Annotated in this window: 114 protein-coding genes and 1 other RNA gene (1 of these 115 cut by a window edge); 59 read left to right on the top strand and 56 right to left on the bottom strand. The window is 50.7% G+C overall.

The window, feature by feature from the left end; genetic code table 11:
- From MET42_RS0113325 to MET42_RS14450, 14 genes are all read right to left on the bottom strand, one after another.
- Positions 1-1,275: the 5' portion of a hypothetical protein gene (locus MET42_RS0113325; protein WP_019883587.1), read on the bottom strand. The gene continues 354 nt to the left of window position 1, outside the view; the window shows 1,275 of its 1,629 coding nt (coding positions 1-1,275); the start codon lies at positions 1,273-1,275; the stop codon falls past the left edge of the window.
- Positions 1,253-1,522, bottom strand: a complete 270-nt coding sequence (locus tag MET42_RS0113320) for a DUF3613 domain-containing protein (protein WP_019883586.1) — start codon at positions 1,520-1,522, stop codon at positions 1,253-1,255. Before MET42_RS0113320 ends, MET42_RS0113325 begins: the two co-directional genes overlap by 23 nt.
- A 17-nt stretch (positions 1,523-1,539) precedes the next feature.
- A complete protein-coding gene (locus MET42_RS0113315; RefSeq protein ID WP_019883584.1) occupies positions 1,540-2,229 on the bottom strand; it encodes a hypothetical protein in 690 nt (229 codons plus the stop codon).
- Positions 2,226-3,143, bottom strand: coding sequence for a type II secretion system F family protein (locus tag MET42_RS0113310; protein WP_019883583.1), 918 nt, complete (start codon positions 3,141-3,143; stop codon positions 2,226-2,228). Before MET42_RS0113310 ends, MET42_RS0113315 begins: the two co-directional genes overlap by 4 nt.
- A gap of 2 nt (positions 3,144-3,145) precedes the next feature.
- Complete coding sequence (locus MET42_RS0113305; RefSeq protein WP_019883581.1) at positions 3,146-4,063, bottom strand: type II secretion system F family protein; 918 nt, start codon at positions 4,061-4,063, stop codon at positions 3,146-3,148.
- A complete protein-coding gene (locus MET42_RS0113300) occupies positions 4,063-5,328 on the bottom strand; it encodes a CpaF family protein (protein WP_019883580.1) in 1,266 nt (421 codons plus the stop codon). The genes MET42_RS0113305 and MET42_RS0113300 overlap by 1 nt, the downstream gene beginning before the upstream one ends.
- 7 nt (positions 5,329-5,335) lie before the next feature.
- Positions 5,336-6,544, bottom strand: a complete 1,209-nt coding sequence (locus tag MET42_RS0113295) for a hypothetical protein (protein ID WP_019883579.1) — start codon at positions 6,542-6,544, stop codon at positions 5,336-5,338.
- 5 nt (positions 6,545-6,549) lie between these two features.
- On the bottom strand, positions 6,550-7,905 hold the full coding sequence (locus MET42_RS0113290) for a type II and III secretion system protein family protein (RefSeq protein WP_232411606.1): 1,356 nt from the start codon (positions 7,903-7,905) through the stop codon (positions 6,550-6,552).
- A gap of 24 nt (positions 7,906-7,929) precedes the next feature.
- Positions 7,930-8,859: a Flp pilus assembly protein CpaB gene (cpaB, locus tag MET42_RS0113285; RefSeq protein WP_019883577.1), complete on the bottom strand. Its 930-nt coding sequence runs from the start codon at positions 8,857-8,859 to the stop codon at positions 7,930-7,932.
- A gap of 27 nt (positions 8,860-8,886) precedes the next feature.
- Entirely contained in the window at positions 8,887-9,378 is a 492-nt protein-coding gene (locus tag MET42_RS0113280; RefSeq protein WP_019883576.1) for a TadE/TadG family type IV pilus assembly protein, read from the bottom strand.
- Positions 9,375-9,824: a prepilin peptidase gene (locus tag MET42_RS0113275; protein WP_024930512.1), complete on the bottom strand. Its 450-nt coding sequence runs from the start codon at positions 9,822-9,824 to the stop codon at positions 9,375-9,377. The genes MET42_RS0113280 and MET42_RS0113275 overlap by 4 nt, the downstream gene beginning before the upstream one ends.
- Before the next feature lie 40 nt (positions 9,825-9,864).
- Positions 9,865-10,125: a Flp family type IVb pilin gene (locus MET42_RS0113270; RefSeq protein WP_232411604.1), complete on the bottom strand. Its 261-nt coding sequence runs from the start codon at positions 10,123-10,125 to the stop codon at positions 9,865-9,867.
- Positions 10,126-10,421: 296 nt separating this feature from the next.
- Positions 10,422-11,567 carry a diguanylate cyclase gene (locus tag MET42_RS0113265; RefSeq protein ID WP_019883573.1) on the bottom strand — a complete coding sequence of 382 codons (1,146 nt, stop codon included), beginning with the start codon at positions 11,565-11,567 and terminating at the stop codon, positions 10,422-10,424.
- A gap of 205 nt (positions 11,568-11,772) precedes the next feature.
- Positions 11,773-12,174: a helix-turn-helix domain-containing protein gene (locus MET42_RS14450; protein WP_024930514.1), complete on the bottom strand. Its 402-nt coding sequence runs from the start codon at positions 12,172-12,174 to the stop codon at positions 11,773-11,775.
- Positions 12,175-12,250: 76 nt separating this feature from the next.
- On the opposite strand from MET42_RS14450, the gene MET42_RS0113255 reads away from it, so the two are divergent.
- From MET42_RS0113255 to MET42_RS0113245, 3 genes are read left to right on the top strand one after another with little or no spacing between them, the layout of a single operon-like run.
- The gene (locus MET42_RS0113255) at positions 12,251-12,739 is read left to right on the top strand and encodes a DUF2938 family protein (protein ID WP_019883571.1); all 489 of its coding nucleotides are present in this window, start codon (positions 12,251-12,253) and stop codon (positions 12,737-12,739) included.
- Between the two features lie 14 nt (positions 12,740-12,753).
- A complete protein-coding gene (locus tag MET42_RS0113250; RefSeq protein WP_019883569.1) occupies positions 12,754-12,993 on the top strand; it encodes a DUF2798 domain-containing protein in 240 nt (79 codons plus the stop codon).
- Positions 12,994-13,029: 36 nt separating this feature from the next.
- Positions 13,030-13,584, top strand: coding sequence for a pyridoxamine 5'-phosphate oxidase family protein (locus MET42_RS0113245; protein WP_019883568.1), 555 nt, complete (start codon positions 13,030-13,032; stop codon positions 13,582-13,584).
- 3 nt (positions 13,585-13,587) lie between these two features.
- Here the strand turns inward: MET42_RS0113245 and MET42_RS0113240 are convergent, their stop codons facing one another.
- Both MET42_RS0113240 and MET42_RS0113235 read right to left on the bottom strand, forming a co-directional pair.
- Positions 13,588-13,923, bottom strand: a complete 336-nt coding sequence (locus MET42_RS0113240) for a multidrug efflux SMR transporter (RefSeq protein ID WP_019883567.1) — start codon at positions 13,921-13,923, stop codon at positions 13,588-13,590.
- A 13-nt stretch (positions 13,924-13,936) separates the two neighbouring features.
- Positions 13,937-14,191 carry a hypothetical protein gene (locus tag MET42_RS0113235; protein WP_019883566.1) on the bottom strand — a complete coding sequence of 85 codons (255 nt, stop codon included), beginning with the start codon at positions 14,189-14,191 and terminating at the stop codon, positions 13,937-13,939.
- 241 nt (positions 14,192-14,432) lie between these two features.
- On the opposite strand from MET42_RS0113235, the gene MET42_RS0113230 reads away from it, so the two are divergent.
- Together MET42_RS0113230 and MET42_RS0113225 are read left to right on the top strand one after the other, a co-directional pair.
- The gene (locus MET42_RS0113230) at positions 14,433-14,831 is read left to right on the top strand and encodes a hypothetical protein (protein WP_019883565.1); all 399 of its coding nucleotides are present in this window, start codon (positions 14,433-14,435) and stop codon (positions 14,829-14,831) included.
- Positions 14,832-14,944: 113 nt separating this feature from the next.
- On the top strand, positions 14,945-15,733 hold the full coding sequence (locus MET42_RS0113225; RefSeq protein ID WP_019883564.1) for a hypothetical protein: 789 nt from the start codon (positions 14,945-14,947) through the stop codon (positions 15,731-15,733).
- A gap of 73 nt (positions 15,734-15,806) precedes the next feature.
- Here the strand turns inward: MET42_RS0113225 and MET42_RS14495 are convergent, their stop codons facing one another.
- Positions 15,807-18,032, bottom strand: a complete 2,226-nt coding sequence (locus MET42_RS14495; RefSeq protein ID WP_019883562.1) for an EAL domain-containing protein — start codon at positions 18,030-18,032, stop codon at positions 15,807-15,809.
- 291 nt (positions 18,033-18,323) lie between these two features.
- On the opposite strand from MET42_RS14495, the gene MET42_RS0113215 reads away from it, so the two are divergent.
- From MET42_RS0113215 to MET42_RS0113190, 5 genes are all read left to right on the top strand, one after another.
- Positions 18,324-18,902: a PEP-CTERM sorting domain-containing protein gene (locus MET42_RS0113215; protein WP_019883561.1), complete on the top strand. Its 579-nt coding sequence runs from the start codon at positions 18,324-18,326 to the stop codon at positions 18,900-18,902.
- A gap of 166 nt (positions 18,903-19,068) precedes the next feature.
- Positions 19,069-19,527, top strand: coding sequence for a hypothetical protein (locus tag MET42_RS0113205; RefSeq protein WP_019883558.1), 459 nt, complete (start codon positions 19,069-19,071; stop codon positions 19,525-19,527).
- A gap of 257 nt (positions 19,528-19,784) precedes the next feature.
- Positions 19,785-19,940 carry a DUF3309 family protein gene (locus tag MET42_RS14690; protein ID WP_019883557.1) on the top strand — a complete coding sequence of 52 codons (156 nt, stop codon included), beginning with the start codon at positions 19,785-19,787 and terminating at the stop codon, positions 19,938-19,940.
- Positions 19,941-19,991: 51 nt separating this feature from the next.
- A complete protein-coding gene (locus MET42_RS0113195) occupies positions 19,992-20,390 on the top strand; it encodes a PA2779 family protein (RefSeq protein WP_019883556.1) in 399 nt (132 codons plus the stop codon).
- 17 nt (positions 20,391-20,407) lie between these two features.
- On the top strand, positions 20,408-21,382 hold the full coding sequence (locus MET42_RS0113190) for a PA2778 family cysteine peptidase (RefSeq protein ID WP_019883554.1): 975 nt from the start codon (positions 20,408-20,410) through the stop codon (positions 21,380-21,382).
- 56 nt (positions 21,383-21,438) lie between these two features.
- On the opposite strand, the gene MET42_RS0113185 is transcribed toward MET42_RS0113190, so the two are convergent.
- On the bottom strand, positions 21,439-23,055 hold the full coding sequence (locus tag MET42_RS0113185; protein WP_019883553.1) for an EAL domain-containing protein: 1,617 nt from the start codon (positions 23,053-23,055) through the stop codon (positions 21,439-21,441).
- A 235-nt stretch (positions 23,056-23,290) separates the two neighbouring features.
- On the bottom strand, positions 23,291-23,770 hold the full coding sequence (locus tag MET42_RS0113180) for a DUF421 domain-containing protein (protein ID WP_232411599.1): 480 nt from the start codon (positions 23,768-23,770) through the stop codon (positions 23,291-23,293).
- A gap of 303 nt (positions 23,771-24,073) precedes the next feature.
- Between MET42_RS0113180 and MET42_RS14685 the strand changes: the two genes are divergently transcribed.
- From MET42_RS14685 to MET42_RS0113145, 7 genes are all read left to right on the top strand, one after another.
- Positions 24,074-24,226: a DUF3309 domain-containing protein gene (locus MET42_RS14685; protein ID WP_019883551.1), complete on the top strand. Its 153-nt coding sequence runs from the start codon at positions 24,074-24,076 to the stop codon at positions 24,224-24,226.
- Positions 24,227-24,457: 231 nt separating this feature from the next.
- Positions 24,458-24,622 carry a DUF3309 family protein gene (locus MET42_RS14680; protein ID WP_019883549.1) on the top strand — a complete coding sequence of 55 codons (165 nt, stop codon included), beginning with the start codon at positions 24,458-24,460 and terminating at the stop codon, positions 24,620-24,622.
- A gap of 210 nt (positions 24,623-24,832) precedes the next feature.
- Complete coding sequence (locus tag MET42_RS0113165) at positions 24,833-26,119, top strand: diguanylate cyclase domain-containing protein (protein WP_232411597.1); 1,287 nt, start codon at positions 24,833-24,835, stop codon at positions 26,117-26,119.
- 138 nt (positions 26,120-26,257) lie between these two features.
- On the top strand, positions 26,258-26,947 hold the full coding sequence (locus tag MET42_RS0113160) for a hypothetical protein (protein ID WP_019883545.1): 690 nt from the start codon (positions 26,258-26,260) through the stop codon (positions 26,945-26,947).
- Between the two features lie 138 nt (positions 26,948-27,085).
- Entirely contained in the window at positions 27,086-27,745 is a 660-nt protein-coding gene (locus MET42_RS0113155; RefSeq protein WP_019883544.1) for a pyridoxamine 5'-phosphate oxidase family protein, read from the top strand.
- Between the two features lie 244 nt (positions 27,746-27,989).
- A complete protein-coding gene (locus tag MET42_RS0113150; RefSeq protein WP_232411595.1) occupies positions 27,990-30,623 on the top strand; it encodes an EAL domain-containing protein in 2,634 nt (877 codons plus the stop codon).
- Between the two features lie 185 nt (positions 30,624-30,808).
- A complete protein-coding gene (locus MET42_RS0113145) occupies positions 30,809-31,684 on the top strand; it encodes a choice-of-anchor A family protein (protein ID WP_232411592.1) in 876 nt (291 codons plus the stop codon).
- Positions 31,685-31,747: 63 nt separating this feature from the next.
- On the opposite strand, the gene MET42_RS0113140 is transcribed toward MET42_RS0113145, so the two are convergent.
- From MET42_RS0113140 to pip, 7 genes are all read right to left on the bottom strand, one after another.
- Positions 31,748-33,208, bottom strand: a complete 1,461-nt coding sequence (locus MET42_RS0113140; protein ID WP_019883541.1) for a porin — start codon at positions 33,206-33,208, stop codon at positions 31,748-31,750.
- Between the two features lie 193 nt (positions 33,209-33,401).
- Positions 33,402-34,676: an OmpP1/FadL family transporter gene (locus MET42_RS0113135; RefSeq protein WP_019883540.1), complete on the bottom strand. Its 1,275-nt coding sequence runs from the start codon at positions 34,674-34,676 to the stop codon at positions 33,402-33,404.
- Between the two features lie 82 nt (positions 34,677-34,758).
- Positions 34,759-36,834: an EAL domain-containing protein gene (locus MET42_RS0113130; protein ID WP_019883539.1), complete on the bottom strand. Its 2,076-nt coding sequence runs from the start codon at positions 36,832-36,834 to the stop codon at positions 34,759-34,761.
- A 7-nt stretch (positions 36,835-36,841) separates the two neighbouring features.
- Complete coding sequence (locus MET42_RS0113125) at positions 36,842-37,369, bottom strand: YfiR family protein (protein ID WP_019883538.1); 528 nt, start codon at positions 37,367-37,369, stop codon at positions 36,842-36,844.
- Between the two features lie 246 nt (positions 37,370-37,615).
- Positions 37,616-39,121 carry a tetratricopeptide repeat protein gene (locus tag MET42_RS0113115; RefSeq protein WP_019883535.1) on the bottom strand — a complete coding sequence of 502 codons (1,506 nt, stop codon included), beginning with the start codon at positions 39,119-39,121 and terminating at the stop codon, positions 37,616-37,618.
- 122 nt (positions 39,122-39,243) lie between these two features.
- Positions 39,244-40,542, bottom strand: coding sequence for a YhjD/YihY/BrkB family envelope integrity protein (locus MET42_RS0113110; RefSeq protein WP_232411589.1), 1,299 nt, complete (start codon positions 40,540-40,542; stop codon positions 39,244-39,246).
- Positions 40,543-40,569: 27 nt separating this feature from the next.
- Entirely contained in the window at positions 40,570-41,520 is a 951-nt protein-coding gene (gene pip / locus MET42_RS0113105; RefSeq protein WP_019883533.1) for a prolyl aminopeptidase, read from the bottom strand.
- Between the two features lie 306 nt (positions 41,521-41,826).
- On the opposite strand from pip, the gene MET42_RS0113100 reads away from it, so the two are divergent.
- From MET42_RS0113100 to MET42_RS0113080, 5 genes are all read left to right on the top strand, one after another.
- A complete protein-coding gene (locus MET42_RS0113100) occupies positions 41,827-43,692 on the top strand; it encodes a PQQ-dependent dehydrogenase, methanol/ethanol family (protein ID WP_019883532.1) in 1,866 nt (621 codons plus the stop codon).
- Positions 43,693-43,937: 245 nt separating this feature from the next.
- Positions 43,938-44,816, top strand: coding sequence for a quinoprotein dehydrogenase-associated putative ABC transporter substrate-binding protein (locus MET42_RS0113095; RefSeq protein WP_019883531.1), 879 nt, complete (start codon positions 43,938-43,940; stop codon positions 44,814-44,816).
- 226 nt (positions 44,817-45,042) lie between these two features.
- On the top strand, positions 45,043-45,525 hold the full coding sequence (locus MET42_RS0113090; RefSeq protein WP_019883529.1) for a cytochrome c: 483 nt from the start codon (positions 45,043-45,045) through the stop codon (positions 45,523-45,525).
- A 177-nt stretch (positions 45,526-45,702) separates the two neighbouring features.
- The gene (locus tag MET42_RS0113085) at positions 45,703-46,176 is read left to right on the top strand and encodes a c-type cytochrome (protein ID WP_019883527.1); all 474 of its coding nucleotides are present in this window, start codon (positions 45,703-45,705) and stop codon (positions 46,174-46,176) included.
- Between the two features lie 68 nt (positions 46,177-46,244).
- On the top strand, positions 46,245-47,570 hold the full coding sequence (locus MET42_RS0113080; RefSeq protein ID WP_019883526.1) for an NAD(P)/FAD-dependent oxidoreductase: 1,326 nt from the start codon (positions 46,245-46,247) through the stop codon (positions 47,568-47,570).
- Between the two features lie 106 nt (positions 47,571-47,676).
- On the opposite strand, the gene lplT is transcribed toward MET42_RS0113080, so the two are convergent.
- The 8 genes from lplT to moaA form a co-directional block, all read right to left on the bottom strand.
- Positions 47,677-48,843 carry a lysophospholipid transporter LplT gene (gene lplT, locus MET42_RS0113075; RefSeq protein ID WP_019883525.1) on the bottom strand — a complete coding sequence of 389 codons (1,167 nt, stop codon included), beginning with the start codon at positions 48,841-48,843 and terminating at the stop codon, positions 47,677-47,679.
- Positions 48,844-48,863: 20 nt separating this feature from the next.
- Positions 48,864-50,258, bottom strand: a complete 1,395-nt coding sequence (locus MET42_RS0113070; RefSeq protein ID WP_019883524.1) for a PhoH family protein — start codon at positions 50,256-50,258, stop codon at positions 48,864-48,866.
- A gap of 12 nt (positions 50,259-50,270) precedes the next feature.
- Positions 50,271-50,732, bottom strand: a complete 462-nt coding sequence (locus tag MET42_RS0113065; protein WP_019883523.1) for a peroxiredoxin — start codon at positions 50,730-50,732, stop codon at positions 50,271-50,273.
- 97 nt (positions 50,733-50,829) lie between these two features.
- A complete protein-coding gene (locus MET42_RS0113060) occupies positions 50,830-52,308 on the bottom strand; it encodes a HAMP domain-containing sensor histidine kinase (protein ID WP_019883521.1) in 1,479 nt (492 codons plus the stop codon).
- Between the two features lie 6 nt (positions 52,309-52,314).
- Complete coding sequence (locus MET42_RS0113055) at positions 52,315-53,103, bottom strand: energy transducer TonB (RefSeq protein ID WP_019883520.1); 789 nt, start codon at positions 53,101-53,103, stop codon at positions 52,315-52,317.
- Positions 53,104-53,191: 88 nt separating this feature from the next.
- On the bottom strand, positions 53,192-54,457 hold the full coding sequence (glp, locus tag MET42_RS0113050; protein WP_019883519.1) for a gephyrin-like molybdotransferase Glp: 1,266 nt from the start codon (positions 54,455-54,457) through the stop codon (positions 53,192-53,194).
- Positions 54,458-54,468: 11 nt separating this feature from the next.
- Positions 54,469-55,038 (bottom strand): molybdenum cofactor guanylyltransferase MobA, encoded by a 570-nt coding sequence (mobA, locus tag MET42_RS0113045; RefSeq protein WP_019883518.1) that lies wholly within the window; start codon positions 55,036-55,038, stop codon positions 54,469-54,471.
- Positions 55,038-56,048 (bottom strand): GTP 3',8-cyclase MoaA, encoded by a 1,011-nt coding sequence (gene moaA / locus MET42_RS0113040; protein WP_019883517.1) that lies wholly within the window; start codon positions 56,046-56,048, stop codon positions 55,038-55,040. Before moaA ends, mobA begins: the two co-directional genes overlap by 1 nt.
- Before the next feature lie 129 nt (positions 56,049-56,177).
- On the opposite strand from moaA, the gene MET42_RS0113035 reads away from it, so the two are divergent.
- The 5 genes from MET42_RS0113035 to MET42_RS0113015 are packed head-to-tail and all read left to right on the top strand — an operon-like array spanning position 56,178 to position 62,272.
- Entirely contained in the window at positions 56,178-56,657 is a 480-nt protein-coding gene (locus tag MET42_RS0113035) for a formate dehydrogenase subunit gamma (protein ID WP_019883516.1), read from the top strand.
- Entirely contained in the window at positions 56,650-58,215 is a 1,566-nt protein-coding gene (locus MET42_RS0113030) for an NADH-quinone oxidoreductase subunit NuoF (RefSeq protein ID WP_019883515.1), read from the top strand. Before MET42_RS0113035 ends, MET42_RS0113030 begins: the two co-directional genes overlap by 8 nt.
- A 20-nt stretch (positions 58,216-58,235) precedes the next feature.
- The gene (gene fdhF / locus MET42_RS0113025) at positions 58,236-61,127 is read left to right on the top strand and encodes a formate dehydrogenase subunit alpha (protein ID WP_019883514.1); all 2,892 of its coding nucleotides are present in this window, start codon (positions 58,236-58,238) and stop codon (positions 61,125-61,127) included.
- A complete protein-coding gene (fdhD, locus tag MET42_RS0113020) occupies positions 61,127-62,038 on the top strand; it encodes a formate dehydrogenase accessory sulfurtransferase FdhD (protein WP_019883513.1) in 912 nt (303 codons plus the stop codon). Before fdhF ends, fdhD begins: the two co-directional genes overlap by 1 nt.
- Before the next feature lie 15 nt (positions 62,039-62,053).
- The gene (locus tag MET42_RS0113015; RefSeq protein WP_019883512.1) at positions 62,054-62,272 is read left to right on the top strand and encodes a formate dehydrogenase subunit delta; all 219 of its coding nucleotides are present in this window, start codon (positions 62,054-62,056) and stop codon (positions 62,270-62,272) included.
- A 96-nt stretch (positions 62,273-62,368) separates the two neighbouring features.
- Here the strand turns inward: MET42_RS0113015 and MET42_RS0113010 are convergent, their stop codons facing one another.
- From MET42_RS0113010 to trxA, 4 genes are all read right to left on the bottom strand, one after another.
- A complete protein-coding gene (locus MET42_RS0113010) occupies positions 62,369-64,096 on the bottom strand; it encodes a glycosyltransferase family 39 protein (protein WP_232411587.1) in 1,728 nt (575 codons plus the stop codon).
- An 88-nt stretch (positions 64,097-64,184) separates the two neighbouring features.
- The gene (gene rpmE, locus MET42_RS0113005; protein WP_019883509.1) at positions 64,185-64,385 is read right to left on the bottom strand and encodes a 50S ribosomal protein L31; all 201 of its coding nucleotides are present in this window, start codon (positions 64,383-64,385) and stop codon (positions 64,185-64,187) included.
- A gap of 104 nt (positions 64,386-64,489) precedes the next feature.
- Positions 64,490-65,749 carry a transcription termination factor Rho gene (rho, locus tag MET42_RS0113000; protein ID WP_019883508.1) on the bottom strand — a complete coding sequence of 420 codons (1,260 nt, stop codon included), beginning with the start codon at positions 65,747-65,749 and terminating at the stop codon, positions 64,490-64,492.
- Positions 65,750-65,830: 81 nt separating this feature from the next.
- The gene (gene trxA / locus MET42_RS0112995; protein WP_019883507.1) at positions 65,831-66,157 is read right to left on the bottom strand and encodes a thioredoxin TrxA; all 327 of its coding nucleotides are present in this window, start codon (positions 66,155-66,157) and stop codon (positions 65,831-65,833) included.
- A 180-nt stretch (positions 66,158-66,337) separates the two neighbouring features.
- On the opposite strand from trxA, the gene MET42_RS0112990 reads away from it, so the two are divergent.
- On the top strand, positions 66,338-66,865 hold the full coding sequence (locus tag MET42_RS0112990; protein ID WP_369751685.1) for a TlpA disulfide reductase family protein: 528 nt from the start codon (positions 66,338-66,340) through the stop codon (positions 66,863-66,865).
- Positions 66,866-66,874: 9 nt separating this feature from the next.
- On the opposite strand, the gene MET42_RS0112985 is transcribed toward MET42_RS0112990, so the two are convergent.
- The 3 genes from MET42_RS0112985 to MET42_RS0112975 form a co-directional block, all read right to left on the bottom strand.
- On the bottom strand, positions 66,875-67,162 hold the full coding sequence (locus MET42_RS0112985; protein WP_019883505.1) for a DUF3579 domain-containing protein: 288 nt from the start codon (positions 67,160-67,162) through the stop codon (positions 66,875-66,877).
- A gap of 27 nt (positions 67,163-67,189) precedes the next feature.
- Positions 67,190-67,774 (bottom strand): BON domain-containing protein, encoded by a 585-nt coding sequence (locus MET42_RS0112980; protein ID WP_019883503.1) that lies wholly within the window; start codon positions 67,772-67,774, stop codon positions 67,190-67,192.
- A gap of 77 nt (positions 67,775-67,851) precedes the next feature.
- The gene (locus MET42_RS0112975) at positions 67,852-68,208 is read right to left on the bottom strand and encodes a YraN family protein (RefSeq protein ID WP_019883502.1); all 357 of its coding nucleotides are present in this window, start codon (positions 68,206-68,208) and stop codon (positions 67,852-67,854) included.
- 78 nt (positions 68,209-68,286) lie between these two features.
- On the opposite strand from MET42_RS0112975, the gene rsmI reads away from it, so the two are divergent.
- From rsmI to MET42_RS0112960, 3 genes are read left to right on the top strand one after another with little or no spacing between them, the layout of a single operon-like run.
- Positions 68,287-69,141, top strand: a complete 855-nt coding sequence (gene rsmI, locus MET42_RS0112970; RefSeq protein ID WP_019883501.1) for a 16S rRNA (cytidine(1402)-2'-O)-methyltransferase — start codon at positions 68,287-68,289, stop codon at positions 69,139-69,141.
- A 13-nt stretch (positions 69,142-69,154) separates the two neighbouring features.
- Positions 69,155-70,189, top strand: coding sequence for a dihydroorotase (gene pyrC / locus MET42_RS0112965; protein WP_019883499.1), 1,035 nt, complete (start codon positions 69,155-69,157; stop codon positions 70,187-70,189).
- Positions 70,190-70,215: 26 nt separating this feature from the next.
- Positions 70,216-70,725 (top strand): BON domain-containing protein, encoded by a 510-nt coding sequence (locus MET42_RS0112960; RefSeq protein WP_019883498.1) that lies wholly within the window; start codon positions 70,216-70,218, stop codon positions 70,723-70,725.
- 20 nt (positions 70,726-70,745) lie between these two features.
- On the opposite strand, the gene ung is transcribed toward MET42_RS0112960, so the two are convergent.
- Complete coding sequence (ung, locus tag MET42_RS0112955) at positions 70,746-71,438, bottom strand: uracil-DNA glycosylase (RefSeq protein ID WP_019883497.1); 693 nt, start codon at positions 71,436-71,438, stop codon at positions 70,746-70,748.
- Between the two features lie 61 nt (positions 71,439-71,499).
- On the opposite strand from ung, the gene rnpB reads away from it, so the two are divergent.
- An RNA gene (rnpB, locus tag MET42_RS14500) (RNase P RNA component class A) lies at positions 71,500-71,833 on the top strand.
- On the opposite strand, the gene MET42_RS0112950 is transcribed toward rnpB, so the two are convergent.
- Entirely contained in the window at positions 71,828-72,214 is a 387-nt protein-coding gene (locus MET42_RS0112950; RefSeq protein ID WP_232411581.1) for a glutaredoxin family protein, read from the bottom strand. The two genes, rnpB and MET42_RS0112950, sit on opposite strands and share 6 nt — an antisense overlap.
- Positions 72,215-72,561: 347 nt before the next feature.
- Here MET42_RS0112950 and mraZ point away from each other — a divergent pair, with 347 nt between their 5' ends.
- The 21 genes from mraZ (at position 72,562) to MET42_RS0112840 (ending at position 95,579) form a co-directional block, all read left to right on the top strand.
- On the top strand, positions 72,562-73,008 hold the full coding sequence (gene mraZ / locus MET42_RS0112940; protein ID WP_019883493.1) for a division/cell wall cluster transcriptional repressor MraZ: 447 nt from the start codon (positions 72,562-72,564) through the stop codon (positions 73,006-73,008).
- Positions 73,005-73,994, top strand: a complete 990-nt coding sequence (gene rsmH / locus MET42_RS0112935; protein WP_019883492.1) for a 16S rRNA (cytosine(1402)-N(4))-methyltransferase RsmH — start codon at positions 73,005-73,007, stop codon at positions 73,992-73,994. The genes mraZ and rsmH overlap by 4 nt, the downstream gene beginning before the upstream one ends.
- 8 nt (positions 73,995-74,002) lie before the next feature.
- Positions 74,003-74,281 carry a cell division protein FtsL gene (ftsL, locus tag MET42_RS0112930; RefSeq protein WP_019883491.1) on the top strand — a complete coding sequence of 93 codons (279 nt, stop codon included), beginning with the start codon at positions 74,003-74,005 and terminating at the stop codon, positions 74,279-74,281.
- Positions 74,282-74,300: 19 nt separating this feature from the next.
- Positions 74,301-76,034 (top strand): penicillin-binding protein 2, encoded by a 1,734-nt coding sequence (locus tag MET42_RS0112925; protein ID WP_019883490.1) that lies wholly within the window; start codon positions 74,301-74,303, stop codon positions 76,032-76,034.
- Positions 76,031-77,491, top strand: coding sequence for a UDP-N-acetylmuramoyl-L-alanyl-D-glutamate--2,6-diaminopimelate ligase (locus MET42_RS0112920; RefSeq protein ID WP_019883489.1), 1,461 nt, complete (start codon positions 76,031-76,033; stop codon positions 77,489-77,491). Before MET42_RS0112925 ends, MET42_RS0112920 begins: the two co-directional genes overlap by 4 nt.
- On the top strand, positions 77,488-78,879 hold the full coding sequence (gene murF / locus MET42_RS0112915) for a UDP-N-acetylmuramoyl-tripeptide--D-alanyl-D-alanine ligase (protein WP_019883488.1): 1,392 nt from the start codon (positions 77,488-77,490) through the stop codon (positions 78,877-78,879). Before MET42_RS0112920 ends, murF begins: the two co-directional genes overlap by 4 nt.
- Before the next feature lie 7 nt (positions 78,880-78,886).
- Positions 78,887-79,990: a phospho-N-acetylmuramoyl-pentapeptide-transferase gene (gene mraY / locus MET42_RS0112910; RefSeq protein WP_019883487.1), complete on the top strand. Its 1,104-nt coding sequence runs from the start codon at positions 78,887-78,889 to the stop codon at positions 79,988-79,990.
- Positions 79,991-80,018: 28 nt separating this feature from the next.
- Positions 80,019-81,389, top strand: coding sequence for a UDP-N-acetylmuramoyl-L-alanine--D-glutamate ligase (gene murD / locus MET42_RS0112905; RefSeq protein ID WP_019883486.1), 1,371 nt, complete (start codon positions 80,019-80,021; stop codon positions 81,387-81,389).
- Positions 81,374-82,537: a putative lipid II flippase FtsW gene (ftsW, locus tag MET42_RS0112900; RefSeq protein ID WP_019883485.1), complete on the top strand. Its 1,164-nt coding sequence runs from the start codon at positions 81,374-81,376 to the stop codon at positions 82,535-82,537. Before murD ends, ftsW begins: the two co-directional genes overlap by 16 nt.
- Positions 82,537-83,637 (top strand): undecaprenyldiphospho-muramoylpentapeptide beta-N-acetylglucosaminyltransferase, encoded by a 1,101-nt coding sequence (gene murG / locus MET42_RS0112895; protein ID WP_019883484.1) that lies wholly within the window; start codon positions 82,537-82,539, stop codon positions 83,635-83,637. The genes ftsW and murG overlap by 1 nt, the downstream gene beginning before the upstream one ends.
- Positions 83,634-85,028, top strand: coding sequence for a UDP-N-acetylmuramate--L-alanine ligase (gene murC, locus MET42_RS0112890; protein ID WP_019883483.1), 1,395 nt, complete (start codon positions 83,634-83,636; stop codon positions 85,026-85,028). The genes murG and murC overlap by 4 nt, the downstream gene beginning before the upstream one ends.
- A complete protein-coding gene (murB, locus tag MET42_RS0112885) occupies positions 85,025-85,930 on the top strand; it encodes a UDP-N-acetylmuramate dehydrogenase (protein WP_019883480.1) in 906 nt (301 codons plus the stop codon). The genes murC and murB overlap by 4 nt, the downstream gene beginning before the upstream one ends.
- Entirely contained in the window at positions 85,927-86,847 is a 921-nt protein-coding gene (locus MET42_RS0112880) for a D-alanine--D-alanine ligase (protein WP_019883478.1), read from the top strand. Before murB ends, MET42_RS0112880 begins: the two co-directional genes overlap by 4 nt.
- Positions 86,848-86,864: 17 nt before the next feature.
- Complete coding sequence (locus tag MET42_RS0112875) at positions 86,865-87,569, top strand: cell division protein FtsQ/DivIB (protein ID WP_019883477.1); 705 nt, start codon at positions 86,865-86,867, stop codon at positions 87,567-87,569.
- A gap of 36 nt (positions 87,570-87,605) precedes the next feature.
- On the top strand, positions 87,606-88,844 hold the full coding sequence (gene ftsA, locus MET42_RS0112870) for a cell division protein FtsA (RefSeq protein ID WP_019883476.1): 1,239 nt from the start codon (positions 87,606-87,608) through the stop codon (positions 88,842-88,844).
- 83 nt (positions 88,845-88,927) lie between these two features.
- A complete protein-coding gene (ftsZ, locus tag MET42_RS0112865; protein ID WP_019883475.1) occupies positions 88,928-90,091 on the top strand; it encodes a cell division protein FtsZ in 1,164 nt (387 codons plus the stop codon).
- A 114-nt stretch (positions 90,092-90,205) separates the two neighbouring features.
- Positions 90,206-91,141 carry a UDP-3-O-acyl-N-acetylglucosamine deacetylase gene (gene lpxC, locus MET42_RS0112860; RefSeq protein WP_019883474.1) on the top strand — a complete coding sequence of 312 codons (936 nt, stop codon included), beginning with the start codon at positions 90,206-90,208 and terminating at the stop codon, positions 91,139-91,141.
- Between the two features lie 5 nt (positions 91,142-91,146).
- Positions 91,147-91,329, top strand: a complete 183-nt coding sequence (locus MET42_RS0112855; protein WP_019883473.1) for a hypothetical protein — start codon at positions 91,147-91,149, stop codon at positions 91,327-91,329.
- A 33-nt stretch (positions 91,330-91,362) separates the two neighbouring features.
- Positions 91,363-93,342, top strand: a complete 1,980-nt coding sequence (locus MET42_RS0112850; RefSeq protein WP_232411579.1) for a transglycosylase SLT domain-containing protein — start codon at positions 91,363-91,365, stop codon at positions 93,340-93,342.
- 56 nt (positions 93,343-93,398) lie between these two features.
- A complete protein-coding gene (locus tag MET42_RS0112845; protein WP_019883471.1) occupies positions 93,399-94,361 on the top strand; it encodes a complex I NDUFA9 subunit family protein in 963 nt (320 codons plus the stop codon).
- A 6-nt stretch (positions 94,362-94,367) separates the two neighbouring features.
- A complete protein-coding gene (locus MET42_RS0112840) occupies positions 94,368-95,579 on the top strand; it encodes a multifunctional CCA addition/repair protein (protein ID WP_019883470.1) in 1,212 nt (403 codons plus the stop codon).
- 16 nt (positions 95,580-95,595) lie between these two features.
- Here MET42_RS0112840 and MET42_RS0112835 read toward each other — a convergent pair whose 3' ends face one another.
- From MET42_RS0112835 to MET42_RS0112790, 10 genes are all read right to left on the bottom strand, one after another.
- Positions 95,596-96,519 (bottom strand): sensor domain-containing diguanylate cyclase, encoded by a 924-nt coding sequence (locus MET42_RS0112835; RefSeq protein ID WP_019883469.1) that lies wholly within the window; start codon positions 96,517-96,519, stop codon positions 95,596-95,598.
- A 144-nt stretch (positions 96,520-96,663) separates the two neighbouring features.
- A complete protein-coding gene (locus MET42_RS0112830) occupies positions 96,664-96,888 on the bottom strand; it encodes a DUF2788 domain-containing protein (protein ID WP_019883468.1) in 225 nt (74 codons plus the stop codon).
- A gap of 23 nt (positions 96,889-96,911) precedes the next feature.
- The gene (slmA, locus tag MET42_RS0112825; protein ID WP_019883467.1) at positions 96,912-97,529 is read right to left on the bottom strand and encodes a nucleoid occlusion factor SlmA; all 618 of its coding nucleotides are present in this window, start codon (positions 97,527-97,529) and stop codon (positions 96,912-96,914) included.
- 41 nt (positions 97,530-97,570) lie between these two features.
- Positions 97,571-98,227, bottom strand: coding sequence for a pyrimidine 5'-nucleotidase (locus tag MET42_RS0112820; protein ID WP_019883466.1), 657 nt, complete (start codon positions 98,225-98,227; stop codon positions 97,571-97,573).
- 39 nt (positions 98,228-98,266) lie between these two features.
- A complete protein-coding gene (gene argB, locus MET42_RS0112815; protein WP_019883464.1) occupies positions 98,267-99,148 on the bottom strand; it encodes an acetylglutamate kinase in 882 nt (293 codons plus the stop codon).
- A gap of 70 nt (positions 99,149-99,218) precedes the next feature.
- Positions 99,219-100,787 carry an amino-acid N-acetyltransferase gene (argA, locus tag MET42_RS0112810; RefSeq protein ID WP_019883463.1) on the bottom strand — a complete coding sequence of 523 codons (1,569 nt, stop codon included), beginning with the start codon at positions 100,785-100,787 and terminating at the stop codon, positions 99,219-99,221.
- Positions 100,788-100,963: 176 nt separating this feature from the next.
- The gene (cfa, locus tag MET42_RS0112805; protein WP_019883462.1) at positions 100,964-102,136 is read right to left on the bottom strand and encodes a cyclopropane fatty acyl phospholipid synthase; all 1,173 of its coding nucleotides are present in this window, start codon (positions 102,134-102,136) and stop codon (positions 100,964-100,966) included.
- 170 nt (positions 102,137-102,306) lie between these two features.
- Positions 102,307-103,236: an AEC family transporter gene (locus tag MET42_RS0112800; RefSeq protein WP_019883461.1), complete on the bottom strand. Its 930-nt coding sequence runs from the start codon at positions 103,234-103,236 to the stop codon at positions 102,307-102,309.
- A gap of 38 nt (positions 103,237-103,274) precedes the next feature.
- On the bottom strand, positions 103,275-104,432 hold the full coding sequence (locus tag MET42_RS0112795) for a hypothetical protein (protein WP_019883460.1): 1,158 nt from the start codon (positions 104,430-104,432) through the stop codon (positions 103,275-103,277).
- Positions 104,432-105,166: a 16S rRNA (uracil(1498)-N(3))-methyltransferase gene (locus MET42_RS0112790; RefSeq protein WP_019883459.1), complete on the bottom strand. Its 735-nt coding sequence runs from the start codon at positions 105,164-105,166 to the stop codon at positions 104,432-104,434. Before MET42_RS0112790 ends, MET42_RS0112795 begins: the two co-directional genes overlap by 1 nt.
- A 142-nt stretch (positions 105,167-105,308) precedes the next feature.
- Here MET42_RS0112790 and MET42_RS0112785 point away from each other — a divergent pair, with 142 nt between their 5' ends.
- The gene (locus MET42_RS0112785) at positions 105,309-105,860 is read left to right on the top strand and encodes a thioredoxin family protein (protein WP_029512446.1); all 552 of its coding nucleotides are present in this window, start codon (positions 105,309-105,311) and stop codon (positions 105,858-105,860) included.
- 3 nt (positions 105,861-105,863) lie between these two features.
- On the opposite strand, the gene MET42_RS0112780 is transcribed toward MET42_RS0112785, so the two are convergent.
- Positions 105,864-107,078: an NnrS family protein gene (locus MET42_RS0112780; RefSeq protein ID WP_019883457.1), complete on the bottom strand. Its 1,215-nt coding sequence runs from the start codon at positions 107,076-107,078 to the stop codon at positions 105,864-105,866.
- Positions 107,079-107,163: 85 nt separating this feature from the next.
- On the opposite strand from MET42_RS0112780, the gene MET42_RS0112775 reads away from it, so the two are divergent.
- From MET42_RS0112775 to MET42_RS0112765, 3 genes are all read left to right on the top strand, one after another.
- On the top strand, positions 107,164-107,604 hold the full coding sequence (locus MET42_RS0112775) for an Rrf2 family transcriptional regulator (RefSeq protein WP_019883456.1): 441 nt from the start codon (positions 107,164-107,166) through the stop codon (positions 107,602-107,604).
- A gap of 90 nt (positions 107,605-107,694) precedes the next feature.
- Complete coding sequence (locus tag MET42_RS0112770; protein WP_019883455.1) at positions 107,695-108,894, top strand: globin domain-containing protein; 1,200 nt, start codon at positions 107,695-107,697, stop codon at positions 108,892-108,894.
- Between the two features lie 80 nt (positions 108,895-108,974).
- Positions 108,975-109,988, top strand: coding sequence for a Gfo/Idh/MocA family protein (locus MET42_RS0112765; RefSeq protein ID WP_019883454.1), 1,014 nt, complete (start codon positions 108,975-108,977; stop codon positions 109,986-109,988).
- Positions 109,989-110,069: 81 nt separating this feature from the next.
- Here MET42_RS0112765 and fae read toward each other — a convergent pair whose 3' ends face one another.
- Complete coding sequence (fae, locus tag MET42_RS0112760) at positions 110,070-110,621, bottom strand: formaldehyde-activating enzyme (protein ID WP_019883452.1); 552 nt, start codon at positions 110,619-110,621, stop codon at positions 110,070-110,072.
- Positions 110,622-110,891: 270 nt separating this feature from the next.
- Here fae and tkt point away from each other — a divergent pair, with 270 nt between their 5' ends.
- Positions 110,892-112,874 carry a transketolase gene (gene tkt, locus MET42_RS0112755; protein WP_024930592.1) on the top strand — a complete coding sequence of 661 codons (1,983 nt, stop codon included), beginning with the start codon at positions 110,892-110,894 and terminating at the stop codon, positions 112,872-112,874.
- 153 nt (positions 112,875-113,027) lie between these two features.
- Positions 113,028-113,366 (top strand): zinc ribbon domain-containing protein YjdM, encoded by a 339-nt coding sequence (locus MET42_RS0112750; protein WP_019883450.1) that lies wholly within the window; start codon positions 113,028-113,030, stop codon positions 113,364-113,366.
- Here the strand turns inward: MET42_RS0112750 and MET42_RS0112745 are convergent, their stop codons facing one another.
- A complete protein-coding gene (locus MET42_RS0112745; RefSeq protein WP_019883449.1) occupies positions 113,367-115,310 on the bottom strand; it encodes a DUF262 domain-containing protein in 1,944 nt (647 codons plus the stop codon).
- Positions 115,311-115,343 lie beyond the last annotated feature (33 nt).

Genomic DNA, 115,343 nt, shown 5'->3' with positions numbered 1-115,343 from the left:
AATGGGGATACTTAACAGGGTGGACACTCTTGCTGGCCCCGTACCGGCATTGTTGGTGAGCGTGAGCGCTGCGATGCCGGGGCTGGCGTCTATTTCAACCTCTGATACGCCATCATTTTGCTGTATGGTACGCAGCCCGGCAGAGCCTTGTGCGACTTCGGTATTCAACGCAAGGTCTATGCGCGCCAACAGTGGAATGTTGACCAGGACGCCAACCCTGGCCCTGATTTGCGCCGTTCGCGCGATAGCACATAGGTTGCCACTGCCCGCTGCCGGGCCTACGCTCAGTTGGGGCGGTTCAATGACCGTCACTTGCGCGTTGATATTGGTGATAGAGGCCAGGTTGAGTGTTAAAGGCAGGCTGATCGCATTGGTGCCATTGGCAATCATGGCGGCCGTGGTAATCATGGATAATGCATTCAGGGCAACAGCCGCCGCGGCATTGGTGTCAGGTGTAGTCACCGCCAGTACGTCGCCCAGCTTGATGGGGACATTTTTGATCGCAATCGCCGCGATACTCTGCATGGCCGAGACCGCTTGCAGATTTGCCGCCCCACTCTGGCCTGCCGCACTGGCGAGCAGATCGAGTAGATCGCCAATTTGCATATTGGTATTGAGTAAATCCTCCAGCGTACCGGCTTGGCCGGACACAGCCAGGATATCGTGCAGCGTGATTTTGGTGGCTGCGATGCCTCGATAGGTCACTGCATCCAGGTTGAGTGGCCCACCCAGCATGCCTCCGAGCAGCCCGTTCAACAGCACGGATTGCTGGCTGCTGAGGCTGGTTGTAAAACTGCCTACACTAAACACGGCTAATGGCGGATCGGACACTGACACCGCTTCCGCCCGCAAGAGCATGGTGCCACCCATCAGCCCACCGGCGACCAGGCTTTTAGCGACTTCTTTTGTTGCCCTGACATAAATCGCCTGATGACTGCCATCGGCCGTAAATTTCCGTATGCCTTGTACGGTATCCAGCCTGCCAAGCAGGACTTGGTTAGGATTGCTGGCAAGTTGTCCGCCGTAGCCATTATTCACTGCTGCTTGCTGCGCCATTTGTACGATATTTTGCAGATTGGCCTGGCAGCCAAGATAGCGTGAGGCATGGATGGCAGACATATCTGCAATCGATTGCAATTGCTTTTGCTGCATCCACAGGCGGCCACTGTCTACCACCAGGGCAGTGAACAGCAAAGCCATCAATAGCAGCAAACCGCCGGCAAGGCCGATCGCTCCGCGCTGGGATTGCGCGCTAGCGGGTGGTGGGCATTGCATGCTCATAATACTCTGGGATGGGTTTCTCAAAGCTCTTGATGTAGCGGCTATGCACTTTATCCATCACCTCGCCAGAGACCGGCTGGGCTTGGGGCGAGGCCGCTTTGCCAGAGCGTTGCAGTTCCAGCCATTGTTGCGTCGGCGATAGCGCGCGTGCAGGTGGCTGAACGATGGCCTGGTTGTCTTCCGCCATGGCATGGGTGACGCTGAAAAAGCCGCAGAGGGCGAGCGTAATAAATCGTTTCATGATGCACTCCTTGCGGTTTAAGGGCCTGCTCGACGGTTTTCCGGTGACATTTTCTTAAGTTGCTGCATTTCCTCGGCGTCTACGCCAAATTGCCTGGCAAAAGCCTCGGCCCTGGCGGTGTCGCCTTGCTGGTAAAGCAGTAGGATGAGGTTATGGGCAGCCTGCCGGTAGTCCGGTGCAAGCTCCACTGCGGTTAAAAACTCGTGCAAAGCCGGCTCCGTTGCACCCGATTGCATCAGGACATAGCCATGATCATTACGGATGGTATGTTCCGTTGGCAGCGCATTACTGGCTGCCTGCAAATAGCGCAGTGACTCTTGCAAATGACCGGCATTGCTGGCAATTAGCCCCAGGCCGCGATAGGCGTGCCCGGAAACGCAACTGGTGGTTAACTGCTCATAAATGACCTGGGCCTGCAAGGCGCGCCCGGTTTGGCGTAAGCCATGGGCACGCAGCAAGGCCGCCTGCTCATTTTTAATGTTGGCCGCTTCCAGGTGGGCGAGTGCAGCGTGCGGTTTGCCTTCTGCCAGCATCTGCTGAATGAATCCGAGCTTTGTGGTTTCTTCAGCAGAGACTTCTGTGCAAGCCTTATTGGCTGGGACTTTGATCTGTCGCAGCGATTTTGTGTCGGTATCAGCAGCGAGCGCATATGGCAAGCCATGCAGCCAAAGCCCCGCTAATACCATCATGATGGTGATCGATTTCATAAGCCGTTTGCTCCTTTCAATGCTTTCGCCAGCCCGATAAATCCTGGCCCGGCCAGGAAAATCATCAGTGCTGGAAACAAGAACAGAATCATGACCACTGTCATTTTTGCCGAGAGTTTACTGACATATTCGCGCAACTCCGAGACCTGGCGTTGCTCGATCAATGCAGTATATTCAGTCAGTGAATCTCTGATATTGCCGCCATAGCGCGTGACCTGCTTAAGCATGGCAATCGTGTCGTTCAACTCCATCACTTCTAATGGCGCAGCCATTTCGACCAGCGCATCCGACCGGTCTTGACCCGTTTGTATGCGTTTGATCACCAGGCCGAGCTCTTCGGCAAGGTTGGGAATCAGGTCTTTGCCCTGTTGCTCGATGACCAGCAGAATATGCTCCATGGACAGGCCTGCCTCAAACAACATGCGCAGCAGGTGCAAAAACGGCACCACCTCTTTACGGATGGCATCACGCCGACTTTGTGCTTTCCAGCGCAGCGAGCGGCGAATGAGCACAAAGGTGGCTGCAAACACAAAAAGCAAATGAAACAGCACATTGATCAGGCTGTCCTGGTTCAATATGGCATACATGGCAGAAAAGGCACCAAGTACCGTGGGCAGTCCCCATGCGATTAGCAAGAACGTACATTTTGCCTTGGCCCCCGGCCAGCCTGCTTGTAGCAGCAAACGCTGCATTTCCTCCATTTCGCTGCGTGAAACCTTGTCCAGCATGTTTTGCAAGGCCTCTTCAAGGTCGAGTGATCCTAGTTGGGCAGAGATATGAATGCCTTCCTGATGCAAGGCTTCGCGAAAACGTCGCTGGATATGTCTTGGGTGGCTATTTTTTTGGGCCGTGTAAAGAAATAGCCCCGCCGCCAGTAACATCAGGATAATAGAGATCGACCAGGCCAGATTCATCGTCAAACACTCCGTAGCATGCGCCAAAGGATGAGTGCCCCCAGCCCTTGAAATACCATGGCGGTCACTATCATGGTTTGCCCTGAGGCATCCTCAAGTAACATGTTCAGGTAGTTGGGGTTGGTTAACATGATGTAGCCAGCGATGACCAGCGGCGTCACTCCCAGCACCCAGGCCGACATTCTGGTTTCGCCAGTCATGGCGGCCAGTTCACGCCGCGCCAGCTCCTGCTGGCGCACCATTTTTACTACGCTCTCCAGCATGTCACGCGGGCTGCTGCCGTGGTGATTGCTGATGCGCATGGCCAGCGCAATCAGGTTCAGTTCACGCAGATTATGTAGCTTGGCTGCCTCTGACAGGCTTTCGATCATATCCGCGCCCAGATCCGCTGCGCGCACCACGCGATCCACCACGTCACGTAATGGTGTCAGTGCCTCGCTTGCGGCAAAACGCATGGCACTTTCCAGGCTGCGGCCGGTACTGAGGCTGCGCAATACCTGATCAATAAACAGGGGAATCTGGGCAACCGTTTGTGCCCGGCGCCGATGCAAGCGGCTGTATGGCAGCAAAAAACCGAACAAAAAAATCGTGACACTGAAGATCAGCACGGCGCCCACAAAACCATAGATAAGCCACCCCACCATGCCGGTGAACATGAAGGCGACCGGGATGCCAACCATATGCTTTTTTTGCAGCTCGAACCCGGCATAGATAGAGGCGCGCACCTTAAGCAGGTGCCAGTAACTTTGCTGGTCGCCGGGTGCGACGCCGGAGACGGTACTGCCATACGGTAGTACCTCTCTGAAGTGGAGCATCATGCGTTCGCGCAAACGTTTTTGTTTGCTGTGCCTGAGCATCCACACTGCGAGTAGCAGCATGCCTATGGCGCCGACAATGAACGAGATGGCCAGTGTATTCATCACAGTTTCCTGAACGCTAGGTCTTGTAACTTTTTATTGCAGGGGCGGACCATCGGGTGTGCAAAATACCCGGTGTTGGCGTCATAAGCATAGAGTTCATTCAGCACGAAATGACCATCCCGTACCCCTGCAATCTCGGTAATGGAGATTACTTTGCGTTGCCCATTGGGCATGCGGGCGATTTGCACCACCAGTTCAATCCCGGCAGCGATCATTTTGCGCAAGGTAGCTTCTGTGCCATGAAATTTGGCTAATCCCGCCAGCATTTCGAAACGCAACATGGCGTCTTCCGGACTGTTGGCATGCACGGTACTCATACATCCGTCATGGCCGGTATTCATTGCCTGCAGCACATCCATCACTTCTTCGCCGCGCACTTCGCCCAGTACGATACGGTCTGGTCGCATGCGCAAGGAGTTTTTCACCAGTTCACGTGCAGTGATTTCACCATGGTCGTCGATATTCGATGGCCGGGTTTCCAGCCTGACCACGTGTTCGTGCTCCAGTTGTAGCTCTGCGGCATCTTCAATAGTGACGATACGCTCGCTGTGGGGAATAAAGCGGCTCAAGACATTCAATAAGGTTGTTTTACCGGCGCCGGTGCCGCCACTGACAATCAGGTTGCAGCGACGCTCAACAGCGGCGGTCAAAAACGCCAGCATATCGTTGTCTAAGGTGCCGTATTGCAGCAAATCACCAGACAGCAAGGGTTGCTTGCGGAATTTACGAATAGACAGGCAAGGGCCATCAAGCGCCAGCGGCGGAATAATGGCATTGACCCGGCTGCCATCCGGCAAGCGGGCATCCACCATCGGGCTGGCTTCATCAATACGACGGCCCAAGTGTGCGAGAATGCGGCGAATCACACGTAATACATGTTCGTTATCAATGAAGCGCAACGAGGTGGTTTCGAGTCGCCCATCCCGTTCTACAAAAATCTTTTTAGGGCCGTTCACCAGAATATCGTTAATACGGTCATCCTTGATCAGGCTTTCCAGTGGGCCATAGCCCGCCAGCTCATCGACGACTTCCTCGACCAGGTTATCCAGGTCGTAGCCACTGATGGGCAGATGCCGCTCGGCGACATAGCTGATCACCTTCTCCCGCACATAGTCTGCGATGTCACTGCGGGCGAGGTCCAGCAGGCCGATATGGTCACGTTCAATTTCTGCAATCAGGTGCTGATGGAGTTGAAACTTGAGCTCCTGATAGTCTTGCGCCTGTTTCAGGCCGTAATCAAATCCACGTAGCTGCAGGTTCATCATTGCCTCTCTAGTGCTTTTCACGCAGAGGCGTGATCGCAGCAATCAGTTTGTGAAGCAGGCTGTCCTTTTTCTCTGAGGCAGAGACGGGGGCGTCCAGTAGTTTGTCCGCCAGTTTGCGTACACTGACGCTGTATGGGTCATTCGGCGACAGCTCAAACATGCTTTCCCCTGAATTCATGGTGGCCAGGCGCGCCATGCCTGACGAGGATAGGGTGGCCAGCAGCGGCAGGCCAAAAGACTGGGCAATACTCTCGGCATCAGGCGGCATTTTTGACAGGTAATGGTCTACCACGACACCTGCGCCACTCAACGCGACTTTTTCTTCTCGCAGATGTTTGATCAGTTGCATGTTTTGCCGGCAGCTAGGCACACTTTGTTCGACTAATAGTAGTACTTGATCGACATTGCCCAATAACAGCAGCAGAAAATCCGAACCGACCATGCCACCAAGATTGACGATGATTCTGGGGAAGTGTCGACGCAAACTCCGTAACAGCACGCAGACATCTGCCGCCGTGAATTGTGCGCCTGCCCAGGGGTCTTCCGGCATTGAGAGTACGGTGAGGCCACTTTTATGTCGGCCAAAGCCGGTCTGGATCAGTGTGGAGTCGATTCTGCGCAGGCTGCGAATGGCATCAATAAAACTGTAGGACGAGGTCAGCCCCAGGTATAACATGGCATCTCCGTGCGGGACGCCGAGGTCAAGCAGCAGGGTCGGTTCGGTCTCTTGCACGGCCAGAGCCAGGTGTAGGGCTAGCATCGGTGAATCACTGCCAGGTCGCGCACTGATCACAGCAGTGATTTTGCCGCCGTGATCTGCTTGCGGTGCATGCAATGCCGCATCGCGAGGGGTTAGGCGTTTGACTTCAGCCACCACTTCGCTGGCACGGGTATCGGTTTTGATAAAATCGCGCGCACCCAAGCGCATCACCGTTAATAGCAAATTCTGGTCAAAAGAATCTGCGACGACGATCACCGGCAAGAATGGTTTGGCTGCAATAATGCCTTCAATCAACTGCGCTTCTTGCCGATAGTCGGCGGGATTCAGCTGTATAAAGATCGTGGTAGCCCCCACCGCATCCGAGAGTTGTACCACGCGCTCTGTCGCGGGGGAGTCAGCGGGAATCACATCTCCTTCATCCTTGAGTGATTGGCTTAACCATTGCAGGCATTCCTGGGTCTGGGTGATGGCAATATAGCAGTTGCGTTCACTCATCTCGATTACCTCGAAAAACCGGTGGCAGGGATGCCAGCATCTGGCTGGGGCCCTTTTTGGAAAAACAAGTCACTAAAACTGGGGTTGTAGTCACGCAGGTTGCCGCCCGGCAATACGGGCATGGCTGCATCTTTGGCAATGGGGCGCACCAAGTGTGGGGTCACGATCATCAACAATTCCTTATCTTCACGTTCGAAGCGGGTCGAGCGGAAAAAGGCACCGATAATTGGTAAATTTCCCAGGCCTGGCAATTTGTCCACGTTTTGCAGCGTATTGCGGCTAACCAGCCCGCTAAGCACAAAACTTTCGCCATCCCCTAAGGCAACGCTGGTGTCCGTCCTGCGCACACGCAGCCCTGGTACGGCTACACCGCCACTTTGCACCGCATTGGAGAAGTCGATTTCACTGACTTCAGGCGACACCTTAAGGAATATTCTGTTTGCATCCAGCACCGTGGGCGTGAGCATGAGGCGCACCCCGTATTCTTTGTAGCGTATGGTGACGGTGCTATCGCCCCCGGCGCCAGCGCGGATGGGGACCGGAAACTCGCCACCCGCCAGGAAGCTTGCACTTTGACCAGAGAATGCGGTCAAACTGGGTTCTGCCAGCGTATACGCAAAGCCATTGGCCTCGAGAATGCTCAGTGTGCCGAGCAAGCCCCGGCTTGCATTCCCGGCCACAAAATTGAATGCGCTGGCATTGGCTAGAAAGCCTGAGGCACTATTCAGCGTAAAGCCGTTATCCCCAGTTTGTACGCCACTCAGGTTTCCCGGCGTGCCGATGGCGATGGTGGAGTTGCGACTATTCTTACCCAGGAAAAATCCGGCGCGCATCATATTCTGGCGGCTGACTTCTATCACTTTGATATCAATCTGCACCTGGTTATCAAAGTTGCTTGAAGTGGCGTCCATGGGCGCCTCGGCCTTTTTATCTATCGCCTGGCGTGCTAATGCGTGTTCTTCCAAGGAGTCTGCATCGCCAGCAATGGCTACCTGGCTGCCTGCTGGTAATAGTTTGATCGATTTGGAAAATTGCAGCCTTTGCTTTTCAATAGCCGTGCTAATGCTCACGCTGACCTTGATCTGCTTGGCGGGCGCTGCCGCCTGTTCGCTCTCCCAGATTGAAATCTCGGTCGCGCCCGCCTGTTTACCTGTAATCATGAGATTGCGCGATGTCAGCATCGAGATATTCGCAATGTCCGGGTTACCTACCGCGACACGTTTGACCGCTTTGGCATGCACATACACCTGCTGGGTCCCGACAACCAGGCTCAATTCATTGGGCTCCTCAGCCTGCGCAAGCAGCGCCAGGCTGCATAGGCAACTCAACAGCATTGACCAGGCATATTTCATTGTTTGCATGATGTGTCCTTGGCTTTCTTATTGTTATTTTTTCACGTTGACAACGTCTACCTGCTCACCGCGATGAACAATAATGCGTTGCCGTTTTGTGGCAGGCGTATGCTGTTTCACGGCAACTTTGGTGGTCTCCGCTGTGGTGCTAACCGGAGTGGCGGGCGCTATCCCTGCAGGCTGGGAAACCTCGCCAAGGCGGACAAACTGGTTAGTTGCCGTCGCTGATGCAGCTGTCCCAGGCAGTGGTTCGCCGCGCAGGGCTAAACGCAATATGCCCGTGCTATCTGCCAGCATTAGTTTTGACGTATCTTGTGCGTGTACCGCCAGAATGGCAGAACGACTGTCCCGACTATTTTTGCTGTCGATCCGGCTATTGCTCAGCCCCAGCTTGTTTGGTGTTGCTTGAGCGACTTCTTCCTGTGGGATGGGTTCAGGCTCTCCCGTCTGCGTGCCGTAGGCCAGCACTTTCACATTGGTCAGCACCACTTGGCTGGAACTCACTTGCCCGGTTTCCTGGTCTCTGTGCAAATACAGCAGCACGTCTACACGATCCCCCGGCTTGATAAAACCACCGACCCCGATCACTTCATTGGCCTTGATGGCGACTGCACGCTCATCAGGCGCAAGTCCCTGGCCAAATACATTCTTGGCAGGAAAGTGGGAGGTTTTGAATGGCGTATCTTTCATGATTGTGCTGGTGGTTGCTTTACCTATCAGGTGTTGTGGGTCACTGAAGGCCTGCTTGTCATGTTGTTGCGTGGTAGCTACTTTGAGGTCTTCAGCGGTCAGCACGTGACCAGCTGCAATATCGTTTGTGGCCAACACGTGTGAGTACGAGGGCACGACAACGGTTAATGACTCCGCAGGTTTTTTGTTGCTGATCCGATAACCGAGATAGCCGGTAACGATGGCGGCGATCACCATCAATGCCGCTAATATACGCAGGAATGTACTGTTCATGATGTCATCCTCCGTCTGGTGTCTTTTTTAAAGTTCGATCACTGCTGTGCCCGCCAGATCGGCAGGTACCCTGGGGATCTGGCCAATCACAGGTAAGGTCAGCATGGGGATCAGGGGGTCATTGGCATAACTGCTGTACACTACGCGTACCGTAAGCTGATTGCCATTCATGGACAATTGCACTTTGCTGTTAGCGGAACCCAGTACTTTATCTTTTGGCTTGGCAGGCAGCCAGTTCAGCGAGCTGCCAACCACACTTCTGACTCTTGGGTCTACGCCATTGCTGAGATAAGCCGAATTATTGGCATATGCCAGACGATCCACTGCAATCGCCGCCCGCGCGCCTTCTTCCACCGCATGCACAAACGCAGATTGCATGAGCATCACAATGGCGTAATTCACCATGGCGTAGAACAGCGCAAAGAAAATAAGAAACAGCATCACAAACTCAATCGCAACCGATCCTGTTTGTGTGCCCAATCGTGGCAGGCGGAAAATTTTATTGATTGGTTTTATCATTTCACCATTCCTATGACACAGAGTAGTCCCGCGCTTAAGGCGGCCCCAAAAGGCATCCACCGTTTGGGGATTGCTTGGTTTGTCCTTAATCGAATGAATAGCATGTACACCAGGCCGAATACGCTTGCCAGCATGGCTGCAATCACGAAGGTGAGCAGCATCGTGTGCCACGGGCCAAGTAAAGCAATGACCAGCAAGCATTTGACATCACCGGCGCCCAGCATGCGTGCAGCATAAGCTGGCAATGTCAGTAGCAGGCTGGCGACGACACCAAGCGCGACAGATTGCCAGTTTGCGCCAAGCATGGCTTGCCCGGTGATCAGCAACCAGCCTATGGCGATCAAGCCTAACCCAAGCGTTAAGATGTTTGGGATACGCCTTGCATACAAATCCGCCAGGCCGATCCCCAGGCACCAGACAATGATGATTGTTTCTGCGATAGGCATAGGCTGCATTCAGTGTGCAATTGCCTGATGTTCGCAGTGATTATGGAGTGAGTGCTGTTGAAATCTGGGTAAAAATGTCGGAAATGAGGCCGTTAATCGGCTTCACGAAAGTGACCAGGGCAATGGCTACCATCGCTGCAAGCAGTGCGTACTCAATGGCGCTGGCACCTTCTTCGTCGCGCAAAAATTTTGAAATGACTACTTTAATCGTGTTGTGCATTTTGATTCCCCGAGTATTTTTTTGGGCTTGCTTTGACTTTAAGTTGTCGGCATAGACCCAAATTAATTTTACAAATGACAAAACCAACTTCTAAAGAGCGACTGAAATGATTGCTGCAGCGGGTCAGGCTTCATTGCTTTACCCAAAAAAACATTTATGTAATTTTTATAGCAACTAATGTGCCCACTTTACAACTGGTATGAGCATTATTTAAATTGTTTTTTTATAACTGTTTGATTTTTAGTGATTTTTGTTGAAAATAATTTACTATGTCTTGGCTGAAAATGCATTGGCCTTGTTTACAATTTTTGTCTAGGGATGACAAAATATGACAGAGATGTAAAAGTCTTTGTAACATTCGAGGGCATGCAAGCCCTTTAGACTTCTTTTGTCGGGCTTAATATTTGCCATTCGGCGCGATTGCGCCCATTTTCCTTGGCGCGATAAAGGGCTTTATCCGCTTCTTCTATCAGTTGTTGCATGCTGTTTTCCATCGTTGGCACGATGGTTGCAATGCCCATCGAAATGGTGACGATTTCATGCGTGGATTGTTCGTGCCGGATATTGAGCTTCTGAACGGCCGTCAGCATGCTGTCGCTGATATTGCGTGCTTCGTTTAAGGGGGTGTGAAACAGCACCACCGCAAATTCTTCGCCACCGTAACGGGTGACTGAGTCGCCTGTTCTGCGCGCGCAACTATCTAGCGCTGATGCAACTTGCCTCAGGCATTCATCCCCTGCCTGGTGACCATAGCTGTCATTGAATTTCTTGAAGAAATCCACATCCACCATCATTAATGACAGCGGTACTTTGGCGCGGGAGGCCTGTGCCCAAGTGGTTGCCATGTTGGCATCAAAACTTCGGCGGTTGCCAATGCCGGTCAGGCGATCTTCCCAGGAGGCCTGTTCCGACGATATTTGTTTGAGCAAGACATCAATCAGAATTTTGCGTACTTCGCTTGCCGATGCCCACAGTGTTGCACCCACTACCACCAGGATGACCAGCACCATATGTAAGGTCTCGAAATCCAGAAACGGTGTCGCCAGCAGCAGGGGCGCATAGACGCCAATCGCAAAAGCAAAGAAAATCGGCAGGAACACGACCAGACGCGGCAGTGCCACGATGACCGCGATGAGCATAATGATCAGAATAGCGGCTTTGCTTGAGCGACCCAATAGCGGCAGTGCGATAGAGAGCGCACCCCAGCCCAGCCCGGCCATGCCTGCGGCCATGACATGACGGTTGATGCGTGCCAGTTCAATGCTGACATTGGCCGAGAGAAAGTCCAGGCGCCCCAGCCACCAGTGCCAAGCATGTGCAACCAGCAGCCAGGCGTACCATGCGCCTGCATATACGCCGCCGATGTCCCAGGCCAGCATGGCAGCAGCCACCAGTCCACTAAACAATACAATCAGCTTGCCACTGTTTTTGCCTCGATAAACGTGGCGCAGCTCTTCACAGGCAAGATCATGCGGATTGAACTCCAGAGTCTTAATGGCACTTTCTCTTGTTTTATTGACCACGTTCAATCCTGTTCTAATGCGTTGATTATTTGAATGTGGCAATCGGCAGGTACAGCACTGAACATGACCGGATGCCAACGATTTATCGCATGACGAGTGTGCTTATTATGCTGCATTTTGTAGGACTGTGCCTGTTAGCTTGCTGCAAATTGTACGGCTAGTCCGGTCTAGCTCTGGTCAAGATAGTTTATGGATATTGTGTGCTTTAATCGCTGCCAGTCAGCCTGCCTTTGATGGCTGCTTTCATCAGCCTTCTGAAGGATGGGCATTCCAAGTGTGAGGGCGCTTGACACACAGCGGCATGCTTGAGGCAGTTGCTCATGATGGTGAGTCGTTGAATGGTCTCGTCGATATGTGCCGCTTTATCCAATAGCTTATTGCGATCCACCAGGTGTTGTTGGTTTGCGGCAAACATGGTGCTGATTTCTTGCAAGGAGAAATCAGCACATTTGGCCAGGGAGATCAGGGCCAGTTGATCCATTACATCCGCTGAGAAATATCTTTGCAGGCCTCTTCTGCCCAAGGATTTGATTAATCCTATTTCTTCGTAATACCTGAGCGTCGACGCTTTTATTCCTGTCTTTTTCACGACTTCAGAAATGTTCATTTCAGGCTTGACCTCAAGTTAACTTGAACTTGTATAGTGCGTTACACGGTATGCATTCGTCAATAAAGGGAGCGATATGAAAGTGACTATTTTATACAATGGGGTGCTAGTCGGCCTGCTAGCGACTATGTTGTTTGATGGCTGGTTATGGGGGCAGAAACAATTGGGGTTAAAAACACTCAATTTTGCCTATCTTGGCCGCTGGTTCGGACATTTCACACAGATGAAATTCGTGCATGACAATATTGGCAAATCACCAGCATTGACTCACGAATGGGGTATAGGCGTGGCCGTGCATTATGCCATCGGCATATTGATCGCTGAGCTATTGCTACTGGTTTGTGGTGAGCAGTGGATGCGCGAGCCGGAAATTGGCGCAGCGCTGGCGGTTGGAATGCTCACGGTTGTTTTCCCACTGTTGATTATGCAGCCAGGCATGGGCGCTGGCATCGCATTTAGTAAAATGCCGCAGCCATTCATGAATAGCCTGAAAAGCCTGCTTAACCATACTATTTTTGGCTTATGTATGTTTTTAGCCGCAGAATTGATGAATCTATTGCGTTGAATAGAATGGAGGACATGAATATGCGTTACAAACTACCACGTAAATATACACCGGTTGTATTTGCTTTTTATATGTCTGCTGTCATGGCCTTGTTGATGTGTATGGTGATTGTTGCCATCAATACCGGTGTGAATGGGCATTATTTCATCAGGGTTATCAAAGCCTATGCACTGGCGATGCCGAGCGCATTTGTCTTTTTGCAATTGGTGAGGCCGCTCGTTGTGAGGCTGGTGAATGCAACAGTCGCGAGCTGATCATATAATAAACGCATATGATATTCGGGAGTGGCGATGGGTAAGCAGTTTCAAGCATTAAGTGAGGCACATACGCAGTTTATTGCCGAGCAGAAAGTGTTTTTTGTTGGCACCGCGGTGGATCAAGGACGGGTGAATATTTCTCCCAAAGGCATGCACACGCTTAAAGTGCTTTCGTCGCATCAGCTGATATGGCTGAACGTAACAGGGAGCGGCAATGAAACTGCCGCCCATGTGCAGCAGAATGCCAGAATGACAATCATGTTTATGGCGTTGTCAGGGGATCCATTAATTCTGCGCGTATACGGTCAGGCCACGGTCATCCATAAACATGACCCTGAGTGGGATACATTGATTAGTCAACTTGATCCCTTGCCCGGCGCACGGCAAATATTCGTACTGAATATTGAGCTGGTACAAACCTCTTGTGGTATGTCAGTGCCTTATATGGATTATGTGGGGGAGCGCGAGCAGCTTAATGATTGGGCTGCGGCTAAAGGTGAGGCCGGGATTGCGGACTATTGGCAGGCAAAAAACCACACTAGCATCGATGGGTTGCCTACCTATATTCAAGGCAAAGGGCTTGATTGAGCGTTAGTGCGCCACTGCTTTTGAGAACACATTCATGATGATGACTCCAGCCAGAATCAGCGCGATGCCGATCAGGGCAGGGGTATCCAGCGTTTGGTCAAAGAATACGCGGCCCACCACGGCCAGCAGCACGATGCCCAGGCCTGCCCATACCGCGTAAGCAATGCCGATAGGGATGGCTTTTAATACCAGCGATAAAAAGTAGAAGGACAAAGCATAACCGACCACCACAATCACGGAGGGAATCGCTTTGGTAAAGCCCGCGCTGGCTTTGAGTGATGAGGTCGCGGTCACTTCGCTGAGAATCGCCGCGAACAAAAACAACCAATATTTAAACATGACTCTTTTTCCTTTATGATTTCTTTGAAGCCACAGACTTCTTCCAGGCGCCGGTTTTCTTCCAGGTAAAGGTGCCGCAAGTAATCAGGTACAAAATCGCCGAGAAAATATTCAGCACGGGCACCATGCTTCTGAACGCCAGAAAGAATGCTTTGCTCAATGCATGTCTTGGCGTATCAAATTCACAATTTTTGAATTCAATTAAGCCGCCGATTGCCGAGATCAATAGCGGTACCAGATAGAAGGCAGAAAGCACATTGAAGTCCATGGTTTTTCCTTGTGAAAATACGTCTGTATTGCATAACGATGTTCATTATAAAACGATCATGGTGATGGCGGCGCTTCTGGTTTATTGCTAGTGGTTCATGGTTCATGGTTCATGGTTGGGCTATGTCCGATAATTCCTACAACAGATTCAGCGCGAGTGGGATAGGGCGACGCTGTGCAGTACGGCATGATGGCACCTGTATTGATTTGACCAAAATCTAAAAACCGGGAGGCTGTTCATCATGAAAAAACCCAATCCAGTGCCAGGTGCGACCAGTGCTATGTCTTTGATCGCGATCACGGCAGGAGCGGTTTCCGCCGCGCTGGTGATTATGTTTATCGGGATGTTTATGACCGTGGTCTCGATTGGATCCAATCCACCAAGCGATATGCATGCCGAGGGCCCCATGGTTGCCAGCCATGTGTTGGTGGTGGATGCGGTGAGTAACAGGGCTGGTCAGCGTGCACACAAAGCTGAAAAAGGGCATTTTATGGATGCTTTATTGCGCGAGGATATGCATAACCCCTCTGCAATGGCTGCCGAGGGGCATGGCCAGCCAGCGGCAAAAGTGACACGTATTTTCGCGAATCCGATGTCGATGCCCTTTGTGTCAGCAAAATCCCGTGTGACCAGGGTTTAAGCCAGTATCCTTAAAATATTTGGACTTCTTGAATCTTGAGCATTTTTAGTGCATTGTTCGACATTGAGCGGAAGATTGGTATTAGCACACCTACAACAGTATTTATGAGAGATATGCTTCATTCTGGAAATACACATGCATCCCTCGACCAAGTATCTCGGTCGGCGGCAGACGGAACACGCTCTGAGAAGTCGCCAGGTGCTGAGCGCGGTTCAGTCGATTTTGGCAAAGTTAATCTCATTCTCATTGGTCTGATTGTGGTGATTCTGTTCGGCCTGCTATCCAAGGAGGATGGGAATACCGCCTACTCCAGCCACGAAATCCGCATGCAGACGCAAGTGGTGTCAGAAGCCGGGCCTGAAACGAATGCCTCTGCCGCCGAAGCCGATGTGCCAGAAATTACAAGCGCAAGCGCGGCCCAAAACGAGGTGAGTGCCACGCCAGCGGCGCCAGCAAAATCCTCACCTAAACCAAGCAGCAAGAAATCTAAAAAAACTGAAGCAATAGAGCCTGAGCCGATGCAAGCCCCCGTGGTAGAAATACATGCCAGCCAGGCACTGCCAGTGGTCGAGCCTGTGCAGCAAAAGGATACCTCAAGAAAAATGCTGGTTTTTAATATCTGGAGTGTTTCTGAGCTGAGATTAAGAAGTGCTTACACCACATTTATGAACGATAGTTCTATTCCTGCTGCGCAACTGGAGGTCAGGAAAAAAGATTATTTGAGTTTTGTGAACCATCGCGCCAAAAAATGTGGCGAGCTCGACAATAAATTTGCTGGCAATATCAACACGGTTGAGCGGCTCACGTTTAGCAAGGGTGATGTCGACATTTTGGAGTGTCACGCGGCAGAAAATAATAGTGAGTTGGATAAGCTGCACGCTTCCCGCGAGCAGAGCTTCTAGTCTCTGTTATCCGCGTACTTGTGATTGATCAAAGACTCCAGGTTCAGGCCTCGAGTCTTTTTTATTGATGGGCTTATAAATCCTCCAGATCAGATGGCCGCGCCCGGTAATAGCCTTGTGAGTACTGGCAACCCATTTCTTTCAGTATGTGTTCCTGGGCCAGTGTTTCAACGCCTTCGGCAATCAGCCTGATATTCAGCTGTTTACCCATAAAGATAATGGTTTTGCATAAGGCCTGATCATTCAGGTTCACCGTAATGTTTTTGATAAACGATTGATCAATTTTGACATAATCAATTTTGAATTTATTGAGGTAGGCCAACGAAGAATAGCCAGTGCCAAAGTCGTCAATTGCCAGTTTGATGCCGTGCTCATGAATGCTGTTCAGGGTTTCAACCACGTTGCTGGAGGGCTCTAACAGCAGCCCTTCGGTGATTTCAAAGCAAAAGTGGTCGCCAGAAATACTGCGCGCGGCCAGGTTGGAGATGAAATGGTGAATGGGCGCGGACTGCGAGAATTGCAAAGGTGAAATATTGATGCAGATTTCTACCGGACCAAAGCGCTGCTTAATCTGCTCAAAGTCCCTGATGGTTTGGTGGAACACCCATTCGCCAAGCTCAATAATATAGCCGTTCTCTTCGGCGATACTGATAAAGACTTCTGGTGAAAGGGTGCCAAATTCAGGATGCTGCCAGCGTAACAGCGCTTCTACTTTTTCACAGCGTAAATCAGTTAAATTAAAAATCGGCTGATATTGCAGATGTAGCTGATTTTTCTGTACGGCATAGCGCAACTCATTGCTGAGATGTGTTTTTTTGGTAAAAGCATCGTGCATGCCTTCGTTAAACAGAATGAATTTGTTCTTGCCCGTGCGCTTGGCCTGGTAAAGCGCCTGGTCCGCAAACATGATCAGTTCTTCTGCCTGCAGGCTGTTGTCTGGAAACAGCGAGACACCAATGCTGATGGAAACTACAAAAGATTTTTGCTGAATCGTAAATGGCGGTGCCATCGCCGTCATCAGCTGCGTACAAAGCTGACGCAGCCTCTCCTCACTGGCCTCCTGTTGAATCACGATTAAGAACTCATCGCCACCAAATCGGGCTGTGAGGTTAGGCGGCAAGATAATGGACTGGATACGCGCCGCTACTTTAATCAGTACCTCATCGCCCACGGCATGGCCCGCCGTATCATTAATTTCCTTGAAATTGTCCAGGTCAATAATCATCACCCCCAGCTTGTTGGGGTGATGTGTTGCTGCCTGTAGTGCCTGGTCAAGCTCATGCTTGAGTTGAAACCGGTTCGGCAGCTTGGTCAGAAAGTCATGGTTAGCCTGGAACCAGATGGCGTGTTGTGCCGCCACGGCTTGTTTTTTGTTGGCCTGGTACAGTTTAAGTAGTTGAATCAGCAACAGTACGGCAAAAAAGGACAGGGCGGAGACCAGGTATGGTGTGAGTGGATTCTCGGGTACTCTGCGCCACACTTCCAGGATGTCCGGCGGATTGATGCCAATCTGCAGGGTCGCTTTATTCAAAATGCTACGTAACATGGGGTCGGTATCACTGGCCGCCATAAATACTGTGCTGGTGATAGCAGTGATGCCACTTTTTCTGATGGCCTTGATTTTGTGGAAGTCCAGATGGTAGTCAAGCACCAGTTCATTGCCGACATAGGCATCTACCAGGCCAGCGTCCAGGTATTCAAAGGCTTCATCTGCAATATCGACCAGTTTGATTTTGACGCCGGGGATCAATTCCCTGAGCTTTTGAGATAAAGGCCCATTTCTGAAGACGGCCACGGTTTTGTGGGAAAGCTGGTCCAGTTGAATCTCGCTCTGATACAGCTTGTTGTGAGACGCGACATAAATGGCATTTGGCGTTTCCAGGTAAGGCGTGGCTAGCAGGCTGAAGCCAGTAGGCATATGCTTGCCGCGGATACCGGTGACGAGCGAGACCTCATTGCTGGTGATATTGTCGTGGTAATCGACGAGGGTGAATTTTAAGCCCGTGAGCTGGCTAATTTTTTGCAGATATTGAATCGAAACGCCTTTGTGCTTTTGATTCTCCAACTGAAACTCAATCGGCATCCAGCCGTTTCTCACGGCAACGCGTATATTCCGATGCTGCTTTATCCACTCTGTTTCTTGGGCTGAAAGTTGCAACCGTTGCAAATTGTCTGCGGCATACAGGCTGCCAGGCAATATTTCTTGTGCTGGTAGTGACAATGACAGGCATGTTGCGATGAGTAAAAAGCATTGTTTGATCATGCTGAAACTGGATGTGGTTGAGCGATTCAGTCGCATCCGCTCTCTCCCGAAAATACATTCTTTTATGCAAATTAAATTGTAAGTGATAGTAACGCATTGCACGGTTGAATGAGGAAACTCTTTGCGTACCTGCTGTGTTTTCGTGTGAGGGCCAGAGAGGGGCAAGTTGTGAATGGTGCGAGATTATCTCTTATTGATGTACATGTACCTGTTTATAATTTAAAGTAAATTTACAATTATTATCAAAGTCTGTAATATCTGTCAGGTATGAGTAAGTGCAGGGTTCTTTGGAGTTATTTTTTATTATTAAACTGAGTGGAGAAACAAATGAAACAACTGAGTAAACTTGCAGTGGCCATGTCCATGGCAGTCGGATGCTCGCAGGCATTTGCGGCGGCTTCTATTTTTGTGGTTGAGCCGGGCAGTGATGGATTTAACATCCATACTGCGGCATTTAACGGGTCCAGTTACGACATTACTAAACTTGTATTCGATTTCACGACTACCGTGACTAGCGATGCGAGCCATCTGGTCATTGATGGCTCGCCTAGTTCGATTGGCGCACCTGCTGGCGGTACCGCGACTTTCTTTGGCAGCGGTGCAGTATTCGGATTTGACTTTACGAGCTTCAATTCATTTGAATCTTTTAACTTTCAATGGGATCCAGATTCAGCGATTAACGGCGCTTATGGAGCCACAGGGGCGGATTTCATCGGTGGAACCGTGACTGCGTTTACAACCAATGGCCTTTATAAAGGTACGTTTGAATTGGTTGGTACTGGGCCGGATGTGGCAGCAGGGCTTTCACCTTATACGTCATCCGTGGTGCCGGAGCCAATGACCGGTGCAAGCTTGCTGGCTGGTTTGGGTGTGTTGGGTTTGGTTGCTCGCCGCCGTCGATCATAAGCATTGTTTGTTTTTAAAGCTTAAGCCCATCGAACTTAATTGGTGGGCTTTTTTATTTGAGGCCAGTATTTGGTGATTGATTGGCAAGCCGTTTTTTTTCGGATGCGGTACCATAAAGGCCATGAGTGACATGGGGTCACGAAATGCTGGGTATGGAGTCTGGTGCATGAAAAATTTAGGTGTATTGTTCGCTGTAGTTTTGGTGTTGTCAGGGTGCTCAGTTAATATGGTGAAGCTGGGTGTTTATAAAAATAAGGCGCAATTAATCGGCCCGGATGGCACGGTGTATGTCGGCAGTATTCTGATCAACGACATTAGCAATGATGGCGATATTGAGTTTGAAGAGTCACCTTATGGCAAGCTGGCCGGGAAGTGGACAGCAACCAGCGCAGCAGCGCCGGTAGCAAGAGCGGGTGCCGCTGACGCACAAGCGGTTGATGCCGTAGTACGCCGTGCATACTCGGGCAAAAGTTTTCTGGTTGCCAATCAGAAAGCGGTACTCAATTGCGACTTTAAAGCCAATATCGAAGGTGATGGCTTATTGGGTAGCGTCTATGTGATTGGTGATGGTATCTGTATTGATGACCAGAAGCGTATGATTCCGATTCAGTTTTTCAAGTCATAGCTGCGCGCAGCGTATGTGCTTTTGCCATGATAGCCCGCTGATAGCGGGCTTTTTTATGACGAGTAACCCGCTGAACCTTTACACGCACAGCCTCATTCAGCAGCCTGTTCGGATTATCAGACTATTCCTACAATAAATTCAGCCGTCGTCACATGGTATTGGGCGCCGGGTGCCTGCATGATGGAGCCTCACGCATTTAATACCAACACACTGATTGCCCGCGCAGCTGGCAATCTTTTGCTTGAGGAGCACATACGATGCTGAGAACCCTGTTGCTGGTCGTTTTGATTCTGGCTTTAATCGGTGCCTTGCCCGCCTGGCCTTATAGCTCTGGTTGGGGTTATTACCCAAGCGGTGGCCTTGGTTTGGTCGTACTGATATTGCTTATTCTTGCACTCACGGGCCGGTTGTAGTTTGATGGTTGTAATGTGCCAATTCATTTTCTCTATAAAGGAAACTAAATCATGATCATGGCTAAACGTTTTTTGAGTGCTTTTTTAGCAGCTTCGCTCTTATTTACAGGATCTATGCAAGCCGTACAGGCCGCCATGATTGGCACTGAGCAAGTCGCCGAGTCTACAATATCGGCCAAGGGTGCGCAGGACAGGGCCAAAATTGTGGATATGCTTTCACGCGATGAAGTGCAGTCTGAGTTGGTCAAGCGTGGGATCGATCCTGTGGAAGCCAAGTCACGTGTGGCTGCATTGACTGATGACGAAGCCAGCAATATGGCTTCTCAGCTTGATAAAGCACCTGCTGGCGGTGGCATCATTGGTGCCATCGTGCTGGTGTTTTTCGTGTTGCTGCTGACGGATATTTTAGGATTTACAAAAATATTCCCATTCACACGTTCAGTACGTTAATACACTGTTATCTGGATATGCATTTAATTTTCATCCATTTAACGCTCATCAAAGCCAGCCTGCGCCGAATAAGCCTGCTGGCTTTTTTGTGCCTGTTGAGTGCTTGTGCGGCGACCGGGGTGCGTGAAGCCACGCACAATACGCAATTGCCCCGGCACGCTGAACTGACGAGCACGCCTTTTTTCCCACAGGCACAATACCAGTGCGGCCCAGCCGCATTGGCAACTGCATTGAGTGCAGCCAATATTCAAGTGACACCAGACCAGCTGACACCAGAGGTATATGTGCCCAGCCGCCAAGGCAGTTTGCAGATTGAAATGATGGCGGCAGCCCGACGGCACGGTGCGGTTTCGGTAAGAATCCCGCCGCAACTGGATGCGGTGATGCAAGAAGTCGCCGCTGGCAATGTGGTGGTGGTCATGCAGAACCTTGGTTTTTCATGGGTCCCCTCGTGGCACTATGCCGTGGTGGTTGGCTATGATCTGGATAAGGAATTGTTGTGGTTGCGATCCGGTACTTATGAGCGCTTTGAAATGTCCTTAAGTGCTTTTCAGCGTACCTGGGCGCGTAGCGAGCATTGGGCATTTGTGGCATTGCCACCAGGCAAATTGCCCGCCAGCGTCAGCGCAGATGAGGTCGCCAAAGCCTTGATAGCTTACGAGAAAAATGCCTCTGCTGCGGCGCGAAAAAAAGCCTATCAAGCAGCCGTAACCGAGTGGCCCGATCATCAGGTACTGTTGATGGGTTTGGGCAACGCCGCCTATGCTGCCAATGACTTACCACTGGCAGCAGTAACCTTTCAACATATGACTGAAGTGCATCCGACTTCAGCGGCGGCCTATAATAATTTGGCCAATGTGCTGCTGGCACAGAAGTACATTGCACAGGCAGAGACGGTTGCCGAGAAAGGGCTGACTGTGGCTGGGGACGATGAAAAGTTAAAGTCTCAACTTGCACAGACGCTGGTTGAGATCAGGCAGTCTCAAAAATAACCACCGGTAGTGTGAGTGCTTGCTTACGTTAAAGGTTGGCTTTAATAAGCTAACAATCATTCGACGGAGGATTCTGCTGTCGGCGGATGTTTGTCCAAATAAGCGTAAAAATCTTTTCGCTTGAGTGATTTTGAGAACAACCAGCCTTGTACATATTTGACGCCCCGTTCGTGCAGAATTTTCGCCTGCGCTGCTGTTTCTACGCCCTCGGCCACCATATCCAGTTGTAGCGTTTTTGCCATTTCAATAATATGAAAAGCAACATGGCTGGTGACCGCATCGGTACCTACAGAGTCCACAAAAGTCTTATCAATTTTGAGGTAGTCGAGTTGGAACTTGGTCAGGTAAGACAGGCTTGAGTAGCCGGTCCCAAAGTCATCAATGGCCACGCGCACGCCGCAATCCCGAATATCCTTGATTGTCGTCAGCGCTGCATCGTCATCAAGAAACCCCCGTTCAGTGACTTCAATCAAGATTTGATTACCCGTCGCCCCGCTGGATTTGATCAGGGTTTGAATCAGCGATAATAAGTCGCCTGACCGGATGTCGTGCGAGGAGATATTAATGCCGACATGAAAGTCCGGGTGAGTATTAAAAGCGTTGCGCATATCTTTCGCTACCAGCTCAAATACGCGCTGTGTGATTTGGCAAATGACGCCAGCCGCTTCGGCAGCAGGGATAAACGTATCTGGACTGATAAATGTATTATCCGGCGTTCGCCATCGAATCAATGCTTCAGCGCCCACGCAAGTGTTGTGATGCAAATGCATGATAGGCTGATATTCCAGATAAAACTCATCGTTCGCCAACGCGCGCAAAATAGCGGATTTAGTCGAGTACCTGGTGCGCTGCATATAGATAAATAAGCCGCCCAATAACAAGCCGACAATGATGGCTAGCGGAATCAGGATTTGAATAAAAGTCACGATATCATCGTTGATGTCCTTAAGGGGGATGGCGGCGACCACTGCCGTGACATTCAGCTGGTTGGGTGCGATATACACCAGCATCTGCCGCTCTTGATCAATAAAAGTAAGTGCTTGCTTCCCTTGGTATCTTTCTAGCCAGGCAGTGGCGATCTCGCCCTTGCCGGTATACAGCCGGTGTGACTGGATGCTGAATACGCCGATGGCAACCTCCGAGTTGTCTAGCGCCTCGATCGCGTGACTGGGCACAAACATGATGGCCCAGCCTGACCTCTCGAAAATCACCAAATGCCGGTCTTGCCAGTCAGCGATCTTGATGTTAGACCACACCTTGGTACCATCCGGCTCGGTCCGGTAGGGCTTGCCCAGCACCATGCCATCCAGCAGTTCTGAGATGGAGGAGCAGACGATTTTATTGTCGCGGATATGTGCAACACCTTGCAGAAAGAATCCTGACACATTGAATTCCTGCATTTTTTGTACCTGTTGTGGCAGGCAAGCATCTTTTTCGGCCACTGACGAAAAGTAATTCACGACATTGGCAAACTGCTGGCGTGTCGTACTCATGCGCATCAATACACCAGAGGTGATTTCCCGCAGGTGTTTCGTTTCTTTGGAAACCGCCTGGTTATGGGCAATGATTAAAGATAGGAAGATGGAAATCGAGGCGGTGATCGCAATCAGCAGCACAGTAATGCCAGTCACAATTTTTTTGTTACGCCAGCTTTTCTTTAATACGTGATCCATTTGATGCCTCCTTCCAAACGTCAGTTTCATCGCTATCGTGTCTATTGGCCAATCGGCATTATGGGATAGGCGTATGCAACCTGGAGGTGATCGAATGGGCGCAGAGTGCAAGAGTGATAAGCATAGTTTTTTTCGTTAGTGTTATTTGAATATCGATCTTGATGCTGTGAGAGACGCATGAAGCTGCGTTACTTTTACAACGCGAGAATAAACGTTAATGTGAAGAATGTCATTGTTACTTATCGTCGTGAATAATACTGAGCTGACCATCTGACTCTAATTGCATTTGTTTGACTGCTGAAATATGCGCAATGCCATCCTCACGTAGCTTGGCCAGGATATCGTCTTTGGTAATAAATTCGCGACGCATGGCACGTGTTTGCAGCACACCGTTACGAACCAGCACCAATGGTGGTGCTTCCATCACGCGCCTGATCCATTTATTTTTGTAGCTGAGCCAGTCAATCAAGATATTCCAGCAAACCAATACGCTGATCAGTACCAGGCCGTCCATGATCGATTTAGCATCCCCGCTCATCGCGTTTTGAGAGGCATCGGCCACAATGACCACAAATAAGAAATCACCGACACCGACGCTGCCCATATCCCGGCGCAAGATGGATCTGAAGATAAGAAACAGGAACCAATAGACGATGGATCCCCGAATCACAATCTCCCACAAGGGAACGCTTAAGCTGAACGCCTCTGTATCCATGTCATTCACCCCATTTCATGATGTGCAAAGAGTCTACAGAAATAAAGCAATTGTCTTTATCAGCGCCAGATGTACTTGTTGTAGGAAAAACAAGCTATATCAAGGATGCAAAAAAACGTGCCTTATTCATTCCTACAGCAGTTTCAGCCGCAGTGTCATGGTCAGCGTATCGCCATGACGGCATGATGAAGCCTTACTCATCTTGAGTATTACTTATCCTGGGTATTCTTAATTTTTATATTCTGAATCTCGGTATTCAGGCCTGCTGTTGAGGCCGGTTTGAATTAATGACTGGAGCGTATGATGTTCAGCACTGTCCTGATTGTTATCCTCGTTTTGGCGCTGATTGGCGCCTTGCCAGCCTGGCCGCATAGTGCAAACTGGGGCTATTTTCCAAGCGGCGGCTTTGGTTTATTACTGTTGGCATTGCTGTTACTCACATTTTCTGGAGGGTAAGCGATAAGTGGTGCCACTTTAAAAATTCTACGTACGTTGATTCAAGTAGTTAATCATTAAGCACGCAGGCGCATTCCTACAAAATATTCAGTATAAATCTCATCGTTTTTCCTTATGCCATGCTGCATAATGAAGCTGGCAATAGAGTTAACTATTTCTCGCTTCAACCATTCAATATGTCTTTGCTGACTGCATGTGCTGTCAGTAAGCGTTGGATTGCAGGAGAACGACATGCTGGGTACGCTGCTGATAGTGATTTTCACGCTCGCTTTAATCCATGCTTTTCGTACCGGATTCTACCGCGTGAGTTGGGGCATGGATCCAGGCCGTGCGCTGACTGTATTGATCGCCGTCTTGATTATGATGGCGTTTGCGATTGGTTTCGTTGATCTTTAACGTACGATCAGCTGCGTGATAACACTTTTCGAGGAGATAGTGATCGCGTGAATCATTTTGAATGATTAAAGAGTAAACCTGTTGTTCTTTCTCAAAAAGAGTGGGATGCGCCTGGCGTAGAATGCAACATGGAACCTTTTGTGAAGTGAGCCAGTGCGCCCAAAACTTAGCCAAACATTTAAAAGCCAACTGATTGCAGCGTTTGCGGCAATGTTGGCTTTTTTGTTTTGGCATTTTCTGCTGGATTACCAACGCCAGAAAGCAGAGGGGGAGGCCTATCTGGAGGCGGCGTCTTACGGTAGTTTGTTGCGCGCTGAGCTGGATCGCGAATTAAATTCCCTGCTATTTATTTCTAATGGCCTGTCCAGTTTTATTAAGGTCTATCGCAATGAGCTGAAGCAGGACAAGATGCAGGCGATCTTAGCCGACCTCTGGTCTAACGCCCATCATGTCAGGAACCTGGCAGTGGCCGTGAATTACAAACTGACTTATGTCTACCCTGAAAAGGGTAATGAACAGATCATCGGTATCGACTATCGTGAGGTTGCCTCGCAATGGCCCAAAGTGAAGCTGGCGATTGAGTCTCATGAGGGGGTGCTGGATGGCCCGCTGGATTTGATACAGGGCGGTAACGGCATGATTTATCGCTTCCCGATTTTTGTCGATGGCGACTACTGGGGCATTATGTCGACGGTGATTGATACCCATAGCTTTTTGCAGGCGGCTTTTCAGAATGTGCAAAACCCTCAGTTTTCATTTGCAATCAGGACGGTAGAGCAGAAGCGCGTGTTTCATGGCGATGCTGCGTTGTTTGATCAAAAGAACATTTTTATTCAGCAAAGTGAGGTGCCCAATGGCAAATGGGAGTGGGCCATCGAGAATAAAAATAGCCATCATCTGCCTAGTCGCAGCCTTGGTGTGGTGTTGAGTATATTGTTAAGCCTGTTGGTCGGCGGTGTTGCCTATTTCTTCGCCCAGGAACGCTATTATTTGTCAGAAGGGGCGCTCATGGACAGCCTGACCGGTTTGCCAAATCGTCGCTTGCTCGAAAGTCGTTTGAACTATGCACACTCAGAGGCCAAGCGCGATCACAAGCGATTCGGCCTCATGGCACTGGATGTGGATCATTTTAAAGCCATTAATGACCAGTATGGTCATGATGTGGGCGATGAGGTCATTAAAGCAGTGGCGGCCAGGTTGAAGTCCAATATGCGCGATATGGATACTGTGAGTCGGCTCGGTGGTGATGAGTTTGTGATTGTGGTCAAAGACCAAATGTCTGAGCAAGGGTTAGTCAAGGTCGCGACCAAATTACGGGATATTTTCAATGTACCTATGTTGATTAATGATAGGGAAATCGCCGTGCATTTGAGTATTGGACTCACTTTGTATGATCCTGCATCCGATGTCACCTTAAAGCAATTGCTTAAGCAAGCCGACATGGCACTTTATCAGGCCAAGCATAGCGGCAGGAATACTTACAGCGTTTGGAAGTAAACCAGCATTTGTTACACGCGCCCAGCGTGTTAGTATGGTGTTTTTATTTACGTAAATGTATTAATGAAATGCGCTCATACCGTTGTTGTTTTGTCGCTTCACCTCGCCATCATCCCACGGCTTAATGCTTCAGAAATCATGCCCGAGCCTGCGTTTATTGAACCTGACGCAGCGCACAGTGACCGCTTGTTAAGGATTCCCGAACCCATGGTGTATGACCTGGTGCGACCATTGGGCGTCAGGCAGGGTGAAATGGAGATCAATGCGCTAGGTGACTATAACCCTTATAACGGTGATTTTAGCTGGGCACCTGAGTTGGAGTATGGACTGGCGGATGACCTGGCGATTGAGGTCGAGCTGCCGTTTCAGGACGTTAGTCATGAACGCTATAAAGTGGCGATCCAGCAAACACTGGGGGTCGACTATGCACAAGGCACGGCCAATGGCTGGCAAGCATTTGTCGATGTGAATAAGCATGCCAAAGCTGTGTCTGTTGACGCGACATATATCCATGCCCGGCAGTGGGCAGACCAGTGGTCGTCGTTAAGTATGCTGGGCTTGCGTGTATACAATATTAACCGCAGTGCACAAGTAGACTATTTGCTGAACAATACGGTGTTTTATGATGTCTCACCGCGGCTGACACTGGGCCTGGAGCTTAATCAGGAAATCAGCACTGGCGGCACCTGGCGTTATCGGCTTACACCGCAGGTACATTACGACGCCAGCCAGTATTATACTTTGCAGATGGGGACCGCCTGGTCGACGCTGGATCATCCGGAAAAAACACAGCGGCTGTGGAGTTTTCGCCTGATCCGGGTGTTTTAATGACAGCATTGCATGGACGTCCTACAATGGTGCCGTCTGGGTCAGACTTTAGCCAACATGCCATTAAGCATAGTGTTGTCACGTGTTTTTAAACCGTATCATTGAACAGAACCACTGAATAAAGTCGTAGGGGGAAATATGAGTCGTTTGTTTGGAGAAACACACCGCAAGGTGCAGGACCAGCAAGGCACCAGGAAGCTGGCAGACCGCATTGAAGAAATCGCCTGCAAGACCGAGATTGATGAAGATGCCAAAGGATTTATAGAGTCGCTGGATATGTTCTTTTTATCCACGGTGGACCACAACGGGCGTCCCACCGTGTCATATAAAGGTGGGTTTACCGGTTTTGTGCGCGTGATCAACGACAAAACGCTGATTTTCCCGATTTATGATGGCAACGGTATGCAGCTATCTGTTGGCAATATGGTCGAGAATGCAGAGATTGGCATGCTGTTTATTTCGTTCGAGCGCCCGCACCGTATTCGCTTGCAAGGCGTGAGCAGCGTGTCTAATGAGCCTGCTTTGCTTGCCATGTATCAAGAAGCCGAGTTTGTGGTGAAAGTGACGTTGTCCGAGCTATGGCAAAACTGTCCGCGCTATATTCACCGCTATACCCGTGATAGCAGCTCGCGTTATGTGCCTGTGGCAGAGTGCCAGACGCCGTTGGCGGAATGGAAGCGCCTGGAGTTCGTGCAGGATGTGATCTCCGACGAAGATGCCAAAAAAGCGCAGGATGCCGGTTTTATTCAGGTGGAAGACTGGATTGCCAAGATCAAGGCCGGTGCGCCAGACGTGTAGTGGCCATTTAAAGGCTGTGGTTGATACAAGCGCAGGCGTTTTCCTGCGCTTTTTTATTGATCAGTATTCCTGCAAGCACCAATCTGGTGCCAGTGCAAAAAGATTTTTGTGGTAAATATCGTCAGCATCACGTTGTACAAAAAGACAATTGCCGTAAATGTTTGTATTATTCTGTCGATAGTATTGTTAAGCTTTTCTTGACTCAGCCTTTTTAACTAATCTCAGGGTCTACATCTGATTACCCATGAATAAGTTTGCAGCCATGTTTACACGACACTTCTATCGTCGCGTCATGACCTTGCTTTGCCTGCTGGGTTACAGTGCTATGCTGTTTGCCAGCCTGCCTGCGCGCGATGCCCGGGCAGAGGCGATTACTGTGATTAGCGATGATAATTACCCGCCTTATTTGTTTAAGGATGCCAACGGTAACACGGTAGGCATCGTGGCTGATTTCTGGAAGTTGTGGGAGCAGAAAACCGGCGTGAAGGTGACGCTGGTATCGACCGCCTGGGAGCAGGCGCAGCAGCAGTTACTGAGTGGGCATGCTGATGTGATCGAGATGATTTTTCGCGACGCCGAACGCGAACAACGGTACACCTTTACCAAGGCTTATGCCACGCTGCCGGTGGGCATTTATGCGCACGAAAGCCTTAGCGGTCTGGCATCCCCTGAGGTGCTGAGTGGATTTACTGTCGGTGTACAAAAAGGCGATGGCTGCATCTTCAAATTAAAAGAAGCGGGCGTGAAATCGTTTCGCCTCTACAACAATTATGAAGAAATCATCCAGGCCACATTAAGCGGGCAAGTCAAAATCGTCTGCATGGATGATTATCCGGCGCATTATTACTTGTATCGCATGAATGCAGATAGCCAGATTCTGCGTGCGTTTACCTTGTATCAAGGACAGTTTCATCGCGCTGTCAGAAAGGGCGATGTGCGCACACTGAGCTTGCTTGAGCGTGGTGCCGCTGCCATTAGTCCGGCTGAAATGACGGCGCTGGAATCTAAATGGAAAGGCAGTTCTCTGCAACGCGGGGTGTACTCCAAGCAGGTGATTTTGACATTAGCATTATTGCTGGTGGTCGGCTTAACGTTGCTGTTGCTGATTTTCATGTTGCGGGTCGCCGTGAAAAGAAAAACCGCCGAAATAGAAAGCAAGCGTGAAGAGCTTGAGCTTGAGCGCTTGCGCCTCACCAACATTATTGACGCCACCCGTGCTGGTACCTGGGAGTGGGAGGTGCAAACGGGGATGTTCCAGTTTAATGAGCGCTGGGCAGAGATACTTGGCTATACCCTTGACGAGTTGGTGCCACATAATCTTGAAACAGCGAAACGTTTAACGCACCCCGATGACTGGCAAACCTCCATGACGCTGGTAGCGCGTCATTTACAGGGGGAGATCGAATTTTATGAGTGCGATATCCGCATGCAGCATAAAGCGGGGCATTGGATCTGGATTGTGGATCGTGGCCGCTTGATTTCACGTACGCCTGCGGGTGAGCCAGCGATGATGCGCGGCACACACATTGATATTACCGATAAAAAACAGGCTGAAGCTGCGATCTGGCGGCAGGCGAATTATGACAGCCTGACCCAGCTGCCTAACCGCCACTATTTTCATCATCAAATCAAAGAGGCAATTACCGCCGCTGCGACAAGGCAACAGCGGTTGAGCCTGTTATTGCTGGATCTGGATAGATTTAAAGAGGTGAATGACAGCCTTGGCCATCGGCGTGGTGACGAGCTATTGATGGAGGTTGGCCAGCGTATCCGCCAGTGCGTATCGTTGCCAGCTACCGTGGCCAGGCTGGGCGGGGATGAGTTTGCGATTATTGTGCCAGAAGGCTTGCATGCCGATCTGCAGGGCTTGGGTAATCAGCTGATGCAGGAGATTTCCAAGGCGTATATTCTGGGCGGTGAGCGCGTGTTTGTCACAGTCAGTATCGGCATTAGCCAATATCCTGAAGACGCATTGCATGCCGAAGAAATAATACAGCACGCAGACCAGGCCATGTACGACGCAAAAAGCCGCGGCCGTAATAGCCTGCGCTTCTTCTCATTGGCGATTCGTGAGGCACTCTCGCAACGCGTGAATCTGGCGCGTGATTTACGCATGGCTTTGGACAATGGCGAATTGCGTGATTACTACCAGCCGATTGTCAGCCTGCATAATGGCAAAATCGTCAAAGCAGAAGCACTGATGCGCTGGCAGCACCCTGAGCGTGGCCTGATTAGCCCGGTATTGTTTATCCCGGTGGCAGAAGAAACCGGTGACATTATTGCCATGGGTGACTGGATTTTTCATCGCGCTGCGCAACACGCCATGCAATGGCAACCCTTGATGGGCGATGACTTTGCCATCAGTGTTAATAAATCACCGGTGCAATTTGTTGAGCAACTCAACGTGCAAAGTGATTGGGTGCATGCATTGCGCGCGATGGGCGTAGAAGGTAAGCGTATCGTCGTGGAAATTACCGAGGGCTTATTGCTCAATCCGGATCCGGTGGTCGAAGAGCGTCTGTTGCAGTTTAGAGACATGGGCATCCAGGTGGCGATTGACGACTTTGGCACGGGCTACTCTTCGCTCTCCTATCTTAGCAAGTTCGATATCGACTATCTCAAAATAGACCAGTCATTCACACGCAATCTCAATGCGGGTAATGAAAGCTATGTGTTGTGCGAAGCGATTATTGTGATGGCGCATAAGCTCGGCCTGAAAGTGATTGCTGAAGGCGTAGAGACAGCGCTACAACGTGACTTGCTGATGGATATTCATTGCGATTACGCACAAGGTTTTTTCTATTCACCCCCCGTGCCAGCGGATGCATTTGAGCAAATGCTGGTGCAGCAATCGCGCGAAGCTGCCATTGCCAGATAGCCGCGTTGACTACCGCACGGCTTAGGTTACCCGAATGGGCTATCTGGTGCGAGAAGTAAAAGTGTTATAAGTCACTTATACGATCATAAAACATTATTTATGATGACGATTATTTGACTATCAAAGGGTGATGTATGAATTGGATGTTCAAAAGTGCGGTTATCGCTACACTTGCAATGCAAAGCATGGCAGCCTCGGCCGATGTGCTGGATTTTGGCGTAGCTGGCCAGTTTAACGTATTCGTGTTTAACAACTTTACCAGTAGTTATAGCGATGTTGAAGGTGCGGTAGCAGTGGGCGGTAACTTTAATGTGACTGGCTATGCGGTGAATGAGCTCAACAAAGCGGTCGCTGGTAATTCGCTGGTGGTTGGCAACAATCTGACCTATAACAACGGCAGCGTGAAGAACGGTAACATTGATGTGGGTGGTACTACCAGCACTTCCAGTTTTGGTTTTACAGGCGCTTATACTGATAGCGACCCTATCAATTTCACCAATGAGCGCACTTATTTGCTCAACCTGTCTGCCAGCCTGAATAACCTGGTGAATACTGGAACAGCGACTTACAACTATAGCGGCTTGCAACTCACCGCCAGCAACAATAGCAGTGCGCAGATTTTTGATATTGATGGCAGTTTGTTCAACTCCAGAAACAATACAACCTTTAGTGGTTTTTCAGCAGGCCAGACCATTATCCTGAACATTTCAGGCAGTGGCTTGACCTTTAATGGCGGCACCGGTACTGACTTTGCCAGCTATGGCTTTAATGTGGTTTATAACTTTTATGAAGCCACGGCATTGAGTACCGGTTCTGGTGCAACAGGCACCATACTGGCGCCACTGGCGAACATCACTGGTGGCTTTACGGCGATCAACGGTAACGTGATTGCCAATAGCTGGAACACCAATACCCAGGTGAACGTTACTGGCATGTTTAAACCGACAGAAATTACCGGCCTGGTGGTAACGCCGGTGCCAGAGCCTGAGTCTTACGGCATGTTGCTGGTGGGTTTGGGTGTGGTGGGATTGCTGGCGCGCAGACGCAAATATCACGCTTGATCAGCGTAGCACGATAAAAAAAGCTCAAGCATATGCTTGAGCTTTTTTAATTCAACATTCGCTTTAGAACTTCATGCGTAAACCGGCACCGTAGCTGGTCACGTTCGTATAATTCGAGGCGCTTGGATATTTGTCGCCCGAAAAATGGTTGGTGGTATAAGCCAGATAAGTATCGAAACGCTTATTCAGTTTATAGTCCAGCATCGCCGTCCAGGTATCAATCTTACCCTGCGAGTTGGTGGATACGGTAGGGCCGTCAATAGCATCCGCCTTGGTCAGGTAATAGCCGATGGACGTTGTTAGGCCAGCCAGTGCAGGCACCCGCTGCGCAAAGTCAAAGTTGGCACCCAGGTAATACACATAGTTATCCTGCTTGTAGCCTGGTTTCAATGCAGAGTTTGCCACGCCGCCAAAGACGGTTTGATCATAGATAGAGTGATAATCAATGGAGCGCGAGGATGATGGTTGTAATTGATACCATTCCACACCACCGATGATTTTCAAATCTTTCGTTGGTAACCATTTACCAGTGAGCAATACAGCTTGCGTGTTATACAGCGACACCGCAATGGTGTCATTCGCCAAAGGATTGCCAGCTCCGGCAATCCCAGACTTCACTGAATCGAAGAATCTATCGTAGGCCAACTGCACGCCGAATGCACTGCTTTCGTAGCCCAGTTGAGTGGTATAGCCATTGCCGTGCGAGGTGCCTGCTGAGTTACCGAATTGGTTGATGACAGCATAGTTGATTTTGTCATGGCTCTCCAACTCGTAAGTATTGGCATATTTGAGAGAGTTTTTCATGCGTGAGTTTTCAGACACGCCACCGCCACCGCCGACAGTGCCGCTTTCACCCAATGGTGAAAAACTGTCGGCTTTACCGTTAGGATCATAGGTCACTGTGATCTCAAAGAACGGGTTGTACTGCGTACCATAGGTCAATTTACCCCATGAGCCCGCATCAATCCCTGCCCAGGCTTGGCGGGTAAATAATTCACCGTTCATGGAAGAGTTCGCGCTGACGCTGGAGTTGGCATTGGTACCAGAGTTGTCTGCCAGTGTTTGTGCTGCATCATGCAATTTCATATCCAGCGTATTAAAGCCAGCTTCCAGTTGGTAGATAAATTTAAAGTCATGATCCCATGCTTGCAGCTTGGCGACTTCACCTTTAAAGCCCAGACGTGAGCCTTGCCAGCCACCATTCACCCAGTTGGTTCTGGAGGTTGTTCTGTCAGTTTTTTTTGCGCCCGAATAAGGATAAAAGTTATTCGCTAACTCATAGTTCTCTGGCAAAGAGTGATTGATATGGGTCAGGCCGATATCGACCAGACCGTAGACCTGAAAGTAGGAAGGATGATCACCCAAGTCGAAATTGATGCGGAACGGGTTGTCCTCGTTCATAAAACGTGACACCAAAGAAGGGGATTCTTGTGAAGTCGTGCTGGATTGGTCTGCCTGGGCTGCGAATGCCTGGCTAATTGCCAGCGGCAGTAATGCCAGTTTGAAAAAGTGCGCTATGGTCATCTTCTATCCTAAAAAGCGATGTTTCGGGTGGTTTCAAGACAGGCATTTTCAATCTGATAGATGAAGTTTAAATGACAAGCGGCTTACACGAAACTTACAGGGTGAAATATGCGCTTGTAAGATGTCATACGAGCCAGCCGTGATGCTATAAACAATCACGGCTGGATAAGGGAGTTTCCAGGCCCGGAGGGGCTTAGAACTGGTGTGTGAGTTGCAGGCTGAGAATGTCCGCGCTGCCATCGTATTTGCCAGCAATCAGACCTTTACCTGGTGCAGGTGTTTGCTGGTCATCGTAAATTCTGGCTTCTTTAATGAAAAGATGCGCATAGCCCACGTCGAATTTAGTCTGCGGACTATATTGCCAGCTGGCACCCAAAGACAGCCAGATGCGGTCATTGCCAGGAATGCGCGCGGTTCTATGGTTGTTATCGATGGCCTCTTCATCATAGGCGACACCAGTACGTAGTTTTAAGGTATCGGTATAACGATAGTTGACGCCTACAGAATAGCGTAAGGTGTTATTCCAATGCTCCTCGGTAGAGCCCAGCATGGCGTTGGAGCCATTATCACGCATGATAGTGAGTGTCTTAAATTGACTCCAGCGGGTCCAGGTCACATCCGCCAGTAAATCCCAGCGCTCATCCAGGCGACTAAAACTGCTGAAAGACAGTGTTTCTGGCAAGGTCAAATCTGCAGTGATATCTGTATTCAGGGTCCGGCCAGGAATGCCGTTTAACGTTGTAAAAGGTGAGCGTGCGTCACCTTTTAAGTGTTGCTCGACTTTTGAGCGAAATGCCAGACCTAATCGCGTATCAGGCGTGACTTGATAAATCGCTCCCAAGTTATAGCCGAAGCCCCAATCTTTGCCCTTGTTGTTAATCGAGGACTCTGCCGCCCCTAAATTGACTGCGCTGGTGAGTTCTGCCTGTGCCCACATGGCCGAGACACCAAAGCCAAATGACCACTGATCATTCAGTTTCCAGGCTAATGATGGGTTAATGTTGACCGTTTTCAGTTCTGATTTAATCGCCTGAAAACGGCCCAGCCAGTTTTTGTCATATTCGGTTTTTAAGCCAAAAGGTGTGCCTACACCAATGCCGACTTTGAGTTGATCGCTGATATCTTGTTTATAGTAAAAGTTAGGAATGGCAGCCAGGCTGCCAATTTCACCGCCCTCGCCACCCAATGGTCGCGTACCTGCGCGCTCACTGGCCTTGTCATCAAAGTCACCATTGGTCTTGATCACATGCAAGGCACCGACGATCTGGCGGCCTTCCAGATAAGTCATCCCGGCCGGGTTGAAGAAGATTGTGCTCGCATCTTCGGCGACGGCAGAAGCACCGGCGTAGGCGTTGCCCAGGCCGCTCGCGCCTTGCTCAAACAGCGCAAAGCCGGCAGCCTGGCTGGATAATTGGTAGCCTGAGAATAGCAAGCCGATGAATAAGTAAGATGGTTTTAAACGTAGCATATATCTCCCTGATGGCTTTTTATTGTTTATTTTTATATAACGGCTAAATCCGACTATTTTTGATTGTCGATGCCTGTATTTTTTAGACTTCTGACCCTGCAATTTTACGAAAAACGCTCGGAATACTTTCCGGAAACTCGGCCATGAAGGCCGTGGTTTGGCTGGCAGACAAGGCGGCGCTAAATAAATAGCCCTGCACATGGTGGCAGAGTTTGTATTGCAGGTATTCAAACTGGATCGCGCTTTCTACGCCTTCAGCAACCACTTTCAAATTAAGGCTGACAGCCAGGGCGACCAAGGCGTCGACAATGGCGATATCGACTTTGTCTTGCGGGATGCCCGCCGTAAACTGCTTGTCAATTTTGAGGATATCGACCGGCAATTGCTTGAGGTAGTTCATGGACGAATGGCCGATGCCGAAGTCGTCGATGGCAATGCCTATGCCTAATTGTTTGAGTGAATAAAGAATTTGCTTGGCCGACTCAATATTGCGCATCACCATAGACTCTGTGATTTCCAGGTTCAGCGTGCGTGGTGACACATGGTAAAAGTCCAGCGCATGGCGGATGGTGTCTGACAAACTGTCATCATCCAGTTGGCGCGAGGAAATGTTCACGTTCATGAACAAGTCACGGTCGAACATTTCCTGCCACATCGCCAGTTGTTTGAGTGACTGGTGGATGACCCAGGCGCCAATGCTGATGATGAGCCCGGAGCCTTCTGCCAGGTGAATAAACTGGTCTGGCGTCAGCAGGCCTTTGGTCGGGTGACGCCATCTGAGCAGTGCTTCAAAACCGATGGTTTTCAATAGCTGTGTGTGGATGATCGGCTGGTAATACAGCTCCAGCTCCTGGTTCTGCTGGGCGAAGTGCAACTCTTCGCGCAGGTTGCGCAACTCGGAGGTGTTGGCTTCATCAGATTCACTGTAAAAGCGGAAGGTATTGCGTCCGGCATCTTTGGCCTGATAAAGCGCCACATCCGCATTTTTCATGACTTCCGTTTTCGAGTCAAAACCGGGCCGTAACAGCGCAATTCCGATGCTGACACCAATATGGATTTCATGGTCGTCGACGATAAACTGCGCAGAAATGGTTTGGATAATGCGTTTGCAAACCTGCTCGATCAGCGTGCGTCCGGGCGCATCCAGCAATATGGCAAATTCGTCACCGCCCAGGCGGAAAATAGCGTCTTCTTGCGACATGTTGCCGCGCAGCCTGTGAGCCACTTGTTGCAGCAGTTTGTCGCCGGTATTGTGACCAAAGGCATCATTGACGATTTTGAAGCGATCCAGATCTAGCAGCAGCAGGTAAATATGTTTGCGGTCATCTGGCGTGGCAGTGATTTTACGTGTGATCGCTTCTTCAAATGCATGGCGGTTCAGCAGTTGGGTATTTTTATCGTAATGGGCTAAAAACTGCAGTTTTTCTTCGATAACTTTGCGATGTTCCAGCTCGGCTTGTAACTGCGCATCACGTTGGCGAATGCTTTCCAGCATATTGTTAATATCATGGCTCAGCATGCCAATTTCATCGGCGCTGGTCACCTTGATGCGCTGGTCGTAATGGTGGTTGCGTGTGATCTTGCTGACAAAGCTTTGCAGTGCATGAATCGGGTCCACAATATTGCGGTTCAATCGCCACATAATCAGGCAGCCGACCAAGGCCGCCGCCAGTACGGCAATGGCATTCGACCAGGCAAAGCCAATTAATACATCGACAATTTGCTCTTGTTTGATGGTGGCATGCAAGCTGCCCACAGTTTTCTCATTGACCACAATCGGCGTGGTCACTTCCATGTCGCCAAAGTAGGGATATAACCATTGCCAGCCCGCCGGGCTTTGGGGGTGCTGTGGATGCAGGCTTTGCAGCGGTTTTTGTTGCTGGTTAAGAATGACGACACTGCGGATATTCTGGTTGTCTGTGAGTGGCTCTAGTGTTTTTGCGGCTGAGCTTACCTCGCCAAACATGACGGCGGGGCCGATCGAGTTTGCCACCACATTCATTTGCACCAGGATATCGCGAATCAGGTGGGAGCGCAGGCTGTGGTAATGGCTACCAAACGCAAAGACAATAAACACCAGCAACATACTTAAGGTCATCACCAGTTCGGTGAGCAGCAGTTTGTGTGCAATTTTGAGGTGAGGTAATAGTCTTAACATACTCAAGTTAATTAATGATATTGGTCGCCAGTTTCATCAGTCGCGTGTCAAATACAATGCCGGCCTGTTTTGCCGAGGTCAGATGCAAGGCGAACTGGTAATGCTTATCCTGCTCATTGATTTCTACATGCCCATACTCAGAAAATTTATTACCGTTATACACCACGGTCAATACGGATTCTTTCTGAATGATTTGTTGTAATTCTAGCGGCTTTTGTGAGCCATAGTCTTGAATATATAACAGATTGCAGCGCTTGACGTCGGTTGGTGCTTTTACAGTGACCAAAAATATCTGCAAATTCTGTAATTTCTGCGATTCCAGCGCGGTGGCTTTCAAATGGCCGATATCTTCTTCAAATGCACAAATCGCATAGGTGTCTTGCGGCTGGCGGTTGGGCATTTGGCTCAGTAGCGCCAGGTTAAACAGTAATTCACTCTTGGTTTCGCGGACTTGCTCAGCCCCCGCCTGGGACAGGCCGCTGGCACCCATGCCGAGCAAGGGGAGTAATAAGCATGTCCGGCGCACTGAAATCATATTGAGCTGACTCCATCAGAGTTGGTTGAGGTGACACGCGATGAGGTGTATTGCAACGCAATCTTTCCGGATGGTTGCATCAGTTGCAACCCCTGCTTCTGTGCCGGTTTAAATAGCCATTCCTCATCAAGTATCATACCTTGCGCCATGGAATCTACAATCAGCAATTTTGATAAATTCTGTATCAGTTTGATAAGCCAGTCACAGCATCGTTGCTGTGATAAAACCTTGGATTTGTCGCTTGGCTTAATACTGGCTGCGTGCGGTTGGCAGGTGTGCGGCAGGTTTCAAGTCAAATGCCACGCAAATGCGCTCTGCTTCGGCGTGGAAGGGGATGGTTCTGTGAAACAGCGATGACGGAAATAACACAATATCGCCGACGGCTGGTTTGATAAAGCGCGTTGGGAAATTGTCATGTAATTGCGGGTATTGGTCGCCATGTGTGCCATACTCAAAAGCACCTTCCTGCGGATCTTCCGTCTCTGGCATAGCGAGATAAACGGCGCCACTGAGCCAGCCAATTTCATGAATATGGGCATCCAGATGGCCGCCTTTTTGCATGTTGACGTACCAGGAGCTGGTGAATTCCAGTGATTCTGGGAAGTGGGTGATCAGGGCACAATCGGCCTGGCTGAATTGGGCCTGGTAATGGCGGAACTCACGTTTAACCAACTCGCCCAGCGCCCTGAAGGCCGCTTCAGGGCGCTTGAATAAATTGCCTGCAGACTGTTTGCCATTGGTCAGGCGCGCTTGCTTACGCTCGGCGATATCGGCCTGCGCAATATTGGCCAGTAATTCTGCTAGTAGCGGGCTGCCCGGTGCCAGTTCTGGCAGGCTGCGGTGATAAACAAACGACAAGCCATCCGGACAAAACTGGTAAGGGTCCGCCTGGTCGTGGTTGAGGCTGTAATGTGTGGAGAGTGTCGCAATAAATGGTGCGGTATGTGGCCCTTGCTTAATAATGTCATCGCGTAACTGCTTGAACGCTTCGAACTTCTCGGCACGGTATAAGCAGTAAAGCACCCTGGATTGCCAGTCATCCAATTGCGAGGCCTGAAAGTGCGGAATCGCCTCTTCAAATCGCTTGGCCAGGTATAAAAACTCGCCCATATTGTAGTTGGCACCCGGGTGTTGAGGGTTGCGTTGTAGTGCCTGCTGGTAATGTTGCACCGCTTTGGTCATGTCGCCCTGGTCGCGCCAGGTTTCGCCCAGGTTGTTATAGGCGTCAGTGTAGTTGGGGAATAATGTGATGGCGCGTTCATAACTTTGCACGGCTGCCGGCAATTGCCCTTTGTCACGCAGTACTGTTCCAAGGTTGAAATGGCCGCGCGCATCTTGTGGCTGGATGCGCAATCCTTGCTGATAGCTGGCCATCGCCTCATCCAGTTTGCCCTGTTTTTGCAGCACCGTGCCCAGGTTGCCATGTGCTTCAAAAAACTGTGGATTCAGCGCAATGGCTTTGCGGTAAGCCTGTTCGGCGGTGGCTAGTGCATCAAGCTGGGTTTGTACAATGGCATAGTTAAACCACAGTTCTGCGGCTTTCGGATTGAGTTGCAACGCTGTTTCGTATGCACTTGCTGCCTCCGGGTACTGCTGAGTCTGATCCAGCGCCAGTGCCAGCAGGTGGTGTAAGACAAACTCTCGCGGATGCTGTGCCGCCAATGGGCGTGCCCGTTGAATGACGTCAATAAATTGTCCGTGATTCAACTGTTGTATCAGCGTATTGATTTCTTGCGAAAGTGGGATGGCCATCGTGCAAAATTCCAAAGATAGTTACAATTTTGTAACACATCTTACAATTCTGCAATGGTTGTGTGACTTGATTTAGCGCAAAACGCGGCTGATCTATGTTGTTTATTCAGGCACTGGGCTGTTTATACGGCGCTTGATGATACAAATGTGTTCTTTACCTGCGCATGATGGGAGAGTTGTTTTAGCAGGCGCACAGCAATATGCGGGTCTTCCTGCAACAGGTTCTCCATGCAGTCGGCATAAATTTCAATCACTGATGCTTCCGGCGAGGCGACCACCGCGCTAGCCGTTACGGGTTGTGCCGAGAACAGGGCGATGTCACCAAAAAAATCACCGTACTGCAAGATACGCAGTATTTTCTCACTGCCGTCAGTGTGTTGTTGCGTCAAATGCAAGCTGCCATCGACCACCATATAGTAGTGATGGCTGGTATCCCCCTCTTTCAGCACATAACTACCTTGCGCATAGGTTTTACCGTATTTGCCCATCAGCGCCTGCAAGTAGTGTTGCTGGTTGGGGATATCTTCAAACAGGCCTTTCAGTAGCAATACGTCTTTTTGCCTCAGTGTGACCATTAACTCTATGCCCACTAGAAACACGGCAAAATTAAGATAAAGCCAGCTGATGGAGACAAACATGGCCTTCATGCTGCCGAACACGGCGCCAAAGTTTTTGTTCACGCTTAAAAACAAGCCAAAGGCCGGGCGCATCAGCATCCACAAGGTGGCGGTGAGCAGGGCGGATAACAGCAAGTGGCGCCAGTGCACATTGAGTGGGCAAAAGGTGTGGTAAAAACCTGCAATCAATAAAGTGGTTAAAGTAAGCGATAGTAGTGAGCCGACCACATTGATCGATGCGGATGGCAGATGGTTGGCCAGGAAAACAATAATAGACTCCAGCACAAAGCCGGCGGCGGTAAACAGGAAGAACACGAGTAATACACCCAGCACGGCGACGACATCGCGTAATTTCTTATGCCAGAAAGAGGGCACGTCATTGCGGCTGGCAATCAGGTGAAAGCTGGCGCGCATATGTGTTGCCAGTGGCGTGATGGTCCACAGCAACACAAAAAAACCAACCGCGCCCCAGGCAGCTTTGGTGCGCGTATTTTCATACACTTCTATCATGATGCGCTGGCTGAATTCTGGCAGCAGATTGCTGGTCAGAATGGCCAGTTTCACAATGGCGTAATCAGACGAATACACCAGGTGGCTGATTAAAAAGAAAATCAGCACGATCAGCGGAATCAGGGCGAACAGGGCGTAAAAGGAGAGGGCGGCAGAAAGCCCCATTAACCTGTGCTTGGTAACGCCCTGCCAGGTTGTTTTTATCACAAACAGCGGCGTGCAGTAGCTATAGGCTGATAATTGCTGCTTCAGCCCTCGCCACTGTGCTTGTACTGTCGTCCATAACGCAGGCATACACTCCACTTTCATTGGGGATGATTGTTAGGAACTGAGTTGCTTGTATTGTTCCGTCGCATTCAATAAAGCCTGGCATGTACCAGCCTCCATCGCTGAGTGACCGGCGTCCGGCACCATGACCAAGGTCGCGTGTGGCAGTGCTTTGCTTAATTCCCAGGCAGTTTGTGGCGGGCAGACCATGTCATAACGCCCTTGCACAATGGTTGTTGGGATGGATCGCAGTTGCTCCGCGGCTGCCTGTAACATTTGATCGCCATCGACAAAGCATAAATGTTGAATGTAATGAATTTGTACCCGTGCCCGCGCCAGTTCGACGGCGCCATTGACTTCGGTACTATCCGCTTTAGGGATCAGGCTCATAATGCTGGATTCAAACGCATTCCAGCGGATGGCTGCTGGAATGCTGATGGCAGTGTCAGCGTCAAATACCTGTGTGGCATAGTAATCCAGGACATTTTCCCGATGGCTGGCGGGCACCGGTGCCAGCAACGTCTGCCAGGCTTCAGGGAAAAACAATGATACTTGCCCTAGGAACCAGGCTATCTCATGCTGCCTGCTCAAAAAAATGCCACGCAAAGTCAGGCTGATCGCTGTGTCAGGATGGCTGTTTGCATAGGCTAATGCCAGCGTGCTACCCCATGAGCCTCCAAAGACATGCCAGCGATCAATATTCAAGTGCTGGCGTATCGCCTCTATATCTGTCACCAGGTCTTGCGTCGTATTGTCTATGGTCTCTCCAGCTGGCAGGCTGCGACCACATCCGCGTTGATCAAACAAAATGATGTGGTAATGCGCGGGGTCAAAAAAGCGTCTTTGTCCTGGATTGCAGCCGCTGCCAGGGCCGCCATGTAGAAAAATAACGGGTACGCCATGCGGGTTGCCGCATTGTTCAATATAGATTGAATGTAACGGGCTGACTGCAATATGGGTATTTGTAAACGGCTGGCATTCAGGATAAAGATAGAGGGTGCTCATAAATTATTTTCTTAACTGTATGATTTTTAATGGTAATTTATTTTATGACAAGCTTGCTTAAAAATAACAAAAAATATTTCGAAATATTTGTAACCGATTTGTAACCAAACTGTTGCAATTGAAAACAAATTGTTCTATATTGCAATCCTCACATGCGGCAAGTGATAAATTCTAAGGTGTTTCAGGAGTTTTTCCCTTGTCTCTGGAGTGAAAAGTATGCGGGAGATTTGGTTTGCCAATCCTAGTGGTGGCAGAATTTAACGTGTACTTAATATTAAACCCTTAGTTCTAACTTTGGAGATCAATATGCAAGTTAACAAAATCAAACTGGCCTTGGGTCTGGTAGCAGCATTGCCATTGGTTGCTTTCGCAGCAGCTGACCAAGAAGCCGCGTTGAAAGATGCCAACAACTGGGCACATCCACGTGGTCAACACAACAACAACGGTTACAGCGCCTTGGCACAAATCAACAAGGGTAACGTTAAAAACCTGAAAGCAGCTTGGACATTCGCTACTGGTGTAAACCGTGGTCATGAAGGTTCACCAGTGGTTGTGGGCAACATGATGTACGTTCACACAGCTTTCCCAAACAACGTATACGCTCTGGATCTGAACGACAATCAAAAAATCGTTTGGTCCTATTTCCCTAAACAAGACCCAAGCGTTCAAGCAGTTCTGTGCTGTGACAACGTTTCTCGTGGTCTGGGCTACGGCGACGGCAAAATCTATCTGCAACAAAACGACGGTATGTTGGTTGCTTTAGATGCAAAAACCGGTGCTAAAGTATGGGATGTTAAGAACACTGATCCAAAAGTTGGTGCAACTAACACTAACGCTCCACACGTGATCAAAGACAAAGTATTGACCGGTTGCTCAGGTGCTGAGTTCGGCGTACGTTGCTTTATCGCTGCATACAACCTGAAAGACGGCTCTCTGGCATGGAAAGCATTCTCTACAGGTCCAGACAGCGAAGTATTGATCGGTGCTGACTTCAACAAAGAAAACCCATCCTACAATGCTCTGTCAGTTTACGAAGATGTAAACGGCGGTAACAAGCAAGGTGGTTCTTTCAAAAAATTGGCTAACGACAGCCTGAAAATTGGTGAAAAAGAACTGGGTACACGTACTTGGTTGAAACCACAAGCTGTTAAAGACGGCTGGCAACATGGTGGCGGTTCCGTATGGGGCTGGTGGCCATATGATGCACGTACAAACCTGGTTTACTACGGTACTGGTAACCCATCCGTATGGAACCCAGATGTACGTCCAGGCGACAACAAATGGTCTATGACAATTTTCGCTCGTGATTTGGACACTGGTGTGGCTAAATGGGGCATGCAAATGACTCCACACGATGAGTGGGACTACGATGGTATTAACGAAGTAATCCTGTTCGACAAAGGTGGCAAAACTTACGCATGGCACCATGACCGTAACGGTTTCATCTACACATGGAACGCTCATAACGGTTCATTGGTTGCAGCTGAAAAAGTACACCCATTCGTTAACTGGGCAACTGATGTTGACCTGAAAACAGGTGTGCCAAACAAATTGGCAACTGCTTCTACTCACCAAGACTACAACGCTAAGGGTGTTTGCCCAGCTGCTTTGGGTACTAAAGACCAACAGCCTGCTGCTTACTCTCCAAAAACTGGTTTGGTGTACACACCATTGAACCACGTATGTATGACATACGAGCCAGTTGAGTCTAAATACGTTGCTGGTCAACCATGGGTTGGTGCTACTTTGACTATGTTTGCTGGTCCTGATGGCGTAATGGGTGGCTTCGGCGCTTATGATCCAATGACCAACAAAAAAGTTTGGTACAACAAAGAGAAATTCTCTGCATGGGGCGGTGCTCTGACTACAGCTTCTAACATCGTGTTCTACGGTACTTTGGATCGTTGGTTCAAAGCTGTTGATGCACAAAACGGTAAAGAACTGTGGAAATTCCAAGTTGGTTCCGGCGTGATTGGTAATGCATTCACATACGGCAACAAGGGTAAACAATACGTTGGCGTACTGTCCGGTATCGGCGGTTGGGCTGGTGTTGCGATGAACTTGGGTATGACCAACGACACAGACGCACTGGGTGCTGCTGGTGGTTACAAAGAGTTGACTAAGTACAACGCTGCTCCTGGCGGCGGTGCACTGAACGTTTTCTCACTGTAATTTGAGCTTGTCTTAAGTTACACGTAGTAATACGTTGACTCCTCTAACACCCTGCTTCGGCAGGGTGTTTTTTTTCATGAATATCATGATTCAAAAGTATCGCAATAAAATTAAATGTGTTTTGGCTACAAATGAAAACGCATTCACGCTAAGATGATTCACTTTGTCGTTGATTGGTAGAACTTTTGAGCGAAGCCAGGCTCCAAAAACGACAGGAAACAATCACAAAAAAGGATGAAGTCAAAATGAGAATTACATGGAATATTCTGGGTGCGTTTGCGATGATGTTTGCCACACAAAGTGTGGTGTTTGCTGAAGAGATTGACATCCCCTCTCTGAATCCGGACGAAGGCCGTATAGGTGAAGTGCGCCGTGTCGCGGATGAGTCCGAATTTAAAGTCTGCTCAGACCCGGACAATATGCCTTACTCCAATATCAAGCTGGAAGGCTTCGAAGACAAGATCGCCAAAGTACTGGCAGATGATCTCGGTAAAAAATTGACCTTTCAATATGCCTATAATCGCCAGGGCTTCTTGCGTAATACGATCAACGCCATGCGATGTGATGTGATTATCGGCATGACCTCTGATTTTGATGGTTTGAGAACATCCAAACCTTACTATCGTTCCGGCCATGTGTTCGTTTGGCGTAAAGACAGTAACTATGACATTAACAACTGGGATTCACCGGATTTGAAAAAAGGCATTATTGGCATTGTTGATAAAAGCCCGGCAACGATTCCTTTGAACGATTACGATTTGATGACCAATGCACGCCCTTATCGCTTGCAGCGTGATTTGAATTTGCCAACCAGCTTCATTATTGATGATCTGGTGAAAGGTGATATTGATGTTGCTGTGATGTGGGGCCCAATTGCTGGCTATTTTGCCAAGCATTCTAAAGTGCCTTTAGAAGTACGCCTGATTCCTGAATACAACAAGGTGAACCTTAAAGGTAAGGAGTACTGGAATATTTCTGTGGCTGTGCGCATGAAAGATAAAGACCGCATCAAGATGATCAACGAAGCTCTGGAGCGCAACAAAGATAAGATCGATGCAATCCTGAAAGATTACGGTATTCCAACGGTGCCAGTGGTTGAAGGCGACAGTGTGTATAAAAAGTAACACACATAGTGAAAAAGTTTTAAAAACAGGCAGTTGCTAATGACAAGGTAAAAGAAACGCAGTAGAATCGTGGCCTTGTTTTGAGATGGCTAAGTGAAATATTCTGTAATTAATTTCGGAAATATTCGTCAACCGTTTCTGGAACGATTCGTTAAATGAGCATACGTTAATGTTGGTTGGGTCTTGATGTTAACGTCGCTCATTTTGTTTAGGATTAGGAGAAAACATGTTAGGCAACACATTTAAATCAGCATTGTTGATTTCCTTGATGGCATTTGCCACAGGTGCGATGGCTGATATCACTTTTTCAGCTACTCAAGACGGCTCAACCATCAGTATCGATAAAGCAATGTTTGATACAGACGCTTCGAAAGAGTTTTTAGCTACAGGTAAAAACCCTTACATCGGTAACGATGAAGCGATTAAAAAAGGCAAAAAGATTTTCAATCTGTACTCTTGCGTGGCCTGTCACGGTGGTAAAGGTGAAGGCGCAGTAGGTCCAGGCTTGATCGGTTCAAACTTCCGTTACGCGAAAAACGCAACGAACAAAGGTATGTTTGAAACTATCTGGCACGGTACTAACGGTGGTATGGGTGCTAAAGGCTTTGGCTTGATGGCTCCAGATGATGGTATCAAACCAGATGAAGTGCTGAAAGTGATTGCTTTCATTCGTAGCAATAGCAATGTAGGAACGACAGGTAACGAGTAATTCGTTACGAATAAAAACGGTCACTAAGGTGACCGTTTTTTGTTTTTGTGGCACAATAAATGCAGTCGGTTTGATTATAAAAAACAATTAAAAACCGTTTTATTTCAAAGAACATGGATCTTAGGAAAGATGGGGGTAATCATGAGAAGTATGCTTTTAACTACACTGCTCGCCGCAATGCTGGCAGCCTGTAATAACGGTGGTCAATCTGGTGCTGCAGCGGATGCTGGTGGTGACATCAAGGCGATTCAGTTTGTGGCAACACAAGATGGTCAGCCGCTGGCAATTGACGTGAAAATGTTTGATACACCAGCAGCAAAAGAGTTTTTGGCGACGGGTAAAAACCCTTACATCGGCAATGAAGAGGCGATTAAAGAGGGTAAAAAAAGATTTAACCTGTATTCTTGTGTAGCTTGCCACGGTGGGCATGGTGAAGGCGCAGTTGGTCCTGGTTTGATTGGTGAAAATTTCCGTTATTCCAAAAATGCAACCAACAAAGGAATGTTTGAAACGATTTGGCATGGTACCAATGGTGGTATGGGTGCTAAAGGTTTTGGTTTGATGGCGCCAGATGATGGTTTGAAACCGGATGATGTGTTGAAAGTTATCGCGTTTATTCGTAGTCATGCCAAAATTACTGGTAACGAATAACGGTATAATTAAGTTGTTGTGCGCGCTTGGCAGTACGGCAGGCGCGCTTTTTTATTGAAGGATAGAGCGTGACAGACGAAAATGATTTACACCATGTCATCATTGTAGGTGGCGGTGCAGGTGGCCTTGAGTTGGCGACCAAACTGGGTGACTCTCTGGGCAAGAAGAAAAAAGCCAGAATTACGCTGATTGATGCCACTAGAACGCATGTATGGAAACCATTGCTGCATGAAATTGCAGCGGGCAGCATGGATCCTGACCGTCATGAGCTGGAGTATCTGGCGCAGGCGCACTGGCATCATTTTAAATTTCGTCTGGGCCGTATGGATGGCCTCAACCGTAGCACACGTGAAGTGTTGCTGGCGCCGGTGCATGATGAAGATGGTAATGAAATTATTGCGCGTCGTTCGTTCAAATACGATACCTTGATTATTGCCGTGGGTAGCACGACCAATGATTTCGGCATTAAGGGCGCACGCGAGTTCTCGATGGCGCTGGACACACAGGCGCAAGCGCAAAAATTCCATCGCTATTTGCATAACGCTTTATTGCGTGCGCAAACCCAGCCCGAGGCATTAAAGCCTGGCCAACTGGAAGTGGCCATTGTTGGCGCGGGTGCGACAGGTGTTGAGTTGGCGGCAGAATTACATAATACAACGCGTGAGTTGGCCGCTTACGGCCTGGACAAAATTGATGCGGACCGTGACGTCAAAATTTCCTTGATCGAAGCCAGCGACCGTATCTTGCCTGCATTGCCGGCAAAGCTATCTTATGCGGTAGACGTAGAGTTGCGTAAGCTGCGTGTCAATGTGTTTACCGGTGAGCGCGTGACCGAGGTTTCTGAAAAAGGCATTACTACGCATAGTGGCCGCACCATTCCGGCAGAACTTGTGGTGTGGGCAGCTGGTATCAAGGCACCAGATTTCCTGAAAGATATCGATGGCCTGGAAACCAACCGGATTAACCAGTTGGTGGTCAATCAGCATTTGCAAAGCACGCATGACGAGAACATTTTTGCTTTCGGTGACTGCGCAGCTTGTCCATGGTTAGGCCATGACACCACTGTGCCGCCACGTGCTCAGGCAGCGCACCAACAGTCCTCTTTACTGGTGAAAACAGTCAAGGCGCGCGTGGCTGGTAAAGCACAATTGCCCGAATTCCACTATACCGATTACGGTTCATTGGTGAACCTGGGTAAATACTCAACTGTTGGCAGCCTGATGGGTGCCGTTGCAGGCGGCAGTATGTACATTCAGGGCCTGTTTGCGCGCGTGATGTATCGCTCTTTGTATAAGATGCATTTGATGGCATTACACGGTATTTTTGCCGTGATTGTGCATACCATCGGGCGTATTATTTCGAGACGTACTGAGCCGCATGTAAAACTGCACTAATAAAATTGCACTGGTAAAACTGCACTGGTGTTGTAAACGTGCACTAATGGCATGGCAATAAAAAAGGCGCTTCAGGCGCCTTTTTTATTGGGTAAACTCAATCTGCTTATTGCCGGATTTGTTTGCGATAAACCAGAGTGATCAACGACATGCTGACGATGATAAACACACCGAAAATAGCAACGATTGTGTTGATCTCCAGCTTTTCCCCCACCATCCAGGTGTAGGCGCCTAGCAATAGCAAAATGCCTATGTTCTCGTTAAAGTTTTGTACCGCTATCGAATGGCCTGCGCCAAGCAGATGATGCCCGCGATGTTGTAGCAACGAGTTAAGCGGCACCAGGAAATAACCGGAGAGCACGCCAATCACAAACAGCAGAATGCCGGCCAGGATAGGGCTGTGGATCACTATCATGCTGATGACCAAAATACCCATGTAAATGCCGGCTGGCAGGACTTTAACGGCATTTTCCAGCTCTACATAACGCGAAGCGATGATGGAGCCAACAGCAATGCCGACGGCCAGGATTGCAATCAAATAGGTGGCTTGCTGTTGCGAGAATCCGAGCCTGACATCAGCCCATTGCAACACCACAAATTGCAGTGTTGCGCCTGCGCCCCAAAACAGTGTTGTCACTGCCAGCGATACCTGGCCTTGCGGGTCTTTCCATAGGGTCACAAACGCATGCCAGAAGTCCTTGAGCAAAAAACGCAATGTTTTTTGTGCCACTTTATGGTCGATGGGTACTTTTGGGATGTAATAGTTAAAGCCCGCCGCCAGCAAATACAGCAGCATGATGCAGGCAATGCCTATGTATGGGTTGTTGACCGACAGCGTAGAGCCTAAAACCGGGCCGAGGATGATGGCAGTCACGGTTGTGCCTTCCATCCAGGCGTTGGCCTTGATCAGCAACTTCGACGGTAGCATCTCGGTCAGGATGCCGTATTTTGCTGGAGAGTAGGCCGCAGCGCCGACGCCGACCATGGCATAGGCATACAATGGCGGGACGCCGACCAGGGCCATTAAACAGCCGATAAACTTCAAGCCGTTACTCAAGAACATCACGCGGCCCTTAGGGAGCGCATCGGCAAACGGGCCGACAAACGGTGCCAGCACGATGTAGGAAATGACAAAGAACTCTCGTAGCAGCGGTTCATGCCAGCTCGGTGCGTTGAGCTGGGCCAGCAGCGCAATCGCTGCAAACAAGAGTGCATTATCAGCGATTGCCGATAAGAACTGGGCAATCAGTAAGGTATAAAAGCCTTTAACCATCACATTCAAGCAGACTACGTCTACAGGACCTCGGCTGCAAAATCTGCCAGGCGTGAGCGTTCGCCACGAACCAGCGTGATATGGCCATTATGTGACCAGTTTTTGAAACGATCGACCACGTAAGTCAGGCCTGAGCTACCTTCTGTCAGATAAGGCGTATCGATCTGGGCGATATTGCCCAGGCACACCACTTTAGTGCCAGGGCCTGCACGTGTAATCAAGGTTTTCATTTGTTTTGGCGTCAGGTTTTGCGCCTCGTCGATAATTAAAAATTTATTGAGGAAAGTACGGCCACGCATGAAATTCAATGATTTGATTTTAATGCGGGTGCGGATTAAGTCCTGGGTAGCAGCACGCCCCCATTCACCTACGTCCTCATCTGTTTTGTTCAATACATCAAGGTTGTCTTCCAGGGCGCCCATCCATGGCGCCATTTTTTCTTCTTCGGTGCCTGGCAAGAAGCCGATGTCTTCCCCCACCGGTACCGTGACGCGCGTCATGATGATCTCGGAATAGCGTTTTTTATCCAATGTTTGCGTCAGTGCCGCCGCCAGGGTCAACAGGGTTTTACCGGTACCGGCCTGGCCTAACAGTGTGACAAAATCTATGTCAGGATCCATCAGCAAGTTCAAGGCGAAATTTTGTTCACGATTGCGTGCCGTAATGCCCCAGACACTGTGTTTAGGGTTGGCGTGGTCATGCACCACTTCCAGCACGGCTGAATTGTCTTCAATTTTACGCACAATGGCATGGAACGGTTTGTGGTACTCATAAAACAAAAACTCGTTGATTAGCAGTGACTTGACGATAGGGCCGCTGATTTTATAAAACATGCGGCCGGCTTCTTGCCAGGAGTGCATGTCTTTGCTGTGTGCTTCCCAGAAGTCTTCCGGCAGTTCGCGCAGGCCGGTATACAGCATGTCGCTGTCTTCCAGCACTTTATCGTTAAAGTAATCTTCAGCCGGCACGCCCATGGCGCGGGCTTTAATGCGGATATTGATGTCCTTGCTGACCAGGATGACATTACGTTTGGAAAACTGTTTTTTCAGGGACAGGGCGACGCTGATGATCTGGTTATCTGCCTTGCTGCCTGCCAGGCCTGGCAGGTCAGTCGGCACATGCTCCATCTGGAAGAACAGCTTGCCGGTCAGGTGGCGATTACCCTGAATACCCAGTGGGCAGCCTTCTTCCAGTTTGTCAGTGTCTATGCTGCCGATGATTTCTTCCAGAAAACGGCTGGCCTGACGGGCGTTACGGGCGACTTCAGTCAGTCCCTTCTTGTTATTGTCTAGTTCCTCCAATGTCACCATTGGCAAATAGACATCGTGCTCTTCAAATCTGAATAGCGACGACGGGTCGTGCATCAGAACGTTGGTATCAAGAACAAACAACTTGGTGTGTGCAGCACGGGCCATAGAAAATCACTTTTATGAGTGGGAAGACTGAATACTGGCGTATACCTCGGCGGCATGACCATCCACTTTGACACCACGCCATTCGCGCACAATGATGCCTTGTGGGTTGACCAGGAATGTACTGCGTTCAATGCCTCGTACTTGTTTGCCGTACATGTTCTTCATTTTAATCACGTTGAATGCCTGACAGGCGATTTCTTCGCTGTCAGAAATCAGCTCAAACGGAAACGTGTACTTGGCTTTGAAATTTTCGTGTGATTTCAGGCTGTCGCGTGAAATGCCAAAGACCACGGCATTGGCTGCAGCAAACTGCTCATGCATATCGCGAAACTGCATGCCCTGCGTAGTACAGCCGGGCGTGGCATCTTTGGGGTAAAAATAGAGAACGAGAAACTTACCCAAATAGTCTTTGCTATTAAATTGGAGGCCAGAAGTGGCCGGTAAGATGAGTTCTGGAACAGGTGAATTCAACATAGTAGTCATGACAATCACTTAATCACATTGTTGATAAAAATACAAAATTAAGCAAGCACAAAACGAAAATTCTCATGTCAGCCGCAGGTCTAGCCAATTATTGCGGTAACGTGATGGTAATGTGCGTGCCTTGGCCTGGCTCGCTGTCAAAGGCCATGGCGCCGCCCAGTTCCTCGCATACCTTGAACGCAAACGGGATACCCAGGCCGGTGCCAAAGCGTTTGGTGGTCGGGCCCGGCGTCAGCGCATGGGGCTCCGGCTTGAATGGCATGCCTGGCCCTTGGTCGATAATGGTGATAGTGAGCAGGTTATTAGCCAGTCTGCAGGTTAACTGTATTTCTGTGCCTCGCGGTGAAGCCTCTGAGGCATTTAGAAGCAGGTTATACAGCATTTGTTCCAGTAAATGTTCGTCTGTAAGCACCAGGCGTTTGATCGTTGTGCTGTTTTCAATGACCCTGATCTGCTTTTCATTGAGTTTTGGCTGCAAGGTGGTGATAGCACCCTGCACAATAGAGGAAAGCAGTAACTGGTTGAGCATGGGTTTGATCGGGTGCAGGTAAGACAGCAGGCTGCCTGTCCAGCGCTCCAGCCTGTCCACTGTGTGGATAATGCCTTGAATCGACTCCAGCGTGTCTTTATCCAGCAAGGGGTCGTCAATGACTTGTGCGGTTGCACGTATGCTGGCCAGCGGATTGCGGATGTTATGCGCCAGCATGGGCACCAGCAGGCCGAGTGCCGCCTGTTTTTCGCTTTTAACCAGTGCGTCACGACTGGCTGCCAGGTCTTCGGCCATTTTATTAATTTCTCTCGACAGCACCGCCAGTTCCTCTGCACCGGCCTCCGGTACCTGATGGCTCAGGTTGCCAGTACTGATGGCATTGGTGGCCTGCATGATGTCGTTAATTGGCCGGACGATGGAGTTTTTCAGAATCCGGCGTGAATACACAATCAGGATGCAGGCCAGTAGCAGTGGTAATGAGAGCACCGCAATCGAGTTGCTTCTGGCCTCGTCCAGGCGTTGCTTGATTTCTCCCTGTTTCACAAACAGCAAGTTTTCGGCACGCTTGGAAACCTCTTCATAGTGTCTGAAAATGCCGGTTTCAATATCCTGGTAAATGGACTTTTGCGCTTTGCGATCAGGGTTATTCTGATAGCGATAAAACAAGGCCGGTGCTTCATTGACCAGGTTGCGGTATTTCAGCTCTATGTCCATCAGCGCATCGCGCTCTTCCTGATCGATGGCGACATTTTGCAGGCGCTCCAGGTGATCCAAGATGGAGGTAGTGTATTGGTTGTATTCATGTAATGCATTCTCTTCCTGCAAGAAAAATGCATCAAATAACTCTTTGGTTTGACGATACAGGTCGCCGCGCACCAGGTAGATTTCCTGAATGACAAAGTTAATGCGTTGAGATTGCTTGGAGGCTTTGTCCCACAGATAAATACCGTAGCCGCCGCTGGCAACTGCCAACACGATCAGTGCAATAAAGTACAGGTCATGAAACAGCAGTAAGTGCCTGAGCGGCTTGTCGTGGGCTTTGGCTGAGGTGCCTAAGGAGGTGCGTTTGAAAAACATGGCAGCTTAACTTGCCAGCTTGAAGCTGACTGGCACATTGGTAGACTTCAGCCTGCCGCGCAATAAATCGTTAAACAGCGACTTTAACTGCGACTTCTTGATGGTGGCAATGGCAGCCTCATCGATGGCCTTGTTGCCGCTAGACTCCACCACTTCAATGCTAGTCACGTTGCCATGGTCGTCAAAGGTAATGTGCAGGTTGGTCACCCCTTCAATGCCGCGCTCCAGCGCAATTCTGGGATAGCGCAGGTTCTTTTGAATTTCACGTTGCGCAGCCTCTTTAAACGCATTGCGCGCAGCCTCAATATCGCCTTCGCTCGGTCCACTGGCTTTGACCGGCTCAGGTGGCGGTGCAGGCGGCGCTGGAGGCGCCACCATCTCAGGCTTTGCTTCGCTAACAGTTGGTTTGGCTGTAATCACTGCCGGGGCTGGGGACTCAACGACCTGGCGCGGTGTCTCTGTGGGAGGCTCCGGGGTTGGGGATGGTTTTTGCGGCGCGACTGGTTTTTGTTCCACCGGCTTGTGTTCAACCGGCTTGGACTCGCTCTTTACCGGTTGTGGCTTCGGTGGTTCAGGTTTTACGGGGGTAGGCTCCGGCTCGGCGACTGGCTGCGCTGGTGCAGGTGGCTGCTCTTTCACTAACTCAATGCGGATTTCCTGCTTTTTTGGCGGTGGCAGGTCATAGTCTGGCTTGGGCATGGTAAACATGATCGCTGCATGGATAAGCAGTGAAGCAATCAAGCACCACTCTAATACATGACTGAACTGTTTGGACTCTTTTAACACGGCTTGCACGCCAACACCCTTATGATTAACCCCCGCTGCGACCCGACACTATAAGCTATTTTTTATGATTCATGCCAGCTTGTGTGGGTCGGGCGGCTTAGCAAATGCCGCTGAAAGGTTGCACCTCAACCAGCGTGCCTGCTGCCAGTGTGCTGGTTTTGTCATCCAGCACAATAAAGCAATTGGCCTGGCTCATGCTGCTCAAAATCCCCGAGCCTTGCTCACCGGTGGTTTTCACCTTCCAGTCTTCGCCTGCTTTAAATAAGATGCCACGCTGGAACTCGGTGCGGCCGGGTGCTTTTTTAATGGCGCTGACACACTCGACCTTGAATGAGGGCTGGCTAAAGGTGTTCGAACCCATCAGGTTTTTGAGGGCTGCTTGTACAAACTGGTAAAAAGTCACCATGGTAGACACCGGATTGCCGGGTAAGCCAAAGTAATGTGACTGGCCGATTTTGCCGTAGGCCAGCGGGCGGCCCGGTTTCATATTGATTTTCCAGAATAATACCTGGCCGTGTTTCGCCAACAATTGTTTCATAAAGTCAGCTTCGCCTACCGATACGCCGCCACTGGTAATCACCACATCATGCTCGGCAGCCGCTTGTAGCAATGTTTTTTCCAATGCATCTGGATCATCGGCGACATTGCCCAGGTCATGCACGTCTACCCCTAGTGCTTGCAACATGCCCCATAAGCTATAACGATTACTATCGTAAATCTGGCCCGCCTGTAGTGGCTGACCGACACTGACCAGCTCATCGCCGGTGCTGAAAAAAGCCACTTTCAAGCGGCGGTACACCTGGACTTCTGCAATGCCCAGCGAGGCCAGTAGCCCCATATCGGCCGGTTGTATTTGATGGCCGCGCGCCAGCACGGTTTGACCAATCGTGATGTCTTCCCCTGTCAGGCGGATATTCGCACCTTGGGCCGGGATTTTGAGCACTGTGACCATCTCATTTTCAGTGGTGGTGTGCTCTTGCATGACGACGGTATCCACGCCAGATGGAATCACCGCACCTGTCATGATTTTGACGCAGCCGCCTGCGGGTAACTCACCGGTAAATGGATTACCTGCAAATGCGGTGCCCACGATTTTTAGTGGTTGCGTCGCCTCTGCATAGCGGAACGCAAAGCCGTCCATGGCCGAATTGTCATGGCCAGGCACATTGAGGCCAGATGTCACGGACGTTGATAGTGTGCGCCCCAGCGCTTGTTTGATGCTAATGGTTTCGCTGTCTTGCACAGGCGATAAAAATTGCTGGATATACTGACGTGCTTGCGTCACAGACATGGCATTGGGGTCATAGTCATCTGCGCAGGAAGGATTGCTGGCCAGTTGTTGCAAAAGGGCTTGGTTAGTCATGATGGCTAAGGCTAAGAGGGATGGTGGTTGATGTTAGTAAACGCTTGCTCATCTTCAAAGCTGACGAATACATGGGGATGCTGGGCTTGCCAGGCACTCACTTTGCGCTGACCTTGTTGCAGAAAAGCATCGAGGTCAGCGCTCAATTGGCGTGGCATCAGGCAAAACACTGGGTGCGTGCCACTGGCGCTGCGCGCAATGGCCAGCAGGGCATGGGTCTTATTGATTGCCGAGGCCTCGCTGATGGCGCGACGCAGTCGACTGACTAAATCCAGTGGCAACAATGGTGAGTCGCAGGGGACGCTGAGTATCCAATCTGTCGTGGCATGATGCATGCCTGCTTGCATGCCTGCCAGTGGACCATCAAACTGATTGTTGGCATCGGTGACCACCGGGACGCCAAATCCCCGGTACTGCTCTACATGGCGGTTGGCATTGATGATGACATGATCCACCTGCGGCTGTATGCGTTCCAGCACGTGTGCGACCAGGGGCTTGTCTTGATAATGCACCATGCCTTTATCGGCACCGCCCATGCGCATGCCGCGCCCACCGGCCAGGATGACTGCGGTAATCTGCATTAACCACCCGTATGCGACATAAAGCGGACAACCGCAGGGGCTGCACGCCGTAAATCGAAATCGTGCCCTTGAGGCTTGATACGCATGCCATGCAGAATGGCGTCTACCAAGGGTTGGTCGTCGTCAGGATGCGCGCGTAGCAATGGCAGTAAATTAACTTGATGGTCTTGCCCCAGGCACAGGAACAGTTCTCCCTGACAGGTGATGCGCACGCGGTTACAACTCTCGCAAAAATTGTGGCTATGCGGTGAGATAAAACCAATCCTGGTTGGCTGGCCATTGACTTGCCAATAGCGCGCAGGGCCGCCTGTCCTGTGGGTACTAGGCGTGAGTGAGAACTTACTTTTTAGCAGGGCAAGCGTCTCGGTATTGCTGACACAACTTTGTTCGCGATCATGCTCCACTGCCCCTAGCGGCATTTCTTCAATAAAGCTGATATCGACCTGTTTTTCAATCGCAAAGTTGACCAGGGCTTCGGCTTCATCATCGTTGATGCCACGCATCAGCACGGTGTTGATTTTAATATTGTCAAAGCCTGCAGACCTGGCTGCGTCCAGTCCGGTGAGCACTTTTGATAATTCGCCCACACGGGTGATGGTTTTAAAACGGTCTGCCTGCAGGCTATCGATGGAGATATTGATGCGTTTGACGCCAGCGGTTTTCAGCGCCGTGGCATATTTATCCAGCTGGCTGCCATTGGTGGTGAGTACACACTCATCCAGGCCGGGCAAATGACCAATTTCCTCAAACAGCCACATGGCATTTTTGCGTACCAGCGGTTCACCACCGGTGATGCGAACTTTACGCACGCCCATACGGACAAACAGTTTAACGAGGCGTGCACATTCTTCGAGTGATAACACGGCATCGCGCGGCAGAAACGTCATGTCTTCTGCCATGCAGTATTGGCAACGAAAATCACAACGATCGGTGATCGACAGGCGGATATAGTCCACGCGCCGACCAAACTGGTCGATCAATTGTGTAGGAATGGTGGCCGTTGTTTGCATGACTATATTAAGGTCTAAAGTAATTCGTATTTTATGCCCTTTTTAGGCTTTCACAAGGCATAAATAGAGGATATGATTCGAGGGTGATAGAATGTAACTAAATTGTAACCAGTTAAATGTGAGGTCGGTTTGGATAACACATTAAGCCACGAGCAACACGCGCAGATACAGGCGCATATTCAAGCACACCAGCATGTGCCGGGTGGGCTGATGCCTTTGTTGCATGCGATTCAGGACGATATTGGCTATGTGCCGGAAGCCGTATATCCGGAGATTGCCAAAGCGCTGGCCCTGTCTGTGGCCGAAGTCCACGGTGTCGTCAGTTTTTATCATCATTTCCGTACCCATCCCATCGGTAAGCACATATTGCAAGTCTGCCGTGCCGAGTCCTGTCAGTCCATGGGGTCTGCCAAGCTGGAAGCCGAGCTAAAAGCGAAACTAGGTGTGGATTATCACCAAACCACTGCTGACGGCGAGGTGACTTTGTTACCGGTATATTGCCTAGGAAACTGTGGCTGTTCGCCGGCAGTGATGCTGGATGATGAAGTGTATGGTCGCATGAGTACTGACAAGGTCACCGCATTGATTAGCGAGGTGTGCCATGGTTAAGGTATATGTGCCCATAGACTCCACCGCACTTTCCCTGGGCGCCGAGCGTACGGCTAAAAAAATCATGCAAGAGGCGCAGTCGCGGGGTGTCGAGATGACATTAGTGCGCAACGGTTCACGTGGCTTGTTTTGGCTGGAGCCGCTGGTGGAAGTTGAAACCGCGCAAGGCCGCGTCGCCTTTGGCCCGGTGCAGCCCTCAGACGTGGCTGGCTTGTTTAATGCAGAGTTTACCAATGCACTCGCTGACAAAGCTAAAGCGCATCCTTTATATTTAGGGTTGACCGATGAGCTGGCCTGGCTGAAAAAACAGCAACGTTTAACCTTCGCCCGCGTCGGCATCACTGACCCGCTTTCACTCGAAGATTATCTGGCCCATGATGGCTATCAAGGCCTCAAAAATGCCTTGGCCATGTCTGGTGCCGATATTGTTAAAGCAGTCACCGACTCTGGTTTGCGAGGTCGTGGTGGTGCGGCTTTCCCCACCGGCATCAAGTGGAATACCGTGCTCAATGCCCCGGCAGAGCAGAAATATGTTGTTTGTAACGCTGACGAAGGCGACTCGGGCACCTATTCTGACCGGATGATCATGGAAGATGATCCTTTTGTGCTCATTGAGGGTATGACCATTGCCGGGATTGCAGTGGGGGCTACCCAAGGTTATATCTATTTGCGCAGCGAATATCCGCATGCGCTGAAAACACTGAATGAGGCCATCCGTAAAGCGAATTTAGCGGGCTACCTGGGCGAAAATATTCTGGGCTCGGGCCATACTTTTCATCTCGAAGTACGTCGTGCTGCGGGTGCCTATGTTTGCGGCGAAGAAACTTCTTTGCTGGAAAGCCTGGAAGGCAAGCGTGGCCTGGTCAGGTTTAAACCACCACTGCCTGCAATTGAAGGCTTGTTTGGCAAGCCGACCATTGTTAATAATGTGATTTCACTGGCGACAGTGCCGATTATTCTGGATAAAGGCGCGCAATATTATGCCGATTACGGAATGGGCCGTTCGCGTGGTACTTTGCCTATTCAACTGGCGGGCAACTTAAAACAAACCGGTCTGGTCGAGCTGGCGTTTGGTGCCACTTTACGTGAGCTATTGTATGACCATGGCGGCGGTTCTGCCTCGGGTCGGCCTATTCGCGCCGTACAAGTAGGTGGCCCATTGGGGGCTTATTTGCCGGAGAGCCAGTTTGATACGCCGCTGGATTACGAAGCGTTTACCAAGATTTGGGCCGTGTTGGGTCATGGTGGTATTGTGGCGTTTGATGACAGTGTCGATATGGCCAACATGGCACGTTACGCTTTTGAGTTTTGTGCCGTTGAAAGTTGCGGCAAATGTACGCCGTGCCGTATAGGCTCTACGCGCGGCGTAGAGGTGATGGACAAAATTGTGCTGGGCAAGAACCACCCGCAAAATGTGCAGTTACTGCGTGACTTGTCCGACACCATGCTGAATGGTTCCTTGTGTGCATTGGGGGGCATGACGCCTTACCCGGTGTTGAGCGCCCTGAATCATTTCCCTGAAGACTTTGGTCTAAGCAATAAAGAAGCTGCTGCCTAAGGGCGGCGAAGGATGACATTATGGATGACATCAAATACTCCTCTTCACAGCCGCAAGCACTTAAATACGATGCGGATACCGATTACGGCACGCCCAAGTCTGACAGCACCACCATGGTGACGCTGAATATTGATGGCATAGATGTGACCGTGCCTGATGGGACTTCTATCATGCATGCCGCGCAACTGGGCGGCGTGACCGTGCCTAAGTTGTGCGCGACTGACTCATTGGAGCCGTTTGGCTCCTGCCGTTTATGCCTGGTTGAGATCGAAGGCCGCCGCGGTTACCCGGCGTCTTGTACCACGCCAGTGGCGCCAGGGCTCAAGGTGAAAACGCAGACACCTAAACTGGCCGATGTGCGCCGTGGCGTCATGGAACTCTATATTTCAGACCATCCGCTGGATTGCCTGACCTGTGCAGCTAACGGTGATTGCGAGCTGCAAGATATGGCGGGCGCGGTAGGTTTGCGCGAAGTGCGTTATGGCTATGATGGTGAGAATCACCTCGGTCAGGCCAAGGATGAGTCCAATCCCTATTTCACATTTGATGCCTCTAAATGTATTGTCTGTTCACGCTGCGTGCGCGCTTGTGAAGAAACACAAGGGACATTCGCACTGACCATCCAGGGCCGCGGTTTTGATAGCAAGGTCTCTGCTGGCGGCAAAGATTTTCTGGAGTCAGAATGCGTGTCTTGTGGTGCTTGCATCCAAGCTTGCCCTACTGCGACGCTGATGGAAAAAACCGTGATTGACGCGGGCACCCCAGAACACAAAATCACCACCACGTGCGCTTATTGCGGCGTGGGTTGCAGCTTTGACGCCGAAATGAAAGGCGAGCAAGTGGTGCGTATGACGCCGACCAAAGAAGGGGGTGCCAACCACGGCCATAGTTGTGTCAAAGGCCGCTTTGCCTGGGGCTATGCGACCCATGCGGACCGTATTACGACGCCCATGATCCGTCAAAGCATTCATGACCCATGGCAAAAAGTGGGTTGGGATGAGGCGATTAATTATGCCGCCAGTGAAATCCAGCGTATTCAAAAGCAATATGGCAAAGAGGCGGTCGGGGGGATTACTTCCAGCCGTTGTACCAACGAAGAAGTCTACGTGACACAAAAGCTGATCCGGGCCGTATTTGGCAGTAATAACGTAGATACCTGCGCGCGCGTCTGCCACAGCCCCACTGGTTATGGTTTGAAGCAAACCCTGGGTGAGTCTGCCGGTACGCAGACCTTTGATTCAGTCATGCAGTCTGACGTGATTTTTGTCATGGGTGCGAACCCAACCGATGGTCACCCGGTTTTTGGCTCCTTGATGAAACGCCGCTTGCGTGAAGGGGCCAAGCTGATTGTGGTCGATCCACGAGAAATTGACCTGGTGTCTAACTCGGCACATGTGCGTGCGGATTACCATTTGAAACTGCGTCCTGGCACCAATGTGGCCATGATTTCTGCCATTTCTCATGTGATTGTGACTGAAGGTCTAGTGCAGGAAGACTTCGTCAAAACACGTTGCGAGTGGGATTCGTACGTTGCCTGGCGTGACTTTGCAGCCAAGCCGGAAAACTCACCAGAAGCCTTGGAAAAGGAATTGGGTGTGCCTGCCAATGAGGTGCGTGAGGCTGCACGTTTATATGCCACTGGCGGTAATGCTGCGATCTACTACGGCCTGGGTGTCACCGAGCATAGCCAGGGCTCTACCACCGTGATGGGTATTGCTAACCTAGCCATGGCAACAGCCAACATTGGCCGCGAAGGCGTAGGCGTCAACCCATTGCGTGGTCAAAACAATGTGCAAGGCTCTTGTGACATGGGCTCCATGCCGCATGAATTCCCTGGTTATCGTCATGTGTCTGATGACGTAACACGTGCGCAATTTGAACAGGCCTGGGGCGTGACGCTGAGTGCAGATCCTGGCCTTCGGATTCCCAATATGCTGGATTTGGCTGCAGAAGGCAGCTTTAAAGCCGTGTATTGTGTGGGTGAAGATATTGCCCAGTCTGATCCGGATACCCAGCATGTGACCCATGCGCTGGAAAGTATGGAGTGCGTGATTGTGCAGGACTTGTTCCTCAATGAAACGGCCAAGTTTGCTCACGTATTTTTCCCCGGCGCGTCTTTCCTGGAAAAGAATGGTACCTTTACCAATGCTGAGCGTCGTATTTCTCCGGTGCGTAAAGTCATGACGCCAAAAAACGGCATGGAAGATTGGGAAATTACTGCCAAATTCTCAGAAGCCTTGGGTTACCCCATGCATTATGCGCATGCCAGCGAAATCATGGACGAGATTGCCGCGTTGACGCCGACTTTTACCGGTGTCAGTTTCAAAAAACTCGATGAACTGGGCAGCATCCAGTGGCCATGTAATGACGAAGCGCCTAGTGGTACGCCAACCATGCACGTCGATGAATTTGTGCGTGGTAAGGGCAAGTTCTTTATTACCCAATATGTGCCAACCACAGAGCGCGTGAACCAGAAATATCCGCTGATTCTGACCACTGGCCGTATTCTGTCGCAATACAATGTGGGCGCGCAAACACGCCGCACAGAAAACGTGGCCTGGCACCATGAGGATCTGATTGAAATTCATCCGCACGATGCTGAAGATCGCGGGATTGCCGAAGGCGACTGGGTAGGCATCAGCAGTCGTGCCGGACAAACGGTGTTGCGTGCCAAGATTACCGAGCGCGTACAGCCTGGTGTGGTGTATACCACGTTCCATCATCCTGAATCCGGTGCGAATGTGATTACCACAGACAACTCCGACTGGGCGACCAATTGCCCGGAATACAAGGTAACGGCGGTGCAAGTGTCTAAAGTCAATCAGCTGTCAGATTGGCAGCAACATTACCGTTCGTTTAGCGACACGCAAATTGAATTGTCGGGGATGGATCCGCATACGGTTGTTTCTTGATGACAGTTGACGTTGATGTAAAAGATTGCCCGCTGCCTGCCAGTAGTGAATGGCAAGCCATTGCGGCTGAACAGGCGGTGAGTACACTGCATGTGACCCGCTGGCGCGAAGGGGTGTCGTCTGCCTTGCCGGATGCGGTGGCAGAAGAGGTGCCGATTGCGCTGGTGTATAACGGTATTTCGCATGTGGTGATGCTGGCGACCCCAGCTGATCTTGAGGATTTTGCCTATGGTTTTTCGTTTACTGAAGGCATTATCAGTCATCGTAGCCAGATTTATGGCATAGATGCGAAAGCCTTGTTTCATGCGAACGGGCCATTACAAGGTATAGAGTTACATATTGAATTGGCCGCAGAACAGTTCGCCATGCTCAAAGCGCAGCGGCGTAATTTAACCGGGCGCACAGGGTGTGGTTTGTGTGGCGCTGAGAGTTTGCAGCAAGTGTTTAAACAGCCCGTGTCGGCGACTGGGCCATTGGTGACGGTGTCATTGTCGGCCATTGATGCGGCGCTGGCCGGATTGAAATCACAGCAACCCTTGCAGCAACTGACGGGCGCTACGCATGCGAGTGCGATTGCGGATGCCAGTGGGCAGGTGGTGTGTGTGCGCGAAGATGTTGGCAGGCATAATGCACTGGATAAGCTGATTGGCAGCTTGTTGCGCCAGGGCTGTGACTTTTCAACCTTCTGGGCGCAGCACTGGGTGTTGACGACCAGCCGGGCCAGCTACGAAATGGTGCAAAAAGTTGCGATGTGTGGCGGGCAGGTACTGATCGCGCTGTCTGCCCCCACTGCGTTGGCAGTCAATTTGGCGCAGGAATATGGTTTTTTGCTGGTTGGCTTTGCCAAAACCGGGCAGTGCGTGGTGTATAGCGGTGCACTGTCAGAACCAGATGCGCGTGCGTTTCGCTAGAAAGAGTGTAAGCCTATGGAAGTGGAAAAATTAATCAAGATGGCCAACCAGATTGGCGACTTTTTTGAAGCGAATCCAGATGTGGAAGAGGCTAAGCTGGAAATTGCCAGCCACCTTAAAAAGTTCTGGAATTCAGTCATGATTAAATCGCTGGTTGCCCATGTGCAGCAACATCAAGGGCAGGGGCTGCATCCGCGAGTGATTGCCGCTATCCAGCAACACGTGCAGGCATAATATCCCTTTTTAGCATAAGCGCACGGCTGCGCGCGCATTATTGGGGGCATTTGCCCTGTCGCTGGGCTGCTAGAAATCAGCAGCCATCCCGAGTCTTTAGTGGCGCTGCAATAGTCTGAAAGATTCCCGGTTCTGGCGGGTTTGTTCGCCTTCCCAGATCACACGCCACTCTTCACCAGGCAATATGTGGCGCTTGCCCGGCTGGTCTTCAATCAAATACAAATCGCACTGCGTAGACTTGGCTTGCTCGTGGTCTTTTAGGTGTATGCCTGCATGCAAGCGTATGCCAGAATGATAGTGCAGCAAGTCTTCTTGTGACGCACCGATATTTTGTGCGTGGATGCAATTGTAATGCGCAGGCAGGTGCTTGCGCAGGTCTTCAAACAGTGGCTGGTAGGTACGTGCGGCTTCTATCATTGGCAGCCATAAGCTCATAAACACTGTCCAGGCACAGGTCATGCCGATGGCCCAGTTGGTGGCGCTAGAACGGTTGGAGTGCTTGGCACGCAACACAATTGACAGCCAGATCAGGGTCACCGCAACGGCAATCGCGCCGTATAACAGGCTGAAATGGATGGTTTCCAGTCCTGACAGGTAACTCAGGCGCTGGTAGAGCTTCACTGGCGAGCCGTTGAGCATGGCCCACCAGCCCAGCCAGGCCGTGGCAATCAGAATGCCAAACAAAATCAGGCCAAACCAGTTTAAAGCACCGGCGGCGCCGCGTTTAAGGGTTTCGATGCTGCCTGCGGCCAATACGGTCAATGGCACCAGTAGTGGTAATGCACTCACTTCGCTGCGGTCGCTCATGAAGCCGATCAATATAAAAGCAATGCCGAAGAAAATCAGCCCGAGCTGAAAGCGGTAAGTGGTCAGCACGGAGTGCCTGAATCGCCAAACGCCCCACATGGCGAACGGCAGGGCTGGCCAGGCATACCAAGCCAGTGTTCTTAAAAAGTAGCCATGATTGCCAGGCAGCTGGAGTTGCCATTGCGATTGCCACCACGCGTGCCACAGGCCAGGCGCCCATTGCTGGCATAGCCAGCACCATAGCCAGATCCCTGGCATGGCAAGCAAAGTGCCCGCTAACATGGCCCGGTAGGTGGGTTTGTGCTGGCGAATGGCGGGGACCAATAACAGGCCAAGCACAGATAACATAATCGTGAGAGCAGGCACCACGCCACCTGCCAAAAAGGCGATTAACAGGCCGGTGCAAAGTAACCACATGGCGCGTATAGGTTTGCGCATCACCAGGGCCAGGGCGTAAAAAGCCATGGTGATGCCGCTGAGAGCGGCAACGGCAGGCATCATGGTATGGGCGCTGACGACCAATCCCAGGCAGCCGATAAAAATAAAATTGGTCTGACGACCTACGCCCAGATTCCATAATTCGCGACCACTCAGCCCGGTCATGATCAGGGTCAGCAGCATCCAGAGACCTACACTGAGCCTGGCAGCGTCGTGCGTTGGTAGCAAGGGCGAGAGTAAATGGGCAAAGCCGGTGGCTGCCCAGTAAAATAATGGTGGCGTTTCCAGTAAGGGGTGTCCGGCTGAGACTGGCGCAATCCAGTGGCCGTGTGTCCAACTGTTAGCAGACAGAAAAGGGTGATCGATCAGGCTTTGAATAATGCTGGCCGATTGCGATTCAAACGGTTTCCACGGCGAGTGGCCAATCAAACCCACACACAGCCAGATGGCGCATAGCAAAATCAGCAGATGCGTTTTGGCGCGCTCCCCCACTTTGGCGCGTGGGGTGGCCATGTTTTCTTGCCAATCGTGATCAATATAAAACTGCATGGTTGGGTGTGGATCGCGGGATGAACGCATGATCAGAGTGTGATATTACCCCTGAAATGCCTAGCTATAAAAACAAAAAAGGCAGCCATGCTGCCTTTCTGGACCATATTCGCCGAAATTACATGCCGTATTTTTGGCGGAATTTCTCAACGCGACCAGCAGTATCCACGATCTTCTGTTTGCCAGTGTAGAACGGGTGGCACTGTGAACATACTTCAATGTTCAGGTCTTTGCCTGTCGTAGAACGAGTTTGGAATTTGTTGCCACAGCTACATGTGACGTTGATTTCCGGGTAATTTGGGTGAATATCAGCTTTCATGCTTTCTCTCTAATCTTTAAGCAGTTGCAGTAAACGCGCGATTATCTATGATTTTTATTGATTTATCAATAGCAGATCGATAAATAATTGCATCCGAGGTGGCGCTAGCCTCTACGCATACTGTCGAAGAAGTCGTTATTGCTCTTGGTCGCCTTGATTTTGTCGAGCAAGAATTCCATCGCCTCGAGGTCGTCCATCGGGTAGAGCAGTTTGCGCAATACCCAGATTTTTTGCAGTACGTCTTTGTCCAGCAGCAGCTCTTCGCGACGGGTGCCAGACTTGTTGACGTTAATGGCAGGGTAAGTACGTTTTTCGGCCATGCGTCTATCCAGATGGATTTCCATGTTGCCGGTACCTTTAAATTCCTCGTAAATCACGTCATCCATACGCGAACCGGTATCTACCAGCGCAGTGGCGATAATGGTCAGTGAACCACCTTCTTCGACATTACGTGCCGCACCAAAGAAACGTTTGGGTTTTTGCAGGGCGTTGGCATCCACACCACCGGTTAATACTTTGCCGGAAGAAGGAATCACCGTGTTGTAAGCACGTGCCAGGCGGGTAATCGAATCCAGCAGAATCACCACGTCTTTTTTGTGTTCTACCAGGCGTTTGGCTTTTTCCAGCACCATCTCGGCCACTTGCACGTGGCGGGTCGCTGGTTCGTCAAAGGTGGATGCCACTACTTCGCCGCGTACAGAGCGTGTCATTTCTGTCACCTCTTCCGGACGCTCATCAATCAGTAACACGATCATGATACAGTCAGGATGATTGGCGGTAATCGCATGGGCAATGTTTTGCAGCATGACAGTTTTACCGCTTTTCGGGCTGGCAACCAGCAGCGCACGTTGACCTTTACCAATCGGCGCAATCATATCGATCACGCGGCTGGTAATGTTTTCTTCACCGCGGATTTCGCGTTCCAGTGTCAGTGGTATGGTTGGGAACAGTGGCGTCAGGTTCTCAAACAGGATTTTGTGTTTGGTATTTTCCGGCGCTTCATTATTGACGCTATCCACTTTCACCAAGGCAAAATAACGCTCACCATCTTTAGGCGTACGAATTTCGCCTTGAATGCTGTCACCTGTGTGCAGGTTAAAGCGGCGTATTTGCGACGGAGATACGTAAATATCGTCCGGGCCCGCCAGGTATGACGTATCCGGGGAGCGCAAAAAGCCGAACCCGTCTGGTAATACCTCCAGCGTGCCATCACCAAAAATGCTGTCGCCTTTTTTGGCCTTGTTTTTAAGGATCGCAAAAATAAGATCTTGCTTGCGCATGCGGCTGGCATTTTCAATGTCATTGGCAATGGCCATGTCGACCAGTTCGGTCACGGGGAGATGTTTGAGGTCGGATAAGTGCATTGAGTAACTCGCTAGACTGAGAAACGGCGGAGAGATTGAAAAGAAAACCCGGTTTCGCAGACTGGAAACCGGGTAAGTAGATTAAATGTTGCTGTCGATAAACGCGCTGAGTTGAGACTTGGACAATGCACCGACTTTAGTCGCTTCCACATTGCCGTTTTTAAACAACATCAGGGTTGGGATACCACGAATGCCGTATTTTGGCGGCGTATTCTGGTTATCATCAATGTTCAGTTTTGCCACTTTCAGGCGACCAGCATATTCTTTGCTGATGTCATCCAGAATCGGCGCAATCATTTTACAAGGGCCGCACCATTCTGCCCAATAATCAACCAATACTGGCACTGTGGATTGCAGTACTTCTTGTTCAAAGCTGGCGTCGCTTAAATGGGTAATGTTGTCGCTCATTATTGCCTCTTAAGAATGGTGAAGAATTTAAATCAAATGTAGACTGGATTTAAACAGAAATTTTTTGAAAGTGTGGCTAAATTTTGTTTGAATTAGTAATTTGCTGAAAGATGAAATTACCAAACGAGATAACAACTAGTATAGCAACAGTTTTCCCGCATAATCAAGTTTTTTCCGTCTATGCTATCCAGTATGGGGAGCGTTTTGATTAAAAACAAGGGCTGCAGCATGTTATTTCATCTATTAAAGGTTGTGTTGGGCCTGTGCCTGACAACTCAATGCCTGGCTGCAGTGCCCTTGGCTAATTGGCGCATGCAGGATATGGCAGGTCAGGTCCATCAGCTTTCGCAGTACAAAGGCCGGTGGCTGGTAGTGAATTACTGGGCGCCCTGGTGCCCGCCATGTCTTGAAGAAATGCCGCAGTTGGTGACTTTTTATGATGCCCATGCCAAAGAGGGGGTGATGGTGCTGGGGGTGGCTGTGAAGTATGACTCTGTGCAAAGCGTGCAAAAATATGCGGACGACATGCTGATTTCTTACCCGGTTGTGCTCGGGGAGGCGCAAAAGATGGCGATATCAAGCCCTGAGGTGCTGCCGACGACTTATATTTATGCACCGGATGGTTCGCTGTACAAAGTAAAACGCGGCGCCTTAAGCAGGCAATGGTTGGAAAACCTGCTTAAGGAGGCCGCGTCAGCGCCTAAATAACGTTTAAAACTAGATAGTCACTGCTTCCCCTGCCGGGTTAATCACGCTGAGCTGATTCTCTTTGGCAAACTGAATCAGTTGCTCAAAGCCTGCCGGGTTAACGTCTTTCAATTTCATGTCTACCGACAAGCTGCGCACGTTATTGACCAGTTTTGGTTTCAGGTAAGGCGAATAGCGCAACTTTTTATCATCGCCAAACGTGGCGTAGGTACTGCACATGCGGTCCACCCAGTCACTCGGGCGAAAAGGCTTTCCGGCCAATGTAATGCCCTGAATAATAATTTCCTGATTTTCCATGCAGATTCCTTAAAGCGAAGTTAACAATTAATTGGTGTATTCAAATACTTTGACGACTTTAGTCACGCCTTCTGTCGTTCTGGCAATTTCTACGGCGTCGGTGGCTTCTTTCTCAGAGACAATGCCCATCAAGTAAACCACGCTGGCTTCAGTGACCACTTTCACCACATTGGCCGGGAACAGGCGCTCACTGACGAAACGCGCTTTCACTTTAGTGGTGATATACGTGTCATTGCTGCGGTCACCAATGGAAGAGGCCGGGGCAACGGTCAATCCGTTGTGAATGTTGCGCACATTGGAAATTTCACGCGTCAGCGTTTCTGCCTGCGTGAGTTGGGCTTCATTCGGCACCTCGCCAGACAGCAGCACAATGCGGTTGTAGCTGGTGACATTGATATGCGATGCTTTGTCCATGTATTGCGACAAACGCTTCAGTGTTTTTAATTCGATATTTTCATCTTCGACATAAATGCCAGACGTACGACGATCTGCTGCCATCGCGCCACCGGCTGCTGCGCCGCCCACGACTGCAGGAAAACAGCCACTCAATTGCGTGCTGATCAATAACAAGGCAATAGCAGAGACTTTTCTGGTGAAAATTTGTTGGGTCATGAAACTTCCTTAGATCTACGAGAAAAACTTAAAGATGTTGGGTGTGACAGCAGAGGATAAATAAAATTCTACGCTTTTTATGTGTCGATTGCATTACGAATCCAATTCGGCGTCCGGTATTGGGGGTTGTCAAACAGGATCGCATCGAAGCGGCACGGCGTGTTGAGGTCGTTTATTTGTAAGTAATGTTGAGCGGCGCGGATGAGTTTCTGTTGTTTGCGATGGTCTATGCTGTCGGCTGCACTGGCAAATGCCTGGTGGCTGCGTAAGCGCACTTCAACAAAAACCAGGGTGTGTTGGTCGCGCATGATCAAATCAATCTCACCAAAGCGGCAACTGTAGTTTTGCGCCAATAGCACCAGGCCTTGCTGCTGCAAAAAATGCACAGCCGCCATCTCTGCGGCCAGTCCTTGATTATTAGCGTTGAGTTTCATGATGCCTTTGGCTTTTGTCGCATCACGCAGCCTGCTTTAGTGCTTAGCGAAACTGGCGCGATGGCATAAAATACGTGCATGAACGAGATTGGTACATTATATGTGGTGGCAACGCCCATCGGCAATCTGGGGGATATCACCCAGCGCGCACTCACCACCTTACAGCAGGTCGATGCGATTGCGGCTGAAGATACCCGCCATAGTGTCGGTTTGTTACGGCATTTTGGCATCAGCAAGCCTTTGCTGGCTGTGCATGAGCATAATGAACAGCAGTCTGCGCAAGGCCTGGTGAAGCGCTTGCTGGCGGGCGAATCCATCGCGCTGATTACTGACGCCGGTACGCCAGCAGTCAGCGATCCTGGCGCAGTAGTCGTGCAAGTGGTGCGGCAGGCGGGCGTGAAGGTGGTACCTATCCCCGGTGTGAGTGCGATCATTACGGCGTTGTCAGCCGCAGGCATTACCCAGTCTGGTTTTTATTTTGAAGGCTTTTTACCGGCAAGTGGTTCACAGCGCCGCAAGCGCTTGCAGTTACTTAAGGCAATTCCGTCTACGCTGGTGTTCTACGAGGCGCCGCACCGCATTGTCGAGTGCGTGCAAGATTTGCATGATGTGTTAGGTGGTGCGCGGCAACTGACGCTGGCGCGCGAGCTGACCAAAACCTTTGAAACCATCCATACCTGCCTGTTGACAGACGCGGTAGACTGGTTAAATGCAGATACCAATCAGCAGCGCGGCGAGTTTGTGGTGCTGGTGCATCCTGATCTGCAGGAAAAGCCTGATGGCCTGGATGAAGAGACATTAAGGATATTGCAGCGTCTATTGCAGGAGTTGCCACTTAAGCAGGCGGTGGCGCTGGCAATCGATATTACAGGCCAGAAGAAAAACGAATTATATGAAGCAGCGCTTGCGCTTAAAGCGGCAAGCCCAGATTAAAAGGTAACAGAGTATGACCACTGAAATCACCCTGACCCGCCCGGATGACTGGCATTTGCACCTGAGGGACGGCGCTGGCCTGCAGTCTGTATTGCCAGACACGGCGAAACAATTTGCCCGCGCCATCGTTATGCCCAATTTGCGGCCACCGGTGACGACAGCCGACCTGGCGCTGGCTTATTATCAACGTATCAAACAGGCGCAGCCTGCCGGGCTTGCATTTGAGCCGTTGATGACTTTATATTTGACTGACAATACACTGGCGCAAGAAATTGCGGCGGCCCGCGCGAGTGGTGTGGTGCAGGCGGTGAAGTTGTATCCGGCTGGCGCGACCACCAATAGTGACTCTGGCGTGACCAGCCTGGCCAAATGTGCAGGCGCATTGGCCGAGATGGAAAAGCAGGGCATGCCCTTGCTGATCCACGGCGAAGTGACCGATGGCGATGTGGATGTGTTTGACCGTGAGAAGGTATTTATCGAGCGTCATTTGCAACCGTTGTTAAAGGATTTCCCTGGCCTCAAAGTGGTGTTCGAGCATATCACCACCAAAGACGCGGCTGAGTTTGTGGCCGCAGGACCGGTCAACCTGGCCGCGACCATTACTGCACACCATTTGCTGATGAACCGTAATGCCATGTTTACTGGTGGTATCCGCCCGCATTATTACTGCTTGCCAGTACTCAAGCGTGAAACACATCGTGAAGCCTTGGTGAAAGCGGCGATTTCAGGCTCATCCAGATTTTTCCTGGGCACTGACAGTGCGCCGCATCCTAAATCCGCCAAAGAGGCGAGTTGCGGTTGTGCGGGCATGTATACTGCCCATGCGGCGATTGAGTTGTATGCCGAAGCATTTGAAGAGGCGGGTGCGCTGGATAAGCTGGAAGGCTTTGCCAGTTTTTATGGGGCAGATTTTTACGGTTTGCCGCGCAACACTGACACCATCACATTGCGCAAGGAAAGCTGGCTGGTGCCTGAAAGCATCCCGTTTGCGGATGATGTGCTAGTGCCATTGCGTGCCGGACAAACCATTGCATGGAAGTTGGTATAACACTTTAAAACATTGGAGGGTAAGCGATGAACAACAAGTGGTTGATTGCAGGATTCGGTGTGATGTCTGGTGTGATATTCAGTGCGCAGGCATTTGCGGTGACGATAGACGAAATGCGCGGTGAGCAAGCACCGTATGCGCAGGCCTTTAAAGCGGTGGATGCGGATGGTAATGGCAAGTTATCCAAGAAAGAGGCTGCCAAGGATAAGGACTTCCACACTGGCTCTTTTGCTAAAGCGGATACAAACCATAATGGCAGCCTGGATCTGGACGAGTTCGCCGCTTATAAATCCAAGGTGGATAACGCTGAAAATAAGCAGGCGGCGACAGACAGTGCCATCACAACCAAAATTAAATCCAAATACCTGGTAGAAAAAAACTTCAGCAGCTTTAAAGTCAGTGTCGAAACCAAAGGCAATGTGGTGATTTTGAGTGGGTTTGTCGATAACGCCGAGCAGAAAACGCGTGCTGAAAAGATTGCTAGCAGTGTCAGTGGCGTGAAATCCGTCAAAAACGCGCTGGTTGTTAAGCCTTAGTTGGCGTTGCTTGCCCGGATTTATAGTTGCCAGTTAATCGGCGCCTGCCCTTTACTGCTCAGATACTGGTTGATGTTGGAGAACTGGTGATTGCCAAAAAATCCCCGGTGCGCCGACAGTGGTGAAGGGTGTACGGATTTCAAAACCAGATGTTTATTGGGGTCTATCATGGCCCCTTTCTTTTGGGCATAACTGCCCCACAATACAAACACCAAGCCTTCCCTGTGCTGGTTGAGCGCGGCAATGGCGGCATCGGTAAATTGCTCCCAGCCCCGGTTCTGGTGCGAGCCAGCATTGGCCAGTTGTACCGTCAGTGTGGCGTTCAATAGTAATACGCCCTGATCTGCCCAGGCAGTCAGGTCGCCGCTCCCGCTCATGCGTACGCCTAAATCCGCCTGAATCTCCTTGAAAATATTCATCAGCGAAGGCGGCAAAGCGACGCCTGGCGGTACTGAAAAACTTAGGCCATGCGCTTGCCCCGGGCCATGGTAAGGGTCTTGCCCGATAATCACCACACGCACTTTGTCGAACGGGGTATGGTTAAACGCATTGAAGATGAGTGGCCCCGGCGGAAAGATGGTTTTGCCGGCGACTTTTTCCTGCTGCAAAAACGTTTTCAGTGTTTGCATATAAGGCTTGTCGAATTCAGCGCCGATGTGGGTTTGCCAGGAAGGGTCTAGCTGGCCGGACTTTTCTGTTGTGGTCATGATCATTGGAGGCGGGAATGTTTTTTCAATATTATAGGTCTAGTGGTCCGCGTGGTAAAATAGCCATGAAGCCAACCAGACAGTCGCCGCCTGTGCAAACAGGGGGAGGAAAGTCCGGGCTGCACAGAGCGGGATGACGGCTAACGGCCGTACGCTGAAAGCTGGTAACAGTATAAGGTGAGGAATAGGGCCACAGAGACGAGCGTATTAAGTTACGGTGAAACGCGGTAACCTCCATCTGCAGCAATATCAAATAGGCTGGCATTTTACGCAAGTAATAAGGCGTGGCTCGCGCTGCCAGCGGGTAGATAGCTTGAGCGTGTGAGCAATTGCACGCCTAGATGAATGACTGTCAGCCACGCAAGTGGATACAGAACCCGGCTTACCGGTTGGCTTTATTTTTCCTTCATCATGTTTGGCTGAAGCATGGTCTGCGCCTGGCGCGCTTGCCATTGATCCAGCGCTGTACTGATGCGCTGTTCGTTGTACCCTCGTACTACTTCTCCTGCAATCAGCAACACCGGCACGCCTTTGCCTGCCAGCCGCTGGTATTGAGCCTGCGCTTCGGCAGACCTTTCAATGTTGACTTCCTGATAGCTAATCTGCCGTTGTTGCAGCAATGCTCTGGTCTTTTCGCAGTAAGGGCACCAGTCGGTGGCGTACAGCAGCACTTTGCCGTGGCTGTAGTCTGGTGTCGGCGTCAGGGTGTACCACCATGCGCGCCACTCCATGGCCAGTAAAATGCCTGCGCCTATGATTAAAAATTTCAATCTGCTGGACATGTATGTATTGGATGGTTGGGTGCTGGTTGGTATGTTTTATTCGACCATGCCGGACCTTTTTTGATGCTAAAAAAGTCAGCAAAAAATGACATTTTTTAATTATTCAATATTTTCAATGAGATAGCTATTTTTATTAAACAATTTTATGTGTTAATTGCGCCAATCTCTTGATTTAAATTGCTTTGTTAAAATGCTCTAAGTCTTTGTCTTTAAAAGAGATTTTTTCTCCCAAAGTGCTTGCCAAGCACTTTTTTTTTATCTATAGTGTGCAAAAGGGTGATTTTGTGTTGAATTGTGGGAAATTTATCCCACTTTTAATCAAAACAGGTTGGTAAGGACAATATTCCATGTTTCGCGGGGCGGTACAGTTAAGTTTGGATGCAAAGGGGCGGCTCAGTGTGCCGGCCAAGCATCGTGACGCCCTGACGGCTGGCGGGCAGGGCGAAGTTGTGCTCACGGCCCATCCGCACCGTTGTCTGATTCTGTATCCAAAAACAGCTTGGGAGCCGATTGAAACCAAGCTGACCAGTTTGTCCAGTTTTAATCCTCAAACCAGTGGCATTCAGCGCATGATCGTCGGTCAGGCAGATGTGATGCATCTGGATTCTGCCGGTCGCTTGCTGGTGAATGCCGTACTGCGCAAGTTTGCCAAGCTCGATAAAGACGTGATGATGGTCGGGCAAGGCAGTCATTTTGAATTGTGGGATCTGGCAGCATGGGATCAGCAGCTGGAGAGCCTGATGGCGACCGACCAGTTGCAGATACCGCAAGAGCTAGAAGGATTCTCGCTATGACGCGGGGCGCGAAGTCAGCGCCCGCGTCCTTGACGGAAACGTCAGTGTCACCAGTCGCCGCCAGTCATATCACCGTGTTGTTGCATGAGGCGGTGGATGCGCTGAACGTACAGGCCGATGGCGTGTATGTCGATGGCACCTTCGGGCGTGGCGGGCATAGCCGACTCATTCTTTCCAAATTAGGTAATAAAGGGCGCTTGATCGGCTTGGATCGCGATCTGGCGGCAGTGGCGCATGGGCAAACGATTGTCGATGCGCGTTTTACGATGGTGCATGCGCATTTTTCCGCCATGGCGGCAGTGTTGGCCGAGATGGATGTGCAGGCGGTGGACGGAATATTGCTCGACCTGGGCATTTCGTCGCCGCAAATTGATGAGGGTGTGCGTGGTTTCAGTTTCCGTTTTGACGGACCGCTGGATATGCGCATGGATCAAAGTCGGGGCAGAACCGCCGCAGAGTGGTTGGCGACGATGTCTGAAAAACAATTGGCTGAGGTGATTAGAGATTATGGTGAAGAACGGTTTGCTAAGCAGGTTGCAAGGGCGATTGTTAAAGAGCGCGAAGATGGGCATGCCATCACCACTACAGGGCAACTTGCCAAGATCGTGGCAGGCGCCATCCCCAAGAATGAGCCGGGCCAGAACCCTGCAACGCGCACATTTCAAGCTCTACGGATTTTCGTCAATCAAGAGCTTGAGGAACTCTCGCTAGTGCTGCCAGATTGCCTGCAGCTGCTGCGTCCGCAAGGTCGGTTGGCGGTGATCAGCTTTCACTCGCTGGAAGATCGTATCGTCAAGCGCTTTATCCAGTCTGAAGTGGATAGAGATAACTTGCCTGCCGGATTGCCTGTGCGCGCTAAGGATTTACCGCAGCCGCGCTTACTGGCTGTGGGTAAGGCCATCAAGCCTGGTAAGGCGGAAGTGGCGGCTAATGTGCGTTCACGCAGTGCGGTGTTGCGTGTGGCTGAACGCACGCAGGTGCAATAGGCTGTTTCATGATCCGGCTCAATTTGATTTTGTTTGCGTTGACGATTGCCATGGCTTTGGGCGTGGTGACGGCGCAATACAAGGCGCGCAAATTGTATTTTGAGCTGGACAGGCAAGAAGTGTTGACCAAGCAATATATGACGGAATATGACCAGTTGCAGATCGAGCAAAGCACCTGGGCCATGCATTCGCGGCTGGAAGACTTTGCGACCACGCGTTTGCATATGCATAGCCCGAGCATGCAGCAGACACAAGTGATCATGGTTGATGTGCCGCCTGCGCCATAACCGGAATCATTGCGAGTAAATGGTCATGCTGCTTAAAGAGAGTCAACACAAGCTGGTGAAATTGCCGGCCTGGCGCAGAAGAACGCTGCTGGTATTGCTGCTGTTGAGTTTTGTCTTGCTGCTGGGGCGCGGGTTTTACCTGCAAACCTTGCATAAAGACTACCTGATTAAAAAAGGTGAAGCGTTTTCGCGACGCAAAGTGGTGTTGATGCCGCATCGCGGCAAGATTTATGACCGTAATTTCAAGCCATTGGCGATCAGTTTGCCGGTGGAGTCAGTATGGGCAAACCCGACTGACGTGCAGGTGACGGCGGTGCAGTTAAAGCAAATGGCCAAGCTGCTGGATATGCCAGCCAAGGAATTGCAACAAAAGCTGCAAAAAAAGAAAAAAGAATTTGTTTATATCAAACGGAGAGTGGCGCCCGATGTGGCAAAACAGGTGATGGCGATGAAAGTGCCCGGTGTATTCAGTCAAAAGGAATACAAACGCTTCTACCCGGCGGCAGAAGTGACGGCGCATATCGTCGGTTTTACCGGGGTGGATGACACTGGCGTTGAGGGTATGGAGCTTTACCGTAACCACGTATTGTCTGGCAGCGCAGGCAAGCGTGATTTTGTGCGTGACCGCAAAGGCCATGTGGTAGAAGACCTGGTCGCGGTAAAGTTGCCGCACGATGGCCAGGACCTGGTGCTGAGCATAGACCGTACTGTGCAATATGTGGTGCATAGAGAGTTGTCACGGGCGGTTGAAAAACATAAAGCCAAAGCGGCGGCGGCTGTGGTGCTGGATGCAAAAACCGGTGAAGTGCTGGCGTTGGTGAATATTCCGACCTACAACCCGAACAATCCGGTCAATGTGGCCAGCAAGTTGCGCAACTCCGCCATCGTGAATATTTTCGAACCAGGTTCTACTATGAAGCCGGTCACTGCGGCGGCGGCGATGGAGTTTGGCCCTTACCAGCCGGATACCAAAATCCAGACGGCGCCAGGCTACCTGCGTATTGGCACAGCCACCATTCATGACGCGCACCCTAACCAGGTGTTGACCGTGTCACAAGTGATCCAGAAATCCTCCAACGTCGGCTCGGCCAAAATGGCGCTCGATTTAAATCGCGAACAGTTGTGGAACACCTATGTACAACTGGGCTTTGGCTCAGCCACCAAGATTGGTTTTCCTGGTGAGGCCTCCGGTAAAGTGCGTGACTACAAAACCTGGCGCCCGATTGAGCAGGCGACGATGTCCTATGGTCACGGCATTAGCGTGACCTTGTTGCAATTGGCGCGTGCATACACGGTGTTTGCCAATGAAGGTGAGTTATTGCCGGTGACCTTGACCAAGCTGTCTGAGCCGCCGGTCGGCCGTCCGGTGTTTTCTGCCAAAGTGGCCAACGCAGTTAAGGACATGTTGGAGCTGGTGGTGCAGCCAGGCGGCACGGCATTAAAAGCACAAGTGACGGGTTATCGCGTCGCTGGCAAAACCGGCACGGCGCATAAATTGGGTGATCATGGCTACGAGCATGATAAATATGTGGGTTCTTTTGTTGGCATGGTGCCGGCCTCCAATCCGCGCCTGATTATGGCGGTGATGATAGATGAGCCCAGCAATGGTGAATATTACGGCGGCAGTGTGGCTGCGCCGGTGTTTAGTGCGGTCATGAATGATGTGCTGCGTATGCTGGTGGTGCCGCAAGATGGCAATGCTATTCCAGCGACCACCCCTGCTGATGCGGCTGAAGTGAAGGAGGCGATGTGAGTAAATATATTATTCCAGCGCCGGTACATGGCATCACCGCAGATAGCCGCCAGGTAGAAAAGCATGGCTTGTTCCTGGCTTACCCGGGCCAGCACAGCGATGGCCGCGATTATATTGAAGATGCGATTGCCAAAGGCGCCAATACCGTGATCTGGGATAGTCAGGGTTTCGACTGGAATCCATCCTGGACTGTACATAACATCGCCATTGCTGACCTCAAGTCCCAGGTTGGTCATATTGCCAGCCAGTTTTATAAAGACCCGTCCGAACAAATGTGGTGCATAGGGGTGACCGGCACCAACGGCAAAACAACGGTTACGCACTGGCTGGCCCAGGCTTACCGTTTCCTGCAACAAAAGTCTGCTGTGATTGGCACATTGGGTAATGGCGCGCTGGACGATTTGCAGCCGACGCAAAATACCACGCCCGGCCCGGTAGAGCTGCAAAAAGTGCTGGCGAATTTTGTGCTGGATGATGTGCGCACGGTGGCCATGGAGGTGTCTTCTCACGGTCTGGATCAAGGCCGTGTCAATGGCGTAGCCTTTGATGTCGCGGTGCTAACCAATATCACGCGTGATCATCTTGATTATCACCTGACCATGGAAGCCTACCAGGCGGCCAAACGCAAACTGTTTGACTGGCAAACCCTGTCGGCTGCTGTAGTGAATGCTGATGATGCATTTGGCCTGGCATTGATTGAAGACCTGCGTAAGCAAGGTAAAAAAGTATTGAGTTATGGCCTGCATCAGGAGGCGGATGTGTGCGCAACCGCTGTCACCATGCATGCCACCGGTTTTGAAATTCAGGTGCGTACGGCACAAGGCAACGGCGATATTCAGTTGCATGCCCTAGGGCAGTTCAATGTCTATAACGCCTTGGCTGTGCTGGCTTGTTTATTAGCGCAGGACGTGGCTTTACCAGCAGCGCTGCAAGCGGTATCTGGCCTGGTGCCGGTGGCAGGGCGCATGCAGATGTTTGGCGGCGGTGATTTGCCATTGGTTGTGGTTGACTATGCGCATACGCCAGATGCCCTGGAAAAAGCATTACATACCTTGCGTATTCAGGCGCGCGGCAAATTGAGCTGCGTGTTTGGCTGCGGTGGCGACCGTGACAGCGGCAAGCGCAGCGAAATGGGCCGAATTGCCGACACGTTGGCGGATAGCGTGATGGTGACCAATGACAATCCACGCAGTGAAAATCCTTACGCGATTATTGCGGCGATTGCCGAAGGCATGGCGCGTGAAGTGACCGTGGAAACCGACAGGGCCAAAGCCATTGCTCTCGCCATTAGCCAGGCTGGCAAGGGCGATGTGGTGCTGGTCGCCGGTAAAGGCCATGAAGATTATCAGGAGATCCAGGGCATACGCTATCCATTTAGCGATGCCGCTTGGGTGCAAAGCGCGTTGAAAAAAAACGTATTGAATCAGAACGCTTTGAATCAAAAGGCACAGGCATGATCGCGCTGCAAACGATTGCTGAAGTATTACAAGGCCGTTTACAGGCGGTGAATGGGCATGGCGCGGATGTCACTGTGACCTCTGTCGATACCGATAGCCGTCGCGTGCAAGCCGGCCAGTTGTTCGTTGCCTTGCCAGGTGAAAAGTTTGATGGCCATGATTTCTTGCCGCAAGTGGCGACGCAAGGTGCTGTTGCTGCGCTGGTGAGCAAGCCTGTCGATGGTGGTTTGCCGACGGTGCTGGTCAAGGATACGCGCCTGGCTTTGGGGCAGTTAGCCAGTTGGTGGCGCCAGCAGTTGGCCTTACCGCTGATTGCGGTCACCGGCAGTAATGGCAAGACCACTACCAAGGAAATGATTGCCGCCATTATGCAAGTGCATGTCGGCAGCGCTGACAAAGTATTGGCCACGGCCGGTAACTTTAATAACGATATCGGTATGCCGCTGACCTTGTTGCGTTTGCGTGCAAATCATCGCTGTGCCGTGATTGAAATGGGTATGAATCATTTAGGTGAGATTGATTACCTGACCCGCCTGGCACGCCCGAATGTGGCGGTGATTAACAACGCCGGGACGGCGCATATTGGCGAATTGGGTTCGCGTGCAAACATTGCCAAAGCCAAAGGCGAGATATTTGCAGGCTTGAACCATGACGGTATCGCCGTGATTAATGCGGACAGTGAGTTTGCTGACGACTGGCGTGGTTTGAACGCAGGGCGTCGTGTGCTGAGTTTTGGCTTGCACGCCGCCGCCGATGTTTGTGGTGAAGTGCTGGATGCTGAGGCTGGCTTCAAGCTGCATTATCAGGGCAACAGCATCACGTTAACACTGGCAGTGCCGGGCGTGCACAACATCATGAATGCATTGGCCGCTGCCGCTGCGAGTTTAGCCGCAGGTGCCAGTCTGGCCGATGTTGCCCAAGGGTTGCAAGGCTTCGCCGGGGTCAAAGGGCGTTTGCAAGTGAAAGTGGCTGCTAACGGCGCCAAAGTGATTGATGACACGTATAACGCCAACCCGGATTCCATGCAGGCGGCGCTGGATGTATTGAAAAATGCCGGTTCAAACACGTTGTTTGTGATGGGTGATATGGGAGAGCTGGGGCCAGATGCAGAAGCTATGCATGCGCAGATCGGTCGTTATGCAAAACAGCAAGGGATTGGCAAATTGTATGCACTGGGTCAATTCACGCAGGCCGCAGTGCAGGCGTTCGGTGCGCAAGCACACCATTTTGCTTCGATAGAAGCCTTGGTTTCTGCTTTGCAGGCAGAGACCACCGCCGATGATGTGGTGTTGGTAAAAGGCTCGCGCTTTATGCAAATGGAGCGTGTGGTGAATGCGCTAGTGGAATCGTTGGTGGAATCGCAAGCCACTGGATTAGTGGGGAAATAGGGAACATATGTTATTAGAACTGACGAAATGGCTGGCATCGGATGTACACGGATTTCATGTATTTAATTACATCACCTTCCGTGCCGTCCTGGCGACGCTGACGGCGCTGGCGATCTCATTCCTGGTTGGCCCGGCCATGATCCGCAAGCTGACCGAGTACAAGGTCGGCCAGGCGGTACGTGATGATGGTCCACAAACACACCTGGTCAAGGCAGGTACACCAACCATGGGCGGTGCCCTGATCCTGGTGGCGATTTCAGTATCGACTTTGCTGTGGGGCAACCTGCATAACCGCTTTATCTGGGTGGTACTGATTACCACGCTGGGTTTTGGCGCGGTGGGCTGGGTCGATGACTACCGCAAAGTGGTCTACAAGAATCCTAAGGGTTTGTCTGCCAAAGAAAAATACTTCTGGCAAAGCCTGGTGGGTTTTGGTGTCGCCGGCTTCCTGTATGCAACGGCGACAACGCCGGTAGAAACGACGCTGATCGTGCCTTTCTTCAAGCACCTGGTGTTTCCGCTGGGCGCAGTGGGCTTCATCGTGCTGACTTACCTGGTGATTGTCGGTAGCAGCAACGCCGTGAACCTGACCGACGGCCTGGATGGCCTGGCGACCTTGCCAACCGTGATGGTCGGCAGTGCGCTGGCGATTTTCTCTTATGTGGCTGGTCACGCAGTGTTTTCCAAATACTTGGGGATTCCTTATGTCGCCGGTGCCAGCGAATTGATGGTGTTTTGCGCGGCCATGGCGGGTGCCGGCTTGGGCTTTTTGTGGTTTAACGCTTATCCGGCAGAAGTGTTTATGGGCGATGTCGGCGCGTTGGCACTGGGTGCTGCACTAGGTGTAGTGGCGGTGATTGTGCGCCAGGAGATCGTACTGTTCATCATGGGCGGTGTGTTTGTGATTGAAACCTTCTCGGTGGCGGCACAGGTGCTGTATTTCAAATATACCAAGAAGATGACAGGTACCGGCAAGCGTATTTTTCTGATGGCGCCTTTGCATCATCACTACGAGCAAAAAGGCTGGAAAGAGACGCAAGTCGTCGTGCGTTTCTGGATTATTACCATGATGTTGGTGCTGGTGGGGTTATCCACCTTGAAGTTGCGATAAGACACGGAATGCATCGTCAGGCGTGAACATGAAAAAACAGTTTGAACAACAGCGGATTGCAGTACTGGGACTGGGTGACACCGGCTTCTCGGCTTTGCGCTGGCTGCGCCATATGGGCGCAGATGTAGTGATGTTCGACTCACGCCTGCACCCGGCCGGGCAAGATCGTTTGCTTGCGGAGTTTCCGGAGGTGGAGTGCCACCTGGGACCTTTTAACCATGTCTTGTTATCCAGCATGGATTTGATTGTGGCCAGTCCTGGCGTCTCACTCAACGAGCCAGTCATTGCACAGCTGATGGCACAGGGCAAGCATGTGGTCGGCGATGTCGAGTTGTTTGCGCGCTTCCGTGCCCCTTATGCCAAGGTGATCGCGATTACCGGTTCCAACGGTAAAACGACCGTCACGTCACTGGTGGGTGAAATCTGCAAGCAGGCTGGATTGAATACCATTGTTGCCGGCAATATCGGTTTACCGGTGCTGGATACCTTGCAGATGACGGCGCCTGATGTTTATGTGCTGGAGTTATCCAGCTTCCAGCTGGAAGGTATCCATCAACTGCAAATAGATGCGGCGACTATTCTCAACCTGTCTGAAGATCATATGGATCGCTATGACGGCATGGAAGGTTATGCGCAAGCCAAGGCACGCATTTACCAACACGCGCGCATTGCTGTGGTGAATCGTGATGACCCTGCCAGTGCGGCCTTGGCTGGTCAGCTGCCACAGGTGTCGTTTGGTGTGAATCCGGCACCATCGATCAATGATTACGGCCTCAACGACGCCGGCTGGTTATGCGCGGGCAACCGTCATTACATTGAAGCTGACAGCTTGCAGATTCGCGGCAAACACAATATCGCCAACGCGCTGGCAGCCATTGCGCTGACACAAGCGATCGGCATCGACAAAGTCTCTATCCTGCATACGGTGCAGGCATTTGCAGGCTTGCCGCATCGCGTAGAGTGGGTGGCAAATATCGACGATGTCGATTTCTATGATGATTCTAAAGGCACCAATGTCGGCGCGACCTGCGCTGCGATTAGTGGCATGCTCAAGCAGGGCAAGCCGCAAAAAGTAGTATTGATCGCCGGTGGTGATGGCAAGGGCCAGGATTTTACACCTTTGCGTGAAGCAATTTTGCATCACGCCAGAGCCGTGGTGCTTATCGGTCGCGATGCGCCAAAAATCCAGCAGGTCCTGCATAACCTGCAATTGCCAGTCGTCGATGCGGTTGATTTAACCGCCGCTGTCCATATTGCCAAAACCTTGGCCGAAGCGGGCGATGCCGTCCTGTTATCACCAGCTTGCGCCAGCTTTGATATGTTCCGCAATTACGAACATAGGGCCGAAGTGTTCGTTGAGGCTGTGAAAACCATGGAGGCCGCATGCTTGGGCCATTGATGATGAACCGCGAGCGTTATAACTCCCCCAACTACGATGTATCGCTGTTGTGGGTAGTGTTGTCATTGCTGGCGTTTGGCATGGTCATGGTGTATTCCGCCTCAATTGCTTACGCAGATTCAAGCAAGATGTTTGGTCATAACAGCACCTATTTCCTGATGCGTCAGGCCTTGTATATCGTGGTCGGCCTGGTGGCGGCCGTGATTGTGTTCCAGGTGCCTATGGCCTGGTGGCAAAAGATGTCGCCTTACCTGTTCATTATGGGCATCGTCTTGCTGATCATGGTGCTGATTCCAGGCATCGGCAAAGTGGTCAACGGCAGCCGTCGCTGGATTTCCTTGCTCGTCATGAATCTGCAACCTTCAGAACTCATGAAGCTGTTTATCGCCATGTATGCCTCCGATTACGCTGTACGCAAAGCCGGCAGCATGCATAGCTTTAAAAAAGGATTCTTGCCCATGCTGGGCGTGATGGTCTTTGTTGGGGTGTTGCTACTGAAGGAGCCGGATTTCGGTGCCTTTGCCGTCACCGCCTCCATCGCGTTCTCTATCATGTGGCTGGGCGGCGTCAACCTGAAGGTGTTCCTGGCCATGCTAGGCGCCTTGCCATTGGCTGTGATCGGCCTGGTGGTAATGGAGCCCTATCGTCTGGAGCGTATGAAGGGCTTTTTGAATCCGTTTGATGACCCGTTTGATACCGGTTACCAGTTGTCACATGCGCTGATCGCGTTTGGCCGTGGCGAGTTCTGGGGCGTAGGTCTCGGTGGCAGCGTAGAAAAATTATTGTATTTGCCAGAAGCGCATACCGACTTCCTGCTGGCGGTGGTGGCTGAAGAGCTGGGGTATGTCGGCGTGCTGGTGGTGGTGTTGCTGTTTGCCTGGCTGGTTATCCGTGCCTTCAGTATCGCCAAAGAAGCCGTGGCTAACGAACGTTATTACTCTGCCTTGCTGGCGCAAGGCATTGGTGTGTGGATGGGCGTGCAAGGCTTTATCAATATGGGCGTGAACATGGGCCTGCTGCCGACCAAAGGGCTGACTTTGCCATTGTTGTCTTACGGCGGCAGCGGCATCCTGGCGAATTGCATTGCGCTGTCGGTGCTGCTGCGTATCGATTTCGAGAACCGTCGCTTGCAGAAAGGCTTGAACTGATGAGCCGTTCATACACATTGATGGTGATGGCCGGTGGCACCGGTGGGCATGTTTACCCAGCCATGGCGGTGGCCGACGCGCTGCATGCGCAAGGCTGGAAAATCGTCTGGCTGGCCACTGAAGGCGGTATGGAAAACCGCCTGATTGCCGACAAACCTTATGACAAAGCCATGATGACGATGCGAGGCGTGCGTGGCAAAGGCCTGCTGGGCTGGCTGACTTTACCCGTGAAGCTGGTGCGCGCCTTTGCACAAGCCAGACAAGCCATCCGCCAACATCAGCCGGATGTGGTGCTGGGCATGGGCGGTTTTGCGGCGTTTCCGGGCGGTGTGATGGCCAGGTTGGCGGGTATACCGCTGGTGATTCATGAGCAAAACTCAATTGCAGGGCTGACCAATAAAGTGTTGGCCAAGATCGCTCACCGTGTATTGACTGGTTTTCCGGGGGCTTTGGGCACTAAAGGCGAGATGGTGGGTAATCCGGTGCGTGAAGGCATTACGACATTGCCCACACCGGAACAACGTTTTGCCGACCATCATGGCGTGTTGCGCGTGTTAGTGGTAGGCGGCAGCCTGGGTGCGGTCGCCTTGAATACCTTGTTGCCACAGGCGTTTGCGCAATTACCTGTCAATGCGCGTCCGCAGATTATTCACCAGGCCGGTGAAAAACAGTTTGAGGCTCTGAAAAAGGCTTATGCCGATGCTGGTGTAGCTGCAGATTGCCGTGCCTTTATCCACGATATGGCTGAAGTGTATGCCTGGGCGGATTTGGTGGTTTGCCGCGCTGGGGCATTGACCGTGGCTGAACTGGCTAATGTTGGTGCCGCCAGCATCCTGGTGCCGTTCCCATTTGCGGTGGATGATCACCAGACAACGAATGCGGCTTATTTGCAGCAGGCAGGTGCGGCTTTGCTGATACAGCAGCGTGATATGGATGTCGCGCAATTAGCGGCGACTTTGCAAACGCTGGATAGACCGACTTGCCTGGCGATGGCACAGAAAGCACGGGCGCTGGCCAGGCCGCAAGCCACGCAACAGGTTGCACAAATTTGCCAGCAGCTGGCGACAGGCAATAAAAAAGGAACACCAGGTTCAGCATGAAACATAAAGTTAAAAAAATACATTTTATCGGTATCGGCGGCTCAGGCATGAGCGGCATTGCCGAGGTGTTGCTGAACCTGGATTTTGAAGTCAGCGGCTCTGACCTGGCCAGCAATGCGACCACCAAACGCCTGCAAGGTTTTGGTGCAACGGTGTTTCAGGGGCACGCGACCGAGCACCTGAATGATGCCGATGTGGTGGTGGTCTCCAGTGCCATTAACGAAGAAAACCCGGAAATCATCGCCGCACGTGCGCGTAAGGTGCCGGTAATTCCGCGCGCAGTGATGCTGGCAGAACTTATGCGCTTTAAGCAAGGTATTGCCATCGCCGGTACGCATGGCAAAACCACGACCACCAGCCTGATTGCCAGCATTCTGGCCGAAGCAGATATGGACCCGACCTTTGTCATCGGCGGCAAACTGGAGGCCGCCAGTGCCAATGCACGCCTGGGCACGGGTGAGTGGATCGTGGTGGAAGCTGACGAGTCTGATGCGTCCTTCTTGCACCTGACCCCGATCATGGCGGTGGTGACCAATATCGACCAGGACCATATGGATACTTATGAACACAGTTTTGAGAAGCTCAAAACCGCGTTCGTTGAATTTTTGCAGCAGATACCATTCTGGGGCATGGCGGTGTTGTGTATTGATGATGCCAATGTGCGTGAAATCCTGCCGCGCGTGACCCGCCCGGTCACCACTTACGGCACACATGAAGAGGCTGCAATTCGTGCCGAGAATATTGTGGCCGATAACGGCAAGATGCATTTCACGCTAGTGCGTAAAAACGGCGTGACAGTGCGCAACGAAGTGACACTGAACTTGCCCGGCCATCATTATGTATTGAACGCGCTGGCCGCGATTGCGATTGCCACCGAATTGAATGTGCCGGATGCGGCCATTCTGAAAGCCCTGGCAGAGTTCCGCGGCGTTGGTCGTCGTTTTGAGCGTTATGGCGAGATTCCGGTCAATGGCGGTCACTTTACCCTGGTGGATGACTACGGTCATCACCCGATTGAGATGCAGGCAGTGATTGCGGCGGCGCGTGGCGCTTTTCCAGATCGCCGACTGGTGCTGGCGTTCCAGCCGCATCGTTACACGCGTACGCGTGACTGCTTTGAAGATTTCGTCAAAGTGTTGTCCACCGTTGATGCCTTGTTGCTGACAGAAGTGTACTCGGCTGGGGAGACACCGATTGTGGCCGCGGATACGCGTAGCCTGATTCGCGCCATTCGCGTCAATGGCAAGGTCGAGCCGCGTTTCGTCGAAACCACCGATGAATTGCCTGCCACCATCCTGGAAAGTGTACAACCGGGTGATGTAGTGGTGGTGATGGGGGCTGGCAACATTGGCAGCGTCGCAGCGAGAACCAGGGAGCTGGCCAGCGTATGAGCGCCTCAGGATTAAAAGCGACTGGCCTGCAAGTGCTGAATAACGAGCCATTGGCACGCTATACCAGCTGGCGCGTCGGTGGTCCGGCAGACCGCCTGGTGCTGGCTGATAGCGTAGAACATCTGCAGCAGTTTTTGCAGCAATTGCCAGCCAGCGAACCACTGACCTTTATTGGTCTGGGCAGTAACTTGCTGGTGCGTGATGGCGGTGTGCGCGGCACAGTCGTGGTGATGCACCAGGCGCTGCAAGCGCTGGAGATGCACGGTGAACGTGTGTACGCCGATGCCGGTGTGACTTGCGCCAAATTGGCCCGTTTTGCTGCCAGTCACAATAAAGCAGGTGCGGAGTTTATGGCGGGTATTCCAGGCACCGTAGGCGGTGCGCTGGCGATGAATGCTGGTTGTTATGGTGGTGAAACTTGGCAATGGGTAGATCAGGTAAAAACGATTAATCGTCGTGGTGATGTGCAAGTGCGATCACGTACGGAATACCGGCCTAGCTATCGCCATGTGGTGCATCCGGCGGCAGACGAGTGGTTTCTGGGCAGCTGGTTTGCGGTACCCGCGGGCGATGGTCAAGCGTCTGCCGAACAGATTAAACAGTTGCTGGCAAAACGCCTGGCGAGCCAGCCACTGAATATGCCGAGCGCAGGATCAACGTTCAGGAATCCTGAGGGTGATTTTGCTGCCAGGTTGATAGAAGCGTCAGGACTCAAAGGCACCACCATTGGTGGGGCGCAGGTGTCTGAAAAGCATGCCAACTTTATTGTGAATTTGGGTCAGGCGACAGCAGCTGACATTGAGACCTTGATTGAGCACGTTAAAACCACGGTGCTTGAACAGCAAGGGATCGCGTTGATACAGGAAGTGAAAGTGATTGGGGAAGGTGTTTTAAAAGTATGAGTGTGAGTCAACAGTCATTTGGCAAGGTCGCGGTACTGTTCGGCGGCCGTTCTGGCGAGCGTGAAGTGTCGCTCAAAAGTGGTTCTGCTGTCTTGGCGGCATTGCAACGTCAGGGCGTGGATGCGCATGCGTTTGATCCAGCCAGTCAGCACCTGTCTGCCTTGAAAGCGTTTGACCGCGCCTTTATCGCCTTGCATGGTCGCTACGGTGAAGACGGCACGATTCAAGGTGCGCTGGAACTCATGGATATTCCTTATACGGGCAGCGGCGTCATGGCTTCCGCGCTGGGCATGGATAAATGGCGTACCAAGTTGTTGTGGACGGCTGCTGGCGTCACCACGCCTAACTATGTGCTGATGGATGACAGTACACATGCTGAAAATGTAGTCACTGCGCTTGGCTTGCCGCTGTTTGTAAAACCGGCCAACGAAGGCTCCAGCATTGGTGTAAGCAAAGTTAAACAGGCGGGCGATTTAATGGCGGCTTATCACCTGGCCAAACAGTCAGACCCGCTGGTGATTGCCGAGCAGTTTGTCGGTGGCGGCGAGTATACCGTCGGCATCCTGGGTGAGACTGCACTGCCTATCGTGCGCATTGTGCCTAAAAACGAATATTACGATTACGAAGCCAAGTATTTGCGTGATGACACCGAGTATCGCTGCCCGAGCGGCCTGTCTGCCGAGCAGGAAAAGCAAATCCAGGCCGAAGCCTTGCAGGCTTTTAACGTACTGGGTTGCCGTGGCTGGGGCCGTGTCGATTTTCTGATGGATGAGTCTGGTAAGCACTATTTCCTGGAAGTGAATACCAGCCCGGGTATGACGGATCACAGCCTGGTGCCGATGGCGGCCAAGGCTGCTGGCATGGACTTTGAGGCACTGGTGATTCGTATTTTGCAACAAACGTTGCGTGAAGTGTAAAGAGGACGACTACGACGATGTGGGATAGACCAACATTGCTGAACTGGATCGCCAACCTGCTGTTTTCACTGGCAGTGGTGATGCTGCTTTACGCCATGTTGTTTGTGGTGCTGCATTTGCCTATCTTCCCGGTCAAACAGGTACAGGTCGAAGGCAACCTGGATCATGTCAATCATGAGCAGATTCAGTTGATCGTCAGCAAGTACCTCAAGGGGAACTTCTACACCCTGGATTTGCAGCGTACGCGTGCCGCATTTGAAAAATTGCCCTGGGCACGCAAGGTGAGTGTGCGTCGCCAGTGGCCGGACACCATTGTCGTGCAGATTGAAGAACATCAGGCCCTAGGTCGCTGGGGCGGCGTGGCACTGGTGAACCGTCATGGCGAGTTGTTCCAGGCCGCGTCTGATGAACAATTGCCGACTTTTTACGGCCCGGGCGATGCGATTAAAGAAGTGGCACAAGGCTATGCCAGTTTTGCCCAGATGCTGACGGATACCCCCCTGCAGATTCAGCAGTTGAGTTTGTCCTCACGCCGTGCCTGGGAGATCAAGACCGTGGATGGTCGACAAATGATGCTAGGCCGTGAAGCGGCCAAGCAGCGATTACAACAGTTTGTGTCGGCGTATCGCCAGCAGGCAAGTATCGCGGAAAGTGACTGGCGTTATGCCGATTTGCGTTACCCCAACGGCTTTGCCTTGCGCATGCCGCGCAGTGGCGCCTGAGAATAAGACTGCCAGAAAGAAGTTCAAGGAAAAGACATGAGTAGAGTCAGAGAAGATAAAAATTTAATCGTGGGGCTGGATATCGGCACCTCGAAGATTGTTGCGATTGCGGCCGAGATTTTGCCGGAAGGCACATTGAAGGTGATTGGTGTCGGGCAACATGCTTCCCGTGGCTTGAAAAAAGGCGTGGTGGTGAATATTGACTCCACCATGCAGGCGATTCAGCGTGCGATTGAAGAAGTCGAACTGATGGCGGATTGCAAAATTAATACCGTGTACTCAGGCATTGCTGGCAGCCATATCAAGAGCCTGAATTCACATGGCATGGTGAAGATTAAAGAGAGCGAAGTGTCGCAGATGGATATCGACCGTGTGGTGGAAACCGCCCGCGCGATTGCCCTGCCTGCTGACCAGCAGATTCTGCATATCCTGACCCAGGAATTCATTATCGATGGCCAGGAAGATGTGCGCGAACCCTTGGGTATGAGCGGCATCCGCCTCGAAGTGCGTGTGCATATTGTCACTGGCGCCATTGCAGCGGCACAGAATATCGTCAAGTGCATCAAGCGCTGTGGGCTCGAAGTAAGTGACCTCATTTTGCAACCGTTAGCGTCGAGTGAGTCTGTGCTCACTGATGATGAAAAAGAACTGGGCGTGTGCCTGGTGGATATTGGTGGCGGTACGACTGATTTGGCTGTGTTCAAGAATGGTGCCATTCGTCATACGGCGGTGATCCCGATTGCCGGTGACCAGATTACTAATGACATCGCGGTGGCCTTGCGTACGCCGACGCAGTCAGCAGAAGAAATCAAGGTCAAGCATGGCTGTGCCTTGCGCCAGCTGGCTGACCCGCGTGAAGTGGTGGAGGTGCCGGCGGTGGACGGCCGTGAGCCACGCCAGTTGTCTTGCCAGGCCTTGACCGAGGTGATTGAAGACCGCGTGGAGGAGATTTATGAGTTTGTGCAGCAAGAGCTGCGCCGCAGCGGCATGGAATCCATGATCGCCTCCGGCATCGTCATTACCGGCGGCGCGGCACAAATGCGTGGCATGGTTGAGTTGGGTGAAGAAATTTTCCATACCCCGGTACGCCTGGGCGTGCCCAGGGGCGTGGAAGGATTGTCCGAAGTGGTGGGCAATCCACGTTATGCCACCGGCATAGGCTTGTTGCTGATGGCCAAGCAGCAGGTAGAAAAACAAATGGTGGGTAATTTGCAATCTGGCTCAGTTGGCAGATTGCTGGAGCGGATGAAGAGTTGGTTTACCGGTAATTTTTAGGGTTTTGTTGTTTTTTTAAACTGTTTTAGGGCGAGTGTGCGGGGCAAACCAATCACTCAAATAATAGGCAATGGAGGGTTAGTATGATTGAGATTTTTGACAAAGAGAATGACGGCGCCGTGATCAAGGTAATTGGTGTCGGTGGTTGCGGTGGTAACGCCGTTGAGCACATGATGACCAAGAGCGTGACTGGCGTTGAGTTTATTTGCGCCAACACCGACATGCAGGCACTGAAGAAGAGCCATGCCAAAGTCGTGCTGCAAATTGGTTCTGATATCACCAAAGGTCTGGGCGCTGGCGCCAAACCGGAAATCGGCCGCGAAGCTGCATTGGAAGACCGTGACAGCATTGCAGAAACCATTGATGGTGCTGACATGCTGTTTATTACTGCAGGTATGGGTGGCGGTACTGGTACCGGTGCGGCACCAATTATTGCCGAAGTCGCCCGTGAAATGGGTATCCTGACTGTGGCCGTGGTGACCAAGCCTTTCGCATTTGAAGGCAAGCGCGCCAAAGTGGCACAAGAAGGCCTGGAAGAACTTTCACAGTATGTCGACTCTCTTATCGTTATCCCTAACGAAAAGTTGATGGATGTATTGGGTGAAGACGTGACTGTGGTAGAAGCCTATCGTGCTGCCAACGACGTGTTGCATAACGCCGTCTCTGGCATTGCTGAAATTATCAATTGCCCAGGCATGGTGAACGTTGACTTTGCTGACGTACGCACCGTGATGTCTGAAATGGGCATGGCAATGATGGGTTCTGCTGAAGCCAGCGGCCCTAACCGTGCGCGTATCGCCGCCGAACAAGCGGTCGCCAGCCCATTGCTGGAAGACGTGAATCTGGCAAACGCCCGTGGTGTATTGGTCAACATCAGCGCCAGTGGCAGCTTCAAAATGCGTGAATACTATGATGTGATGAATACCATCAAAGAGTTCACTGCTGAAGATGCGACCGTGATCGTGGGTAATGTGATGGACGAAAGCATGGGTGACAACCTGCGCGTGACCATGGTGGCCACCGGTTTGAATGGTTCACTGGGCAAACGTCAGGCCAAACCTGAGCTCAAAGTCATGACCACGCTGCGTGATGGTACGACCAACCAGCCGATCTTCAACACGGTGGTGGAAGAAGATGAGCCAGCGGTATTTACCAGCAACAGCCGTCGTGCACAGGTTGAAGCCATGAAAAACTCCGGGATTGAAGAATATGATATTCCAGCGTTTTTGCGTAAACAGGCTGATTAATCGTTAAGGTTGGATTGCCTGACCAGCAAAGGCTGGTGCAATCTCGCCATGTGATTAAATGGCTGGTGACGGATTGGCTTATAATAATAGTGATTCATTAACACAGAGAAAACCATGTTAAAGCAACGCACGCTTAAACAATCGATCAGCGCCACTGGCGTTGGGCTGCACAGCGGTGAGAAAGTCACGCTGACGCTCAAACCTGCGCCCGCTGATCACGGAGTGGTGTTCCAGCGTGTCGATTTGCCCGATACGCCTGCCATGCGGGTCGCCCCGACGGCAGTGAATGACACTCGCCTGAGCTCCGCCCTAGAGTTTTCAGGTGCGCGCGTTGCGACCGTGGAGCATTTGATGTCTGCCCTCGCCGGTTTGGGGGTAGATAATGTGCTGATAGAACTGACGGCCGCTGAAGTGCCCATCATGGATGGCAGTTCAGGGCCGTTTATCTATTTGCTGCAGACTGCGGGTCTGCAAGAACTGGAAGTGCCGAAGAAATTTGTGCGCATCCTCAAGCCGGTTGAAGTGACCGATGGCGATAAATGGGCAAAATTTACGCCGCACCATGGCTTTAAAGCCGAATTTACCATTGATTTTGCACACCCCGTGTTCGAATTCTCAGGCAAAACCGTGACCATTGATTACGATAGCCAGAGTTATGTCGACGAAATCAGCCGTGCCCGCACGTTTGGTTTTATGCACGAGGTGGAATACCTGCGCGCGAATGGTTTAGCGAAAGGTGGCAGCCTGGACAATGCGATTGTGCTGGATGAATATAAAGTCCTCAATGGCGGTGGTTTGCGCTATGACGACGAGTTCGCCAAACACAAGGTACTGGATGCGATTGGCGATCTGTATATTCTGGGCTACCCGATTATTGGCCAGTTTACGGCCTTTAAATCCGGCCATGCGCTGAATAACCAGTTATTGCGCGCTTTGCTGGCAGATGAAAGCGCCTGGGAATATTGCACCTTTGACAATGATGCACAGGCGCCGGTTGGCTTTCTTAAACAACGCGACTATTTTAGTCCGGCCCCCTTGCTGCCTGCCTGATTCATATGTGGTGGATACGTATTTTATTTACGGTGCTGGTGATTAGTACGCTGGTACTGGTACTGTTGGGATGGCAAACTGGCCAGCCACGTTATTGGCGCTGGCTCAAAACCGTCTGGCGCAGTGGCTTTGTGCTATTGCTGCTACTGTTGCTGTTTTTCTTTCTGAGTCGCTTGGCCAGAATTTAATTGTCATCACGTCGTGTACGTGATCGTTGACACATGAAGACTAGACTCACTTCCCTCCTTATTTTTGGCGCCTGTTTGCTAGGTTTGGCCAAGTCAGTCTTCGCTGGAGATGGCGATGTCTATCTCCAGGCCAAGCAGGCCTATCAAACGCGCAACCTGTCACAACTGGCCGAGGCTACTGAAACCCTCAGGCAGCGTCGTTCGCCCTTATTGCCCTACCTGCAATACTGGCAAATGATCCTGACCATGGACCAGTTGTCTTACACCCAGGTACAGGTATTTTTGCAGGAAAACAATGAATCCTTGTTGTCGCAGCGCGTACGCGAACTGTGGCTCAAACGGCTGGGCCGCGTGCAGTTCTGGGACCAGTTTATCGAGATGCGTGCGCAAATGCCGATGTATTACAGCATCAATGATGTGGGTAACCAGTGTTACCAGGTACAGGCAGGCATTGCGCTGGATGACCCCAATGCCTATGAAGATGGCAAAAAACTGCTGCTGGCAGGTAAAGATTTGCCTGCAGATTGCCAGGGCATGCTTGAAGCTTTGCAGCAAGTGGGCGTGCTGGATGAAAAGCTATTGCTGACCTTGTATCGCGATGCCTTGTTTAGCAATAAAACCAGCCTGGCCAAAGTGTTGGTCAAACGTAGTAGCAAAACCGATGCAGGGTTGCTGAAACAGATTGATGACATGGCGCAGAATCCTGCCCAAGCCTTGAAAAAAGGCGGCATTCAAGAGCGTTCACCTTATGCGCGTGCGCTGTACATGTATGCGATTCATCGCCAGGCCAAGGCGGATCTTGGCGTGGCGAAAACCAGCTACCAGAAATACAGCGGTTTGCTCGATAACGATGAAAAGCAACTGGCTCAGGCCTATATGGCACTCGAAGCCGCGCGCAAGCATGAGCCAGAGGCATTGCAGGGCTTTGGCAAAGTCAATGCCGCGTTGTTAAGCAGTGAGCAATGGGAGTGGTATGCGCGCACTGCCTTGCGCCAGCAAGACTGGGGCACGGTGCTCAAAGTCATTAATGACATGCCGGCCGTGTTGGCTGAGGAATCCACATGGCGTTATTGGAAAGCACGCGCCTTGATCGCCAAAGGCCAGGTGGCAGACGCCAACCAGATACTGGCCAAGCTCTCCCAGGAACGTCATTTTTACGGCTGGCTGGCGGCGGAAGATTTGGGGCCGGTGGTTAGTGAGCCGATGGCGACTTACCAGCCCAGTGATGAAGAAGTCCGCCAGTTTTCCAAACAGCCTGCGGTGAAGCGCATGGAGGCTTTGTTTGATGTCGAGGCCCGCTATGAGGCGCGGCTGGAGTGGATGTATCTGTTGGAAGCGCTGGATGATCCTACGCGTATCGTCGCCGCACAATATGGTTTGTTAAAGGGCTGGTATGACCTCGCTGTGCTGGCGGCTGATAAAACCAGCCGTACGCATAATTTTGAGTTACGCTATCCAACGCCTTATCGCGATTATTTGCAAAAAGCCTCGCGTAGTCGCGCCATTGATGAAGCCTGGGTCTATGGCATCATTCGCCAGGAAAGCCGTTTCATGCACTACGCCAAGTCATCGGTGGGCGCAGGTGGCCTGATGCAGGTGATGCCTGCTACTGCCAAATGGATCGCTAAAAAACTCGGCTGGAGCAGTTATAACGATGGCATGCTGCACGACATTGATACCAATGTGAACCTGGGGACTTATTACATGCGCTATACACTGGATACCTTTAATGGCCAGGAAGTGATGGCGACGGCGGCCTATAATGCAGGCCCTAGCCGCGCCCGACGCTGGGCGGCCAATGCCCCGTTGGAAGGCGCCATTTATGCAGAAACCATCCCGTTTAGTGAAACACGCAATTATGTGAAAAAAGTGTTGGCCAATGCGCATATGTACGCCCCGCGGCTGGGCCTGCCCATGCTGACACTTAAAAAACGTTTGGGCACCATCCCTGCCCGCAGTACGGGTGACGTTGAAAACGTGACCACCACTATCAGCATTTCGGAGCAGGAGTAGCTTGCATCTGGATTTTGGTACAATAGGGCTAATCGCAAGACGGATCAGGAATAAGCATGATGAAGACAGTGACTGTATTAGGTGGTAGCGGTTTTGTAGGCAGTAGTGTGGTTGCCAGGTTAGACCAGGCGGGCTATCAGGTCAAAGTACTGACGCGCCGTCGTGAACAGGCCAAGCACCTGATCCTGTTGCCCAATGTGCAAGTGGTTGAAAGCGATATCCACGACCAGGCCGCGCTGAAGGCGCAATTGCAGGGCAGTGATGTGGTGATTAACCTGATCGGTATTTTGCATCAGACCAGCGACAACGGCTTTGAAAAAATGCATCACCAGTTTCCACGCCGTGTTGCGCAATTATGCGAAGAGTTAGGCATTCCACGCTTGTTGCACATGAGTGCCTTACAAGCTTCTGTGAATGCACCGAGTGAGTATTTACGCAGCAAAGCAGCTGGTGATCAGGCCGTGCTGGAATTCAGCAAAAAACTGCATGTCACCATTTTCAGGCCATCGGTTATTTTTGGGACCCGCGACCGCTTTATTAATTTATTCGCCAAACTGATACAGGCCATTCCGGTGCTGGCGCTCGCCATGCCGCAAGCCAAGTTTCAGCCAATTTGGGTAGAGGATGTCGCCGCTGCCATGGTCAATGCTGTGGATGAACCCGCAACTTATGGCAAAACTTATGAGCTCGGTGGCCCGGCTATCATGACCTTGCAGCAAATCATGGAGGCGGTGATGAAGACGATCAATGTACAGCGCCCGATTATTGGCCTGAGTCTGAATATGTCCTTGTTGCAGGGCAGCTTTATGCAGTTGCTACCGATCAAACTCCTTTCTCGCGACAATGTGAAATCGATGCAGGTGGATAATGTTTGCCAGCAACCGATGGCGAACGAGCTGTGTGTGGTGCCTACGGATATGTTTGCGGTAATCTCGGGTTACCTGGTGAAGAACAATCCGCGCGGCGCTTATGACCAGTTTCGTGCCGCTGCCGGTCGTGTCATTAACGCCAGGCGCTAACCAGGCATGCAGATTTACCAGGTAGGCGGCGCGGTCCGCGATAGTCTGCTTGGCTTGCCGGTGAAAGACCGTGATTATGTGGTCGTCGGTGCCACCCCTGAACAAATGCTGGCTGCAGGCTATCGCGCCGTTGGCAAAGACTTTCCTGTTTTTTTACATCCCAAGACTCAACAAGAGTACGCGCTTGCACGTACCGAACGTAAAACCGGCAAAGGCTACAAGGGATTTAGCGTCTATGCTGATCCTGAAGTGACGTTGGAAGAGGATCTCGCGCGACGCGATTTTACGATCAATGCCATCGCACAGGCTGAAGATGGCAGCCTGATAGACCCTTTTAGCGGCCAATTGGATATCCAGGAAAAAGTCCTTCGACACGTCACCGATGCTTTTGGTGAAGATCCGGTGCGCATCCTGCGCGCCGCCCGTTTTTTAGCGCGGTTTACCGAGTTTACTGTCGCGCCGGAAACCTTGTCCCTGATGCGCGAGATGGTGGCTGCCGGTGAAGTTGACGCGCTAGTGCCTGAGCGTGTGTGGCAGGAAATCGCCAAAGGTCTGATGGAAAAACAGCCTAGCCGTATGTTTGATATGTTGCGTGACTGCGGCGCGTTGAAAATCATCCTGCCTGAGCTTGACCGCTTGTGGGGAGTGCCGCAAACGGCTACATATCACCCGGAAATCGATACCGGCATTCACGTCATGATGGTGATTGATTATGCCGCCAAGCAAGGCTACAGCTTGCCAGTCAGGTTTGCTGCACTGACCCATGATTTGGGCAAGGGCACAACACCTGTAGAGGTATTGCCGCGCCATATCGGCCATGAGTTGCGCAGTGTGGACCTCATTCGCGAAGTGGTTGCCCGCCTGCGGGTGCCGAATGATTGCAAGGATCTGGCACTGGTCGTGGCCAAATATCATGGTAAATTGCACGCCGCCCGGCAAATGAAATCCAGTACTTTATTGCAGTTTCTGGAAGAGCTCGATGCCTTCCGCCAACGTCCACGTTTCGCGGATTTTTTGCTCGCTTGTGAGTGCGATAGCCGCGGGCGCTTGGGGCTGGAAGCGTGCCCCCTGGAAGATGCCGCGCATCTGACCATTGCCTTGCAAGCGGCACTCACTGTAGATGCAGGTGCCATCGCCAAACAATGCAGTTCCCCAGTGCATATCAAGCAATCTGTGGCCGAGGCGCGTATACACGCCATTCAGGCCGCGCTGCATTAGCGCCATCAGGCCTGCTTCAAATGCTTTTTACCTCAATCCGATTCCTGCCATTGCGTTTGGCTTGATACATCAGGGCATCTACAGATTCAACAAATGTTTTGAGGTCATCGGTTTGGCTGGGGGTGATGCTGCCCGCACCAACACTAATCGTCAGTATCTGGCTGACTTCTGATTTTGCATGCGGGATTTGCTCTTTGAACACCAGGTTACGGCAACGCTCGGCAATTTTGCTGGCCGAGACGTCATTGGTCTCTGGCAGGATCAGCGCAAACTCTTCACCGCCAAAACGGGCAAAAAAGTCCTTGGCACGCACACCCGCCTGCGCCACCTGCTTGAGCACTTCATCGCCTTGCAGATGTCCGTAAAAATCATTGAACTGCTTGAAGTAGTCGATATCAATCATGATCAGTGACAACGGCTGCTGGTGTTGTCTGGCTTCCAGCCATTCACGTTCCAGTACCGTATCAAACATGCGGCGATTGGCGACACCGGTCAAGCCGTCTTTATAAGAAAGCTCTTCCAGTTTTCTTTGCATGATCAGCAATTGCTCTTCGGTCTTTTTACGTTCACTGATATCAAACATAAAGCCGATGAGCGCTTCGGGCTCACCGCTAGGCGCCCGTATGACATGCACGACATCACGTATCCAGACAAAATCACCAGTGGCTGTCAGTGCGCGGTAATCCGCTTCGTGATCCAGGCCTTGCAACGATTGCTGGACGCAAAAGTTGAACACACGTTCACGGTCTTCTTCATGAATACGGTTAACCCAGTCTTCAACTGATTGCCAGCTCGATGGTGCCCAGCCCAGCAATGGTTCGATTTGTGGGCCGATGTAGCTGAATTGCTTGCTAGCCCAGTCTATCTTCCACGGGATGGCCTTGGTCGATTCGAGTAACGTTTTGTAGATGTCACTGTCGTTGGGAGGGGAGTTGTCCATATCACGCAAGTATTTATCACTATGTATGGCTTAGAGTAGCGGACTGCGGCAAACGCCGCAATAGTCCATTGGCGTCATTCACGTAATAAAGCGTTAATCAGGTGAGCCGCGGCATGGCAGGCGCCGACCTGTTTAGCAGTGAGACTAGTGGATATTCAGGTAGTGCTGAATCACCAGCTTGGCCAGGAAACCCACCATGCCTAATGTGAGCGCGAGAAACAAGGCGAATGTCCCGGTTTTACCCGCTTTGGATTTCCAGGCCAGGTTGCCGACAATAAAAACGATGAACAGAATGAGGCCGGCAAGGCCCCAGCTCATGCCAAACTCGGTCAGCTGGGCTTCATTCATGCCAAAAACAGTGGTTTCCATCTATAACGCTTTCTTACTATTGCTTATTGCAAACAGCCGGTAATCAGTTGTGTGACGTGCTGTTCAAGGTTGTCGCTGGGTTTACGCTTGAAGCCGCTTTTGGCAAAGGCATGCCAGCGGCCAAGTACAAAACTGATCATGGTGTTGGCGGCGATGCCAGCATCGGTGATTTTATTGCCTTGTGCCTCAGCAATACGCAGTGACTGCTTCAGGCTGGCTTCGAGGCGGTCCAGTAACTGGTTGATGCGGGCTTGCAAGGCGTCGTCTTCATTGACCAGCGCATCGCCTATTAGCACGCGTGACATGCCCGGGTTGCGCTCGGCAAACTTGAGCATGGTTTGCAACATCAGTTGCACTTGCTTGAGGCCATCAGTTTCGTCGGTGGTGATTTTATTCATCACGCCAAACAGCGCGCCTTCAATAAACTCAATCAGGCCTTCAAACATTTTGGCTTTGTTGGCAAAGTGGCGATATAACGCGGCCTCTGACACCTCCAGTTTGGCTGCCAGCGCGGCGGTCGTGATTTTTTCACCGCGCGGTGTTTGCAGCATGCCTGCCAGTGTTTCCAGAATTTGCTGTTTGCGGTTTGCGCGTACTTCTTTATTGATGGTTGCCATAATGATTTCGGGACCCAACCCCATGCTGATGTTGTTATTTTGACCGCTATTTTAACTGTATTCGCTCAGCACGGGAATGCATAGGGTGCTTTTTTCAATGCACTGTGAGTGAGTGCCAACACATGCGGCAACCTATATTGCACAAAGTTCGGTTTGTGCAATCGACGGCTGATCCATACGGTGCGCATGCCGAGTCGTTTGGCCGTCATCAGGGCGGGCAGGCTGTCTTCAAACAGGGTGCAGTCTTCGGCGCGGCATTGCAGTTGCCGCAATAACAGGCGAAAACCACGGACGCTAGGTTTGGCATGGAAACGGCTGGATTCGACGCTGAATACCAATGAAAAACAATCGGCAATACCCAGCACCTCCAGCACATGCAGGGCATACGCGCGCGGGGCATTGGTGAAAATGCATTTTCGCCCCGGCAAGCGCTGAATCAATTGACGTAACTGCTTGGTGGTTTGCACCATGTCGTCGGTCAGAAAAGCATGCGTTTCTGACAGGAAGTGATGGGGATTGACACCATGATGGCGCATCAGGCCTTTGAGGGTGGCGCCATAAACGCGCCAGTAATGCTGGCGTAGCTGGTGCGCGGCCGCTTCTTCCATATCCAGCGTCTGCATGATGTAACGCGTCATGGATTGATTCATGACCGGGAAAATATGCGCAGAGGCATTGTGCAGGGTGTCATCCAGATCGAAAATCCACACCCTGCGCGACATATATTGCAATGCTTGATTTGTTAGTACGTAAGTAGGCGCTTACTTGGCTTTGATTAATGTGCCGACGCCTTCATCGGTCAACACTTCCAGTAATAACGCGTGTTCTACGCGGCCATCAATAATATGCACCGATTTAACGCCACTGCGCGCAGCATCCAGCGCTGAGCTGATTTTTGGCAGCATGCCGCCACTTAAGGTGCCGTCTTCTACCAGGTCGTCAATTTGTTTGGGCGTCAGGCCGGTTAACAGTTGGCCATTTTTATCCAGCACGCCAGGTGTGTTGGTCAGCAAAATCAGCTTTTCGGCATTGAGGATTTCTGCCAGTTTGCCCGCCACCACATCAGCGTTGATGTTGTAGGTTTCGCCATCACGGCCGACCCCAATTGGCGCCACCACAGGAATAAAGTCGCCGCTATCGAGGAAGTTGATAATACTCGGGTCTATGGCAGAAATTTCGCCAACCTGGCCAACATCAATCATCTTGCTCGGGTCTTTGAGGTCTTCCATCAGCAGCTTGTGCGCATGAATAAAGTTACCATCCTGCCCGGTCAGGCCCACGGCTTTGCCGCCATGGCGGTTAATCAGGTTCACAATCTCTTTGTTCACCTGGCCGCCGAGTACCATTTCCACTACGTCCATGGTTTCTTCATCAGTCACGCGCATGCCCTGGATGAACTCGCCTTTTTTGCCCAGCTTATCCAGCATTTCATTAATTTGCGGGCCGCCGCCATGCACCACCACCGGGTTCATGCCGACCAGTTTGAGCAACACCACGTCTTGTGCGAAGCACTCTTTCAGGCGCTCGTCAGTCATGGCATTGCCGCCGTATTTAATGACAATGGTTTTATCAAAAAAGCGTTTGATATACGGAAGCGCTTCAGACAGGGTTTGCGCTTTTTGGCTGGAGGTCGAGGTTTGCATAGGTCAAACTTTCATTCAATCATCAGGCGATTGCAGTCAATCGGGTACAGGCAGAATTTTAGCTAAAAACTCATAACGATTTGATGAAAACTTTGGATTTTCTTTGAAAATTATAGAGTTTTTGTTTTTCGTGCGGTAATTGGTCAACATTTTGCTCGGTAAAGCCGCGCTCCAGAAACCAGTGCTCAGTGCGCGTGGTCAGGCAAAATAACCTTTTGAAGCCTTTTTGGCTGGCTTGCTCCTGGCAATAGTTAAACAATTTATCGCCCCGGCCACCGCCACGATAGGTCGGGTCTATCGCCAGGCAGGCAAATTCCACCATTTTTTCCTGGGCAAACGGATACAGCGCAGCGCAACCAATTACGCGGTTATCGTGTTCCATCACATAGAAATAATTAATTTCCATCTCGATGCGTTCGCGCCCGCGCCGCACCAGGATACCTTCGTTTTCCAATGGTTCAATCAGCATCAGGATGCCGCCGACATCATCAATATTGGCCTGGCGCATGGTTTCCAGCGGCAGTTCGGTAATCATGGTGCCTATGCCTTGCCGCGTAAACAGCTCCTGAATAATGGCGCCATCGATATGGCGCGAGATCAGGTGCGTCCTGGTCACGCCATGCTCGCAGGCGCGCACGGCGGCAGGCAGGTAGTAATTGACGTCTTCCGAGTAATGAATAGGCACATCGCTCTCCTGCACATTGCGCAGCAGGTTTTTGGCTTTGGCCGAAGTCATTTCACGTAACAGTTCGCCGCGCAGGTTATGCACGCCTTCTGAGTCCATCAGGAAAATTAGTTTTTCCGCATCCAGCGCACTGGCCGCGCTGACCGCCACATCTTCCAGTGTCAGGTTGAAGGTTTCACCGGTGGGTGAGTAGCCCATGGGGGATAAAAGCACCAATTCGCCGTCATCTAGCCGCTTTTGGATGCCAATAGCATCTATCTTGCGTACTTCTCCGGTATGTTGTAAATCTACGCCGTCGCGCACGCCTAATGGTTTTGCCGTGACAAAGTTGCCACTGGCGACGCGGATATCACTGCCCGCCATCGGCGAGTTGGCAATGCCCATCGAGAGTAAGGCTTCAATTTCGACGCGGATGGCGCCATTGGCTTCTTTCACTGCCTCCATGGCGGCATCGTCAGTAATGCGCAGGCCGTTGTGCAATTTTGGCGTCAGGTTGTCTCGCTTGAGGCGCTGTTCAATTTGTGGTCGGGCGCCATGCACCAGCACCAGTCTCACTTCCAGGCTGGCTAACAGGTTAAGGTCATGTGAGAGTGCGACAAATTGCTGCTCGCTGACCACTTCGCCACCAAAGGCAATCACAAACGTGCTGCCGCCAAAGGCGTGGATATACGGCGCCGCCGAACGGAACCAGTGCACAAAGTCTTTGCTATTGGCACTGGAAAGAATGGCCGGTGGCGTGTTGGTCAGTGAGACGGGTGTCAGGTTGGCGTCATACAGGCGGCCAGGGGTGGTGTTCAATGCCTGTGCCGCTGCGCGTAGCAGAACTTCTGAAATACCAATTTCGCCACGTTCAATGCGTGATAAATTACTTGCGTCTGTGCCCATGCGCGAAGCCAGTTGCTGTAAGGTTAAATTTTGCGATTTACGCAAATCTCTGATGTTTGATCCGAGCATTTGTTATTTATTCATAATGATTATGCAAAATAATAATTAAAAATGGTTTTTATTGCAAATAAAGTGGAGGTGGGGCGGAGGTTTTATCTGTGTGCATTGGTGTATGCATTCAACGCACAAAAAAATGACGGCAATAGCCGTCATATGAGGTCAAGAACAGAGAGACTACGTCAACATCAACTTGCTGGCGCCGGGCGCATTGAGCGGTACATACGGTTGCTCTGCCGTTTGCTCAATACCAGTTGCCAGAGTTGCCCTTGCCGGGCGCGGAAATAGCCTGCGCAACACATCAGGTAGTATTTCCACATCCGATAAAAACTTTCATCATATTTAAACTGCAGTTCCGGCCAGGCGCGATTGAATTTGTCCCACCAGGCCATCAGCGTGCGGTCATAATCGGGTCCGAAATTATGCCAGTCTTCGATCAGGAACTTTTGTTCAATGGCCTGGCTGATTTCGCTGGCCGAAGGCACTTTGCCATTGGGAAAAATATAGCGGTCTATCCAGGCATCGGTATGCAAGGCGGTTCTGTGGTTGCCTATGGTGTGCAGTAAAAACAGCCCGTTATCCTTAAGCAGTCGGTGCGCCGTTTCAAAATACATGGCGTAATTTTTTTGCCCGACATGCTCGAACATGCCCACGGATACGATCTTGTCGAATTGGCCGTGCAGTTCGCGGTAATCCTTTAATTGGATATCCACTGGTAATCCGGCGCAGCGTTCTTTGGCCACGGTTTGTTGCTCGACCGAGACAGTGATCCCCACGACTTGTACGCCATAGTGCTTGGCCATGTGTTTGGCCAGGCCGCCCCAGCCGCAACCGATTTCGAGAACGCGGTCACCAGGTTGCAAATCCAGCTTTTGGCAGATCATGTCCAGCTTGTTAAATTGCGCTTCTTCCAGGGTGTTGGCGTGCTGCCAGTAGGCACAGGAGTAGCTCATGCTGCTATCTAGCATTGCTTCAAACACATCATTGCCAATATCGTAATGTTGTTGCGCCACCTGGTAGGCACGGTGAGGGGCCTGCAAGTTAAACAGTGTGTGTCGGATCACTTCGCCCAGCAAAGTCAGTTTGGCCATGCCGCCCATTTTTTCATCAATGTCGGCACGCATGACGCGGTGAAAGAATTCGTCCAGGCGTTTGCAGTCCCAGCGGCCTTCAATAAAAGCCTGCCCAAGGCCAAGCGTGCCTTTGGTCAATACGTCGCGGTAAACACTTTCTTCATAGACCTGGATATCCCATGGTGCATTGCCATTAATGGTCACGCCGGTTTCAGCGAGCAGGCGGGTGAGCGTCTCGGGTGGCGCAGGCTGCTGCGCAATATATTGGTTGGTCGTGGTTTTCGGCATAATCGTCTGATAATCCCAAATAACACAAAGCGAAAGGGTGGCGGGTTAGTAGCATCTTAAAAACAGTCGCTGCTGCTGACAACTCGTCATATGACGTATGACAGCATGCATCATAAAAATTCACATGAAATGCGAGATTTCACGTGTTGATGCGCGAAATAATATTGAATTTATGGCTGCAAGATGGCAAACCAGAGTGACAGGCTGCCGATGCTGAGCAGGGTGCTCATGAACACGGCTGCGGCGTAGAGAGCGCCGTCCAGTCGGTAGCGTTCGCAAATGACAATACCAAACACCATGGTAGGCATGGCGGCGAGCAGAATGCAGGCCGTGAGCTGGTCGCCATGCAGACCCAGGGCGATGGCGGTATATTGCGCCGCCAATGGTGCAATCAGCAAACCGATCACGCACACAGGCAGCAATAAGGGAATCAATTTGAGTTTAAAGGTATCCCAGCGAATGCTCATGCCGAGGGCGATCAGCATCAACGGCACCACGCCGCCTGCCAGCGTGTGCAGCGCATGGCCGATCATGACGGGTTGCGGCACATGGCTCACGTTCAAAACGGTCGCCAGCAGCAATGCCCACAGCGGAGGCACGCGCATTAACTCCCTGATTGGGTGCGATTTGTGTTCAGATTGGCCATAGGTTTGCGCCATCAGCATGCCCAGCGTCAGCAATACCGGCGTACAGGCGAACAGATCAAATTTAAGTACGATTTCATGCGTCCAGTCGCCAAGTACTTCGCTGGTCACGGGGAGCCCTAGATAAGTCGCGTTGGGAAACGTGGCCGCCAGCATCAATGCGCCTTGTTGCGCACGCGAAATAGTCATGACGCGCTGCAACAGTTGCAGCGTCAGCCACATGCACAAGGCGGCCACTGTGAGGCGGCTGAGCGCGGTCAGCGCAATGCTGAGCGTGCTGGCATCAAATGGCGCCTGCCATAAGATATCCAGCACCAATGCAGGCAGTAATATGTAAAACACCAGGTCTGTCAGTGCGCGGCGGTGCGCAAGCGCCGACATATGGTCAGGCGCCATGCGTTGCCAGAGCATCCCGGCAGCGATCAATAGCGCCATTTGTAACATGACTTGGAACATGGGGCGATGCTACCTGATTAAAGAGTCTAAAAGAGTCATTAAAAGTCACCTTCTATTGCAGGCGGATTCATTTTCTCGATTTTTTTAAGCCATGGTTGATGCAAAAAACCACTTTTGATGCTGACCTTTACTGAATCATTTTTTTCTATGTGATTATAAAATTGACCTGAAATACTGAGATTATCCGGTAAGGGTGGTTGGTTCGGGCTAACAGCCAAATGATATGTATGGTATTTGCCATTCTTTACGCGATGCGTCACGGAATATTTATCTGTTACATGGAGTACACGGGTCTCGTAGGGGCCGTGGTCAAGCCGAATATTGGCATCGTACATCCAGCCGTAACACGCAAAGGCCAGTCCAGGAAAACCAAACATACATATTTCAGCGAGTATCAGGTGTCGGCGGGCAGAAACCGTGATTGAAGTCAGGCAAAAAATAATGATGAGTATTGCACCTATGAGGGCGGTAATGATGGCATAAGGGGCCAAATCCCATGGGTGGAGTAATTCGTTGTCGTGAAAACCAAAGAAACGGATAAATTCCAGTCCTCCTACTACAGCCAGTGCTGAACTGAGGGCCAAGGTAATGGCTGCGTTGCGCTGGTTAGGCACTTTCCAGAAGTGAGGGTTTAACTCTTTTTGCTGCCTTAATGCGTTAGCCAGGGATTGTAGAGCGGGTAGTTTCTCATCAATAAAATTGTCTTTAGCAGGCCGATCCTTGGCGGGATAAGAGAGCTTCAAAAAAAGATGCTGCCCATCACAAATTAATTCGCTGCCAGGATGAAATGAAATATTGTTCGCATCTGTTTGGAGTGCAAGAATGATTTTTTGTGAGAGTTCTGGTTGTTGGCCAATCAGGTCTGCATCTTCCTGGGTAATGCAGCTCAGATAAATGCGCTCATCAAAGCTTTTTTCTCCAGTCTGGCATTCATAAGATAATCCTGTAAATTTTGCCCACTTATCAAAGCCTCTTTCAAGTCTGGCAGAAAACTGTAATGAGGATGAACAGGGAATTTCGAGACGACCAGTCGCTGGCGCTTTATCAGTTGCATCGGACCAGTTGTATTTGTATTTTCCATGAACCGGGATAAGGCTTTTATCCCGGTCCTGCAAGGCTGAATGCAGGGACGTTTTCTGATGCAGGCGGATGATAATTGCGATGACAGTGGTAAAAACTCCCAAATAAAACCACATTAAAAATCGCCCCACAGTGACTGCATGCTGGCGATGGCAGTGAGTGCGGCGGTTTCGGTGCGTAAAATTCTGGGGCCGAGCACGATAGATTGGAAGTGGTGTTGTGTGGCGAGTTCAATTTCAGCAGGGCTCAAACCACCTTCCGGGCCAATCAGCAGATGAATGGCGTGCTCAGGTTTGCTTAAAACTGCCAGCCGTTTGGCACCTACCGGATTGAGTAATAAATTTAGGCAATCTGGCGTGGCATGCTGGCTTAACCATTGCGCTAGCGTGACTGGCGCATGCACCAGCGGCACCATTGCACGGCCGCTTTGCTCGCATGCCGCGATGGCCACGCCTTGCCAGTGCTCAGTGCGTTTCTCGGCACGGTCACCGCTGAGTTTGGTCACGCAGCGCTCAGTACTGAGCGGGTAAATCTCGGTCACACCGAGCTCTACTGCTTTCTGGATGGTGTAATCCATGCGGTCGCCGCTGGAAACGCCTTGCAGCAAACGAATATTGAGTGGCGATTCGTTATTCACTTCGCTTCTGCTCAACACCTCAACCTGTGCGGACCTTTTCTCTATGCTGGTGAGCGCGCACTGGTAGTCAAAACCATCGCCACAAAAGAGTGTCAGTGTATCGCCCACTTTCAGCCGCATGACCCTCACTGCATGTGCCATGGCGTTTTCACTGAGTGGGGCTTGCTGGCCGACAATCAATGCAGTCGGGCTATGAAATCGTAAATTACTCATGACTGGCATTGTAACCAAAATGCCACTATTTATGGCGCTAGCGTGGTACGCATGGCGATGCGAGCGCGCTGCCCACAAGATTCACCTTGGCGCCTTAATCACGTACCATATTGTTTTAGAGTTTAATGGCAGGAGTATTCTGATGGCAAGTATTAGTCCCCCCGTATGTGATTTTGGCTGGAAAGCCCCTTTGTTTAATCTGTTTAGCACCGATAAAAAAGCGGTCAGCATTAGCGATAGCATGGGTTCAAACGGCTTGTTGGTGATGTTTATCTGCAATCATTGCCCGTATGTCAAAGCCATACTGCCGCGGCTGATTGCTGATGTACGCGAGCTGCAAACCTTGGGCATCAATACCGTGGCTATTTCGAGTAACGATGACTTCGAATATCCTGAAGATAGCTTTGAAAACATGCAAAAAATTGCCACCGAGATGCAGTTTCCTTTCCCTTATTTGTGGGATGAGCGGCAAACTGTGGCGCAAGCTTATGGTGCGGTCTGTACGCCTGACTTCTTCGGCTTTAATAAAAACTTCGAGCTGCAATATCGTGGCCGCTTTGATGAAAGCCGCAAGGAAACCGCGCCTGAAAGTACGCGCGAGCTGTTCAAGGCCATGAGACTGGTGGCAGAAACCGGGAAAGGGCCACAGGAGCAGATCGCAAGTATCGGTTGTTCGATTAAGTGGAAAGAATAAGTCTTAACCGGGCGTCCCATCGATACGTGGTTGACTGAGTATCGGCCAATAGACGATCGCAAAGAGCGTGAATGCGGCGATCCAGCCACCAGCCGCCAGCATCACGGATAAGCGGTAAAACTCAGGCAGCACGATGGGCAGGAGCACCCGGCTCAGGGTAGCGAAAATCACCAGGCCAAATACGCAGACCACGCTGCGTGGTGGTGTGTGGATATTGCGGCCGGTGTGACCTAATGAGACGCGTGCCATCATGGCCAATGTAATCACGCCGATGCCGCCAATGGCCCAGCAGTGGATAGCAAGAATTATGGAAATGCTGTGTGCGAAAAAGCTGGCGGCATAAAGTAGAAATCCCAGATTGATTAAACACAATCCACAATAAAAGCTCCATAGCAACGGTACTTGCCAGATACCTGGCGTGTGCCAGCGCCACAATCTAAACCCAGCGCTCAAGCTGATAGTGAGTCCTAACACTGCGTTAAGCATTTCGGCGTTAACGGTCAAGATATTGATCAGCAAGGTTGCCAGGCACACCATCAGCAATCGGTCTATCCAGGCGCTGTTTTTCAGGGTGACTTCTTCTTTCACGCCACGCTCGATAAACATCGGCAAGATGCGGCGGCTGATGACCATAATCAGGCTGACATTGAGCAGCAGGCCTATCCATAATGCGGCGTGTGCGCCATTGGCGGTCCAGCCTAGTGCCTGGGTATAAAAAGCAGCATTGCCTGCCGTGAGAAAAATGATTTTCGACAGCACGCCAAGTTGCCGCCATTGCTTGACCTTGATAATCGGCTGGGCGACTGCGGCGATGAGCCATGCGTTAAAGAGTAAATCGAATATTGCTGCCAAGAGCACTTGATCAGGAGCGATCAACATCACACTGCGGGCAATGATCCAGCACGCGGCGAGCCCCAGTAACGGGCGGCCATGCAGGGTTTGTATGCCGGTCCAGTTTTTGACCGCTGTCAGCAAAAAGCCGGCAATCACGGCAAAAGCAAAGCCATACAGCATTTCATGGGCATGCCACTGCGAAGGGGAAATGGTTGCCAATGGCTGGGCATACAGCTGAAAATAGTTTGCCATCCAGACCAGCATAGACAGGGCGGCAAAGCCTGCCGCCAGCAGGAAGAATGGCCGAAATCCGAGGTTCCATAGCGCAAATCCTTGCGCGGAGAGCTTGCGGCTAGGCGGGGAAATTTGAATCAGCGGCTGCATATGGATGCTCCTTGGAGACTGGCAATGCATATCAGCATAGCAATTTAAAGTTGCATTGTAAATGAAACATATTTAGAATGCAGACATGCAACTCAACAAATTTACCGATATTGGCCTGCGCGTACTCATGTATTTGTCGCAGTCACGCTTTGGTCAGCAGGTGACCATAGACGAGATCGCTACGACGTTTGATTTACCGCGTAACCACCTGATTAAAGTGATTACACGCCTGAATAAACTGGGCTGGATCAAGGCGACACGTGGCCGCAATGGCGGGCTGGAGTTGAATCCGGATTCGCTCAATTTGCGCATAGGCAATATTTTGCGCGAGCTTGAAAATACGACTGAGTTGATTAATTGCGAGAAGCCGGTGTGCCAGTTTCATGGCAATTGCCTGCTCAAAGATGCTTTGCAGGCGGGGTTGGAATCTTTTTATACCCACATGAATCAACATCGCCTGCTGGATATCGTCAACAACAATACCAGGGACAAAATTATTTTTATGCACAAAGCCCATGCGGCATAGATTGCAGTGATTTGAGTGAGCGGTCTTTTTTTAAAAGACCATTTTTTTACATTAAATGTTTCATTTTAAATGCTAGTTAAAGGAGTGTTTATGTTATCCAGTGCTGCCCGTCCGTATATCCAAGCCAGTGTGCCCGTGTTGCAAGCACATGGTTTGGCGATTACCACCACGTTTTACCACAATATGTTTAACGCGCATCCCGAGTTGAAGCATCTGTTCAATATGGGCAACCAGGCCAATGGTAGCCAGCAGCAATCGCTGGCCGCGGCGGTATTTGCCTATGCGGCCAATATTGACCAGGCCCATGTACTGCAGCCAGTGATTGACCGTATTGTGCACAAACATGCTGCGGTAGGCATCAAGCCAGCGCATTACCCGATTGTGGGGCGTCATTTGCTGGGGGCGATTGCCGAAGTGTTGGGGGAGGCCGCCACGCCACCCCTGATCGCGGCCTGGGATGAGGCTTACTGGTTGTTGGCCGGGGAATTTATCGCTGCCGAAGCCAGGCTATATCAAAGCACTGGCTATGCGGCAGACCAATGGATAGCTGCGCATATCACTGAGGTCAACCCAACCGCAGACGGTATTCTGTCGATTCAGTTAGCGGCCGAAGATCAGGCATTGCCCGCGTTCAAGGCCGGGCAATATATCAGCGTTGCTGTTACCTTGCCTGATGGTTTGCGTCAGATCCGCCAATACAGCCTGTCAGATGCCGAGCAAAACGCTGGCTACCGTATCAGTGTCAAATGTGAAGCAGGCGATACACACACGCCACAGGGTACGGTGTCTAACTGGCTACATCAGAACGCAGCGGTGAGCGGAAAATTGCTGATCAGCCATCCTTATGGCGAATTCACCCCTGACCTCAAGGCAAAGCAGCCGTTGGTGCTGATTTCGGCTGGCGTTGGTATCACCCCCATGTTGTCGATGTTGAAGACGCTGGTGCGTGACCAATCCACACGCGATGTCTGGTTTTTACATGCTGGCCGCAGTTTGCAGCATGTACCGCATCTGGATGAGCTGATTGCCAGTACCGGGCAACTGCCAGCGCTGAATTTGGCCTTATATATTGAAGATAAGCCGGGCTTTGCGGCAGAGCGTTTGGTTCAGGCAGGACGTATGCGTTTGGCTGAGTGGCCATTCAATGCCGCACTCAATGCTGAGTATTATCTGTGTGGCCCGCTGCCGTTTATGATCGAACAATGGCAGGGATTGCTGGCGCTGGGTGTCCCGCCACAGCACATTCATCGCGAAGTGTTTGGCCCCGAAAGCCTGAACCAGGTGTCTTAGCGGCATGTACAAAAGCAGCGGTATTCATAAACTGGCGTTAGAATGACGGTCTTCGATCAGCGCCTGGAAAGGGTTCAAGCATGCAAAAACAACTTAAATGGGGCATTCTCGGGGCTGCGCGGGTCAATGAGCGGTTGCTGCCCGCCATTGTTGAGGCCGCAAACTCGCAACTGGTGGCGGTTGCCAGCCGCCGCGCCGGGGCAGCCAAAGCGACGCTGGATAAATATGCGCCCAACCTCGGCGGTGTCGCTTGCTATGACGACATGGATAGCCTGCTGGCTGACAGTAATGTTGAAGCCGTGTATTGCCCGATGGCCAACGAGGAGCATGCTGAATGGGCGCTGAAGGCGATTCAGGCGGGCAAACATGTGCTGATTGAAAAACCGATGACCACTAATCTGGCTGATATCGATACTATTGAGTCCGCGGCCAAAGCCAAAGGCTTGACGGTGATGGAAGGCTTTATGTACCGCTTTCATCCGCAGCATGCCAAAGTTGCCGAGCTGGTGGCCTCCGGCCTGATCGGTGATGTATTGTCCTGTCGCGCCAGTTTTTCGTTCCTGATGGCGCCGTCGCGTATGTACCGCATCAACCGTGATATGGCAAACGGTGGTGGTGCCATGTGGGATATTGGGCCTTATGCGATACATGCTTTGCGCTGGTGTTTTGGCAAAGACAATGTGCCTGCCGAACCGCAACATGTGGTGGCTTATGGCAAACTGAATGAACATGGTGCGGATGTGGTGGCCAGTGGTGTGCTCGATTTTGGGCCGGATGCGCAAGGTCGCGCACGTTTTGGCAACTTTGATGTCAGCTTCGAGCGTGGCCGCAAAGCTGAGTATGAAATCATTGGCGATAAAGGCTGGATCAAGTGCCACAATATGTGGGCGTACCCAGGTGATGACCCGGTGATTAGCTGGGAGGCCGGTGGCAAATCAGAAACCATCGTGTTGCCCAAAGCCAACCATTTTAATTTAGAGATTGAGCACTTTAGTGATTGCGTGCTTTATGGCAAAACACCGTTGCTGACCTTTGATGATGCACGCGGTAACTGCAAGGCGATTGAAGCGGTGATCACGGCGTTAAAGCGCTAAAGTGAGCTTAATAAAAAAGGATGCCTGGGCATCCTTTTTTATTATTTAAATCTTGGCAGGCTTTTATATTTTGCCATGCTTTTAGATCTTTCCATCTAAGCCCATCTGGTAATACTTATGCACGATTTTCTCCTGGTTTTCCAATAACCAATCAATGCTAGGCTCATTGCGCAAGGCTTTTTGAATGGCCTTGAAAGTCGCTTCACGGTGAATATCAAACAGGGCTTTGTGGTCGATTTTTTCCTGTTCCAGAATCGCCGGGCTTAGCCACACGGAGACGATAATGCCCAGGTCGTTGGCTTTCTCTTTCGGGATATCACCGCTACGCACGGCATCCAGCACACCGTTGGCAATTGCACCTTGCACGGTGCCCATCAAGATATTGGTATAGCGTGGGTCTTTCACCGTCACCTTGCTCACCATCAGGGTCGCCGGGCGCACCATAATGTCGGTATTCATAATCGCCAGCACACGGGTGTGGCCTTTAACCTGGTCACCGAGCAGGTTGGCAAATGCTGTGCCCATGGGCCCGTTCATTTCGCCAATCGCCACTTCAGGTTCGGCAGCTGTGCCGGGTGGGCCGCCAGCGACCAGAGCTTCACCCACACGCATGATAATTCGTTCGTCAGACATCATTACTTCCTTTGCTATCAATGTTTTGTCATGGTAGGGGAAACCCTCGCTGAAAGCTACCCTTGCAGGCAGCAGAATGACCTTTTTCATAGGTCAGCCATCGCAAAACCATCATGAGAAAAAGGTGATTAACGCTTGAAGAAAAACGGGTTCTAGTGAATAATCTAGCCTTTCCGTAAAAGGCGGGTTTTCTGGCCTTTTTAAAGAATTCAATCAAGGTTTTGCAGCATTTTGTGTAAGACCGCTCACTTTCACTCTAGGGAGAAAACAATGGCAACTCGTGTCGACTTGTGCAACGCCATCCGTGCTCTGAGCATGGACGCTGTACAAAAAGCAAATTCCGGTCACCCAGGCGCACCTATGGGCATGGCTGAAATTGCTGAAGTAGTGTGGAACCACAACCTCAGCCACAACCCAACTAACCCACAATGGGCTAACCGTGACCGCTTCGTGTTGTCTAACGGCCATGGCTCTATGCTGATTTACTCCTTGCTGCACCTGACAGGTTACGATGTATCTATCGACGACATCAAAACTTTCCGTCAATTGCACTCCAAGTGTGCTGGTCACCCTGAGTTTAGCTACGCACCAGGCGTAGAAACCACTACTGGTCCATTGGGCCAAGGTATCGCTAACGGCGTTGGTTTCGCGATGGCTGAAAAATTGCTGGCTAGCCAGTTCAACAAGCCAGGCCACGACATCGTTGACCACTACACATACGTGTTCCTGGGCGACGGTTGTATGATGGAAGGCGTTTCTCACGAAGCTTGTGCTTTGGCTGGTACATGGGGCCTGGGCAAATTGGTTGCTTTCTGGGATGACAACGGTATTTCTATCGACGGCCACATCGAAGGCTGGTACACAGACGACACCGCAGGCCGCTTCAAAGCATACGGCTGGCACGTTGTTTCAGTAGATGGTCACGACCAGGCTGCGATTCAAAAAGCCGTTGACGAAGCTAAATCAGTGACTGACAAACCATCACTGATCTGCTGCAAAACCATCATCGGTAAAGGTTCTCCAAACAAATCCGGTTCACACGACTGTCACGGTTCCGCACTGGGCGACGCAGAAGTTGCTGCAACCCGTGCTGAAATCGGCTGGCCACATGAGCCATTCGTAATTCCTGCTGACGTATACGCTGGCTGGGATCAAAAAGCCAAAGGTGCTGCACGTGAGTCTGCATGGAACGACAAGTTCGCTGCTTACGAAAAAGCATTCCCAGCAGAAGCTGCAGAATTCAAACGCCGTATGGCAGGTGAATTGCCAGCTAACTGGAAAGCATTGACTGACGCAATCATTGCCGAAACTAACGAAAAAGCTGAGAAATTGGCTACTCGTCAAGCTTCACAAAAAGCAATTACTGCTTTGGCGCCAATCTTGCCAGAATTCCTGGGCGGTTCAGCTGACTTGACAGGTTCAAACCTGACAGCAGCTAAAGAGTTCAAACACGTGAGTGGTAAAGAGCCAGGCAACTACATCTCTTACGGTGTACGTGAGTTCGGTATGGCTGCCATCATGAACGGTATGGCATTGCACGGTGGCTTGTTGCCATACGGCGGTACTTTCCACATGTTCTCTGACTACATGAAAAACGGCATGCGTATGTCTGCGTTGATGCATCAACGTGTGGTTTACGTACTGACCCATGACTCTATCGGTCAAGGTGAAGATGGTCCTACACACCAACCAGTTGAAAACACTTCTGGCTTGCGTCTGATTCCTCGTATGGATGTATGGCGTCCAGCTGACTCTACAGAAACAACCGTTGCATGGGTTGCTGCAGTAGAGCGTACTGAAGGCCCAACCAGCTTGGTATTGAGCCGTCAAGCTGTGCCAGGTATCAAGCACGACAGCAAAGACTTCGACTTGATCCGTAAAGGTGGCTACGTGTTCTCTGACGTGGCTGGCGCACAAGTTATCATCATAGCTAACGGTTCCGAGTTGGATCTGGCTATTCAAGCAGCTGCCGAGTTGAACGCAGCGGGTACTAAAGTGCGTGTGGTTTCAATGCCATCCACCAACGTATTCGACCGCCAAGACCAAGCTTACAAAGACAGCGTATTGACACCAGGCGTTAAACGCGTGGCTGTTGAAGCTGCTCACCCAGACTTCTGGCGTAAGTATGTTGGTTTGGAAGGTGCTGTTGTCGGTATCGACACATTCGGTGAGTCTGCTCCAGGCGGCGTGCTGTTAAAACACTTCGGCTTCACAGTTGAGAATGTTGTAGCAACTGTTAAATCTGTTCTGTAATCAGACAGCTTAACCGATAAAAAACCGCTTCCTCGTGAAGCGGTTTTTTTACGCCTGTCGTTAGTCAATTGCTTTGCGCGACAAGCGAACTAGGGTATTCAATAATAACCCTGTAAAATATATGGTTTTATTGTTTGCACCAAGAAAGTCCGTATGTCTACATTACCAGCCTGCCCACAATGCCAATCCGAATACACCTACGAAGACGGTGATAACTACATCTGCCCGGAATGCGCAAATGAATGGAGCAAGGTTGCAGCAACAGATTCAGACGAGGTTAAAGTTGTGCGTGATGCCAACGGCAACGTGCTGCAAGATGGCGATACGATTACTGTGATCAAAGACCTTAAAGTCAAAGGCTCTTCATCAGTGGTGAAGGTCGGTACTAAAGTCAAAAACATCCGCTTGGTCGATGGTGACCATGATATCGACTGCAAGATTGATGGGTTTGGCGCGATGAAATTGAAGTCAACGTTCGTGAAGAAAGCTTAACTATCCCTCGTTTTCATCTAATAGAGCTTTTTTATGCTCTTTGTAATTAAGAAACTTCTTTATAGACCAGCGATTTTCTGCAAAATTAATATAATGATTCTCTTGAAGTTTGTTTAACTCTCTGTAAAGACTTAAATAGTAGTTTTTACTTTTTGTTTTATTCTCAAATTTGCTAAATATTTTCTTCGCATCTCTCGCCATCCTTCGTACCTGCTCAAGATCTGTTGCAGGCTCATTATCCAAGCCTTCTAAATATTTTTTCAGTTTGTGCTCTAAATTGTCTTTGTATCCTTGTATATTTAACCTTAATTCGAGAAGAACAAAGTTTCCAAGTCTTCTTTTTTCAAACCTATCAACCTTGCGCGTGTTTTCTCCAATTTGATTTCTATTTTCAAGAGCCCATAAGTGTTCAACAGATAAGTAATCAGCTGACTTTCCATCTTTTCTTGATAGTAAGATTTTGTCTATTTGGATTGTTTTATTTGGTTGAAGGGTGGCTTCATACGTCATTAAAAAATAACGTAATCCTCCCCACCGATAGAAGTCGTCTGGACTATCATGTTCTAAAGTAAACGAGTTCTTAAACCTTTCATCAGACGAGTACCATAATACAAACTTTACTAATAAGGACTCCAGTGCGTTTTCTTGATTTAAAGGCAAGCTGGGAAATTCCTCAGCATAGTTGTCTAGGAGTTGAGAGTGGTAGTATTTAGAGGCATAGGAGTATAGGTCACCTTGACCAGTATCATTGCGAGCAGTCATGTTTCTCGTCATGTAGACTCTGAAATTAAGTATTTCTAGAAGCATTAATAATTGAATCAAACGGTCTATTTGCTGTAGATTAATTACTAAAGCCAAAAACAGAGGCATGATGGAAGCGTGTTGTTCTTGAGCTCGAATTTGGTTCAATATCGCTGAAAGGCGAATATCTAGATCTTTATGTTGTTGGCCATATAAACGTGAATACCATAGCGCAGCAGTGTCTAAAAAGGTAACGAAATCTGCTATTTTTTTGACAGCTTCATCTTTAAACGCCTGATCTATCATTGCCTTATCGATATTTATACGCTTTTTTAGCTCTTCGTATCCATATTGGCTATCTGTTTTATTCAATCTAAAGTGAACTGTTACGCAATACCGTAAAAAGCCCCCTTCATCAGACGGGGTGGTTTTACCTGCTGTATTCAGCATGCGTAGAATATTTGACCAAGATGTATCAATGTCTGAACGTAATACCGCCGCTGAGAGTTTTACACTGCAATAAATAAGGTAATTTTTTACTTTCTCTAATTCACTAAGAGGTTTTCCTCTATTGTTAATTACCTCAAACATTATTCCAGTTTCGGCATCTTGCTTTGGTGCGTAAATTAGAAACCCTAGTTTGTTCTCAAGGATATTTCGAATAACTGCGACGCTTATCCCTGAACTTATTTTATCCAAGAGCCATTTGCGTATGAGTTTTTGCACATCGAACAGGCGGTTATGAGCTTCTAAAGTGGGCGGATTACTATTTATAGTTTCATTACCAATTATTACCTTTTCAAAGAAACGATAAGTGTCTGAGTTAAGACGTAATACAGGTCTTTGATTTCCTATAGAACCGCGTCTTAAATACAATTCATGCAGCTCATTACGTTCTGTTTCCTCTTGCAGTTGGTCACTCAATACCTTGATGAAAATAATCAGAGTCGTGAGGCGTTGCTGTCCATCTACAATATAGTATTCTTCATTTTGCGCATTTATATTTCTGTTTAATACTAATGTGCCAGTATAGTGACGTAGCGCTTCATCATCGTTGAGTAAATGGTCAATATCCTTTAGTAACTCATCTATTTGTTTTTTTTCCCAAGCATATCCACGTTGATAATCTGGAATAGTAAATAATCTATCCTGAAATATTTGGGATATTGGTGTTAACTCAGTTCCGAAAGTTTTATTAGACATGAGATGCTATATTTTTCTTGAGTAATTGTTATG

The sequence above is a fragment of the Methylophilus sp. 42 genome, from assembly GCF_000384155.1.
Lineage (GTDB): Bacteria > Pseudomonadota > Gammaproteobacteria > Burkholderiales > Methylophilaceae > Methylophilus.
Note: the sequence above shows the minus strand (reverse complement) of the source record. Positions and strands in the feature narration are given on the sequence as shown.

Coding starts and splice junctions, on each gene's coding strand:
- MET42_RS0113315 (WP_019883584.1), bottom strand. CDS start 2,229: ATGAAATCGATCACCATCATGATGGTATTAGCGGGGCTTTGGCTGCAT.
- MET42_RS0112975 (WP_019883502.1), bottom strand. CDS start 68,208: ATGAAACTCAACGCTAATAATCAAGGACTGGCCGCAGAGATGGCGGCT.
- pyrC (WP_019883499.1), top strand. CDS start 69,155: ATGACCACTGAAATCACCCTGACCCGCCCGGATGACTGGCATTTGCAC.
- MET42_RS0112980 (WP_019883503.1), bottom strand. CDS start 67,774: ATGACCCAACAAATTTTCACCAGAAAAGTCTCTGCTATTGCCTTGTTA.
- tkt (WP_024930592.1), top strand. CDS start 110,892: ATGGCAACTCGTGTCGACTTGTGCAACGCCATCCGTGCTCTGAGCATG.
- MET42_RS0112875 (WP_019883477.1), top strand. CDS start 86,865: ATGTGGGATAGACCAACATTGCTGAACTGGATCGCCAACCTGCTGTTT.
- MET42_RS0113295 (WP_019883579.1), bottom strand. CDS start 6,544: ATGAGTGAACGCAACTGCTATATTGCCATCACCCAGACCCAGGAATGC.
- MET42_RS0113310 (WP_019883583.1), bottom strand. CDS start 3,143: ATGAATCTGGCCTGGTCGATCTCTATTATCCTGATGTTACTGGCGGCG.
- MET42_RS0112780 (WP_019883457.1), bottom strand. CDS start 107,078: ATGCAGCCGCTGATTCAAATTTCCCCGCCTAGCCGCAAGCTCTCCGCG.
- MET42_RS0113240 (WP_019883567.1), bottom strand. CDS start 13,923: ATGTTTAAATATTGGTTGTTTTTGTTCGCGGCGATTCTCAGCGAAGTG.
- MET42_RS0112765 (WP_019883454.1), top strand. CDS start 108,975: ATGCAAAAACAACTTAAATGGGGCATTCTCGGGGCTGCGCGGGTCAAT.
- murF (WP_019883488.1), top strand. CDS start 77,488: ATGATCGCGCTGCAAACGATTGCTGAAGTATTACAAGGCCGTTTACAG.
- rsmI (WP_019883501.1), top strand. CDS start 68,287: ATGAACGAGATTGGTACATTATATGTGGTGGCAACGCCCATCGGCAAT.
- murD (WP_019883486.1), top strand. CDS start 80,019: ATGAAAAAACAGTTTGAACAACAGCGGATTGCAGTACTGGGACTGGGT.
- MET42_RS0112800 (WP_019883461.1), bottom strand. CDS start 103,236: ATGTTCCAAGTCATGTTACAAATGGCGCTATTGATCGCTGCCGGGATG.
- MET42_RS0113065 (WP_019883523.1), bottom strand. CDS start 50,732: ATGTTGAATTCACCTGTTCCAGAACTCATCTTACCGGCCACTTCTGGC.
- fdhF (WP_019883514.1), top strand. CDS start 58,236: ATGGATGACATCAAATACTCCTCTTCACAGCCGCAAGCACTTAAATAC.
- MET42_RS0113250 (WP_019883569.1), top strand. CDS start 12,754: ATGAATATGCGTTACAAACTACCACGTAAATATACACCGGTTGTATTT.
- trxA (WP_019883507.1), bottom strand. CDS start 66,157: ATGAGCGACAACATTACCCATTTAAGCGACGCCAGCTTTGAACAAGAA.
- MET42_RS0112925 (WP_019883490.1), top strand. CDS start 74,301: ATGGTCATGCTGCTTAAAGAGAGTCAACACAAGCTGGTGAAATTGCCG.
- ftsL (WP_019883491.1), top strand. CDS start 74,003: ATGATCCGGCTCAATTTGATTTTGTTTGCGTTGACGATTGCCATGGCT.
- MET42_RS0113070 (WP_019883524.1), bottom strand. CDS start 50,258: ATGGCCCGTGCTGCACACACCAAGTTGTTTGTTCTTGATACCAACGTT.
- MET42_RS0113125 (WP_019883538.1), bottom strand. CDS start 37,369: ATGATTTCAGTGCGCCGGACATGCTTATTACTCCCCTTGCTCGGCATG.
- murB (WP_019883480.1), top strand. CDS start 85,025: ATGAGCGCCTCAGGATTAAAAGCGACTGGCCTGCAAGTGCTGAATAAC.
- MET42_RS0113030 (WP_019883515.1), top strand. CDS start 56,650: ATGGTTAAGGTATATGTGCCCATAGACTCCACCGCACTTTCCCTGGGC.
- MET42_RS0113205 (WP_019883558.1), top strand. CDS start 19,069: ATGAAAAATTTAGGTGTATTGTTCGCTGTAGTTTTGGTGTTGTCAGGG.
- MET42_RS0113150 (WP_232411595.1), top strand. CDS start 27,990: ATGAATAAGTTTGCAGCCATGTTTACACGACACTTCTATCGTCGCGTC.
- ung (WP_019883497.1), bottom strand. CDS start 71,438: ATGATCATGACCACAACAGAAAAGTCCGGCCAGCTAGACCCTTCCTGG.
- MET42_RS0113190 (WP_019883554.1), top strand. CDS start 20,408: ATGCATTTAATTTTCATCCATTTAACGCTCATCAAAGCCAGCCTGCGC.
- murC (WP_019883483.1), top strand. CDS start 83,634: ATGAAACATAAAGTTAAAAAAATACATTTTATCGGTATCGGCGGCTCA.
- mobA (WP_019883518.1), bottom strand. CDS start 55,038: ATGCAGATTACCGCAGTCATCCTGGCCGGTGGGCGCGGCATGCGCATG.
- MET42_RS0113300 (WP_019883580.1), bottom strand. CDS start 5,328: ATGATGAACCTGCAGCTACGTGGATTTGATTACGGCCTGAAACAGGCG.
- MET42_RS0113095 (WP_019883531.1), top strand. CDS start 43,938: ATGAGAATTACATGGAATATTCTGGGTGCGTTTGCGATGATGTTTGCC.
- argB (WP_019883464.1), bottom strand. CDS start 99,148: ATGCAAACCTCGACCTCCAGCCAAAAAGCGCAAACCCTGTCTGAAGCG.
- MET42_RS0112745 (WP_019883449.1), bottom strand. CDS start 115,310: ATGTCTAATAAAACTTTCGGAACTGAGTTAACACCAATATCCCAAATA.
- cfa (WP_019883462.1), bottom strand. CDS start 102,136: ATGCCGAAAACCACGACCAACCAATATATTGCGCAGCAGCCTGCGCCA.
- pip (WP_019883533.1), bottom strand. CDS start 41,520: ATGAGCACCCTCTATCTTTATCCTGAATGCCAGCCGTTTACAAATACC.
- moaA (WP_019883517.1), bottom strand. CDS start 56,048: ATGCAAACAACGGCCACCATTCCTACACAATTGATCGACCAGTTTGGT.
- MET42_RS0113275 (WP_024930512.1), bottom strand. CDS start 9,824: ATGCCTATCGCAGAAACAATCATCATTGTCTGGTGCCTGGGGATCGGC.
- MET42_RS14450 (WP_024930514.1), bottom strand. CDS start 12,174: ATGAACATTTCTGAAGTCGTGAAAAAGACAGGAATAAAAGCGTCGACG.
- MET42_RS0112775 (WP_019883456.1), top strand. CDS start 107,164: ATGCAACTCAACAAATTTACCGATATTGGCCTGCGCGTACTCATGTAT.
- murG (WP_019883484.1), top strand. CDS start 82,537: ATGAGCCGTTCATACACATTGATGGTGATGGCCGGTGGCACCGGTGGG.
- MET42_RS0112820 (WP_019883466.1), bottom strand. CDS start 98,227: ATGTCGCGCAGGGTGTGGATTTTCGATCTGGATGACACCCTGCACAAT.
- MET42_RS0113225 (WP_019883564.1), top strand. CDS start 14,945: ATGCTTCATTCTGGAAATACACATGCATCCCTCGACCAAGTATCTCGG.
- ftsA (WP_019883476.1), top strand. CDS start 87,606: ATGAGTAGAGTCAGAGAAGATAAAAATTTAATCGTGGGGCTGGATATC.
- MET42_RS0113100 (WP_019883532.1), top strand. CDS start 41,827: ATGCAAGTTAACAAAATCAAACTGGCCTTGGGTCTGGTAGCAGCATTG.
- MET42_RS14680 (WP_019883549.1), top strand. CDS start 24,458: ATGCTGGGTACGCTGCTGATAGTGATTTTCACGCTCGCTTTAATCCAT.
- MET42_RS0113185 (WP_019883553.1), bottom strand. CDS start 23,055: ATGGATCACGTATTAAAGAAAAGCTGGCGTAACAAAAAAATTGTGACT.
- MET42_RS0113160 (WP_019883545.1), top strand. CDS start 26,258: ATGCCCGAGCCTGCGTTTATTGAACCTGACGCAGCGCACAGTGACCGC.
- lplT (WP_019883525.1), bottom strand. CDS start 48,843: ATGGTTAAAGGCTTTTATACCTTACTGATTGCCCAGTTCTTATCGGCA.
- MET42_RS0112990 (WP_369751685.1), top strand. CDS start 66,338: ATGCTATCCAGTATGGGGAGCGTTTTGATTAAAAACAAGGGCTGCAGC.
- MET42_RS0112770 (WP_019883455.1), top strand. CDS start 107,695: ATGTTATCCAGTGCTGCCCGTCCGTATATCCAAGCCAGTGTGCCCGTG.
- MET42_RS0112850 (WP_232411579.1), top strand. CDS start 91,363: ATGAAGACTAGACTCACTTCCCTCCTTATTTTTGGCGCCTGTTTGCTA.
- MET42_RS0113180 (WP_232411599.1), bottom strand. CDS start 23,770: ATGGATACAGAGGCGTTCAGCTTAAGCGTTCCCTTGTGGGAGATTGTG.
- MET42_RS0113060 (WP_019883521.1), bottom strand. CDS start 52,308: ATGTTTTTCAAACGCACCTCCTTAGGCACCTCAGCCAAAGCCCACGAC.
- MET42_RS0112830 (WP_019883468.1), bottom strand. CDS start 96,888: ATGGAAACCACTGTTTTTGGCATGAATGAAGCCCAGCTGACCGAGTTT.
- MET42_RS0113015 (WP_019883512.1), top strand. CDS start 62,054: ATGGAAGTGGAAAAATTAATCAAGATGGCCAACCAGATTGGCGACTTT.
- MET42_RS0113135 (WP_019883540.1), bottom strand. CDS start 34,676: ATGCTACGTTTAAAACCATCTTACTTATTCATCGGCTTGCTATTCTCA.
- mraZ (WP_019883493.1), top strand. CDS start 72,562: ATGTTTCGCGGGGCGGTACAGTTAAGTTTGGATGCAAAGGGGCGGCTC.
- MET42_RS0113215 (WP_019883561.1), top strand. CDS start 18,324: ATGAAACAACTGAGTAAACTTGCAGTGGCCATGTCCATGGCAGTCGGA.
- MET42_RS0113305 (WP_019883581.1), bottom strand. CDS start 4,063: ATGAATACACTGGCCATCTCGTTCATTGTCGGCGCCATAGGCATGCTG.
- MET42_RS0112855 (WP_019883473.1), top strand. CDS start 91,147: ATGTGGTGGATACGTATTTTATTTACGGTGCTGGTGATTAGTACGCTG.
- MET42_RS14685 (WP_019883551.1), top strand. CDS start 24,074: ATGTTCAGCACTGTCCTGATTGTTATCCTCGTTTTGGCGCTGATTGGC.
- MET42_RS14495 (WP_019883562.1), bottom strand. CDS start 18,032: ATGCGACTGAATCGCTCAACCACATCCAGTTTCAGCATGATCAAACAA.
- MET42_RS0113085 (WP_019883527.1), top strand. CDS start 45,703: ATGCTGGCAGCCTGTAATAACGGTGGTCAATCTGGTGCTGCAGCGGAT.
- argA (WP_019883463.1), bottom strand. CDS start 100,787: ATGCTCGGATCAAACATCAGAGATTTGCGTAAATCGCAAAATTTAACC.
- MET42_RS0113280 (WP_019883576.1), bottom strand. CDS start 9,378: ATGATAAAACCAATCAATAAAATTTTCCGCCTGCCACGATTGGGCACA.
- MET42_RS0112880 (WP_019883478.1), top strand. CDS start 85,927: ATGAGTGTGAGTCAACAGTCATTTGGCAAGGTCGCGGTACTGTTCGGC.
- MET42_RS0112785 (WP_029512446.1), top strand. CDS start 105,309: ATGGCAAGTATTAGTCCCCCCGTATGTGATTTTGGCTGGAAAGCCCCT.
- MET42_RS0113110 (WP_232411589.1), bottom strand. CDS start 40,542: ATGCCTGCGTTATGGACGACAGTACAAGCACAGTGGCGAGGGCTGAAG.
- MET42_RS0113255 (WP_019883571.1), top strand. CDS start 12,251: ATGAAAGTGACTATTTTATACAATGGGGTGCTAGTCGGCCTGCTAGCG.
- MET42_RS0112750 (WP_019883450.1), top strand. CDS start 113,028: ATGTCTACATTACCAGCCTGCCCACAATGCCAATCCGAATACACCTAC.
- MET42_RS0112840 (WP_019883470.1), top strand. CDS start 94,368: ATGCAGATTTACCAGGTAGGCGGCGCGGTCCGCGATAGTCTGCTTGGC.
- MET42_RS0112790 (WP_019883459.1), bottom strand. CDS start 105,166: ATGAGTAATTTACGATTTCATAGCCCGACTGCATTGATTGTCGGCCAG.
- lpxC (WP_019883474.1), top strand. CDS start 90,206: ATGTTAAAGCAACGCACGCTTAAACAATCGATCAGCGCCACTGGCGTT.
- MET42_RS0113145 (WP_232411592.1), top strand. CDS start 30,809: ATGGCAGCCTCGGCCGATGTGCTGGATTTTGGCGTAGCTGGCCAGTTT.
- MET42_RS0113230 (WP_019883565.1), top strand. CDS start 14,433: ATGAAAAAACCCAATCCAGTGCCAGGTGCGACCAGTGCTATGTCTTTG.
- MET42_RS0113165 (WP_232411597.1), top strand. CDS start 24,833: ATGTTGGCTTTTTTGTTTTGGCATTTTCTGCTGGATTACCAACGCCAG.
- MET42_RS0113155 (WP_019883544.1), top strand. CDS start 27,086: ATGAGTCGTTTGTTTGGAGAAACACACCGCAAGGTGCAGGACCAGCAA.
- ftsW (WP_019883485.1), top strand. CDS start 81,374: ATGCTTGGGCCATTGATGATGAACCGCGAGCGTTATAACTCCCCCAAC.
- MET42_RS0113010 (WP_232411587.1), bottom strand. CDS start 64,096: ATGCGTTCATCCCGCGATCCACACCCAACCATGCAGTTTTATATTGAT.
- MET42_RS0112795 (WP_019883460.1), bottom strand. CDS start 104,432: ATGTGGTTTTATTTGGGAGTTTTTACCACTGTCATCGCAATTATCATC.
- MET42_RS0112950 (WP_232411581.1), bottom strand. CDS start 72,214: ATGTCCAGCAGATTGAAATTTTTAATCATAGGCGCAGGCATTTTACTG.
- slmA (WP_019883467.1), bottom strand. CDS start 97,529: ATGGGGTTGGGTCCCGAAATCATTATGGCAACCATCAATAAAGAAGTA.
- rpmE (WP_019883509.1), bottom strand. CDS start 64,385: ATGAAAGCTGATATTCACCCAAATTACCCGGAAATCAACGTCACATGT.
- rsmH (WP_019883492.1), top strand. CDS start 73,005: ATGACGCGGGGCGCGAAGTCAGCGCCCGCGTCCTTGACGGAAACGTCA.
- MET42_RS0112835 (WP_019883469.1), bottom strand. CDS start 96,519: ATGGACAACTCCCCTCCCAACGACAGTGACATCTACAAAACGTTACTC.
- MET42_RS0113195 (WP_019883556.1), top strand. CDS start 19,992: ATGATCATGGCTAAACGTTTTTTGAGTGCTTTTTTAGCAGCTTCGCTC.
- MET42_RS14690 (WP_019883557.1), top strand. CDS start 19,785: ATGCTGAGAACCCTGTTGCTGGTCGTTTTGATTCTGGCTTTAATCGGT.
- fdhD (WP_019883513.1), top strand. CDS start 61,127: ATGACAGTTGACGTTGATGTAAAAGATTGCCCGCTGCCTGCCAGTAGT.
- MET42_RS0113090 (WP_019883529.1), top strand. CDS start 45,043: ATGTTAGGCAACACATTTAAATCAGCATTGTTGATTTCCTTGATGGCA.
- fae (WP_019883452.1), bottom strand. CDS start 110,621: ATGTCTGACGAACGAATTATCATGCGTGTGGGTGAAGCTCTGGTCGCT.
- MET42_RS0113115 (WP_019883535.1), bottom strand. CDS start 39,121: ATGGCCATCCCACTTTCGCAAGAAATCAATACGCTGATACAACAGTTG.
- mraY (WP_019883487.1), top strand. CDS start 78,887: ATGTTATTAGAACTGACGAAATGGCTGGCATCGGATGTACACGGATTT.
- MET42_RS0113140 (WP_019883541.1), bottom strand. CDS start 33,208: ATGACCATAGCGCACTTTTTCAAACTGGCATTACTGCCGCTGGCAATT.
- MET42_RS0113245 (WP_019883568.1), top strand. CDS start 13,030: ATGGGTAAGCAGTTTCAAGCATTAAGTGAGGCACATACGCAGTTTATT.
- MET42_RS0113235 (WP_019883566.1), bottom strand. CDS start 14,191: ATGGACTTCAATGTGCTTTCTGCCTTCTATCTGGTACCGCTATTGATC.
- MET42_RS0112845 (WP_019883471.1), top strand. CDS start 93,399: ATGATGAAGACAGTGACTGTATTAGGTGGTAGCGGTTTTGTAGGCAGT.
- MET42_RS0113320 (WP_019883586.1), bottom strand. CDS start 1,522: ATGAAACGATTTATTACGCTCGCCCTCTGCGGCTTTTTCAGCGTCACC.
- MET42_RS0112960 (WP_019883498.1), top strand. CDS start 70,216: ATGAACAACAAGTGGTTGATTGCAGGATTCGGTGTGATGTCTGGTGTG.
- MET42_RS0113290 (WP_232411606.1), bottom strand. CDS start 7,905: ATGCAAACAATGAAATATGCCTGGTCAATGCTGTTGAGTTGCCTATGC.
- MET42_RS0112985 (WP_019883505.1), bottom strand. CDS start 67,162: ATGGAAAATCAGGAAATTATTATTCAGGGCATTACATTGGCCGGAAAG.
- cpaB (WP_019883577.1), bottom strand. CDS start 8,859: ATGAACAGTACATTCCTGCGTATATTAGCGGCATTGATGGTGATCGCC.
- glp (WP_019883519.1), bottom strand. CDS start 54,457: ATGACTAACCAAGCCCTTTTGCAACAACTGGCCAGCAATCCTTCCTGC.
- MET42_RS0113130 (WP_019883539.1), bottom strand. CDS start 36,834: ATGTTAAGACTATTACCTCACCTCAAAATTGCACACAAACTGCTGCTC.
- rho (WP_019883508.1), bottom strand. CDS start 65,749: ATGCACTTATCCGACCTCAAACATCTCCCCGTGACCGAACTGGTCGAC.
- ftsZ (WP_019883475.1), top strand. CDS start 88,928: ATGATTGAGATTTTTGACAAAGAGAATGACGGCGCCGTGATCAAGGTA.